The 81,456-nt window shown below is 37.3% G+C and carries 76 protein-coding genes, 2 tRNA genes and 3 pseudogenes; 37 read left to right on the top strand and 44 right to left on the bottom strand.

All coding sequences use genetic code 11. The features are described 5' to 3' along the window. Positions 1 to 1,514: 1,514 nt before the first annotated feature. The 17 genes from ftsH to A3IA_RS0111450 all read right to left on the bottom strand — a co-directional run bounded on the left by ftsH (position 1,515) and on the right by A3IA_RS0111450 (position 19,158). The gene (gene ftsH / locus A3IA_RS0111530; RefSeq protein ID WP_018381474.1) at positions 1,515 to 3,476 is read right to left on the bottom strand and encodes an ATP-dependent zinc metalloprotease FtsH; all 1,962 of its coding nucleotides are present in this window, start codon (positions 3,474 to 3,476) and stop codon (positions 1,515 to 1,517) included. Between the two features lie 24 nt (positions 3,477 to 3,500). Continuing rightward, positions 3,501 to 4,043, bottom strand: coding sequence for a hypoxanthine phosphoribosyltransferase (gene hpt, locus A3IA_RS0111525; RefSeq protein WP_018381473.1), 543 nt, complete (start codon positions 4,041 to 4,043; stop codon positions 3,501 to 3,503). A gap of 14 nt (positions 4,044 to 4,057) precedes the next feature. Beyond that, complete coding sequence (gene tilS / locus A3IA_RS0111520; RefSeq protein WP_018381472.1) at positions 4,058 to 5,329, bottom strand: tRNA lysidine(34) synthetase TilS; 1,272 nt, start codon at positions 5,327 to 5,329, stop codon at positions 4,058 to 4,060. Further along, positions 5,326 to 6,609: a serine hydrolase gene (locus A3IA_RS0111515; RefSeq protein ID WP_018381471.1), complete on the bottom strand. Its 1,284-nt coding sequence runs from the start codon at positions 6,607 to 6,609 to the stop codon at positions 5,326 to 5,328. The genes tilS and A3IA_RS0111515 overlap by 4 nt, the downstream gene beginning before the upstream one ends. After that, positions 6,610 to 6,729 carry an SP_0009 family protein gene (locus tag A3IA_RS12190; protein WP_018381470.1) on the bottom strand — a complete coding sequence of 40 codons (120 nt, stop codon included), beginning with the start codon at positions 6,727 to 6,729 and terminating at the stop codon, positions 6,610 to 6,612. It abuts the gene before it with no gap. Continuing rightward, positions 6,729 to 7,100 carry an FtsB family cell division protein gene (locus tag A3IA_RS0111505; RefSeq protein ID WP_018381469.1) on the bottom strand — a complete coding sequence of 124 codons (372 nt, stop codon included), beginning with the start codon at positions 7,098 to 7,100 and terminating at the stop codon, positions 6,729 to 6,731. Before A3IA_RS0111505 ends, A3IA_RS12190 begins: the two co-directional genes overlap by 1 nt. After that, a complete protein-coding gene (locus A3IA_RS0111500; protein WP_018381468.1) occupies positions 7,087 to 7,359 on the bottom strand; it encodes an RNA-binding S4 domain-containing protein in 273 nt (90 codons plus the stop codon). Before A3IA_RS0111500 ends, A3IA_RS0111505 begins: the two co-directional genes overlap by 14 nt. A 106-nt stretch (positions 7,360 to 7,465) precedes the next feature. Continuing rightward, a complete protein-coding gene (locus A3IA_RS0111495) occupies positions 7,466 to 8,020 on the bottom strand; it encodes a helix-turn-helix domain-containing protein (protein ID WP_018381467.1) in 555 nt (184 codons plus the stop codon). A 116-nt stretch (positions 8,021 to 8,136) separates the two neighbouring features. Further along, entirely contained in the window at positions 8,137 to 11,646 is a 3,510-nt protein-coding gene (mfd, locus tag A3IA_RS0111490; RefSeq protein ID WP_018381466.1) for a transcription-repair coupling factor, read from the bottom strand. Further along, entirely contained in the window at positions 11,639 to 12,208 is a 570-nt protein-coding gene (gene pth / locus A3IA_RS0111485) for an aminoacyl-tRNA hydrolase (RefSeq protein ID WP_018381465.1), read from the bottom strand. The genes mfd and pth overlap by 8 nt, the downstream gene beginning before the upstream one ends. 67 nt (positions 12,209 to 12,275) lie before the next feature. After that, entirely contained in the window at positions 12,276 to 13,391 is a 1,116-nt protein-coding gene (ychF, locus tag A3IA_RS0111480; RefSeq protein WP_018381464.1) for a redox-regulated ATPase YchF, read from the bottom strand. Between the two features lie 90 nt (positions 13,392 to 13,481). Next, the gene (locus A3IA_RS0111475) at positions 13,482 to 13,841 is read right to left on the bottom strand and encodes a helix-turn-helix domain-containing protein (RefSeq protein ID WP_018381463.1); all 360 of its coding nucleotides are present in this window, start codon (positions 13,839 to 13,841) and stop codon (positions 13,482 to 13,484) included. A 170-nt stretch (positions 13,842 to 14,011) separates the two neighbouring features. Then, complete coding sequence (locus A3IA_RS0111470) at positions 14,012 to 14,215, bottom strand: DUF951 domain-containing protein (RefSeq protein ID WP_018381462.1); 204 nt, start codon at positions 14,213 to 14,215, stop codon at positions 14,012 to 14,014. Between the two features lie 83 nt (positions 14,216 to 14,298). After that, a complete protein-coding gene (gene dnaN / locus A3IA_RS0111465) occupies positions 14,299 to 15,435 on the bottom strand; it encodes a DNA polymerase III subunit beta (RefSeq protein WP_018381461.1) in 1,137 nt (378 codons plus the stop codon). Between the two features lie 153 nt (positions 15,436 to 15,588). Continuing rightward, complete coding sequence (dnaA, locus tag A3IA_RS0111460) at positions 15,589 to 16,956, bottom strand: chromosomal replication initiator protein DnaA (RefSeq protein WP_018381460.1); 1,368 nt, start codon at positions 16,954 to 16,956, stop codon at positions 15,589 to 15,591. A 200-nt stretch (positions 16,957 to 17,156) separates the two neighbouring features. Beyond that, on the bottom strand, positions 17,157 to 17,924 hold the full coding sequence (locus A3IA_RS0111455) for a ParB/RepB/Spo0J family partition protein (RefSeq protein WP_018381459.1): 768 nt from the start codon (positions 17,922 to 17,924) through the stop codon (positions 17,157 to 17,159). 52 nt (positions 17,925 to 17,976) lie between these two features. Next, a complete protein-coding gene (locus A3IA_RS0111450; RefSeq protein ID WP_320878987.1) occupies positions 17,977 to 19,158 on the bottom strand; it encodes a S1C family serine protease in 1,182 nt (393 codons plus the stop codon). A 268-nt stretch (positions 19,159 to 19,426) separates the two neighbouring features. On the opposite strand from A3IA_RS0111450, the gene rlmH reads away from it, so the two are divergent. Next, positions 19,427 to 19,906 carry a 23S rRNA (pseudouridine(1915)-N(3))-methyltransferase RlmH gene (gene rlmH / locus A3IA_RS0111445; protein ID WP_018381457.1) on the top strand — a complete coding sequence of 160 codons (480 nt, stop codon included), beginning with the start codon at positions 19,427 to 19,429 and terminating at the stop codon, positions 19,904 to 19,906. A gap of 55 nt (positions 19,907 to 19,961) precedes the next feature. Here rlmH and A3IA_RS0111440 read toward each other — a convergent pair. Next, positions 19,962 to 20,035: transfer RNA gene (locus A3IA_RS0111440), tRNA-Arg, on the bottom strand. A gap of 125 nt (positions 20,036 to 20,160) precedes the next feature. On the opposite strand from A3IA_RS0111440, the gene A3IA_RS0111435 reads away from it, so the two are divergent. Continuing rightward, positions 20,161 to 20,232 (top strand) — tRNA-Glu (locus A3IA_RS0111435). 117 nt (positions 20,233 to 20,349) lie between these two features. Here the strand turns inward: A3IA_RS0111435 and A3IA_RS13165 are convergent. From A3IA_RS13165 to A3IA_RS0111420, 4 genes and pseudogenes are all read right to left on the bottom strand, one after another. Then, positions 20,350 to 20,499, bottom strand: a pseudogene (locus tag A3IA_RS13165) (transposase); the annotation flags it as partial. A 565-nt stretch (positions 20,500 to 21,064) separates the two neighbouring features. Continuing rightward, positions 21,065 to 23,653 carry a YfhO family protein gene (locus tag A3IA_RS0111430; protein ID WP_026217690.1) on the bottom strand — a complete coding sequence of 863 codons (2,589 nt, stop codon included), beginning with the start codon at positions 23,651 to 23,653 and terminating at the stop codon, positions 21,065 to 21,067. A gap of 70 nt (positions 23,654 to 23,723) precedes the next feature. Beyond that, the gene (locus tag A3IA_RS0111425) at positions 23,724 to 25,346 is read right to left on the bottom strand and encodes an ATP-binding cassette domain-containing protein (RefSeq protein ID WP_018381455.1); all 1,623 of its coding nucleotides are present in this window, start codon (positions 25,344 to 25,346) and stop codon (positions 23,724 to 23,726) included. A 64-nt stretch (positions 25,347 to 25,410) separates the two neighbouring features. Beyond that, complete coding sequence (locus A3IA_RS0111420) at positions 25,411 to 26,283, bottom strand: YitT family protein (protein ID WP_018381454.1); 873 nt, start codon at positions 26,281 to 26,283, stop codon at positions 25,411 to 25,413. 1,041 nt (positions 26,284 to 27,324) lie between these two features. On the opposite strand from A3IA_RS0111420, the gene trpS reads away from it, so the two are divergent. Continuing rightward, on the top strand, positions 27,325 to 28,347 hold the full coding sequence (gene trpS, locus A3IA_RS0111415) for a tryptophan--tRNA ligase (protein ID WP_018381453.1): 1,023 nt from the start codon (positions 27,325 to 27,327) through the stop codon (positions 28,345 to 28,347). Positions 28,348 to 28,446: 99 nt separating this feature from the next. On the opposite strand, the gene A3IA_RS0111410 is transcribed toward trpS, so the two are convergent. From A3IA_RS0111410 to A3IA_RS0111375, 8 genes are all read right to left on the bottom strand, one after another. Continuing rightward, the gene (locus A3IA_RS0111410) at positions 28,447 to 29,565 is read right to left on the bottom strand and encodes an aminotransferase (protein WP_018381452.1); all 1,119 of its coding nucleotides are present in this window, start codon (positions 29,563 to 29,565) and stop codon (positions 28,447 to 28,449) included. Positions 29,566 to 30,086: 521 nt separating this feature from the next. Further along, positions 30,087 to 31,034 (bottom strand): carbamate kinase, encoded by a 948-nt coding sequence (arcC, locus tag A3IA_RS0111405; protein WP_018381451.1) that lies wholly within the window; start codon positions 31,032 to 31,034, stop codon positions 30,087 to 30,089. A gap of 22 nt (positions 31,035 to 31,056) precedes the next feature. Beyond that, positions 31,057 to 32,388 carry a dipeptidase gene (locus tag A3IA_RS0111400; protein WP_018381450.1) on the bottom strand — a complete coding sequence of 444 codons (1,332 nt, stop codon included), beginning with the start codon at positions 32,386 to 32,388 and terminating at the stop codon, positions 31,057 to 31,059. An 18-nt stretch (positions 32,389 to 32,406) separates the two neighbouring features. Continuing rightward, positions 32,407 to 33,903, bottom strand: a complete 1,497-nt coding sequence (locus tag A3IA_RS0111395; protein WP_018381449.1) for a YfcC family protein — start codon at positions 33,901 to 33,903, stop codon at positions 32,407 to 32,409. Between the two features lie 104 nt (positions 33,904 to 34,007). Further along, entirely contained in the window at positions 34,008 to 35,021 is a 1,014-nt protein-coding gene (gene argF / locus A3IA_RS0111390) for an ornithine carbamoyltransferase (RefSeq protein WP_018381448.1), read from the bottom strand. A 15-nt stretch (positions 35,022 to 35,036) separates the two neighbouring features. After that, positions 35,037 to 35,468: a GNAT family N-acetyltransferase gene (locus A3IA_RS0111385; RefSeq protein ID WP_026217689.1), complete on the bottom strand. Its 432-nt coding sequence runs from the start codon at positions 35,466 to 35,468 to the stop codon at positions 35,037 to 35,039. Positions 35,469 to 35,473: 5 nt separating this feature from the next. Beyond that, entirely contained in the window at positions 35,474 to 36,706 is a 1,233-nt protein-coding gene (arcA, locus tag A3IA_RS0111380; RefSeq protein WP_018381446.1) for an arginine deiminase, read from the bottom strand. Between the two features lie 280 nt (positions 36,707 to 36,986). Beyond that, positions 36,987 to 37,694: a B3/B4 domain-containing protein gene (locus tag A3IA_RS0111375; protein ID WP_018381445.1), complete on the bottom strand. Its 708-nt coding sequence runs from the start codon at positions 37,692 to 37,694 to the stop codon at positions 36,987 to 36,989. 204 nt (positions 37,695 to 37,898) lie between these two features. On the opposite strand from A3IA_RS0111375, the gene A3IA_RS0111370 reads away from it, so the two are divergent. The 4 genes from A3IA_RS0111370 to A3IA_RS0111355 all read left to right on the top strand — a co-directional run bounded on the left by A3IA_RS0111370 (position 37,899) and on the right by A3IA_RS0111355 (position 42,163). After that, positions 37,899 to 38,579: a Crp/Fnr family transcriptional regulator gene (locus A3IA_RS0111370; RefSeq protein WP_018381444.1), complete on the top strand. Its 681-nt coding sequence runs from the start codon at positions 37,899 to 37,901 to the stop codon at positions 38,577 to 38,579. Between the two features lie 9 nt (positions 38,580 to 38,588). After that, complete coding sequence (locus tag A3IA_RS0111365) at positions 38,589 to 39,074, top strand: arginine repressor (RefSeq protein WP_018381443.1); 486 nt, start codon at positions 38,589 to 38,591, stop codon at positions 39,072 to 39,074. 523 nt (positions 39,075 to 39,597) lie between these two features. Further along, positions 39,598 to 41,079 (top strand): IMP dehydrogenase, encoded by a 1,482-nt coding sequence (gene guaB / locus A3IA_RS0111360; protein ID WP_018381442.1) that lies wholly within the window; start codon positions 39,598 to 39,600, stop codon positions 41,077 to 41,079. Between the two features lie 214 nt (positions 41,080 to 41,293). Next, a complete protein-coding gene (locus tag A3IA_RS0111355) occupies positions 41,294 to 42,163 on the top strand; it encodes a GRP family sugar transporter (protein WP_018381441.1) in 870 nt (289 codons plus the stop codon). Positions 42,164 to 42,185: 22 nt separating this feature from the next. Here the strand turns inward: A3IA_RS0111355 and recF are convergent, their stop codons facing one another. Both recF and yaaA read right to left on the bottom strand, forming a co-directional pair. Further along, positions 42,186 to 43,283, bottom strand: coding sequence for a DNA replication/repair protein RecF (gene recF / locus A3IA_RS0111350; RefSeq protein WP_018381440.1), 1,098 nt, complete (start codon positions 43,281 to 43,283; stop codon positions 42,186 to 42,188). A 3-nt stretch (positions 43,284 to 43,286) separates the two neighbouring features. After that, a complete protein-coding gene (gene yaaA / locus A3IA_RS0111345) occupies positions 43,287 to 43,667 on the bottom strand; it encodes a S4 domain-containing protein YaaA (protein ID WP_018381439.1) in 381 nt (126 codons plus the stop codon). Positions 43,668 to 43,751: 84 nt separating this feature from the next. On the opposite strand from yaaA, the gene yfmF reads away from it, so the two are divergent. The 9 genes from yfmF to A3IA_RS0111300 all read left to right on the top strand — a co-directional run bounded on the left by yfmF (position 43,752) and on the right by A3IA_RS0111300 (position 52,041). Then, entirely contained in the window at positions 43,752 to 44,999 is a 1,248-nt protein-coding gene (gene yfmF / locus A3IA_RS0111340; RefSeq protein ID WP_018381438.1) for an EF-P 5-aminopentanol modification-associated protein YfmF, read from the top strand. A gap of 2 nt (positions 45,000 to 45,001) precedes the next feature. Beyond that, a complete protein-coding gene (gene yfmH, locus A3IA_RS0111335; RefSeq protein WP_018381437.1) occupies positions 45,002 to 46,276 on the top strand; it encodes an EF-P 5-aminopentanol modification-associated protein YfmH in 1,275 nt (424 codons plus the stop codon). A gap of 72 nt (positions 46,277 to 46,348) precedes the next feature. Then, the gene (locus tag A3IA_RS0111330; protein WP_018381436.1) at positions 46,349 to 47,227 is read left to right on the top strand and encodes a helix-turn-helix domain-containing protein; all 879 of its coding nucleotides are present in this window, start codon (positions 46,349 to 46,351) and stop codon (positions 47,225 to 47,227) included. A 6-nt stretch (positions 47,228 to 47,233) separates the two neighbouring features. Then, on the top strand, positions 47,234 to 47,776 hold the full coding sequence (gene pgsA, locus A3IA_RS0111325) for a CDP-diacylglycerol--glycerol-3-phosphate 3-phosphatidyltransferase (protein ID WP_018381435.1): 543 nt from the start codon (positions 47,234 to 47,236) through the stop codon (positions 47,774 to 47,776). After that, positions 47,776 to 48,615, top strand: coding sequence for an energy-coupling factor ABC transporter ATP-binding protein (locus tag A3IA_RS0111320; RefSeq protein WP_026217688.1), 840 nt, complete (start codon positions 47,776 to 47,778; stop codon positions 48,613 to 48,615). Before pgsA ends, A3IA_RS0111320 begins: the two co-directional genes overlap by 1 nt. Continuing rightward, positions 48,591 to 49,433, top strand: coding sequence for an energy-coupling factor transporter ATPase (locus tag A3IA_RS0111315; RefSeq protein WP_018381433.1), 843 nt, complete (start codon positions 48,591 to 48,593; stop codon positions 49,431 to 49,433). The genes A3IA_RS0111320 and A3IA_RS0111315 overlap by 25 nt, the downstream gene beginning before the upstream one ends. Next, entirely contained in the window at positions 49,426 to 50,226 is an 801-nt protein-coding gene (locus A3IA_RS0111310) for an energy-coupling factor transporter transmembrane component T family protein (RefSeq protein ID WP_018381432.1), read from the top strand. The genes A3IA_RS0111315 and A3IA_RS0111310 overlap by 8 nt, the downstream gene beginning before the upstream one ends. 456 nt (positions 50,227 to 50,682) lie before the next feature. Further along, positions 50,683 to 51,189, top strand: coding sequence for an aggregation-promoting factor (apf, locus tag A3IA_RS0111305; protein ID WP_018381431.1), 507 nt, complete (start codon positions 50,683 to 50,685; stop codon positions 51,187 to 51,189). A 147-nt stretch (positions 51,190 to 51,336) separates the two neighbouring features. Then, entirely contained in the window at positions 51,337 to 52,041 is a 705-nt protein-coding gene (locus A3IA_RS0111300; RefSeq protein ID WP_018381430.1) for a lysozyme family protein, read from the top strand. A gap of 27 nt (positions 52,042 to 52,068) precedes the next feature. On the opposite strand, the gene A3IA_RS0111295 is transcribed toward A3IA_RS0111300, so the two are convergent. From A3IA_RS0111295 to sdaAB, 3 genes are read right to left on the bottom strand one after another with little or no spacing between them, the layout of a single operon-like run. Then, positions 52,069 to 52,656, bottom strand: a complete 588-nt coding sequence (locus A3IA_RS0111295; RefSeq protein WP_018381429.1) for a histidine phosphatase family protein — start codon at positions 52,654 to 52,656, stop codon at positions 52,069 to 52,071. Further along, positions 52,657 to 53,532, bottom strand: a complete 876-nt coding sequence (gene sdaAA / locus A3IA_RS0111290; RefSeq protein WP_018381428.1) for an L-serine ammonia-lyase, iron-sulfur-dependent, subunit alpha — start codon at positions 53,530 to 53,532, stop codon at positions 52,657 to 52,659. It lies immediately after the preceding gene. A gap of 11 nt (positions 53,533 to 53,543) precedes the next feature. Beyond that, positions 53,544 to 54,218: an L-serine ammonia-lyase, iron-sulfur-dependent subunit beta gene (gene sdaAB, locus A3IA_RS0111285; RefSeq protein ID WP_018381427.1), complete on the bottom strand. Its 675-nt coding sequence runs from the start codon at positions 54,216 to 54,218 to the stop codon at positions 53,544 to 53,546. Between the two features lie 217 nt (positions 54,219 to 54,435). On the opposite strand from sdaAB, the gene mnmA reads away from it, so the two are divergent. The 9 genes from mnmA (at position 54,436) to A3IA_RS0111235 (ending at position 65,522) form a co-directional block, all read left to right on the top strand. Beyond that, positions 54,436 to 55,557 (top strand): tRNA 2-thiouridine(34) synthase MnmA, encoded by a 1,122-nt coding sequence (gene mnmA / locus A3IA_RS0111280; protein WP_018381426.1) that lies wholly within the window; start codon positions 54,436 to 54,438, stop codon positions 55,555 to 55,557. A 601-nt stretch (positions 55,558 to 56,158) separates the two neighbouring features. Continuing rightward, complete coding sequence (gene mnmG, locus A3IA_RS0111270; protein WP_018381424.1) at positions 56,159 to 58,060, top strand: tRNA uridine-5-carboxymethylaminomethyl(34) synthesis enzyme MnmG; 1,902 nt, start codon at positions 56,159 to 56,161, stop codon at positions 58,058 to 58,060. 87 nt (positions 58,061 to 58,147) lie between these two features. Then, positions 58,148 to 60,115: a DHH family phosphoesterase gene (locus A3IA_RS0111265; RefSeq protein ID WP_018381423.1), complete on the top strand. Its 1,968-nt coding sequence runs from the start codon at positions 58,148 to 58,150 to the stop codon at positions 60,113 to 60,115. A gap of 3 nt (positions 60,116 to 60,118) precedes the next feature. Next, positions 60,119 to 60,571: a 50S ribosomal protein L9 gene (gene rplI / locus A3IA_RS0111260; RefSeq protein ID WP_018381422.1), complete on the top strand. Its 453-nt coding sequence runs from the start codon at positions 60,119 to 60,121 to the stop codon at positions 60,569 to 60,571. A gap of 43 nt (positions 60,572 to 60,614) precedes the next feature. Beyond that, positions 60,615 to 61,976, top strand: coding sequence for a replicative DNA helicase (gene dnaB, locus A3IA_RS0111255; protein WP_018381421.1), 1,362 nt, complete (start codon positions 60,615 to 60,617; stop codon positions 61,974 to 61,976). A gap of 60 nt (positions 61,977 to 62,036) precedes the next feature. Then, complete coding sequence (locus A3IA_RS0111250) at positions 62,037 to 62,324, top strand: Veg family protein (protein WP_018381420.1); 288 nt, start codon at positions 62,037 to 62,039, stop codon at positions 62,322 to 62,324. Positions 62,325 to 62,490: 166 nt separating this feature from the next. Continuing rightward, complete coding sequence (locus A3IA_RS0111245) at positions 62,491 to 62,943, top strand: helix-turn-helix transcriptional regulator (RefSeq protein ID WP_018381419.1); 453 nt, start codon at positions 62,491 to 62,493, stop codon at positions 62,941 to 62,943. A 219-nt stretch (positions 62,944 to 63,162) separates the two neighbouring features. Further along, the gene (gene rpsD, locus A3IA_RS0111240; RefSeq protein ID WP_017769317.1) at positions 63,163 to 63,774 is read left to right on the top strand and encodes a 30S ribosomal protein S4; all 612 of its coding nucleotides are present in this window, start codon (positions 63,163 to 63,165) and stop codon (positions 63,772 to 63,774) included. Between the two features lie 236 nt (positions 63,775 to 64,010). Then, positions 64,011 to 65,522 carry a flavocytochrome c gene (locus A3IA_RS0111235; protein WP_018381418.1) on the top strand — a complete coding sequence of 504 codons (1,512 nt, stop codon included), beginning with the start codon at positions 64,011 to 64,013 and terminating at the stop codon, positions 65,520 to 65,522. A 200-nt stretch (positions 65,523 to 65,722) separates the two neighbouring features. Here A3IA_RS0111235 and A3IA_RS0111230 read toward each other — a convergent pair whose 3' ends face one another. Next, positions 65,723 to 65,923, bottom strand: coding sequence for a hypothetical protein (locus A3IA_RS0111230; protein WP_017769319.1), 201 nt, complete (start codon positions 65,921 to 65,923; stop codon positions 65,723 to 65,725). 159 nt (positions 65,924 to 66,082) lie between these two features. Between A3IA_RS0111230 and A3IA_RS0111225 the strand changes: the two genes are divergently transcribed. Continuing rightward, entirely contained in the window at positions 66,083 to 66,436 is a 354-nt protein-coding gene (locus A3IA_RS0111225) for a DUF1304 domain-containing protein (protein ID WP_018381417.1), read from the top strand. Positions 66,437 to 66,882: 446 nt separating this feature from the next. Here A3IA_RS0111225 and A3IA_RS0111220 read toward each other — a convergent pair whose 3' ends face one another. From A3IA_RS0111220 to A3IA_RS0111210, 3 genes are read right to left on the bottom strand one after another with little or no spacing between them, the layout of a single operon-like run. Next, the gene (locus A3IA_RS0111220; protein WP_018381416.1) at positions 66,883 to 67,926 is read right to left on the bottom strand and encodes a DUF4097 family beta strand repeat-containing protein; all 1,044 of its coding nucleotides are present in this window, start codon (positions 67,924 to 67,926) and stop codon (positions 66,883 to 66,885) included. Beyond that, positions 67,923 to 68,507 (bottom strand): DUF1700 domain-containing protein, encoded by a 585-nt coding sequence (locus tag A3IA_RS0111215; protein ID WP_018381415.1) that lies wholly within the window; start codon positions 68,505 to 68,507, stop codon positions 67,923 to 67,925. The genes A3IA_RS0111220 and A3IA_RS0111215 overlap by 4 nt, the downstream gene beginning before the upstream one ends. Continuing rightward, on the bottom strand, positions 68,494 to 68,820 hold the full coding sequence (locus A3IA_RS0111210; protein WP_017769257.1) for a PadR family transcriptional regulator: 327 nt from the start codon (positions 68,818 to 68,820) through the stop codon (positions 68,494 to 68,496). Before A3IA_RS0111210 ends, A3IA_RS0111215 begins: the two co-directional genes overlap by 14 nt. Positions 68,821 to 69,043: 223 nt before the next feature. Between A3IA_RS0111210 and A3IA_RS0111205 the strand changes: the two genes are divergently transcribed. After that, the gene (locus A3IA_RS0111205; RefSeq protein WP_018381414.1) at positions 69,044 to 69,937 is read left to right on the top strand and encodes an ABC transporter ATP-binding protein; all 894 of its coding nucleotides are present in this window, start codon (positions 69,044 to 69,046) and stop codon (positions 69,935 to 69,937) included. Further along, a complete protein-coding gene (locus A3IA_RS0111200; protein ID WP_018381413.1) occupies positions 69,934 to 71,151 on the top strand; it encodes an ABC transporter permease in 1,218 nt (405 codons plus the stop codon). The genes A3IA_RS0111205 and A3IA_RS0111200 overlap by 4 nt, the downstream gene beginning before the upstream one ends. A gap of 158 nt (positions 71,152 to 71,309) precedes the next feature. Here the strand turns inward: A3IA_RS0111200 and A3IA_RS0111195 are convergent, their stop codons facing one another. Next, positions 71,310 to 71,930 (bottom strand): NUDIX hydrolase, encoded by a 621-nt coding sequence (locus A3IA_RS0111195; RefSeq protein WP_018381412.1) that lies wholly within the window; start codon positions 71,928 to 71,930, stop codon positions 71,310 to 71,312. Between the two features lie 143 nt (positions 71,931 to 72,073). Between A3IA_RS0111195 and A3IA_RS0111190 the strand changes: the two genes are divergently transcribed. Genes A3IA_RS0111190 through A3IA_RS12185 form a run of 3 tightly spaced genes read left to right on the top strand, consistent with a single transcriptional unit; the run spans position 72,074 to position 74,699 of the window. After that, entirely contained in the window at positions 72,074 to 72,445 is a 372-nt protein-coding gene (locus tag A3IA_RS0111190) for a cupredoxin domain-containing protein (protein WP_018381411.1), read from the top strand. A gap of 15 nt (positions 72,446 to 72,460) precedes the next feature. Next, the gene (locus A3IA_RS13290; protein ID WP_018381410.1) at positions 72,461 to 72,769 is read left to right on the top strand and encodes a cupredoxin domain-containing protein; all 309 of its coding nucleotides are present in this window, start codon (positions 72,461 to 72,463) and stop codon (positions 72,767 to 72,769) included. Between the two features lie 13 nt (positions 72,770 to 72,782). Beyond that, complete coding sequence (locus A3IA_RS12185) at positions 72,783 to 74,699, top strand: copper-translocating P-type ATPase (protein WP_018381409.1); 1,917 nt, start codon at positions 72,783 to 72,785, stop codon at positions 74,697 to 74,699. Between the two features lie 207 nt (positions 74,700 to 74,906). On the opposite strand, the gene yeiL is transcribed toward A3IA_RS12185, so the two are convergent. Further along, the gene (gene yeiL / locus A3IA_RS0111180; RefSeq protein WP_018381408.1) at positions 74,907 to 75,533 is read right to left on the bottom strand and encodes a transcriptional regulator YeiL; all 627 of its coding nucleotides are present in this window, start codon (positions 75,531 to 75,533) and stop codon (positions 74,907 to 74,909) included. An 80-nt stretch (positions 75,534 to 75,613) separates the two neighbouring features. Here yeiL and A3IA_RS0111175 point away from each other — a divergent pair, with 80 nt between their 5' ends. The 5 genes and pseudogenes from A3IA_RS0111175 (at position 75,614) to A3IA_RS13730 (ending at position 78,489) form a co-directional block, all read left to right on the top strand. After that, on the top strand, positions 75,614 to 76,207 hold the full coding sequence (locus A3IA_RS0111175) for a YczE/YyaS/YitT family protein (protein WP_018381407.1): 594 nt from the start codon (positions 75,614 to 75,616) through the stop codon (positions 76,205 to 76,207). Positions 76,208 to 76,401: 194 nt separating this feature from the next. Then, the gene (locus A3IA_RS0111170) at positions 76,402 to 76,824 is read left to right on the top strand and encodes a hypothetical protein (RefSeq protein WP_018381406.1); all 423 of its coding nucleotides are present in this window, start codon (positions 76,402 to 76,404) and stop codon (positions 76,822 to 76,824) included. Further along, positions 76,802 to 77,824: pseudogene (locus tag A3IA_RS12180) on the top strand (HEPN domain-containing protein); the annotation flags it as partial. The gene A3IA_RS0111170 and the pseudogene A3IA_RS12180, both read left to right, overlap by 23 nt. A 90-nt stretch (positions 77,825 to 77,914) precedes the next feature. Then, positions 77,915 to 78,352: pseudogene (locus A3IA_RS13160) on the top strand (formate--tetrahydrofolate ligase); the annotation flags it as partial. Positions 78,353 to 78,357: 5 nt separating this feature from the next. Beyond that, a complete protein-coding gene (locus A3IA_RS13730) occupies positions 78,358 to 78,489 on the top strand; it encodes a formate--tetrahydrofolate ligase (RefSeq protein ID WP_051072819.1) in 132 nt (43 codons plus the stop codon). 43 nt (positions 78,490 to 78,532) lie between these two features. Here A3IA_RS13730 and A3IA_RS0111150 read toward each other — a convergent pair whose 3' ends face one another. From A3IA_RS0111150 to rpmF, 3 genes are all read right to left on the bottom strand, one after another. Then, entirely contained in the window at positions 78,533 to 79,342 is an 810-nt protein-coding gene (locus A3IA_RS0111150) for a PrsW family glutamic-type intramembrane protease (RefSeq protein ID WP_018381403.1), read from the bottom strand. A 568-nt stretch (positions 79,343 to 79,910) separates the two neighbouring features. Continuing rightward, on the bottom strand, positions 79,911 to 80,060 hold the full coding sequence (gene rpmG, locus A3IA_RS0111145) for a 50S ribosomal protein L33 (RefSeq protein WP_001265622.1): 150 nt from the start codon (positions 80,058 to 80,060) through the stop codon (positions 79,911 to 79,913). Between the two features lie 15 nt (positions 80,061 to 80,075). Then, entirely contained in the window at positions 80,076 to 80,258 is a 183-nt protein-coding gene (gene rpmF, locus A3IA_RS0111140) for a 50S ribosomal protein L32 (protein ID WP_018380522.1), read from the bottom strand. Between the two features lie 305 nt (positions 80,259 to 80,563). Here rpmF and A3IA_RS0111135 point away from each other — a divergent pair. Then, a partial coding sequence (locus A3IA_RS0111135; RefSeq protein WP_018381402.1) for a 5-methyltetrahydropteroyltriglutamate--homocysteine S-methyltransferase occupies positions 80,564 to 81,456 on the top strand: 893 nt, incomplete at its 3' end.

Genomic DNA, 81,456 nt, shown 5'->3' with positions numbered 1-81,456 from the left:
GCCGCCAGCGTTCGTCCTGAGCCAGGATCAAACTCTCATTAATTTTTAAGATTTTGAGTTCCCACTCGTGTGTCTTTCTGACGTTTTCTCTTTTTGACAGGTTACTTTCGTAACCCGCACGTTTGGTTTCTTTATCCAGTTTTCAAAGGTCTTTCATTGCCTCTCGCGAGACAACTTCTTTATTCTATCAAACTATCCGTTGCTTGTCAATAACTTTTTTCATCTTTTTTATTTTGTTTCTGACAACATTCGCTCGTTTTGAGAACTTTTATATATTACTATATCTTCTTGTTGCTTGTCAATAGTTTTGGGGTGAAAATCTAAGTTTTTACATGTAGTGACCTTGTTTAGTCTGTTGGTTGCTTTTAACTTGACGTTAGAATAAGAGTAATTGAAGAGCAGTGGTGATGTCAGATTTATTTTAAGACTATTAAAATTTGTAACTGACAACGCTCACTGGTCTTAAATTAGTTAAAAAATGTGAGTAAGCGCTGATGTTATGGTAATAGCGGAACTCTACTGAAAAATCCTGTGTCTTATTGGTAATCTCTTCAGGTATTAAGGTTTACCTAAACGTTCGAGAATAAAAACGATTGTTATTGTGTAAATCTTGACAGCTTTTTGGGATATAGCTAAGTTTATAAGTCAGTAAAAATTGTAGTTTAACTGATTTTTTAATGTCAATATTATCTACGTTTAGGGCAACATAAGGTATTTAATCATTTCTTAACTTCTAAAGGATTTAGCCGTGTATAAACGTAACCTTATTTTTTAAAAAAGGATTGAAAGCGCTGAAAATAAGCTCCTGTAGCCTTGGAATTAGTCTCTGGTGGATTTAATTGAAATCTTCCAGTAAGCGATTCAAGTCACTGGAATCAACTAGTATGATTTAAAATTAACTATTTTGTTAGTTATAAAAACAGCTACCTCTGCTCTTATTTTCCTGAGATCAACTCCAAATATAAATCGCATAATAATATTCCCTCTTTTGTCTTGAATAATGTCTTGTTTTAGTGATGGTATTTTCAATACAAGACCTTGACTTGTCCCACATATGTTGACAAAATTCTTACTATAGTCAAATGAATTAATTTTCAGACAAGGAGCTGAGACGCGGACAGTACTTGAGTACGGCAAGTCGAAAGTGACCATGTATCAAAGTTAAGTTAAAAGACTATAAAACAGGTGATACTAAAGAACATTTTGCTTGCGAAAATTTTCGTAAAAAATAGAAAAACAGCTGCAGATGCTTGTGCCTAGAAAGTTTGATCTTTTTTTCATAGGAAATTAGTCCTGCATTCTAAAACAGTGCTTTATCAATTTGACAGCACCATAGAGTCCTACAGTTTTATCAAACGCCTTTACGTTAACTTAACGAAAAGGCAATGAGTACTTTTTCCTAACAGAGATTTCTTCACCACTGCTTTAAGTCTGTTTTTGAGACAGTAAAAAAGGCCTATGATCTCTGTAGCGGCTAAAGGCCACTGCAGAAACGATAGAGCCTAATTTTTAATCTATTCTTCTGTCATTTTTTCTTTGATTTCATCATATGATAGAGCATGTGCTTCTTTGTCATCATCTACTTCTTCAGGCATTTTTCCTGTTTCATAGATTGATTTAATTTGAGCAGCATCCAATGTTTCATACTTGAGAAGAGCTTCTGCAATTAATTTATGAGTTTCGCGATTTTCATTAATGATGTCAGCTGCTTTATTACGCGCATCATTAAGTAGTTCACGAACTTCATCATCAATCATCTGGGCTGTTTCTGGAGAGTATGATTTTTCTGGAGACAATTGTCCTGGCATCATTGAGTGATTGCCTTCATATTGAACAGGTCCAAGTTTGTCACTCATTCCATATTCTGTTACCATTGCACGAGCCATTTGACTTGCTTGTTCAAAGTCATTTGAGGCACCTGTTGTTTGAACGTTGAAAATAATTTCTTCTGCTACACGTCCACCCATTAGACCTGCCAATTGTTCTTTCATATCGTCTTTAGATAGGAGCATTTGGTCTTCTTTAGGAAGTGCTATCATATATCCGCCGGCACGTCCACGCGGTACAATGGTTACTTTATGTACTACTCGAGCATTTGAAAGCACTAAACCAACAATCGTATGTCCTGCTTCATGGAATGCTACCAATTCACGATCACGTTGTGATACTGACTTATCTTTCTTAGATGGACCAGCAATAACACGATCTTCTGCTTCATCAATATCAGAAGCATCAATGACTTTTTTATCCCTTCGAGCAGCAACAAGAGCAGCTTCATTAAGGACATTTTCTAAATCTGCACCCACAAATCCTGGTGTTTGTTGAGCAACAACTTTCAAATCAACATCATCTGCTAATGGTTTATTTTTAGCGTGAACACGTAAAATTGCTTCACGTCCTTTAACATCTGGTTGTCCTACGAGAACTTTTCGGTCAAAACGTCCTGGACGTAGAAGAGCTGGATCAAGGACATCACTACGGTTAGTTGCGGCGATAACGATGATACTTTCATTACCTTCGAAACCATCCATCTCAATAAGTAATTGGTTGAGTGTTTGTTCGCGTTCATCGTTTCCACCACCCATTCCAGCTCCACGACGACGACCAACAGCATCAATCTCATCGATAAAGATGATTGCTCGTTCAGCTTTTTTAGCATCTTCGAAAAGTGAACGAACACGGCTCGCACCAACACCAACGAACATTTCAACAAAATCGGATCCTGAAATACTAAAGAATGGAACACCTGCTTCACCCGCTACTGCTTTGGCAAGAAGGGTTTTACCAGTCCCTGGAGGTCCTTCTAAAAGAACACCTGCAGGAATACGCGCTCCAAGAGCTTTATATTTTTTAGGATTTTTCAAGAAATCAACAACTTCAACAAGTTCTTGTTTTTCTTCTTCTGCACCAGCAACATCTGAGAAGCGAACTTTTACATTGCCTTCACTCTGAGTTTTGGCTTTATTCTTACCGAAACTCATCGCTCCGCGTGCACCGCCACCACCTTGATTCATCATCATGCTAAAGAAAACGATCATGACAAGCAACGGTAAGAAGCTCATGATAATAGAAATCCAAGTTCCACTAGAACTTTCTTGTTTCACTTTGATGCTAACGTCTGCATCGTCTGCTGCTTTTTGAAGAGTATTTAAAGAAGAGTCTTTGTACAAAATCGTACTTGTAAAACTTTTGACTTCTCGATTAGAATCCCCTAAAAAAGCTAAGTCAGTAGTTGTTTCTACTTTTTTAGCCTTTTTATATTGTCCAGTTACTTCTAGAACCGTACCACTGGGTTGATAGGTGATTGTTTTGACATCACCTTTTTTGATTTGCTTGACAAGATTAGTATAGCTAATACGCTGGCTTTGAGAATTGTTTCCACTAAAATAATATTGAAAGGCTGTCACTGCAACAACAATCACCATTATGTATAATAGGGAATTTTTCACAAAACCGTTATTGTTTTTATTATTCATTAAACGGAGTGACCTTCTAATTTTTTACTTAGTGTAGATTTCTTCTTTTAGAATACCTACGTATGGGAGATTACGATAATTTTCTTCATAGTCTAAACCAAAACCAACGATGAATTCATTTGGAATGTTGTAACAAACATAATCCGCATCGATATCAACAACACGCCCTTCGGGCTTATCAAATAGTGTCGCAATTTTAACAGAGTTTGCCTTGCGGTACTTAAACATATCTCGCAGATAAAGAAGTGTACGGCCGGTGTCAATGATGTCTTCTATGAAAATAACATCACGCCCTTCGATATTTGTATCCACATCTTTAAGGATTTTGACTTCGCCACTAGATGTTGTTCCACCATGGTAGCTAGAAACAACCATAAAATCAACTTCAACATGCGTATCAATGTGTTTGATGAGTTCTGCCATAAAAGGAACTGCACCTTTTAAAACACCAACAAGTAGAGGATTTTTTCCTGCATAATCTTTGGTTAATTGTTCACCAAGTTCTTTTGACTTAATGACAATTTCTTCTTCTGAATAAAGAACTTTTTTTATATCTTGTTCTAACATAGTTGTTCACCATTCTACATTTTTTGAATATACAATTTACCCCTCATTATATCATGATAATAAGGATTACTCAAATATGTTTTTCCCTGACATATCACTGCCACAATATGATTATCTTGTTCAACGATGATTGTTCTTCGTCTATCTTCCTCATGTATTTTCTCATCAATAAAGAATCGTCTCAACTTTTTAGAAATATTTTTTACCAGAATTCTATCACCTGGTTTTCTATGTCTCAGAATGACTGGCTTTTTAGAGGGTAGCGGGATAGACTCCAAATAGCTTTCGTGTGCCTCACTATGAGAGAAAGAATAATTTTCTAAAGTGACTAATGAGCCATATTCTAACAAAACTTCTTGTGGATGACTATCCGTCTCTGGACTGATTTTATAAATGCTATAACGTTCTTTATTTTTTTTGAACCTATAGTGATTTGTTAATGGGAAATCATAACTCTTAGAGTTATTCAGATTATACAATAATTGTTCAAATTGTGATTGCCCCATTTGTAAATCAGGAAAATTAGACAGATACTCTTCCAATAAAAAATGTTGAACAGCTGAGGTTTGTCGCTGAAAAACCAAACAATTTTGCTTATCAATATCTTTTGTTAAATCTTGTAAAGCCTCTATCAGCACGACCATATCTTGACCATGTCTTAGTAGAGCTTGCTTGATATTAGGATTCTCCTGCTCTAACTCGGGTAAGTAACGGTTTCTAATTCGATTTCTCAAATAATCATTTTCTTGATTGCTATGATCTTCAAAATGAAAAATTTCTGGAAAATCGTTTTTAGAAAACGGTAGAAGGGGTCTGATCAGCTCTCCGTTAGCAAAGGCTTGTTTTTCTTTTATTCCCGTTTGATATCGGAGCTTGCTCCCACGAATCATTCGCATGAAAATCGTTTCAACTTGATCATCTGCATGATGGGCAGTTACTAACGCAGTGTAACCATCTTTTTGCATGATTTCTTTAAAAAAATTATAACGAAAATCACGCGCTTTTTTCTCAGTGAATTTTCCCTTAAAATGTCCTACGTAAAAAGGAAGATTATTGCTATCAGCCCAATCTTTGAGATAAGTTTCCTCAATTTCAGAAGCTTCTCTCTGATGATGATTCACATGAGCTATAGCAATATCGATTTTTAGAGTTTCACGTGAAACATATAAAAAGTGCAGTAGATTCATCGAATCTACTCCACCTGAAACAGCTATGAGCACCTTGTGATGGGAGGAAAAAAACTGTTTTTTTTGAACATGGTTTAAAAAATCAATTGGTTTAATCATTTTAAAATCTCATAAATATCATCTGCAATAGCTGTTATGTCATCGTAATCCGCTTTATTCGTCATTATGGTTAGGATAAATGGCGACTTTGTATAAATAATAGCAGCATCATGTTTGTAATCGTAGGCATCTCCAATTTTATGAGAAACTTTATCTGAAATATTTTTTGAGATACGCTTGTCATCAAAATCTGTTTTCGATAAATAGTCAAGAACGAAACCATTTTGATGATAGAGAGCTTCTAATACTGTAGTGATTGTTTCTGGTGAAACGTCGCGTTTCTTCATGTCCCAAGTTGTTCCTGAAATTGTCTCAATATAATTTTGAAAATCTGTTCCGAATTGTTCCGTAACATAGTAAGCCAGCATGTTACTTGCGACATTATCTGATTGTTGAGCTACTTTCTTCATTAAATCATCAACGGTATATTCTTTATCATCCGCCTTTTTTGGAAGACTACCACTTCCACTAGGATCATAAGAGCCATAAAAATCGTTAACTTTAGAAATGTATTTGAACTTAGTATCTTTATTGATTTTTCCTTGATTGATCGCCTCTTGCGTGTAATACAAAATGGGCAGCTTAGCTAGACTTGCTGCATACATTTTCTTGTCAGCGTTAATGCCAGCAACTTGTCCAGTTTCCAATTGTTTGACACTAATACCATAGTCCGCTTTTTGATATTTTTTTCTCAACATGTCTTGGACTTTTTCCATTCTGCTATCTTGACTAGAAATCATATGTCCTTCAACCCAACCATATTGATCCAACTGATAATAAGTTCCACTATGTGTTGTAGCTACTGCAGTTACCTTGACCTGCGTGTAGTCTTTAGGTTTCTGTGAAACTTCTTTACTGCCTTTAATGAAAGGACTATCATAAATCTTATCAATCTTTCGTGTCCAATAGGTTTCCGATAATGGTGTCTGCTCTAATACAACATCTTGATAATAAAGTGTTTCATCAGCTAACATATAAGTCTGATCAGCCAAGTGAAAAACAGGCAAACCAAATTGATTTATTTCAACAGCTTGAATCTGTAAAGAATCATCTGATGATAATGTTTTTGCAGGAGTTTTTAAATCCGCATCTTTATAAACTGGAACAGATACTTTTAAAACTGGATTTTTGGGAATTTGTAGGCTAGTTGTAGGTGAGGTTGCTGTCTGTGACAACTGATATCTCTGCGCATCGGTCAAACTGAAATCAACCTCAGTACTAATGACTGGAAGAGTTTTAAAGAAAAAAGGAAGTAGCATAAAAAGGACTATTTTCTTCATTTAGTCTTTCTCTTCCTCACTTTCTTCTCGTCTTAAGGCATTATTTTTTTCTGAGAGTTCTTCTAATTTTTCATCAGAATACTGTAAGAATTTTTCTATCGTTTCAATTAAATTTTCCATTATTTTGGTAATAAATCTGGAACAGGGAAAATCATCTCCCCTTCCTTAGAGTAGTAATATTTTGCTCGAGCATATTTGGCAGCAAAATCATTATCCTTCAAACTATCGGCTAATTTCTTTTTATCTTTGACTTCCTTAGAAACAGACTGGTAATCTTTTTTTAGCTGGATGACTCGGTCCTTCTTCTCTTGTAACTTATGATAACTGCTGATGAGATTATAAGTTGGCAATATGAAAAGTAGCATTACAATTAAGAGTAATCCACCCATGAATCGATGACGCTTGGTATTTTCTTCGATTTCATAGCGACGTTTAAGTTTCTCATCTTTGATATAGTTATTGTTGAGTTGAACAACGTTAGGTTTCTTCATTGGCTTCTACTCGCTTTTCGCTAATGATTTCATACATTTTTTCAGCATCTTCTTTTTTAGTGCTGTCTTTCATCTCTAACACACGAACTGTCAATAGTTTATTACCAAAACGGACTTCAACTTCATCGTTTATTTTTAAATCAGTCGATGATTTTGCCAAAACACCATTGACTTTAATACGGCCTTTATCAGCCACTTCCTTGGCTACTGGGCGACGTTTAATAATTCGTGATACTTTTAAATATTTGTCTAAACGCATACTTTTCTCCTTTTGAGACTGTCTCTCTTATTTTAGCATTTTTTTAGAAAAATAGCAGAGCTTATAACATATGTCATTAAAATATAAAAAGAGAGCAAATGCTCTCTTACCAAAATATTAGGGTTGAAACTACTATACCTGCAAAAAAGATAATAAAAACAACGAAAAGTAAAGTTACTCCAAACCAAAGTTCACTTGAAATACTTGTCTTTGCTTTTTTATCTGGATTTAAGAAATTGAGAATATCCGCATAAGTCTGTAAATCACGATTTTTCAAAATATAAAAGACTTGAAAAGCTGAATAAATCATAGGGCAGGCTAATATCCATAAAATCGGAGCGACTACCCCTGTAGAGAAAAGATAACGTGTCGGTACTACTACTGAAAAAAGAAACCACGAAATTCCTCCAACAATAAGCCACTTCTTGAACTGTGATTGACCAACTTGATCTTCCATAATATCAACATCTCCTTTGATTAGATTATCTAAGGAGACATCGAAAAAGGTTGCTATCAATAACAGTGAGTTGATATCGGGATAGGTGCGTCCACGTTCCCAGTTAGAAATTGTTTGACGTGAAACATAGAGTTTCTCTGCCAATTCTTCTTGAGAGAGTTGTTTGCTCTTTCTTAAACCAACTAAACGATTGTGTAGCTCCATTTTGTTCTCCTTGATACTTTTAGTCTAACCAATTGCTACTCAGTTTACCATGCAAGCTCTTTGTCGTGAGACTTTTTTTATGTCAAAAGGTTTTGTCAAAGTGTTTTTAAATCTATTTAAGCCTTATTTTTCATTTTTCGTTCTTTGATTTCAGCGAATCCTTGACCGAACTGTATCAATTCTTCTAAAATCTCGTAGTCTTTTTTATTTCGGATGTCGAAAATCACTTCAATTTTACCTTGATTTTCACTGATACGAGCCTTGAGACTGGTTTTAGAAAGGGCTTCAAAGTAATCTTGAGTCAAAAAGAGAGTCTGCGTGACTTTTTCAAAGCGAATAATCACTTGATTCTCCTTACGGTCAACTAATTCTGTAAAGACACTGTCAAGGTAGGCTTTGACAAGACCGATTTCAAGGAGATAGGCGACTTGATCAGGATATTCTCCAAAGCGGTCAATCAACTCATCTTGAAGTTCTTCATAAGCAGCGCGCGAGTCAATTTCACGGATGCGTTTGTAGATTTCAATTTTCTGACGTTCATCTGAAATGTATTGTGTTGGCAGATAAGCATCAATTTGTAAATTAAGCTCAGCATTGCCTTTCTGACGGACCTGTGATTTCCCTTGTTTCTTCAAAATAGCATCCTCTAAAAGTTGGGAATACATTTCAAATCCAACTGAGTCAATGAAACCACTCTGTGATGCGCCTAAGATATTACCAGCTCCACGAATAGACAAATCACGCATGGCAATTTTAAAACCAGAACCGAGTTCTGTAAAGCCTTTAATGGCGTCTAATCTTTTCTCTGAAACTTCTGTCAACACTTTATCAGGGCGATACATAAGGTAGGCATAAGCGATACGATTGGAGCGCCCTACACGCCCACGAAGTTGATACAAGGTTGACAAGCCCATATGGTCTGCATTTTCGATAAATAGAGTATTGACATTAGAAATATCGACACCTGTTTCAATAATAGTTGTTGCTACCAAGACATCGTAAACCCCTGCGATAAAGTCTAAAAGGGTATTTTCTAGTTGAATTTCACTCATCTGACCATGAACAATACCAATGCTTGCTTCTGGGATTAACTCCTGTAATTCAGAGGCCTTTTGTTCAATGGTGTCAACTTTATTGTAAACGTAGAAAACCTGTCCGCCACGGTCTAATTCTCGTAAAATAGCTTCCCTAATCATTCCAAGATTAGTTTCCATCACATAGGTTTGAACAGGGTAACGATTAGTTGGAGGTGTTTCAATGACTGATAAGTCTCGAATACCAAGCATTGACATATGAAGTGTTCGAGGAATTGGTGTCGCTGTCAAGGTCAAAACATCAACCTTAGTTTTCAATTCTTTCAGTGTTTCTTTGTGCTTGACACCAAATCGTTGCTCTTCATCAATGACAATTAAACCCAAATCCGAGAAATTGACATCCTTAGAAAGAAGACGGTGCGTTCCGATAATAATATCAACTCGCCCTTTGGATAATTCTTCTAAAATAAGGTTCTGCTCTTTCTTACTTTTAAAACGACTGAGTTCCTCAATGTTGACAGCTTGGTTGTCAAAACGTTCTTTAAAGTTGACATAATGTTGATGTGCTAAGACTGTCGTTGGTACTAAAATAGCTACTTGCTTGCCATCATTGACTGCTTTAAAGGCTGCCCGCATAGCAACCTCTGTCTTACCAAAACCAACATCACCAACTAAAAGACGATCCATAGGCTTGTCAGCTTCCATGTCTTTTTTGATTTCAGCAATTGATCTGAGTTGATCTTCTGTCTCGACATAGGCAAAATCTTCATCAAATTCTCGTTGATTGTCGTCATCTGGAGAAAAAGCAAATCCTCTAAGCTGACTTCGTTCGGCATAAAGTTTTAACAGATCATCAGCAATATCTTCAACTTGTTTGGTAACTTTTTGTTTTGTTTTTTGAAAACGTCCATCATTGAGTTTGTTGATTTTTGGCTCTTTGCCATCGGCTGAAACATACTTTGATAAACTTTCAATCTGCTCAATCGGCAGCGAGATGCGATCTGAATTTTGGTATTGAATGGTTAGATAGTCACGATGAACACCCTTTATTTCAAGTGTTTCAATGCCGAGGAATTTACCAATACCGTGTACTTGATGGACGACATAGTCTCCCTTTTCAAGTTCATTATAATCTTTAAGACGTTCCGCATTGGAGATATTAGAGCGACGCGCGCGACGTTTGATTTGTTTATGAAAAATCTCGCGTTCAGTGATTAAAACTAATTTTTCATCTGCCAGATAAAATCCAGTTGATAAGTGACCAATGATAAACTGAGCTTGACGAGGAATAATCTGCTGACTATCAGAGATTAGTAATTCTAAATCATATTCTTTAAGTGTCTCTTGTAAACTAACCAGTGATTTTTGCGAATCCACTTGGACCAGGATAGTCGCTTTCTGCTTCTGATAGCGATGAATTTCATCTACTAAAAGAGGAAACTGATTAAAAAATTCCTGCATGGGATACTGAGTCATGTTATGCAGAGCATCAAACTTAATATTTCCTAATCCTTTGTGGAAATTGGAAAAGAAGGTTGCTGGTTTATATTTTCTAAGAACTTGATAGGTATCGGCAAAGTAAACTTGACTTGACACTGCTTTATTTTGTTGTAAATCATCTGTCAAAAGGTTGGCAACTTCCATTTCAAAGCGAGCATGACAATCCATCAACTTTTGAAAGTCATCAATAAAAAGTACTGTATCCTTAGTAAAGTAGTCAAAGAGGCTATAATTCTTATCGTAGAAGAAACTTAAAAAGCGGCGACTATCCTTATGGCGGTAGTTTTCCTTTGTAACTGATAGGACATCCGTTAAATAGGCAGTTAAGTCTTCATGGATACTTTTTTCAATCTCTTCTTCTAATTTGAGTGTTGCCCTATTAAAATCACTCGTTTCCAAAATAATATCTGTCGCTGGTGAGATAGTAACCCTTTCTAAACTATCCAAAGATTTTTGACTCTCACTATCAAAAGTACGAATACCGTCAATTTCATCACCAAAGAACTCAATTCTAAAAGGATGACTTCCAGTCACTTCGTAGATATCTAGGATGTCACCTCTACGACTATATTCTCCTGGACTTAATACTTGACTAACACGTTCATAGCCTAGTTGAGAGAGTTGTTTGACAAGTTTGTCAAGCTCTTTGTCAACTCCAATTGACAGTTTGATTTGAGCTTTATGATAAACTTCGGGGTTTGGTAATAGTATTTTAGTACCAATAATAGATGTCACCAAAATACCCGATGCATTGTTATCCTGTAAAAAATTTAAACTCTCCAAACGAGATAAGGTACGATCAAGTGATGAAAAAATAAATTCAGCCGCTGCCACATCGTCTGCAAAAAAGCTATAAAGATACTTCTCATCCAGTAAAGCAGATAAGTCACTAATCAGCTTCTCTGCTTCATTTTGCGTTGATGTAACAATGACAAACTTCCCTTGATTTTTTTGGAAGGCTGTCGCAATGGCCAATGCTTTACTAGAAGCAGATAAGCCCATGACCAACTGTCGTCCTGTGTCAACTTGCCCAAGCCAATTTTGAATAATTTTATTTTGTGCTAATAAATCCGTTAATCCTAGTTTATCCATTGTATCGTCTCATCGTTGCTTCAAAATCATCATTTTCCAAATAATAGTTGACAGCTTTGTCAACTTTATCTAAGGTGTTGTCAATGGTTATCTTTTCATCGGTTGAGAATTTTCCTAAAACATGATTGATTACGGTCATACCATTCTGAGGACGACCAATACCGATTTTGATACGGTCAAACTCTTGTGTACCGATATGAGAAATAATGGACTTGATTCCATTATGGCCACCAGCTGAACCTTTTTGGCGGAAACGAATTTTTCCAACGTCCATATCCAAATCATCATAAATAACAATCAGATTTTCAATAGTAATATTGTAATATGTCAATAGTGCCTTAACAGCAATTCCACTATTATTCATGAAGGTGGTTGGTTTGATGAAATAAATTTTTTCACCATTGATAAAACCACTAGTTACATAAGCCTTAAAGGTTTTATCTTCTGTAAAGGTTAAGTTAAGTTGATTGACAATAGTGTCAACTGACATAAAGCCAACATTATGTCTAGTATTGTCATACTTTGAGCCTGGATTTCCCAATCCTACAATTAATTTTGTCATTTTATTCTCCAATGCAAATGCAAAAGGACTGGAAGTAACTTCCAGCCGATTAGTGTTTTAAAAAATATTAAACGTTGAAACGGAATTCCATCACATCGCCATCTTGAACAATATATTCTTTTCCTTCTTCACGTAAGCGTCCTGCTTCTTTGACAGCTTTTTCAGAACCATATTGTAACAAATCATCATAAGACATGGTTACCGCTCGAATGAAGCCTTTCTCAAAGTCCGAGTGGATGATTCCCGCTGCCTGAGGTGCTTTGATACCTCGTTTGAAAGTCCAAGCACGAACTTCTTTTTCGCCAGCAGTAAAGTAAGTTCCAAGCCCCAACAAATGGTAAGCCGCACGGGTTAATTTGTCAACGCCTGACTCCGTAAGTCCAATGGCTTCTAAGAATTCTTGTTTGTCTTCATCGTCAAGTTCAGAAATTTCTTCTTCCGCACGCGCTGAAATAACAACGACCTCAGCATTTTCAGTTGCTGCAAAGTCACGAATAGATTGGACGTAGTCAATGTCATCTGGCTCTGCAACCTTATCTTCATCGACGTTTGCCACATAAAGAACAGGTTTGGTTGTCAAAAGAAAGAGTCCTTTAACCACTTTTTGTTCTTCTTCAGTGAAATCAATGGTACGAGCTGATTTACCGTCTTCTAGGACAGGTTTGATTTTTTCAAGAACGTTAAACTCAGCAACAGAATCTTTGTCTTTTTGTGTACGAGCCATTTTCTCAACACGCGCATAGCGTTTGTTGATTGACTCCAAGTCAGCCAGAATCAACTCCAAATTAATGGTTTCAATATCTGCGATTGGATCAACAAAGTCAGATTCGCGCCCTTGCTCACGCATAACATTTTCATCATCAAAAGCACGAACAACATGAACGATAGCGTCTACTTCACGGATATTGGCTAGGAATTTATTTCCCAAACCTTCACCACGAGAGGCACCTTTAACAATACCGGCAATATCAGTAAATTCGAAGGTTGTTGGAACAGTCTTTTTAGGTTTGACCAACTCGGTCAATTTAGTGAGACGCTCATCTGGAACTTCAACCATGCCGACATTGGGGTCGATGGTTGCAAACGGATAGTTGGCTGCTTCTGCACCAGCCTTTGTAATTGCATTAAATAATGTTGACTTACCGACATTTGGTAGACCAACAATACCTGCTGTTAAAGCCATAACTTAGTAACTTCCTTATCTTTTTTCAATCACGATTATTATAGCATAAAAACATGAAAAAAAGCCTACCCCATGGCAGACTTTTATAAATTAACCATACTTCTGTAAAACTTTCATCACTGCAGCAAATAGACCGTATAAAAAGGCGCCAACAGGAAATAATAGCCACCAATAATCTGCTAAAAATTCCCAAGCATTCATTTGATGATTTTCTCTTGTTTCCACAATCCTTTCAACCTTGACTTCAGGAGTTTTTCCTAGCATTAACTCATCTAAACTAACTTCTAAAATAGAAGCTAGTTTTATCAAGTTGTCCATATCTGGTGCTGCATCTCCATTTTCCCATTTTGAAATAGCTTGTCGGGAAATGTACAGCTGTTCAGCGAGATTATCTTGAGATAAATTTCGAGCTGTTCGTAAGCTTTTGAGTTGCTCTGCAAAAATTGTCATATTTGTATTTGTCCTTCCTTACTAAAAACGAGATAAATTCAACTAACTGAAAACATCTCTTGTTCAGTTTCAATTTTTTCTTAAAATATATGACTTAATAAGCACTTTTACCAGCACTTTTGAGAGCAACTATTAGTTGCAAAAGTCTCAAAACTATTGATTTTACAGTATTATTGCGGTTGCGATAAAATCTTTCTGAGTTTACGTTCAAAATCATATCGACTCATCATGACCACATGCTCACAATTAGTACATTTGATTTTAATATCTGCTCCTAAGCGTATAATTTCCCAACAATTAGCTTTTTTCCTCGTTGCTTTAATAATGCAAGCATGAGGCTTTTTCATTTCAACTTTAGTCCCTACTTGATACATAACATTTTCTCCTCATTTTAGCTATTATAGCAAATTTAATTGCTAAAAAACCACTTAGACATTGCTAAATGGTTTTAGAAGAATCAATTGGTACGAACTGGCGTAATGAGCTGAATAAAGTTCTCACTGTCGTCACCTGGCGTCAAGGTGAATGGTCGTACTTGTGATAGGAAACGGATACGCACGGTTTCACTTTTCAGCGCTTTAAGAGCTTCGATCAGGTAGGTTGGATTGAAACTAATGGTTAGATCGCTCCCAGACAATTCTTCGGTATCCAATTCTTCGTTTACTTTTCCGACTTCTGGTGAGTTTACATGGGCACTGACTGCATTACCGGCAATCTCAAGTTTTACGGTTCCATTTTGTGTCGCATTTGACACCAAGAAGGCACGCTCCATAGCTTGACGAAGATTGGTTGTTCTAAAGACAACTTCTGTTTCAAAGTTAGAGGTTAGGAGGCGATCAGTGTCTGGGTAGGCTCCTTCGAGAAGACGTGTGTAGAAGCTAATATTTTCACTTCTAAAGAGAATTTGACTAGCCGAGAAGAAAATCTCCACTGTTTCAATATCGTCCGTAAAAACGGCTGAGAATTCGCGTAGAGAACGGCTAGGAATAACGACATCAAAATCAGCAGACTTCTTCTCCAAGTTTAATTGACGTTGACTCATGCGATGAGAATCTGTTGCAACAGCTTTAAAGACCTGATTGTCTTTAAGCATGACGTGAACACCTGTCAAGATAGGACGGCTTTCTTGAGTACTTGCTGCGAATGAAGTTTCTGTAATAACTTGTTTAAGTGTTTTTGTTTCCATGATTAAGGGATTGTTGGTATCAACTTCTTGAAGACGAGGGTACTGCTCAACATCTTTCCCTTTAAGAGTGATTTCTGATTTACCGCTGATAATTTGGACTTGGTAATTGTCCATTTCTTTAAAATCAAGGGTCACATCAGGCAAACTCGATACGATATTGATAAAGAAACCAGCTTCTAAAAGAATAGCTCCTGGAGAGGTTATTAATAAACCTGCATTTTCATTTTCTGTTGAAATAAAATGTTCGATTGAAATTTGACCATTGGATCCTGTTAAAGTAATTCCTGAAGCAGATACTTCAATTTTAATTGTGGATAAAATTGGAATAGCATTTTTAGTAGAAATAGCTCGCTTGGTTGCATTAAGAGCGTGGAGGAAAAAGGCTTTATTAATAGCAAATGAAATCATGGGTACTCCTTTATATCTAAAGTATTATATATAGTATTAGTATTAGGCGCTGTTGATAATGTGGAAAAGTCTCAAAAAGCAAAGAATGTCAGGAAATGGGACTTGTTCACAAGTTGTGGAAAAGTCTAGCTAAAAACAAGAACTTATCCACAACTACTTAATTTTGTTTTTGATGCTTTCAAGTTCAATACGAAGTCCTTCGTCTTGAGCCAGCATATTTTTGATTTTATTATAGGCGTGCAGAACAGTCGAGTGATCACGACCTCCGAATTCTTTCCCGATTTTAGGAAGTGAATTGTCAGTCATCTCACGTGCAAGATACATGGCTACTTGTCGAGCCAAAACAATATTTTGTGTTCGCTTGGTTGCTCTTATTTCTTTAACAGTAACCCCGTAAAATTTGCCGACGGTAGTCTGGATATCCTCGATTGGGATGACAGTAACTTGAGGACCATCTTTTTTACGAGCTCGGATGGCTTCAGCGGCAACTTCAACTGTAATAACCTTTAGTTTCTTGAAGTTGGCAACTAGGCTGATGTCTTTCAAAGCCCCTTCTAATTCACGAACGTTTGAATCAAACTGGCCGGCTAGGTATTCAATGGTTTCTGTAGGAAAATCAAAGTCATACTCTTGAATCTTATTAGTTAAGATGGCTACCCGCGTTTCAAAATCGGGAGGTGTAATATTGACAGTTAATCCCCACTTGAAGCGCGTGACCAAACGATCTTCCAAATCATTAAGGTGATCAGGATTACGGTCGCTGGTTAGAACAATTTGTTTATTATTGGCATGAAGTGCGTTAAAGGTATTGAAAAATTCCTCTTGAATACCAGCATTGGTGGTTTTCTTCGGCAATGATTGAATGTCATCAATGAGAAGGACATCAAGTGTTCTAAAATTATCTTTCAGTTCATCCATGGTATTGAGTCTGAGGTGTTTGGTAAACTCATTCATGAAATTTTCAGCTGTAATGTAGCGAATCCGAGCAATGGGATTATCCTGTAAGACAGCATTACCAATGGCATTTAGCAAGTGTGTTTTACCTAGTCCTGGACCGCCATAAATAAAGAGGGGATTATAAGTGGTACCTGGGCCCTCAGTAACCGCAATAGAGGCTGCGACTGCCCAGCGGTTTTCATCACCTTGAACAAAATTTTGAAAGCTATATTTTTCATTGAGATTTGGCTCAACATATGGTAAAGCGGGTGCTTTTTGACTTGTCGTTGTCCCATAATTGGCAACTTCATTAGTTGTTGAAGGCTGTAATTCGTCCTCTGAAAAGATATAATGATTTGAAATTTCGGCATTGAAAATTTCAAAGCCAGCTGTCAGGGTAAATTTCTGAAGATTTTTCTGCCAGAAAAGTTCTTTCATCTCGCTATCTAAAAAGATAGTTGCAACATTATTGTCAATCTTAATCAATCTCGCATCTGTTACATAAAAATCAAAAGTAGCTTGCTTTAGTTGGCTATGAGCCAATTCTAAAACCCTATTCCAAAAGATGCGTTCATTTTCGGTCATAGCTATCTCCTTTTAGTCATGTCTTGCTAACATTCTAACATAATGCAGATGAGTTATCCACAATATTGAAAAATAAAATCCACATTGTTAAAAGAAGTTATCCACAGGTTGTGGATAGTAAAAAGAAGCCTTTAGAATAAGCGGCTTCTTTCATTATAGCTTGTGTATAAGTCATGTCTAGAAAAATAAAAGCTAACAAGTTATTTTAGCTTGTTGATAATTCTGTTGAATTCTTCTTCGTTAGCAAAGGTGATTGAGAGGTGGCCTTTTTTTTGTTGAAAACCTGAAATGTTAACTGCTAAACCAAGTGATTTTTGAAGCTCTTTTTCCAAATGATTTTGGAAAATAGTTTTTTCTTTTGAGGAGGGCTTATTGTCTTCTTTTTTGAGATTTTTTTCCAGCTGGTGAACGCTCATTTGATAGCTGGTAATTTCTGTTAGCCAAAATTCTTGCTCCTCCTCAGGGAGTGCCAGAATTAGCCTTGCATGTCCTGGAGTAGCTAAACCTGTTTCAATAGCGCTTTGCCAAGAAGGAGTAAGCTGCAATAAACGCAATTGGTTTGAGATATAAGGTCGAGATTTCCCTATGGATCTAGCCAGTTCTTGATGTGTCATCTCGAGCTTATCAATGATATTTTGATAAGCTTTAGCTTCTTCGATAGGATTTAAGTCCGCTCTCTGAAGATTTTCAATAAGTGCTTGCTTCATACTCTCTTGATAGCTTTTTTGAGTAATGACTGCTTTAATATGACTCTTACCAAGAAATTGATGAGCCCTTAACCGTCTCTCACCAGCTATCAGTTCATAGCCGATAATATCTGATGGTCTAACGATAATGGGTTGGATTAAGCCATTATTTGCAATTGATTCAGCAAGTGCTTTGATCTCTTCTTCTTTGAAAATTTGCCGCGGTTGGTTGGGATTAGTTGTAATCTCGCTGATTAAAATGTCTTTTAAAGTATCTTTCATTGCTTCAATCCTAAAGATGTGAGACGTTGAAAAAGCCCCGGAGGGCTTCTTCTTAGTTGTTTTCCAAGTATTTTGTTGACTTGCTTAGTTTTATAGTGGTTGTTTGTTTATCTTTGCCACGGTAATAAGTCACTTTGATAGTGTCGCCAATTTCATGTCCATAGAGGATACTTTGAAGATCACTTGTTGATGTGACTTCTTTGTCATCAATTTTAGTAATGACATCGTAGCGTTGGAGCTTACCTGAAGCAGGCATGTTATCTTGAACTGAAGCGACAACAATACCGCCAGTAACACTTTCAGGGATTTTTAGTTCGGAGATTGCACTGGTTGAGAGATCGCTCAAGTTAGCCATTGAAATACCGAGCGCAGGACGTGTTACTTGGCCATTTTTCTCTAACTGATTGATAATTTTCAGCACGTCATTAGATGGAATAGCAAATCCCATTCCTTCCACTGATTCGCCAGCTTTTGAAGTTGAAGAAATTTTACTTGAATTGATTCCGATAACTTGACCTTCAATATTAATGAGGGCTCCTCCAGAGTTACCAGGATTGATAGCAGCATCTGTTTGGATGGCATTGGTTGAGATGGTTTCACCTTCATCGTTTTTGAGTGTTACGGTACGACTCAGACTAGAAACAATCCCTTGAGTAACAGTGTTAGCATACTCGGTACCGAGTGGACTTCCCATTGCAATGGCAATTTCTCCCACATTAAGTTTGTCCGAATTGGCAAATTCTGCAACAGTAGATACTTTTTTATCAGAAATTTTGACAACGGCTAGGTCAGAATAAGTATCTGAACCAACTAATTCTCCGACAACTTTGGTGCCATCAGAAAGCATGATTTCGATATTTTCCGCTCCATCGATAACGTGGTTATTAGTAACAACGTAGGCTGATCCACCTTGTTTTTTATAGATGACACCAGAACCTTCACTGTAGACGCTGAGATCATCAGTGGAATTTTTCTTCTCATCACCGCCAAAAACTTGGGAGTAGAGGTCATTTAAAGAGGAATTGGAGTTTTTTTGGTAATTAATAACGGAAACGACAGCATCTTGTACTTTTTTTGCTGCCTTGGTTGTGTCGGTTGTATTATTGTAGACTACATTGCTAGTCTTGGTTTTTTGTTGGGAACCATTCCAAGATGTTGTTAGATTCCCTGAGAAATACAACAACATAAAGGCTCCTAGTAAACCAGAAATCAGAGCAACTATAATTGTTGTCAGTGTTCGTTTAAAACCGTTATTGGTTGAGTTTTGTGTCAAATTAATCGCCCCTATCTATTTTAGAAATACTTTTTATTGATTTCTAAAAGCATAATTGAAGTGTCTTAATTATATCTTAAAGATTTAGAAAAAGAAAGTATCCACAGGTTGTGGATAAGTTTTATATTTTTGTGGAAATCCTTTAAATTAAGGAAAAAATGCTCCCTTGTTTTAACTATTAACATGTGGATAAGGTGTTAAAAAAGTGTGCATATGTTATAATCAAGGTATGAAAGTCAAAATTATTTGCGTTGGAAAATTAAAAGAAAAATACTTAAAAGATGGTATTGCGGAGTATGTTAAACGAATGGGACGCTTTGCCAAATGTGAAATAATTGAATTGCCTGATGAAAAAACGCCGGATCAAGCTAGTCCAGCGGAAAATCTTAACATTTTAGCAAAAGAGGGCGATAAAATTTTATCTAAAATTGGTGAAAGAGATTATGTCATAGCCCTTGCTATTGAAGGAAAACAATCTTCATCTGAAGATTTTGCCAAGCAAATGGCAAAAATTACGCTAGGTGGGAGTTCTACAATCACTTTTATTATTGGCGGCAGTCTTGGTTTAGATGCGCGTGTTAAAAAAAGAGCCAATCAACTGATGAGCTTCGGTCTTTTGACCTTACCCCATCAGTTGATGCGTTTAGTACTTGTTGAGCAAATTTATCGTGGTTTTATGATTCAACAAGGTAGCCCTTATCACAAATAGAGAGTGTGGGGGAAATGAAAAAGCAACCGGAATAAAAATCCAGTTGCTTTTATTTTGATCCCAGCAGGATTCGAACCTGCGACCGTTCGCTTAGAAGGCGAATGCTCTATCCAACTGAGCTATGAGACCATTATCAACTTCATTTAGTTTATCAAAAAATAACCTAATCTGCAATAGTAAAAAAAGTTGAAAAAAGAACTAGACAAAAAAAAATTATTTGCTATAATAGTAAGAGTGTTAAAGATAACACCTATGGTCCGTTGGTCAAGGGGTTAAGACACCGCCTTTTCACGGCGGTAACACGGGTTCGAATCCCGTACGGACTATTATTTCAAATTATTCAATTGTTTTTGAACATATGAATAGCTCATATTAAAAGAGAATCGAGAGGTTCTCTTTTTTCTTTGCTATGGAAGTTTAAAACTGTAGCGGGAGACTGATAGCTAGGTACGCGAGAGAATCAGATTGATTGTCTTTTTTGTGCTTACAGAGATGAGTAGTTTAGTTTTAAGGTTGTTGATGTTTCGAAAACCAGAAGCTTGTCGGTTAATGTCTTTGATGAGGTCATTAGTGACTTCGAGTTTAGCGTTAGTGATTTAACGTGTGATATAAAAAGTATCAAATATCCCATAAATTAAGATATTGTCAAATTCTTTTTCTCTTGTCGAAGTGAAAAAGTGAGATGTTCGTCAAAGGTTCAGTAAGGATCTGTGTGGCTTGTTTGGCCAAGCCTGTTATCTTATGCCGAACAACGGATAAGTCGATAATTTCTGTTTAGTCGTCTAGGTTTGTGTAACCTATTTAGTTTTTCATTATTCAGCATACATGACTTTTCATTTGTACTGAAAAAGCCCATAATCCTTGCGATGGAGTTACCCACTATAGGAATTATAGAGCTTTTATTCTCTAGGTATAGTCAAATGAATTAACTTTGATCCATCGTCATTTTCGACTTGCTCTACTAGAGTACCGTTCGCGTCCCAGTTCCTTTTCTAAAAGTTATACTTAATGAAAATCAAAAGAAAACTAGGTAACGCCGATGCAGATGGAACTGTCTTCATCAATTCAAGTCAATAAGGTCTGCTTTTGATTTTTGAAGAGTATTAATTCATTTGACTATAAAAAGGGTAAGAGCTAGAAAAGGAATTGGTTCTTTTTCTATTTGCTCGAGAGGTTGCCTCGCTTGAAGAATTTAGAAAGCAGACTGTAAAAAATAAATAGTCCCAGTCCAAGAAGTGATAGTAAACTTCCTTCTTTTAGCCCTTGAGGAATGAAGGTAAGTTCAATGGTTCCTTTTCCTTTAGGAACGTTAACGCTCATAAACCCTTTCTGAGCTCTTCGAATTGTGGTTTTCTTCCCATTAACTTTAGCCTGCCATCCCTTATCAAATGGAAGAGTGTAGACTATTGAGGAATCACGTTTAGCATGATAGGTCGTTAAAACATTGTTGCCATCTGTCTTTGTTTGCGTGTTTTGCTTTTTAATAGCCTTTATAGCGTTTTGATAAGAAAGTGTGTTTAATCCGTAAAAATTTGGTGAATCAAAACTGATAGTAGCATTATTAGGAAAACTTAGAGTTACAATAATAGTTTGTGCCTTTTCAAAGTAACCAACATTGAAGAAGGTATAAGCATTGTCTGTTGTATATGTTTGGGAGACTTTGTCGTGAGAAATGGTAACTTCTTTTTGGCTGTCGTTAGCAAAACTAATATTAGGAACACTGACATAGACTTGTTGATGGGCAGGAACTGATACTTGATAACTTATTTTTGTCGTACCAAATTGATCAGCTTTTAGGGTGACACGATCAGATAAGTTATTGCTATTATTGATAGGATTGCTAAGGAGACGTTGGAAGTAGTCTTCTGACAGTCCAGAAAGTTGATTAAGGAAATCAGCTTGATTGTCAAGTGTGTTGACAGTAAAGTTGACATCTTTGTAAACTTTATTTGAGAGAACACCGAGTGGTAAGGCGTAAGCATTCTTATAGAGTTTCATTGAACCAGAAGATTTTTCTTTTGTAAAGCCAAATTTTTGAGGATTGGATTGTGCCAGATTATATTTTACATCGAATAAACTGTCTGCAATGATTGTATTGTTTTGATAGCGTAAGTTGAGGTTTGTGCCATTGGATTGGAAACCTAGGCGATCTAGAATACTACTTGAAGCCGTGTTGCGTATTGATGAGAATTGGGAAATGCCATTGTAGTTGAATTTCATGCTATCATTTCCAGTTTGAGGGAGGATGCGTTCAGTTCGGTAGAAATTAGTCTCTTTAGATTTAGAATAATTGACAAGTTTTTCAATATCAGTCAAGTTTCTTTCATAGCCTTCTCTAGTAGGAAAGACCCATTCATCGCCTAGACTACGCACAACAAAGAAAGAATTAATAAATACTTCAAAAAGTGTAAAGAAGAGTGTAAAGCTAATTAGAAAACCTTTAGGAAGTAAGCGATTATTATTTAAGAGAATAGTGGCGTAGGAAATCAAGAAAATGATAGTAAGAATAAATTGAGAAATTGTTAAAAACTCATATTCTTTTTGAAAGATAGCTGTCGCTGAAACCCCTGAAAATAGGAACATGAATGATATTATGATGTTCTTTATGTTAAAGGATTTCCAGTGGCTAAGTGTTTCAGCAGCCATAAATACGAAAAGTAGGGATAAGAGCCAAGAGTAGCGGTGCAAAAACATATTTGGCGCATGCATCCCTTGCCAGAGAAGATCTAGCGGTTCAAGGTAAAAGGAAACAATTATAATACTAATGAGCAAAAAATAAGCTAGACGTATTTGCCATTTGATAGCAGAAAGTGTAAAGAAAATAAGGCTTAAAATAAGTGGAAATAAGCCAACATAGATCATTGGGATGGAGCCAAATTTTGTTGTGTCGTAAGCTCCGATAATATTTTTAGCAAATATATCCAGATACCATGCATCTTTTGATAACCACTGCTCAAATGTTGAAAATTGTTCGCCATGAGTTGACAGATCCAAATAGGTTGGTAATAGCATGATTGAGCTAGATAGGGCTGAAAATACTGATATAAAAGTAAAATCTAAGACTTTTCTAAGAGACTTTTTCCAAGAAGACACCCTGCTTTGTTGAACAAGAAAATAGAGTGTTAAAAAGATGGCCATCATAAATCCAAAATAATAATTTTGAATAAATAAAACGGTGAGACTGGCATAATAAAGCCAGAACAGGCGCTTTTCAAGAAGTCGATGTAATCCCAATATAATAAGCGGTGCGATGATGAAAACATCTAACCAAGTATTGATTTCTAATTGGCTGATAGCAAAGCTCATTAAGGCGTAAGAAGTAGATAGGGACAAGAGTAATACTTTGTTGACATTACTGTAAAGCTGTCGTAAAGCAGTAAACATGGTCAGTCCAGCAAACCCAAATTTTAGTAAAGTGAAGAGATAAATAGCTTCAGGGATTGTTCGTAAAGAGAAAAAATAAAGAAAGGGAGATAAAAAAGAGCCTAGATAATAACTAATAAGTGCGTAGAAATTTAAGCCTAAACCACTAGTAAAGGTATAAAAAATACTATCTGAGCCATGTAGGATATTTCTAAGATTCTGAGCAAAAATAGCGTATTGATGGAAACCATCGCTGGCTAGAATGGTTCGATTGCTTCCCCACCAGATTTCATTTGTGAGTAGGACAATAACCATTATTAGGATAGGAAATAGGAATCCTAAAAGATAGGGAAGCCCCTTTTTTAATGTAAATTTAGAAGTCATAGATTAACCTTGTAAACTTTTTGTAAAGTATAGTAGAAAACTCAGTTGATGAACAACTGAGTTTTGTAATTTAGTCTTTCCAAAGTTCTTGAACTTTTGCTTGAACTTCTTTATTGTCAAGGAATTCATCATAAGTTTCATCAATACGATCAATAACTCCGTTTTTAGAAAGAACGATGATATGATTAGCAAGAGTTTGAATGAATTCGTGGTCATGACTGGCAAAGATGATAGATTCTTTGAAAGCTTTTAAACCATCGTTAAGACTTGAGATGGATTCTAAATCCAAGTGGTTAGTTGGGTCATCAAGTACAAGGACATTTGATTTAAGAAGCATGAGTTTAGATAACATCACGCGCACTTTTTCTCCTCCTGACAAGACGTTGACAGACTTGTTAACCTCATCACCAGAGAAGAGCATGCGGCCAAGGAATCCGCGGAGGAAAGTGTTATCGTCTTCTTCTTTAGCAGCAAATTGACGCAACCATTCAAGGATGGTCTCACCATTTTCAAAATCCTTAGTATTATCTTTTGGAAGGTAGGATTGACTGGTTGTCACACCCCACTTGACAGTACCTTCATAAGGGATTTCCCCCATGATAGCACGAATAAGGGCTGTTGTTTGAAGGTCATTTTGACCGATAAGGGCGGTCTTGTCACCCGGACGTAGGATAAAGCTGATATTGTCGAGGATGGTTTCACCGTCGATTGTTACAGATAAGTTTTCAACGGTTAAGAGGTCATTCCCCATTTCACGTTCAGCTTTGAAATTGATGAATGGGTACTTACGACTTGATGGTACGATTTCTTCTAGCTCAATTTTATCAAGCATTTTCTTACGAGAAGTGGCTTGTTTTGATTTTGAAGCATTGGCAGAGAAGCGAGCAACGAATTCTTGAAGTTGCTTGATTTTTTCTTCGGCTTTAGCGTTACGGTCTGCTTGAAGACGTGCTGCTAATTCAGATGATTCTTTCCAAAAATCATAGTTACCAACGAAGAGTTTGATTTTACCAAAATCAAGGTCAGCCATGTGCGTACATACTTTGTTCAAGAAGTGACGGTCATGGGATACAACGATAACAGTATTTTCAAAATCAATCAAAAAATCTTCCAACCATGAGATAGATTGAATATCAAGACCATTAGTTGGCTCGTCAAGAAGAAGGACATCTGGTTTACCAAAGAGGGCTTTGGCAAGGAGAACTTTGACCTTATCACCATTAGCTAACTCACTCATATTTTGATAATGAAGTTCTTCAGGGATATTAAGATTTTGGAGTAGTTGTGATGCTTCTGACTCTGCTTCCCAGCCACCAAGCTCTGCAAACTGACCTTCTAATTCAGCTGCGCGGACGCCATCTTCATCAGAAAAATCTTCTTTCATATAGATAGCATCTTTTTCTTTCATGATGTCGTAAAGATCTTGGTTCCCCATAATCACAACATCAATGGCACGTTCTTCTTCGTAGTCAAAGTGATTCTGACGAAGAACTGAGAGGCGCTCATCTGGACCGAGTGAAACGTGTCCAGTTGTTGGCTCAATATCACCAGCTAAGATTTTTAAGAAGGTTGATTTCCCCGCACCATTAGCGCCAATAAGGCCGTAGGTGTTTCCTTCTGTAAATTTGATATTAACATCATCAAAAAGTTTGCGATCGCTAAAGCGTAGTGAAACGTCTGAAACTGTAAGCAATATGTTTACCTCATGTCTATATTCTAACTGTATTCTACTAGAAAAACCCTTATTTATCAATCAATTACATTGGCATCAGGATATCATCATCCAGACTGGCATGATTCTTTTGAAGGCTGAAGCCACGTCCGGACGCCTGAGAAGTAGGAGTTACTGTTAGGAATGCTGTCTCATCAATTGAAGTGATAGCTTCCTGTAGTTTGACAAATTCGTAACCAGAAATCGTAGTCATTAGCATGGTCTGCTCAGTTCCAGAATAGCCTCCTTTTACAGGGATTTCTGTCACCCCTCTATCTGCAACAGTATTGATGTAGGTCTTGATTTCTTGATGTTTTTGAGAAACAATGATGACAGTATTTAAGGTTGTAAAACCAGTTTGGACAGCATTAATGATATAGCTAATCGTAACGAGTCCTATAATAGAGTACATGACCGTATCACTGTCAAAAGCAAGAAATCCAATGGCGGTAATCAGACCATCAACTAGGATAACCCCTTGCCCTAGTGTGATGGGAGAGTACTTACCTAGTAACTGAATAATAATACCTGTTCCTCCTGTAGATGAATCACTCCAAAAAACCAATCCCAGTCCTACACCAACGATGATACCGCCGAACAAAGCAGCTAATAAAGGATTTTCAGTGATTGTAGGCGCTCCTTGTGTTAGTTTAATAAAGATAGGGTAAATGAGAGAACCGTAAATTGTTTTTAGAAAAATGGGTTTCCCTAGATAAAAATAACACAGCAGGAGTAATGGAATATTGGATACCATCATGAAAAGGGCAGCATCCCAAGAAAATAGCTCGTGGAAACTAATGGCTAGACCTCCAATACCCCCTGTAACAATGTGATTGGGCAGAAAAAAAGCATTAAATCCAAAAGCTGCCATTATAGAACCGATATTTAAAAGAATGAAGTTTTTCACTTTTTTAGACATGTTACACTCCTTTTATTAGTAATTTTTATCTGTTTAGATATTGAAAAGACTTAGTGAAATAAGTTCACTAAGCTACTGACCATATTGAAATGTTAATGGTTTCTCTATTATCCATCAGCTTAGTCAACTAGTCAAGCCTTTTGGAATGATATATAGTCTTTTGAATTAACTTTGATACATGGTCACTTTCGACTTGCCGTACTTATACTCTTCGAAAATCCAAAGTAGATCTTGTTGCCTTGATTTGATGACCTTCAGTTCTATCTGCTATCTGTGTCGCCTAGTCTGCTTTTGATTTTTATTGAGTATCAAGTACTGACCGCGTCTTTTTTGTTCCTTGTCTGAGAGCTAATTCATTTGACCATAATAATGATATTATTGGTGAGTGGTGATTAGCTTTATCAAAGGTTTGTATTTTAATGTCATATTCAAGAAGGTAAAAATAATCTACTAACTAATAAAAAAGCTGTTATATGCCTTAGGCTTGTAGAGGTTTACTGTTATGTCAATATCTTAATGACTCTAGTTACATTATTTATCATTTGCTAGAGCAAACTGTTAAAAAATCGACCTGTAATGGGAGAGGAAGCGGTAGTTTAATAAGTAGTGGATACGTCTATTTTGATAAGATTATTAAGTATAGTATGATTGGTGATAAACTTGACTTTGTTTATATTTTGGCTTAGAATAAAACCATCAAGTGAGTCGTTGAGAACTGTCTTTTTAGAGAGCAGTTATTTACTGTAAACCAGTAGGGTAGCTCGGTGATGTGAGTTGGTGTTTCACATGAAACTTTAGGTCATTAAGCAACTATTAGTATAATCATAAAAAGATAGCAGGTCTTTTCTTTTTTTAATTGAGCTGATACTGCTTCTTAAAAGGAATGCCCTTACCTAGTTGAACTGTGTGGGCTTTTTCTTTGACTTACTTTAAAAGTAGAGGATAGTTTATATCAACAATCAACCACTGCTGTACTGTAAGTTGTTTGTTGAAACTTGAAAATTGTTATTAGGTAAGATTTTGACTTTAAAGGAGAAATGAATGAGTAGACCAATTATTTTAACAGGAGATCGCCCTACAGGAAAGTTACATCTAGGGCATTATGTGGGGTCACTTAAAAATCGAGTGATTTTACAAAATGAGAATCGCTATGATATGTTCGTTTTTTTAGCAGATCAACAAGCGTTAACAGATCATGCCAAAGAATCAGCTATTATTAAAGAGTCTATTGGTAATGTTGCTCTTGATTATCTATCTGCTGGCTTACATCCAGAAAAATCAACTATTTTTATCCAAAGCCAGATACCTGAATTAGCTGAGCTAACCATGTATTACATGAACTTGGTTTCTTTAGCACGCTTAGAACGTAATCCAACTGTTAAAACAGAAATTGCTCAAAAAGGCTTTGGAGAGTCCATCCCATCAGGTTTTTTGGTGTATCCTATTTCTCAAGCTGCAGATATTACTGCTTTTAAAGCTAATTTGGTGCCTGTCGGAAATGATCAAAAACCAATGATTGAGCAGACACGTGAAATTGTTCGTAGTTTTAATCATACTTATCACACCGATGTTTTAGTAGAACCTGAAGGAATGTATCCAGCTAATGAGGCGGCAGGTCGTTTGCCAGGTCTTGATGGCAATGCTAAAATGTCTAAATCCTTAGGTAACGGTATCTACCTTTCTGACGATATGGATACTGTGCGTAAAAAAGTCATGAGCATGTACACAGATCCAAATCACATTCGTGTGGAAGATCCAGGTCAAATTGAAGGAAATATGGTTTTCCATTATTTGGATATTTTTGGTCGTGAAGCAGATCAAGCCGATATTGCATCTATGAAAGAGCATTACCAACGTGGTGGACTTGGAGATGTCAAAACTAAGCGCTATCTTCTTGAGATTTTAGAGCGTGAATTAGCACCGATACGAAGCCGTCGCTTAGAATATGCTAAAGATATGGGCGAAGTTTTTAGAATGCTAAAAGATGGTAGTGATAAAGCACGAGAAGTGGCTAGTCAGACACTAGCTGAGGTGAAGGACGCTATGGGAATCGCTTATTTTTAAAGATTAGCCCACTGTTTCAGCATAAAGACGAGTTTCCATGTGAAACTCGTCTTTATTTTTGGGGAGTTATTAGTTATTTGGTGATAGGATTTATAGAGCTTAGTCAAATTCTTTTAAGAATTCTGATAACCTTTTCAATCCTTCTTGCAGAATTTCTGTATGCGTACAGTAACCCAATCTGGCATAGCCAGGCATATCAAAACGGTTTCCGGGAACTAGCAGAACACCTTTTTCTTTTAATAATCGGATACAGAAGTTTTCAGTATCTTCAGGGATGTCTAACTTGATAAAGGATGTGGATACATGACGTGGAGGTATCAGAGAAACACGTGGCTCCTTGTTAATCCAATCGTTAACAAGGGACAGATTACGATGAACAATCTCTTTGTTGCGCTTTAAAACGGTGTCTTTATGGTGAAGGACATGTGTTGCTATAATATCATCAAAGACACCTGCACAGATCATGGTGTAGTCGCGATACTTGCGAAAGTGATCGGCAATTTGATTATTTGAGGCAACCCATCCCACTCGCACACCGGGCACGGAGTAGGTTTTAGATAGGCTGTTGGTTGAAATTCCCTTGTCGTAGAGATCCACAATGGCAGGAATACTAAAATCATCTTCTAAAGGTTGATAAACTTCGTCAGATAAGATATAGGCGCCTATTTCGTCAGCAATGCTAATAAGTTCTTCTAAGAAAGCCTGATCCATGATAGTCCCTGTAGGATTATTAGCATTATTAATACAAATCATTTTGGTATTAGGACGTACTAGTTTGCGCAACTCATTTAGGGAGGGAAGCCAATTATCTTTTTCATGAATATGCCAAAGGGAGACATCAGCTCCAAATGAGCGAGGAATATCATAGAGTTGTTGGTAGCTTGGATAGAGAGAAATGACATGGTCGCCTGCTTCTATTAAGCTGTATAGGGCTAAAAAGTTGGCTCCAGTAGCTCCGTTGGTTTGGAGTATTTGACTTGGTTTGACTGTTTGATAGAGTTTTGAGACCTCTTCTTTAAATTCAGGGGATCCCTCAATCCAACCATAGTTCATGGTCTTATGGCATAGTGTCTCAACTAGTTTGTTTCGAATGGATGGCTCTAAATTGAGGATGTCTTCTAAGGTCATTGATGCAATGGAACTTCCTGCAATATCATAGATAGCCTCATTTTCCCATTTGTTGAGCCATTCTTCAACTCCAAAAGCATTGATTTCCATAGGTAATCCTTTCTGTAAGTTAGTTTATCAAGTGTTGTTTTCTTTTTATAAGTGAATCATTAATTTACTGTTCTTTTTGTATTATACAATTAAGAGGTTTAAATTGAAACCGCTATGGTTGTTAGACTAGAATTATCATGGATAGTCTGTTGAATTAACTTTAATATATCGTCACTTTCGACTTGCCGTATTCATACTCTTCGAAAATCCAAACCAGACCTTGTTGACTTTTCTATCTGTATCGGCGTTGCCTAGTCTGCTTTGGATTTTCATTGAGTATCAAGTACTGTTTGCGTCTTTTCTGTTCCTTGTTCTGAAAGTTAATTGATTTGACTATAAATCATAAAAAGAAAAGGTGCACCAGCAATGAGATACAAATCATCTAGTTGTTGATTAGACTAAAGAGAGCCTTATCTATCACCATTAGATAAGGCTCTGAAAAATCAGCTAATCACTATTTTTAATGATTTGAGGGGCTTCGTTTCTTCTAACTTGAAATGGAACGTTGTCCAATTACGCTATTATTTTGCTACAATGATTGTTCCACTCTCACTATCAATAAGCTCACCTAAATTTTCTAAAGAAGTAATCGCAGCTTTAGAGTCTGGTTTATTATTAACAAAAGCCATAGCAGCTTCTACTTTTGGTAACATCGATCCTGCTGCAAATTGCTCTTCTTTGATATAGTTCTCTAATTCTGCAACAGATACTTTCTCTAGCTTTTCTTGATTTGGTTTATTAAAGTTGATAAAGACGTAATCAACTCCTGTCAAAACGATAAATAAGTCAGCATCAACGAGTTCGGCTAATGTTTGAGAAGCAAAATCTTTATCAATAACAGCTTCAACTCCTTTTAAGAAGCCATTTTCTTCTTGAACAACTGGAATGCCGCCTCCACCAGCTGCAATAACAATTTGTCCTGCTTCAAGGAGAGTTTGAATCGTTTTGATTTCTTTGATAGCAACTGGTTTTGGTGAAGGAACAACTTTGCGCCAACCACGACCGGCATCTTCTTTAAATTTAGCACCGCTTTCTTCAGCTTGTTTATCAGCTTCTTCTTTCGTTAAAAATGGACCAATTGGCTTAGTTGGATTTGTAAAAGCCTTATCTTTAGGATCAACAACAACTTGTGTAATAACTGTAGCAACTTCTTTGTCTATCCCTTGCTCTTTGAGTTCATTATCAAGAGCATTTTGAAGCCAAAAACCAATACTTCCTTCTGTCATAGCAACACAAGTATCAAGTGGCATGGCAGGATTTTTTTCAGAATCAATGGCAGCTTGTTGTAATAATAAATTACCAACTTGAGGACCATTACCATGGGTGACGATGACATCATGTCCTTCTTTTACTAATTTGATTAAAGACTTCGACGTACTAATCAGTGCTTCTTGTTGCGCTTTTGCCGAAGCATCCGTTGACAAAATAGCGTTTCCTCCAAGTGCTACGACAATTTTTTGTTTTTTCATCTTATTTTCTCCTTCTTTACTATTATCTTGTTAAACGATAGATTGCTTCAGCATAGATGTCCATAGCTTTAAAGGCATCCTCTATTACAATACACTCATTTTCTTGATGTTCTGTTTGTTCAGCATGCGGAAAGAGTGCGCCGAAAGCAACACAATTCTCCATTGTTCTAGCAAACGTTGCACCGCCGGATGATTTGGCTTCCTGCATGTCACCAGTTTTTTCACGATAGACAGAGAGTAGGGTATCTACGACCTCACTTTCTAAGGGAACGTAGAGAGGTGCTAAATAATCATATTCTTCATAGGTAAGTTGATAGTCACTGGCAACGTCTTTTAGTTTTTTTACGATGTCATCTTTATCTGCTAATACTGGAATACGAATATCTAGACGAATTTCTGAGGATTCTGGTGTGATGGTTAATCCGGCAGCATTGAATGACAAAATTCCTGAAGGACGATCTTGAATGTCGCCGAAAATGTTGAGGCCACGTCCATCTTCATCAACCATTTTTGCTAAGAAATCTAGCGTTGGATGTTCATTAAGGGTTGTCAGTGCCTTAGCAAGTCTTACGATAGCATTAATTCCTTTAGGAGCATCTTTAGCATGTTGAGCAAGTCCATAAACAGTCAACTGCTGCTCGTTTAGCTGATAGTTAAAGTTAAGTTTATCTAATTCCTGTGCAAGTTCATCTAGATTTTCACCGGTATAGCTGGCTTTAGCAGGAACTACATTATAGGCTTGTCCAGCATCTAGAGCGATTTTAGGGCTTCCTTGACCGTGTAATTTAGCTTGTAATAGACCTTTTTCAGCATAAGTTAACGGGAAGCTGGAATCTGGTGCAAAGCCAAAAGTTGCTTTTTCTTCGATGGCATTATACCGATTCATACAGCGCCATAAGGTTTCTTCATCGGTTCCAAAAATGAACCTTATTTTTTTATTAAGCTCGACATTAGCATCTAGCAGTGCTTTAGTGGCATAAAGTGCCATCATTGATGGACCTTTATCATCTTGGGTACCGCGACCATAAAGTTTACCGTCTTTTTCAACGCATTCAAAGGGATTGGTATTCCATAAATGGACATCTCCTTCTGGAACAACGTCCAAGTGACACAAGATTGCTAAGGTTTCGCTGCCTTGTCCAATATCAGCGTATCCATAGTAGCCTTCTGGATCGATATAGGTTTCAAAGCCTATTTTTTGGCAAATGTCCAAAGTTTTTTCTAACACGTCTTGGATTGCTTGTCCGAAAGGGGTGCCATTTTCACCTTCTTTTAAGACAGATGGATAAGCAACAATGGTTTTAGTGGCTTCTAGAAATTCTTCATGATGCTTTTTAGTGATGAAATGTTTCATTTTTCAGCTACCTCCTTGCTAAACAAAGAATGTCGCTACAACAAGCAATAATACACTTGTTATCATAACTACAACAATAAATTTAGCAACAAATTTCCACCAAGTTGTCAAGTCAATACGTCCTAGAGCAAGTGCTCCCATAACAATAGCAGACGTTGGGGAAATCATATTTAGAACACCTGATGCGGATTGAAAGGCAGTAATAACCAAATGTGAAGGGACGTTTGAAAATTGCCCAAGAGGTGCCATAATCCCCATAGTAGCTCCAGCTAGACCTGAGGTTGATGGGATTAAAAATGACATTGGAAGGTAGAAAATATAGGCTAATACAATGAATACTTGTGAAGAAAGCCCAGAAAGCCCAGTTTCACCCCAGTGAAGGATGGTAGCAGTAATCATACCACTATTCATAATAACTTGAATACCACGCGCAACGGCGCAAATGATAGCTACACCTAGAAATTCACCTGCCCCTGATAAAAATGATGAGAAGAAATCGTCTTCTGACATTTTAAAGACAAAGGCTACAAGGACGGCCATCATAATAAAGAGCATTGTAATTTCTGGGAAGTACCAAGTACCAAATGCTCCCATTGTTTTGCCTAACACGGTACCGATACCAGGAAGTTCTGTTAAAAAGGTATTGATATTTGAAAATAGCTTGATATTAAAATCTTCCCAAGGAATAAGGCTTAGAATCATTATAATGAAGGTTAATGCAAAGATAACAAGAACCTTACTTTGACGTTTCGTTAACTCTTCACCGGTATGTTGCAGTTTAAAGAATTCTTTATGTTCTTCTGCTTTATCAGCAACAAGAGATTTCTTAGGATCTTTTTCAATTTTAGTAGCGTAGTTGTAAACAAACCAAGTGGACATGCCGACTAAAACAATCCATTGAATAACACGCCAAATAATACCATCAGCAAGGCTGATACCTGCTGCATCTGATGCCACTCCGGTAGCAAATGGATTAATGGTAGAGGCTAAACAACCAATCTGTGAACCAATCAAAATGATAGCTACCGCCACAATACTGTCAAAGCCAACCGCCATCATTACTGGAATGAGTAGAGGGTAGAAAGCCATGGTTTCTTCACCCATACCATAAGTTGTTCCTCCTAGTGCAAATAAAGGCATTAAGATGAAAATTAATAGTTTTTCGCGTCCTTTATTCTTCTTGACAACAGATGCAATCCCTGTATCAAGTGCGCCCGTTTTATTAACAACTCCAAGGAACCCACCAACCATAAGGATGAAAAATGATACCTGAATGGCTCCATCTGTCCCCTCGATACCTAACATTCCACGTACAGGAGCCATTAGGATATCAAAGATACCTTGAGGATTGGATTGTACAGTTTTATATGTCCCTGAAATAACAGTGCCAGATTTGCTGGTATCGTAAGAACCTGCTGGAATAAACCAGGTTAAAACTGCCATAATAGCAATGATAATAAAGAGAACAGTATAGGAAGAAGGAATTTTAAATTTCCGTTTAGCTTGTTCTGTCATAATAGTTTCCTCTAAGATAAATCTAAAAAGGTCGTCCTAGTTCTGGTTATTTTCGCCAGAGCCAGAACGACCAGTTACTAAATTAATACTGTGACCAGTTCACTTTAAACTTTTGGAATAAATAGATTTCCAAGTGTTGCTGCCATAACAGCCTTGATAGTGTGCATACGGTTTTCAGCTTGGTCAAAATGACGTGCGTATTTACTACGGAAGACTTCATCGGTAACTTCCATTTCTTCAACACCGAATTTTTCAGCAACGTCCTTACCATAAACAGTGTTTGTATCATGGAATGCTGGTAGGCAGTGCAAGAAGATAAGATCTTCATTTTCTGCTTTCTTAATGAGCTCCATATTCACTTGATATGGTTTCAACATTTCAACACGTTCTTTAAACTTGTCTTCTTCTCCCATTGATACCCAAACGTCAGTATAAAGAACATCGGCACCTTTAACAGCTTTGTCCGCATTATCTGTCACAAGAACATGTGCACCAGATTCTTTCGCGTAGCCTTCAGCTAATTTAACAATATCTTCAGCTGGGAAGAGTTCTTTTGGAGAGAAGATGTGAACGTTAACGCCCATCAAAGTACCAGCTACTAATAGTGAGTTAGCAACGTTGTTACGGCCATCACCACAGTATACCAAGGTTAAACCTTCTAATTTACCAAAGTTTTCTTTGACAGTTAGGTAGTCAGCAAGCATTTGAGTTGGGTGCCATGCATCTGTAAGCCCATTCCATACTGGAACGCCTGAGAATTCAGCCAATTCTTCAACCATATCTTGACTAAATCCACGGAATTCAATACCATCAAACATACGACCTAATACCTTAGCTGTATCTTCGGTGGATTCTTTTTTACCAAGTTGAATATCATTAGCTCCAAGATATTCAGGATGTGCTCCGAGATCAATGGCAGCTGTTGTGAAAGCAGCGCGTGTACGTGTAGATGTTTTTTCAAATAAGAGTGCGATATTTTTACCTTCAAGATAGTGATGAGGAACACCACGTTTTTTGAGGTCTTTTAAGTGAGCAGCAAAATCAATTAGATATTCAAATTCTTGACGAGTAAAATCTTTTTCTGCTAAAAAACTACGTCCTTGAAATACTTGTGTCATAAATATAATTCTCCTTTAGGTTAACCGTTTTTCTAGTGATTGACAGGCTTCCCCGTCTTCGATATAACTATCCCCAAAAGCTTTGTAACCAAGCCTTTGGTAGAATAATTTAGCTGTTAATTCAGCGTGAATGACTAGCTGTTGATAGCCATTTTCCTTTGCATAATTTTCGAGTGCTGTAATAATTTTTGTTCCATATCCCTTACCACGATAATCTTTTAAGGTAGCAATTCGAGTTAAACGGGCTTTTTTCTGAGTTTCTGGAAGAAAACGTCCTGTTGAAATAGGCTTCTTACCATCATAAAGGACGGCATAGACTGTACCTTGTTCATCATTCTCATCAAATTCTTCTTCCATTTTGATATTTCGTTCAATAACAAACACGCAAAATCGAATGTATAAACTTGCAGCTCTTTGGTAAGGTAACTGACTCACTATTACCTGCATCGTTTTTATAGGTCTTCGCGTTCAAATGGCATTGACATACAACGAGGTCCACCACGACCGCGAACCAATTCACTTCCGTGAACTTTAATTAATTTCAAACCTTTTGATTCTAGAATAGCGTTGGTAATGGTGTTTCGGTTGTAAACGACGACTACACCTGGTGCAATTGTCAATGTGTTTGAACCATCATTCCATTGCTCACGTCCTGCAGCAACTAAGTTGTCACCACCACAACGAATCAACTCAACGCTTTCAACACCAAGGTTTTCAGCTAAAAGTTCAGCTAAATCGCCTTTTTCTTCAACGATTTTAAGAGCTTCATCTTCGTAAGTGACTGAGTAAACTCGGAGATCACCTTCAATTTCTGGGTGGATGGTGAATTTATCGTAGTCAACCATTGTAAAGACTGTGTCAAGATGCATGAACTTACGATTATTAGCAAATTCAAAGGCTAACACTTTCTTGAAGCCAAGGTTTTCTTTAAAGATATTGACCAATAATTTTTCAATAGAAGCAGCATCGGTACGTTGAGAGATACCAACAGCGAGTACATCTTTAGAAAGAACTAACTCATCTCCACCTTCAATACGAGTTGTTTCATCGCGGTCGTAAACCATAGGAACCTTACCAGCATAAGTTGGATGATAGGTAAAGATATATTTACCATAGATTGTTTCACGATTGCGCGTTTCTGAGAACATATGGTTAAGGGAGACACCATTACCCATTGTTGCAAATGGATCACGTGTAAAGTAAAGGTTAGGCATTGGGTCAATAGCGAATGGATAATCTGATTCAACCAAGTCAGTCAATCCTTTAGCTTCTGCTGGAATTTCAGGAAGTTCTGATTTTTGAACCCCAGCCATGGTTTTTTCGATAAGTTCCTTATTATCGCTGATAGCATCCAATAAGTTGTAGATAGCTTTTTTGGTTTCACGTCCACGAATATTCGCTTCGTCTAGGTATTCTCTAATAAATTGTTCTCGTATTTCTGGACTTGTCAAAGATTCAGCAGCAAGTTCTTCTAGGTAAAGAACTTCAACGCCCTCATTTCGTAAAGCATCTGCAAAAGCATCGTGCTCTTTTTGGGCATCTTCTAGGAAAGGAATATCATCGAAGAGAAGTCTTTCCAAGTAGTCCGGCATTAAGTTTTCAATTTCTTTACCAGGACGATGCAACATCACTTTTTTCAGTTTTCCAATTTCTGAGAAAACATGAATTGGGTTAGATTGAGTCATAAAAATCTCCTTTCAAAATATCGAGATAGTAAATTAGTTATCTCTTTTTTGGTTGCGCTTACAATTCATATTTTACATTTTTTTCAGGGAAAAAAATAAAGTAATTCACAGTTGAAATGTCCAAATCATCACGTTTTTTAGGATGAAAATGAAACTTTATAAAAATGTAAGCGATTTCTATTCATTTTGTTGCTTTTTTTGATAAAAAACGATAAATTATTAATCTAAAAAAAATGAAGAATCACGGTATTGTGATTCTTCATTTTAAACAAAGTAGCCATTAATCTAAATCAAGCTGTGTAGAATCCTTATCTAGGATAACCTGATGTGTTTTGGCAGATAGGAAGTAGTTAGCTTTTTCTTCTAAAAAGTTAAGAGCTTCCCTGAGACTATCTTCTTTAGTGTTATCTACTAGTTCAATGACTAAAAAGGCATTTTTGGTGTTATCGGTAATCATAGTTCTTTCACCATCGCGCCAGTTGAAGCAGCGACAAACGGCTCCAGCATCATCGATGTAGGCTAGTTCACCAGCTAAAGTAGGTTTGTTTTCATCGTCACCAATTAAATAAAATTCATCTCCACCATCAGTAATAGTGAGTTTTAAGTCTCCTTGGAAGGTATCAATATCTTCAGCCCCAACTGGTAAAGCGTATCTTAGACTGGCTGAATTATAAATATCAACTAATGGATTGATGGTCGATACGGGTTTACCAGAATCAACACGTTTCAATAGGGCTTCAATACTAGATCTGGCTCCTTTTTTTGTTTTAAATTTTTGGAAAGCTTTACGGTAAGTTTGGACAACGTCGTTTTGGCTGAATTGTTCTTCTTGCAAATGATTTTTAGCTTTCTGGTTACTAAGCTCTAAAAGATCCTCTAGCTCACCTGCTAACTCTTCCTTCATTTGATAATCTTTAATCAGCAAAACCCCAATTTTAGAATCAGGGAAGAGTTCCCAGTATGAAGAATCAACGATAAATGCTCCCATAATGTTCTCCTATTGATTTGTTTAATTTTTTAGAATAATAACATTTTTTTTAAATGATGTCAAAAAAGAATAAAATCTGTTCATTAAATGTTTTCTTTGGTATAATGAAAGCGTTATATTGTGCTATTAAGAACTTAATTTAGAAAATGACATAAACACTATGTGTTTCAGTGTAATTAGAGAAGCAGAGAGAGTACAAATAAGATGATTTCAAAAGAACAGTATTTTTACCTGAGGCAGTTAAATGATTTTAAATATTTAACGATTGAGCAATTTGATGATATTGTTAGCAAGATTCAGTATCGCAAGGCACTTAAAAATCACACCCTTTTTTTTGAAGATGATCACAGAGACAAATTATTCTTGATTCAATCGGGGTATGTTAAAATCGAGCAAGCCGATGTGTCAGGATCGTTCATCTATACAGATTACGTTAGACAGGACACAGTCTTTCCCTATGGTGGTCTATTTTTAGATGAGGCTTACCACTTCTCTGCAGTCGCAGTTACCGATATTAGCTATTTTAGACTTCCGATGGATCTTTATGAGAAGCATGCCCTTCAAAATGTCAATCAAATGAAGCATCTCTGCCGAAAATACTCTAAGTTATTAAATGTCCATGAAATAAAATTACGCAACATGGTAACGTCAAGTGCAAGGATGCGTGTCGTTCAGACTTTAGCAACGCTACTTTTGGAAGTTACTACTGAAGAAGGGTGCCTCCCTTTTCCAATTACAACGATTGACATTGCTAATATGAGTGCTACGACTCGTGAAACAGTTAGCCATGTACTAAAGGAATTGCGTCAGGAAGAGATTATTGAGTTAAATCATAAAAAGCTTTTTTACAACGATAAGCAATATTTTAAAAAATTCATCGAATAAGGATTTTATATGAATAAAAAAGAAACAAGGCACCAATTAATTCGTTCCTTAATTGCTGAGACCAAAATTCATACTCAGCATGAATTAGGTCAGTTACTTGAAAAAAATGGAATATCAGTCACTCAGGCAACCCTATCTCGTGATATGAAAGAATTGAATCTTGTTAAAATAAGCGATGGTAATGCGGATGATTCAGAAACTTACTATGAGATTCATAGTATCTCGCAAGATAGATGGGAGAAGCGGTTACGATTTTATATGGAAGATGCTTTAGTTATGCTTTTTCCGGTGCAAAATCAAGTTGTTTTAAAGACTTTGCCTGGCTTGGGTCAATCTTTTGGTTCCATTTTAGATTCAATTTTACTACCAGAGATTTTAGCGACCGTTTGTGGTGATGACACTTGCTTAATCATTTGTGAAAATAATGATGAAGCGCAAAAATGCTTTGAAAAATTAAGCCATTACACGCCGCCCTTCTTTTTTTCAAAACGATAAGTGATAATATAAAACTAGGTTGTTCATTTCCTAGTTTTAGCTTGAAGAGCAAGTCCATTTTGGACGTTTTTCTTCAAGCTTTTTTCTTTGTAGTTAGAAAAACTCCCGAAAGCATTGAAATATAGTCTTTTGAATTAATTTTGATGTATCGTCATTTTCGACTTGGCCTACTCAGACTCAATGAAAATCAAAAACAGACTAGGCGACACAGATAGCAGATAGAACTGTCTTCATCAAATCAAGTCAACAAGGACTGCTTTTGATTTTCGAAGCGTATCAATTACTGTCCGCGTCTCATTTCCTTGTTCTGAAAGTTAATTCATTTGACAATAATAGCGTTTGTGGGAGTGTCGTTATTATCCGTCTTTTTGCAAGATTTCCTGAGGTATCAAATTTTCAGGGATTTGTCTACGTTCTGAAACTAGGATAACCATTTCTAGTTTTTTCAGGTTGACAAAATATTTTAGCGTGATATGATAATAAAAATAAAATTTAATTACAAAGTGTAAAAGGAGAATGTTTCATGTCAAATTGGGAATCTAAATTTTTGAAAAAGGGCTTTACATTTGATGATGTCCTACTTATTCCAGCAGAGAGTCATGTCTTACCAAACGAGGTAAACTTGCAGACAAAATTAGCTCATAATTTGACGTTGAATGTTCCTATTATTACAGCAGCTATGGATACTGTCACAGACAGCAAGATGGCTATTGCCATTGCACGTGCTGGTGGGCTTGGTGTTGTTCATAAAAACATGTCTGTTCAAGCACAGGCAGAAGAAATTAGAAAAGTTAAACGTTCTGAAAATGGTGTTATTATTGATCCTTTCTTCTTAACTCCAAATCAAAAGGTTCACGAAGCAGAAGACCTTATGCAACGCTACCATATTAGTGGGGTTCCGATTGTAGATTCAATGGATAACCGTAAATTAGTTGGTATTATTACGAACCGTGACATGCGTTTTATCTCAGATTATGATTCTTACATTTCAGATCATATGACAAGTGAGAACCTTATTACCGCAGAAGTGGGTACTGATTTGGATACGGCAGAGCGCATTCTCCATGAACATCGTATTGAAAAATTACCACTTGTTGATGAGCAGGGGCGTCTTTCANGACTGATCACAATCAAAGATATTGAAAAAGTTATTGAATTCCCTAATGCTGCAAAAGATGAATTTGGTCGCCTTTTGGTTGCGGGTGCTGTAGGCGTGACTTCAGATACTTTTGAACGTGCAGAGGCTCTCTTTGAAGCAGGTGCCGATGCTATTGTTATTGATACAGCTCACGGGCACTCTGCGGGTGTTCTTCGTAAAATCGCTGAAATTCGCGCTCACTTCCCAAATAAAACTTTGATTGCAGGGAACATTGCGACAGCGGAAGGAGCTCGCGCTCTTTATGATGCAGGTGTTGACGTGGTTAAAGTTGGTATCGGACCAGGTTCAATCTGTACAACTCGTGTGGTTGCAGGTGTCGGTGTTCCTCAAATTACGGCTATCTATGATGCAGCGAGTGTTGCGCGTGAGTATGGTAAAACAATTATTGCTGATGGTGGTATTAAGTATTCAGGTGACATCGTCAAAGCTCTTGCAGCTGGTGGAAATGCAGTTATGCTTGGCTCGATGTTTGCAGGTACAGATGAGGCACCGGGTGAAACAGAAATTTTCCAAGGTCGTAAATACAAATCCTATCGTGGTATGGGTTCAATTGCAGCCATGAAAAAAGGATCAAGTGATCGTTATTTCCAAGGAGCTGTTAATGAAGCCAATAAACTTGTTCCAGAAGGTATCGAAGGACGTGTTGCCTACAAGGGCTCTGCAGCTGATATTGTCTTCCAAATGCTTGGAGGTATTCGTTCAGGTATGGGTTATGTTGGTGCTGCAAATCTTCAAGACCTTCGTGATAATGCTCAATTTATCGAAATGTCAGGTGCTGGTCTCAAAGAAAGTCACCCACATGATGTTCAAATTACAAACGAAGCTCCTAACTATTCAGTTCATTAATCATTCATCAAGAGAGTCTATGGATTCTCTTTTTATATTGATTTTAAAAAATAAGAAATGTTTTGATATTAGAAATAAATAAAATCATTGACAATGAGAATAAACTTTATTAAAGTATTCTAGTTACTATTTGTATAAAATAGAATCATACGATAAAACATTTAGGATACCAGTTTGGTCAAACTAAAAGATTGTTTTTAAGAAAGGATTTATTGTGGAAGGTATTATTTTTGCTTTAGTTCCCATGTTTGCGTGGGGATTGATTGGATTTACATCAAATAAGATTGGCGGGACAGCAAATCAACAAACATTAGGGTTAACCATTGGGGCACTTTTATTTGCCCTTGTTTCTTGGGTTATTGTCAGACCAGAAATGACATGGACACTCTGGATTGTCGGAATCATTGGAGGCCTACTCTGGTCAGCCGGACAAAATGGTCAATTTCACGCCATGAAATATATGGGAGTTTCAGTAGCTCAACCTCTATCAAGTGGGTCACAGCTAGTTGTCGGTAGTTTAGTTGGTGTTTTAGTTTTTAATGAATGGACGAAGCCCATCCAGTTTATTCTGGGTTTAGCGGCTCTTATTATTTTGCTAGTAGGTTTTTATTTTTCAAGTAAACAAGATAATCAAGGACAAAGTGATATTTTAGAAAGTAGAGATTTCCCAAGAGGATTTCGTGCTCTAACCTATTCAACCATTGGTTATGTTTCGTATGCGGTTCTATTTAATAACATTATGAAGTTTGACGCCCTATCTGTTCTTTTACCAATGGCCGTTGGAATGTTCTTAGGAGCTGTTCTCTTTATGAAAGGTAATATTAATTTTGAACCAGTTGTTTTGAAAAATTCTCTTGTCGGTCTTCTTTGGGGAACAGGGAACATTTTTATGCTTCTTGCTGCTGCTAAGGCTGGGCTTGCCATTGCTTTTAGTTTTTCTCAACTAGGTGCCGTTATTTCTATTGTAGCCGGTATTCTCTTTCTTGGAGAAAAGAAAACTAAAAAAGAGCTTCAATGGATTACGATCGGAACAATTCTCTTTGTTGTTGGTGCCATTCTACTTGGAATTGTTAAATCATATTAAAATTAAAAAAATCAGGGGTCTTTTAAACTCCTGATTTTATTGTACCTTTATCGATTGTAAATATGGTTATATTTTCTGGAATTTGCTTGAGGTGCTCAAGACTTGTCGTTGTGATAAAGGTCTGAACATTTTCTTTTAAAACGGCTTCAAGGAGTTTTGCTTGACGATGGTTGTCAAGTTCACTCATGACATCGTCAAGTAGAAGAATGGGATATTCTCCAGTTGACTGTTTGATAAGTTCAATTTCAGCCATTTTTAGAGATAAAATGAGACTGCGATGTTGTCCCTGACTGCCGAAATTAGCGTTCATCTCATTGATAAAGAAAGAAATATCGTCGCGATGTGGACCGATTCCTGTATTTTTTTTGAAAATATCACGTCTGTGTTGACTTGTCAGTTGTTGTAAATAATCTTGACGTAAAGTTGACAAGTCTGTAAACTTTATAGAAGAGTCATAAGTTACCTTGAGTTTTTCGGTTTCCTCCGAAATCGTCGCATGATGTCTATTCGCCTCTATTTCTAAGTCTTTAATGAACTTATGCCTATGTACCATTACACGGCTACCAAAATCAGCTAATTGTTCATCTAATACAGATAGAAAAGTGGTGTCAACTTTCTCTGTGTTTTTCAAATAGGCATTACGTTGTTTTAAGACATGATTGTACTGACTCAAATCTGACAAATAAATTGTTTTAATCTGTCCCAAATCAATGTCTAAAAATTTCCGTCTTAAACTTGGCGAGCCCTTAATTAATTGCAAATCTTCAGGAGCGAATAAGACAACCGTCAAGTTTCCGATGTAGTCTGACAAGCGATTTTGTTTTAAATGATTAACTTTTGTAATGCGTCCCTTATCTGAAAGGTGAATTTCCAGTGGGACTTTGCCATTTTGCTTGTGAACAATACCAGAAAGATGAAGTTTGTCTTGGTTAAAAGCAATCAACTCTTTATCTGAACGTGTGCGATGACTACGTGTCAAGGATAAAAAATAGATAGCTTCTAAGAAGTTTGTCTTACCTTGAGCATTGCGACCAATAAAGACATTTAGATTTTTAGAAAAGTTAGCCGAGATATTTTGATAATTTCGATAATGGTTGAGAGTAATGCTTTCAATCCACATGGTTTACATCCCAGGAAAACGTACAGGTTTTTTAGATTGTTTTTTAGCTTGTGACTTGGTGTTAGCTTGTTTAGTTAGTTTCTTATTGTCTTTGTTCATTTTTTTAACTAATTCAGCCACTCGATTTTTCTCTGCCAAATCAAGTTGATGTTGCTCAAGCTCTTCCTCGCTTGGCTGGATAAGTGTGATAGTGATTCCTTCGCTAAGGAGTTCGATCTTGTCACCAATGCGTAACTTTTTACCACGGCGCTTCTCATCTTCGCCATTGAATAGAACTGTGTTATCAGCTAAATAGCCCTTTATAGCGCCTCCACTTTGGATAATACCAGTTTCTTTTAAAAGGGCTTGTAGGGTAATATAATCGTCAAATAGTTTGTAATTCATCCGTCTCTCCGTATCTTATTTGAAGCCATTATACCATAAAAAATGGTATAATTTATGGAACTACCCTTTCCCAAAGGAGTCTAAATGGAAATTGTCAAAGGTGTCAACCTACACCTCATTAAAAACGAATCTTTAAAAACAGTTCAAGTGAAATGTCGCTTTAGTGGTTACTTGGATAAGAAAAATGTGGCTCGGAGAGTTTTGGTTGCCCAAATGCTAGAGACTGCAAGTAAGGCTTATCCTACTAATCGTGATCTTAGAAAAAAATTAGCTAGTCTTTACGGAGCCAGTTTGTCAACTAATGTTGTCACAAAAGGTTATACGCACTGTATTGATATCGATGCTTCTGTAATTAGTGATGTCTATAGCTTTGAGTCTCATTCTTTGCTAGAGGAATTATTGGAAGTATTTAAGGAGATCCTGTTTAATCCTTTAATAACAACGGAACAGTACCAATCTGCTAGCTTTGAATTGGAAAAACAAAATGTTATGGCAGCAATTGATACTGAAAACGAGGATTTGTTTCACATAGCTGATCAAGAGCTTAAAGGGCAATTTTTTAATGATGATTGTCAAGCGTTATCAACATTGACAACCAAAGAGCTTTTGCAAAAGGAAAATTCCTTTACAGCGTATCAAGAGTTCCAACGCATGCTGCAACATGATCAAATCGATATTTTTATAGTTGGTGATTTTGATGATTATGAGGTGATTAAAACACTGCACCAGTTTCCATTCAAAGATCGCCATTTAGACCTGTCTTTGAGTTACAAGCAAGACTACACTAATGTCATTTCTAAGTATTTGGAGAAAAAAGATAGCAAACAGAGTGTTCTAACCATTGGTTATCACATGCCGTTTACCTACGGGGATAAAGAGATGGCTTCTATTGCAGTTTATAATGCTTTATTGGGTGAACTACCTACTTCCAAGTTATTTGTTAACGTTAGAGAGAAGAAGGGCTTAGCTTATGCTATCGGTAGTCATTATGATTCCTTTTCACAGTTGTTCACTATCTATGCAGGTATCCAGAAGGTTAATAAATCCTTAGCATTGCGACTTATTTTGAAGCAGACGAAAGAATTACGTTTGGGCAAGTTTACAAAAGCTGAAATTGAGCAAGCAAAAGTTGTTTTAAAAAATAGACTGTTAGCAGCTCAGGATTATCCGAAACAGGCGATTGAATTAGCCTATCATAGTCATTATTTCAATAGAGATAACTCGATTGACAACTTATTGACAGAGGTTGACAGTGTTAATAAAGAATCAATCGTTTCTGTCGCTCAAAGATTGAAACTACAAGCGATATATACTCTAGAAGGGAGCGCCTAGGATTGCAGAAAGAAAATCGTGAATATCCAGATTTAAAACTATCCGTTCAGGAAGTGAAACTTGATTGTGGATTAAAGTTGGTATTGATACCCCGTCCTAATTTTAATGAAAAGCAAGTCATGATTTCAACCAATTTTGGATCTACCGTTAGTTCCATTCAAACGGCTAATAGTCAGATTGATTATCCTTTTGGCGTAGCCCATTTTTTAGAGCATAAAATTTTTGAAATGGGCGATGGTAAGGATGCCTTGGAGGATTTTACAGCTCTTGGAGCGGAGGCTAACGCCTTTACGACATATCAGCAAACAGTTTACTATTTTTCGACAGTCAATGATATTGATAAAGGAGTTAAGCAGCTTATCACTTTGGTTAGAGAATGGCATATGACACAGGAGAGTGTTGACGAAGAACGTCCTATTATCCAAAATGAAATTTTGATGTATGAAGATGATAGTGACTACCAAATGAACAGGGCACTCTTAGCTAATCTCTATCCCCATACTCCCTTGAGTGAGGACATTGCAGGAAACAATCAGACGATTGAACAGATTAGTTTAGCTAATTTGACATCCGCTCACGATTATTTTTACCAATTAAATCACTTAACCATGGTTGCCGTAGGTAATTTCGATGTTGACAGGGTTGTAAATGAAGTTGACAATTTCGTAAAAGAAGATGCAACCAGAGCTGAGGTGTCTGTACTACCTCTTCAAATGGGATCGGTTGTTAAATCATGTCGTTTTTCCATGGATGTCATGCAACCTAAACTGGGTTTGGGATTTAGGGTTGTGGATGATTTAGAAGGGGTATCTTTTAGCTACTATAAATTAGGGTTAAGATTATTTTTATCGATGTTACTAGGATGGACGTCTGAAACCTATCAGAATTGGTATGATAAGGGGTTGATTGATTATTCTTTTGACTTCCAGCTTGAAGTCACTTCACAATTCAAATTTGTAACAATTACTTTTGATACGGATCAGCCAATTGCAATGACTGGAAAAGTAAAGAAATTATTTAAAAACTTTGCTAATAATACCGATTTTTCAGAAGAACACTTGACACTTTTAAAAAAAGAAATGTATGGCGATTTTATTGAATCTTTAGATTCGATTGATCAATTGGCAAATCAGGTAACCTTAGCTTTGGCGGATGGTAGAGATTACCTAGAAACTGGAGAGCTAATTCGTCATATTTCTTTAGCAGATGTTCAAAAGATAGCTGACCACTTTGTATCAAACATGGAAGCAACCACAGTCACTATTTTTCCAAAATAAGTCATGGGAAAATACTAGATTTTTTGTTATACTAAAGATTAACTAAACGGATTAGAAATGAGGGGATGGCAAATGATAAAAAAATCAGTTGGAACGCAGTTGAGAGATGGTCGCGAGTCTAAGAATTATAGTCTTGATGACCTTGAAACTTTGACTGGTATCAAATCCTCTTATCTTCTATCCATGGAAATGGATCAATTTTCACTTTTACCAAGTAAATCTTATGAAATTTCCTATATTAAAAAGTATGCTGAAGCTGTTGATCTAGATCAAGAGAGTCTTCTGCGCAATTACCATATTGCAGTGGCTGAAAAACAAGAGCGAGCGGTGTCTCGTCAAGAAAAAACGATTGAACTTGATAAGGATTCTGAATCCTACAGTCGAGCTCAAGCCGGCCAGCAGTGGACCAGTCATCGTCAGACAGCAAAATCTGCTAAAAAGAACCTTCCTTTCCTAGTTCTTTCTTTTTTAGTTTTAGTAGTTTTGTTGGCTGCGTTATTCTTTGTTTTTTGGAATCGTAATTCGAACAATTCGAACCCTGAAACGGCTAAGTCTTCTCAGATGAGTTCGACAAGCCCTTCAAGCAGCGAGGGTGAATCTTCAACGAGTTCCTCAAGTGAATCACCGAGCCTAACGGTGACGCCATCAGTTGACGGTGTTAATCTAATCGCTCAGCTATCTCATCCAAGTAAACCTGTTGATCTTGTCTTTACATTAACAGAAGGGGCAGTTGATCAATGGTTCTCAGTATCTAACTCAAACTATGAATCAGGGGCAACTCTCAGTCAGGAAACACCGACAATTCGTGTAGCCTTGTCTGAAGATACAAGTGAGACAGTTATCACTCTTGGAAATACTTCTGGTATTAAGGTTACTGCGAATGGGCAGGAACTTGATTTATCATCCTTATTAGCTGATACAACTGGCTATATTACATTAACGATTGAGTAAGGTATAATGACAAAAAAAGAAAACATCCCTAATTTATTAACTGTAATCCGCATTTTTATGATTCCCCTCTTTTTGCTACTAACTTCAATTTCTAGTAGCCTTTTCGGTCATATCGTTGCTGCTGTTATCTTTGCAGTGGCAAGTTTGACGGACTACCTAGATGGTTATTTAGCTCGTAAATGGCATGTTGTGACTAACTTTGGTAAATTCGCTGATCCTTTGGCGGATAAGATGCTTGTTATGAGTGCTTTTATCATGCTTGTTGGTTTGGAAATGGCACCGGCTTGGGTTACAGCAGTTATCATCTGTCGTGAATTGGCTGTAACGGGACTTCGTTTACTCTTGGTTGAAACTGGTGGTGAGGTGTTAGCAGCCGCTATGCCAGGTAAGATTAAAACAGTGACACAGATGTTAGCTGTTATCTTATTGCTTTGTCATTTGCATTTCCTAGGAACAGTGATGCTTTATGTTGCTTTGTTCTTTACTATTTATTCAGGATACGATTACTTCAAAGGTGCTAGTTTCTTGTTTAAAGACACCTTCAAATAATGAGTGAGCTTATGATTGAGGTTTCAAATTTATTTTTTAAATATCAAGAAGAGCAGGACGATTACACCTTAAAAGATGTATCGTTTCACGTGAAACCTGGAGAATGGTTGTCTATCGTAGGGCATAATGGTTCGGGGAAATCAACGACGGCTCGATTGCTTGATGGTCTTTTATTAGCAGAATCAGGTCATATTAAGATTGACGGCAAAGAATTAACAGAAGACAATATCTGGGAAATCCGTCAAGATATTGGTATGGTTTTTCAAAATCCTGATAATCAATTTGTCGGTGCTACCGTTGAAGATGATGTTGCCTTTGGGCTGGAGAATAAGGGTGTTAGACATTCTGAAATGACTGATAGGGTTTCAGAGGCTCTGTCGTTAGTGGGAATGACATCGTTTAAGACACGTGAACCGGCAAGGCTATCTGGAGGTCAGAAACAACGTGTGGCTATTGCAGGTGCCCTTGCAACCAGACCTAAAATTTTAATTTTTGATGAATCAACTAGTATGCTAGATCCAGACGGTCGTCAAGAACTGTTAGGAACGATTCAAAAGATTCGTAAGCAGTTTGATATGACTATCATTTCAATCACTCATGATTTGGATGAAGTGGCTCTTAGCGACCGTGTTATTGTCATGAAATCAGGTGAAATTGAGTCTATCTCAACTCCTAGAGAACTCTTTTCTAGAGGAAATGATTTGGTGGCGCTTGGTTTGGATTTGCCATTTACCGTTCGTCTGCAGGAATCTCTGCGGGACATAGGATGGAAGCCAAAAGAATATAGGACAGAAACAGAATTGGAAGATGACTTATGGGAATTTCTCTCAAAAATGTAAGTTATACCTATCAAGCTGGGACACCTTTTGAAGGGCGTGCCCTTTTTGATATTGATTTGACAATTGAAAAAGGCTCATATACTGCATTTATTGGACATACTGGCTCGGGCAAATCAACCATCATGCAGCTTCTGAATGGATTAAATATCCCGACTGAAGGAACGGTTTATGTTGATGATTTTGAAATCGCTTCGTCTGCCAAATCAAAGGATATTAAATCAGTCAGACAAAAGGTTGGACTTGTCTTTCAATTTCCTGAAAGTCAGTTGTTTGATGAAACGGTGATAAAAGATGTGGCTTTTGGACCACAAAATTTTGGTGTTTCTGCAGAAGAAGCCCAAGAGCGTGCTCGTCAAACCTTGAAGCAAGTAGGTATTTCTGAGGATTTATTCAATCAAAATCCTTTTGATTTATCAGGTGGACAGATGCGTCGCGTTGCCATCGCAGGAATTTTGGCTATGAAACCAGAAATTCTTGTTTTAGATGAGCCGACAGCGGGTCTTGATCCTAGAGGTCGAAAAGAGTTGATGGCCTTGTTTAAGGAATTACACGACTCTGGTATGACGATTGTTTTGGTGACACATTTGATGGATGATGTTGCTGATTATGCTGATTACGTTTACCTTTTGGAAAAAGGACATATTGCAGCCCATGGTAGACCTCTTGATCTTTTCCAAGACGTTGCTTTTTTAGAAGAAAAGCAAGTTGGAGTGCCTAAAATTACAAAATTTGCTTACCAGTTACAAGATAAAGGTTTAGCATTATCAAAATTACCGATTACGATAGAACAATTCAAGGAGGCGATTAAGCGTGGATAAGTTAATATTAGGACGCTACATCCCTGGTGATTCTCTTGTTCATCGTTTGGATCCTCGTAGCAAGCTGATTGCGATGATGTTGTTTATTATTGTCGTTTTTTGGGCAAATAATCTTTTAACTAACGTGATCATGTTGGTTTTTACCGTGATTGCAATTATTCTTTCTAAAATTCCAATAAAATTCTTCGTTAACGGTGTTAAGCCGATGATTGGGATTATTTTATTTACAACCTTGTTTCAAGTTTTCTTTACGACACAAGGAAATCCTCTGTTTGTTTTTTGGATTTTTAAAATTACTGATTTCGGGTTGGCTCAAGCCTTGCTGATTTTTATGAGATTTGTTTTAATCATTCTGATGTCAACGATACTTACTTTGACGACAATGCCTCTGAGTTTGGCTGATGCTGTAGAGTCACTCTTAAAACCTTTACGCATTTTCAAAGTACCAGCACATGAAATTGGGCTAATGCTATCGCTAAGTTTACGTTTTGTTCCTACTTTGATGGATGATACGACAAGAATCATGAATGCGCAGAGAGCGCGTGGCGTTGACTTTGGAGAAGGTAATTTGATGCAGAAAGTTAGGACCATCATTCCTATTTTAATTCCTTTATTTGCCTCTAGTTTTAAACGAGCCGATGCTTTGGCTACAGCTATGGAATCTCGCGGCTATCAAGGAGGAGAAGGTCGGACAAAATACCGTCAACTCCAGTGGCGTTTATCCGATAGTTTGACAATTTTTGTCTTTATACTTCTTGGTGTAACACTGTTTGTTCTCAAAACAAATGTTTAACAATAAAAAATATCAGGTTGAAGAAAAAGTCCATTTTGGATAATTTTCTTCAACTTTTTCGTTTTCTTGGGAGAAGAAAAACTATCAGAAAGGTTATTAAATCAATATTTCTAAGAGTTTTTTATTTACAGTCTTTTGAATTAACTTTGATACATGGTCACTTTCGACTCGCCATACTCAAGTACTGTCCGCGTCCTTCTGTTCCTTATTCTGAAAGTTAATTCATTTGATTATAAAAGCAAGATTTACATTTTTAATTAAAGGGTCTATCTACATTCTCAATCTATTGGGTTTTTAAAGCTCAATAGATTTTTTATGTGTTTAAAACTTCTTTGTCATATACTTAACTCCTTTTCAATCCAATCGAAATCCTTAGGGTGTATTCTAGTAAAGTTCTTGTAAAGCTTGAAGGTAATCTCAAACTTACGGAATATCTAAGTGCACAAGGAGGAAAATATGTTAAATCAGAAAAAAATCATTAAATTATCTTTATTGGGCTTGTCAACTTTAGCAACACTTTCAGTATCTCAACTTGTAAAGGCAGAATCATACACTGTCAAGTCAGGTGATACCCTATCAGCTATTGCAAAAAGTCATCAAATGACTGTCAATACCTTGGCACAAGTCAATCGTATCAGTGATATTAATAGTATTGAAGTAGGAGAGGTTCTTGAATTATCTCAAACGAAATTGGAAATAATTGAAACTAGTTTGTCAACCAACTCTATCTTTTTAAATCAAGAAGAGCAAGCTGCTAAGGATGAAATTGCACGGAGAGAATCAAGTGGAAGCTATGCTGCTCAAAATGGTCAATACTATGGTCGTTACCAATTAACACTTTCTTATTTAAAAGGTGATTTGTCACCAGAAAATCAAGAGAGAGTTGCTGATAATTATGTTAAAGAACGTTATGGGTCTTGGACGGCAGCGCTAGCTTTTTGGAATACTAATGGGTGGTACTAGGGCTAAAAAGTTAGTTTTTACCCGTTTTTTTGCCTTTCTTTATCAATTTTAAAACTGACTGACATATGTGTCATATAGCTATCATTATTAAGTAATAAAAAAAGAGTACGATAAATAAGGATTATTTTAAGAAAGAGATGGATTGTCATGACAAGAAGACCATTAAAGAAAGAAAATAAAATGAAGAAATTAGGTTTGTTTTTAATGTTGCCTGTCTTAGCTTTCGGAGCTGTTTTAGTGGCAACAGGTATTTTTAGCTCAAACAGTTACTTTTCAAAAGCTGAGTCTGAAGAGTTAAAAGCCAGTTCATCTCATCAAATTAAGGACCAAGGTTCATCTTCTAGTGAAGTGAAAAAATCGTCATCAAAAGCATCAAGTACGTCAAGCACCTCAAGCGTAGAAGAAACGACAACCCAAACAGATGCTTCCGTTACAGAAGTTGCTGAGGTGGCGACTCCGGAAGAAACTACAGAAGTTGCAAGTCAAGAAGCGGTAGCAACAAAAGTAGCTTACAATACCCAGACAGCAGTAACTTCTGTTCCTGCACAAACGCAAGCGACACAACAGCATGTTGCACTGTCGGGACGTGTGTTATCAAATGGGAATACTGCGGGCAAAGATGGCTCATATGCAGCAGCACAAATGGCAGCAGCAACAGGGGTTGACCAAGCAACTTGGGAACACATCATTGCTCGTGAATCAAATGGGCAAGTTGGAGCTCGTAATGCATCAGGTGCATCAGGTCTCTTCCAAACTATGCCAGGTTGGGGTTCAACAGCAACTGTACAAGATCAAATCAACTCCGCAATCAACGCTTACAATGCTCAAGGCTTAGCAGCTTGGGGTTATTAATAAAAATAGGTTGACAATTCTGTCAACCTATTTTTTGTATTCAATTTGTCTAGTAAAAGGATTTGTAATAGTAATGTCTTCTATCTTGCCATTATTGAAGATTAGGGTAGCAACGAATGGCATCAATTTTTTAATGTCTTGGAAGTTATCAAAACTAAACTGGTTATCATAATAGTTGATGATTGTTGAAATAGCTGTACCGTGAGATGAGATAAGCAGATTTTTTTCTTTCCTATCAAGAATTTTTTGGAGTTCTCGGATATTTCTATCTTGTACCTCTTGTAGACTTTCCCCTTTTGCTAATTGATAACTAAAATCCTGCCATTGACGTTTAGCAAAATCATTAAAATCATCAATCCAAACATCATCAACTTTGCGTTCTTTAAAGTTTTCGTTTACTTGAATAGGTAAATTTTTTTCGTTAGCAAGGTCATACACGGTTTGAATGGCACGCTTAAAGGGACTGGAATAAATGCTATCAATAGCAGTCGATTTAAAATAATCTAGCAAAAGTTGACAATCCTGTAAACCTTTTGGCGTTAATTCTCTTTCTTCATCATTATGGTTGTCATAGTTAGGCTCAGCATGTCGAATAAGATAGACGATCTGCTTCATCTAGATACCTCCAAAAATTTCTTGGGCGTAACGTTTGCCAGTTGGTGTAGCAGCAAGCCCACCTTCAGCAGTCTCTTTGAAGGCTGTTGGCATAGCTTTACCAACCTGATACATAGCGTCAACAACTTCGTCAACAGGAATTTTTGATTCAATACCAGCTAGTGCCATGTCAGCTGCTACCAAGGCAAAACTAGCACCTATAGCATTACGCTTAACACAGGGAACTTCAACTAAACCAGCGACGGGATCACAGACCAGTCCTAAGAGATTTTTAATGACAAAGGCGATGGCTTGACTAGCTTGATAAGCACTGCCTCCAGCAGCCATTGTGATAGCTGCTGCTCCAATGGCTGCCGCCGAGCCCACCTCTGCTTGACAACCACCTTCTGCCCCAGAGATGGAAGCATTATTAGCAATGACAAGTCCAAAGGCGCCTGCTGTAAAGAGGAAGTCAAGTTGTTCTTCTTGTGTCAGTTTTAATTTTTCAATGGCTGTTGAAATAATTGCCGGGATACATCCAGCACTGCCAGCCGTCGGTGTGGCACAAACCAATCCCATTTTGGCATTTTGTTCATTGACTGCGATAGCATTTCTTGCAGCAGTTAGAATGGTAGATTCAGATAGAGTATTGCCTGCTTGGATGTAATGGTGCAGTTTTACTGCATCACCACCTGTCAATCCACTAACAGACTTATCAGCATTTAGCCCATCTTTTACAGAAGCTAGCATGACTTCTAAATTGCGGGACATAATGAAACGAATTTCATCTGCTTGACGACCTGTCAATTTAATTTCAGTGGCAACCATTAAATCAGCTACTGAACCGTTGTAGTTTTCTTGCGCCTGTTGAACTAATTCTTCAATCGAGTAGAACATGGATTGCCTCCTTATCCAAAGTAATTGACATTGTAGAGATATGGAATGTCTTCAATCGCCTTGACAGCATCTTGACAGTCTCTTGAGTCCACTTCAATAATCATAATGCCTTTTTGACCTGCATTTTCCCGAGTAACATTCATCTGGGCAATGTTGATATTGTAATCTGATAGGATGTCTGTCACTCTTGCAATCATACCAGGAACATCCTGATAGACAACAATAATCGTTGGTGTGTTCATCTGCAAGGTTACCGCAAAGCCATTCAATTCAGCCACTTCAATATTACCACCACCGATTGAAATACCAGTTAGGCTCATGCTATTGTTGTCAGCATCTTTAACTTCGATTTTCACGGTATTTGGATGTGGCGCATCGCCTTCTTTCAAGATTTCCCAGTAGATATGAATACCTTTTTCATGAGCAATTTCTAGAGAATTTTTAATGTCAGGATTGTCCGTATCCATTCCCATAATCCCAGCAACGAGGGCACGGTCGGTACCATGACCTCGGTAAGTTTTGGCGAACGAATTGTAGAGGTAGAAAGTGACTTCCTTTGGTTCTTTACCAAAAATGGAGTGAATGAGTTGTCCGATTCGTACGGCACCTGCGGTATGACTGCTTGATGGGCCAATCATAACAGGACCGATAATATCAAAAACAGATTGAAATTTTAAGGGTTTCATACCATCCTCCTACGATTAAAGGTTGTCTTTATTATAACAAATAAAGCGCTTTAAAAATAGGGGATTTTCAGTAAGTTGTCGTTTTTTGGAAATCTATAAAAATCGTGTTATAATGTAGTCTGCCTTTGGGCATTCAAAATCGACCTTCAAATCGACTTTTGAAAACGACGACCTTCAAATCGTACGTTAAAAAACGAAAAGATGGGAGACTTATCATATGATTGATAATTCAAAGACTCGTGTCGTTGTCGGCATGAGTGGAGGAGTTGATTCTTCGGTAACAGCTCTTATGCTTAAAGAGCAAGGTTACGACGTTGTTGGTGTCTTCATGAAAAATTGGGATGACACTGACGAATTTGGCGTCTGTACAGCAACGGAAGACTACAAAGATGTAGCAGCAGTAGCTGATCAGATTGGGATTCCTTATTACTCTGTCAATTTTGAAAAGGAGTATTGGGATCGTGTCTTTGAGTATTTCTTAGCAGAATACCGCGCAGGACGTACCCCTAATCCAGACGTCATGTGTAATAAAGAAATTAAGTTCAAGGCTTTCTTAGACTATGCCATGAGTCTTGGAGCTGATTATGTAGCGACTGGGCATTACGCACAGGTTGCGCGTGATGAGGATGGGACTGTTCACATGCTTCGTGGTGCGGATAATGGCAAGGATCAAACTTATTTTCTAAGTCAATTATCACAGGAGCAATTGCAGAAAACTATGTTTCCTTTAGGACATTTGCAAAAGTCAGAAGTACGTGAAATTGCTGAGCGTGCAGGACTTGCAACTGCCAAGAAAAAAGATTCGACAGGGATTTGCTTTATTGGGGAAAAGAATTTTAAAGAATTTCTTAGCCAGTACCTTCCAGCTCAGAAAGGTCGCATGATGACGGTTGATGGACGTGATATGGGGGAACATGCGGGTCTCATGTATTATACCATCGGTCAACGTGGTGGTCTTGGTATCGGTGGTCAACAAGGTGGCGACAATGAACCTTGGTTTGTTGTTGGAAAAGACTTGTCTCAAAATATTCTCTATGTTGGACAAGGTTTTTACCATGAGTCACTTATGTCAACTTCACTTGACGCTTCAACCATCCACTTCACACGTGACATTCCTGAAGATTTCACGATGGAATGTACAGCTAAATTCCGTTACCGTCAACCAGATAGTAAAGTAACTGTCAAGGTAAGTGGTAACAAGGCAGAAGTTATCTTTGCTGAACCTCAACGTGCTATCACTCCAGGACAAGCAGTTGTTTTCTACGATGGTGATGAGTGTCTCGGTGGGGGTATTATTGACCAGGCTTACAAAGATGGCGTAGCTTGTCAGTATATTTAAGGCGATGTAAGAAAAGGTTTCTTATCCCTTGAATCGTTAGGTCTTATTTGATAAACTAAATTTAGTAATATCATGAAAGTCAAAGCTCATGATCTTGCAGGTCTTTTTGCCTTGCAATGATAAGGGTTTTGGCTATTTTTGTGTTTAATCTGGAGGATGAGGATTTTCAAAAGACAGTTGATAGTCAAGTTTTTAGTGTTAGATTTTCAGCTTCAATGGTAAAAGGTAATCAGATTTATTTGGCAGAATCTCTAAAAGACGAGTATTGTTGCTTGATGGAGTCACTTTAGTCAATGAGATGACTGAAGAATCCCTTAAACGTGACAATTTTAGAAGATATTTTGGTTGAAATGGGAATGTGACCACTAGCTTTTACAGTAGAGCGTCAATTGGTTTGGAAAAAATATCTGATTATTCAAATTGAATGTCACTGGGTTGCTCCTTTGATAGAGACGAATTCAGAGATAGAAGATGGCGGGGCCTCTTTGGCTAACCTTGAAACCATAAGTCTTAACCCTTAACCCTGCATGTCTTAAAACAGCATTTAAACACGAGGATGGACAGATAAAATATTTTATAAATAAAAATGGAGAAGATTAGAGTGGAACATACTTTCGTAGAAGAATTTGATGTTATCGTTGTTGGTGCCGGTCATGCTGGTGTGGAGGCTGCCTTGGCAGCAAGCCGTATGGGTTCAAAAACTTTGCTAGCGACCATTAACCTAGATATGCTAGCTTTTATGCCTTGTAACCCATCCATTGGTGGCTCGGCTAAGGGAATTGTGGTCCGTGAGATTGATGCCCTCGGTGGTGAAATGGGGCGCAATATTGATAAGACCTATATTCAGATGAAAATGCTCAACACGGGTAAAGGTCCTGCGGTTCGAGCCCTTCGTGCTCAAGCTGATAAGCACCTTTATGCTGAAGAAATGAAAAAGACCGTTGAGCAAGAAGAAAATTTGACTCTTCGTCAAACCATGATTGATGACATCTTGGTTGAAGATGGCGAGGTTATCGGTGTTTTGACAGCTACAGGTCAAAAATATGGTGCGCGCGCGGTTGTCATTACAACTGGTACAGCTTTACGTGGAGAAATTATTTTAGGTGAGCTCAAGTATTCATCTGGTCCAAATAATAGCCTAGCTTCCATTACACTGGCTGACAACCTTGTTAAACATGGTCTTGAAATCGGTCGCTTCAAAACAGGTACACCACCGCGCGTCAAAGGCTCAACTATTGACTATTCTGTGACAGAAGTGCAACCTGGTGATAAAAAACCAAATCATTTTTCATTCATGTCAAAGGATGAGGATTATATCACGGATCAGGTTGACTGCTGGTTGACATATACCAATGAAGAAAGTCATGAGTTAATCAAAGAAAACCTTCACCGTGCACCAATGTTTTCAGGTGTTGTCAAGGGAGTTGGTCCGCGCTACTGCCCATCAATTGAAGATAAGATTGTGCGCTTTGCTGACAAAGAACGCCATCAACTTTTCCTTGAACCAGAAGGTCGTAATACAGATGAAGTTTACGTGCAAGGTCTGTCAACGTCATTACCAGAAGATGTGCAGCGTGATTTGATTCACTCTGTTAAAGGCTTGGAAAAAGCAGAAATGATGCGTACAGGCTATGCTATCGAATATGACATTGTATTACCACATCAACTTCGAGCGACGCTCGAAACAAAGGTGATTTCTGGTCTCTTTACAGCTGGTCAAACCAATGGTACGTCTGGTTATGAGGAAGCTGCGGGACAAGGGATTGTCGCAGGGATTAATGCGGCGCTTAAAGTTCAAGGCAAACCCGAATTTATTTTGAAACGCTCGGATGCCTACATAGGTGTTATGATTGACGACCTTGTCACAAAAGGGACTTTAGAACCCTATCGTCTCTTGACGTCTCGTGCTGAGTATCGTCTCATTCTTCGTCATGACAATGCTGATATGCGTTTGACACCACTTGGACGTCAAGTTGGCTTGGTTGACGATGAGCGTTGGAATACCTTTGAAATCAAGAAAAACCAATTTGACAATGAGTTGACAAGACTTGACACGGTTAAATTGAAACCTGTCAAGGAAACCAATGAACGTATTGAAGCTCTAGGCTTTAAACCCTTGACAGATGCTATGACAGCTAAGGCATTCATGCGCCGACCAGAAATTGACTATAAAATAGCGACTGATTTTGTTGGTCCAGCCGCAGAAGACTTGGATAGTAAAGTTATTGAGCTTTTGGAAACGGAAATCAAGTACGAAGGCTACATTAACAAAGCTCTTGATCAGGTTGACAAGATGAAGCGTATGGAAGAAAAACGCATTCCTGCTAACATTGACTGGGATGCCATTGATTCTATCGCAACAGAAGCCCGTCAAAAATTCAAGAAAATCAATCCAGAAACTATCGGTCAAGCTAGTCGTATTTCGGGCGTCAATCCAGCCGATATTTCTATTTTGATGGTTTATCTGGAAGGGAACAATAAAGCTCGTAGAAACCCCCAGTAAGTAATCAAACTGTAATCTTAGATAGGTGCAAAGAGTCCTGATATTCAGGGCTTTTTGTGGTATAATATGACCTTAAGAGGTTATTAAATGAAAAGATTTCGTTTTGAAACCATTCATCTTGTGATGATTGGCATGATTGTATTTGGTTTATTGGCCATCAGTGTACGTCTAACACAGTCAGAAACCAGCTTATTGATTGCTATTTTTTTGGCGTGTTTATTTTTGACGGCATTGCTTTATTTTCAGAAAGAAAGTTATCAGTTATCTGAAGATGAACAAATCGAACTGTTAAATGATAAAACTGAGGTAAGTTTAAAGACGCTACTTGATAAGATGCCAGTTGGGGTCATTAAGTTTAATCCAGAAGCAAGTGAAATTGACTGGTATAATCCTTATGCTCAGTTGATTTTCAGCGATCAAGAGACAGGACAATTTGACACACAAGTTGTTCTTGATTTACTTGAAGCCCATAAACAGGGAGCACTTGCTCGTAGTATTACGATTGGCGAAGCTAGGTACAATTCCTATATGGACTTAGAAGCCGGTGTCTTTTACTTCTTTGACGCTAGCCAAGAAATTGAAGGTAGCCAAAAAACTATCAAAAAACGTCCTGTTATTGGGATTATGTCTGTCGATAATTATGATGATTTCACAGATAACATGGCTGATGCTGATATTTCAAGTATTAATAGTTTTGTTGCTAATTTCATCGCAAATTTTGCTGAAGAACATGCTATTTTCTATCGTCGTGTTGCGATGGACCGATTTTATTTCTTTACCGATTATGGCACCCTTGAAAAGCTAATCAATGATAAATTTGATATTTTAGATCGTTTCCGTCAGGAAGCTCAAGAATATGAATTATCATTGACCTTAAGTATGGGGATTGCTTACGGTAGAGGAAATCACAATCAAATTGGGGTTATCGCCCAAGAAAATCTCAATATAGCCTTAGTTCGCGGTGGTGATCAAGTTGTTCTTAAGGAAAATGAAGAGCATGCAGACTTGATGTATTTTGGTGGAGGAACGGTTTCAACTGTAAAACGTTCACGTACTAGAACTCGCGCGATGATGTCAGCTATTTCGGACAAAATCAAATCAGTTGATAAAGTATTTGTTGTTGGACATCGTCGTTTAGATATGGATGCCTTGGGGTCTTCTGTCGGAATGCAATTTTTTGCGAGTCAGTTGGTTTCAGAATCTTACGTTGTATATGATCCGAGTGACATGGGAATGGACATTGAGAGAGCTATCGATCGGCTTAAACAAGATGAATCAACAAATCTTGTGACGGTTTCGGAAGCTTTGCAGATGGTTGATCACAGATCGTTGTTGATTATGGTTGATCATTCTAAAACAAGTCTGACGCTTTCAAAAGAATTGTTTGATGAATTCCGTGAGACAATTGTCGTGGATCATCACCGTCGCGATGATGATTTCCCTGACAATGCTGTTTTAACTTTTATTGAAAGTGGTGCAAGTTCTGCGGCAGAATTGGTTACAGAATTGATTACTTTCCAAAATGCTAAATCTAGCAAATTAAACAAGCTTCAAGCTAGTCTCTTGATGGCTGGTATTATGCTTGATACGAAGAATTTCTCAACTCGAGTAACTAGCCGTACCTTTGATGTGGCAAGTTATCTTAGAACCTTGGGGAGTGATAGTGTTGAAATTCAATCTATCGCAGCAACCGATTTTGAAGAATACCGTCAGGTTAATGAGTTAATTCTAAGAGCGAAGCCATATAAAAAGCATATTATGATTGCTAGTGGTCCAGAGGATGTCCCTTACAATAATGTTATTGCAAGTAAGGCTGCTGATAGTCTGTTAATGATGGCAGATATTGAGGCAAGTTTTGTGATTTCTAAGAATTCTAAGGGTCAAACGACTATTTCCGCAAGAAGCCGCAACAATGTCAATGTTCAGCGCATTATGGAACAGTTGGGCGGGGGAGGTCATTTCAACCTTGCTGCCTGCCAATGTGATAATATTGCTGTTATTGATTTAGAAGCCCAATTATTAGATATTATTGATAAAGAAGTAGAAGAGGAGTAGATAATGAAAGTTATTTTTTTACAAGACGTTAAAGGCAAAGGCAAAAAAGGGGAAATTAAAGAAGTTCCAACAGGATATGCACAAAACTTCTTGTTAAAGAAAAATTTGGCTAAGGAAGCAACTAATCAGGCTATCGGTGAGCTAAAAGGTAAACAAAAATCAGAACAAAAACATCAAGCGGAGTTATTGGCAGAAGCAAAAGCAACAAAAGTTGAGCTTGAAAAAGAAGAAACTCGTGTGCAATTTACAGAAAAAGTTGGCCCAGACGGTCGTACTTTTGGTTCGATTACTGCTAAGAAAATTGCTGAAGAATTGCAAAAACAATTTGGCATTAAAGTGGATAAACGTCACATTGAATTAGCCCATCCAATCCGTGCGATTGGGTTGATTGAAGTGCCTGTTAAACTACACAAAGAAGTAACTGCTGATATAAAATTGGCCGTTAAAGAGGCATAATCGTCTATAAAGATTTACACAAGATTGACAAGGAGGTGAGAAGATGGCGGAGACACTAGAATTACGTGTACAGCCACAAGATTTGGTAGCCGAGCAGTCTGTTTTGGGATCAATCTTTATCTCACCAGACAAGCTGATAACGGTTCGTGAATTTATCGAAGCAGATGATTTTTATAAATATGCTCATAAGGTTATTTTTAGAGCTATGGTTACCCTAAGTGATCGTCATGATGCTATCGATGCCACAACTGTTAGAAATATTCTTGATAGTCAAGGAGACCTTCAAAATATCGGAGGCCTCTCTTATATTGTTGAGTTGGTCAATAGTGTGCCAACCAGTGCTAATGCTGATTATTACGCTAAAATTGTGGCTGAAAAAGCCATGTTGCGCAATATTATCAAGCGCTTGACAGATACTGTCAACGAAGCCTATGAGGGGGCGCTTGAGTCAGAGGAAATTATTGCTGGCGCAGAGAAGGCTTTGATTGAGATTAATGAGCATAGTAATCGTAGTGGGTTTAGGACGATTGCGAGTGTGCTTGATCAAAACTTTGAAAATCTTGAAATTCGTGCCCAACAGACGTCCGATGTTACAGGACTTCCAACGGGTTTCAGAGATTTGGATCGCATTACAACAGGTTTACACCCAGATCAGTTAATTATTTTAGCTGCTCGGCCTGCGGTTGGTAAGACTGCATTTGTTCTCAATATCGCTCAAAATGTTGGGACAAAACAAAATAAGGCTGTAGCCATTTTCTCTCTTGAGATGGGGGCGGAAAGTCTTGTTGACCGTATGTTAGCTGCAGAAGGTATGATTGATTCACATTCCTTGCGTACGGGGCAATTGACAGAGCAAGATTGGACTAATGTTATGATTGCTCAAGGTGCTTTGGCGGAAGCGCCAATTTACATCGATGATACGCCGGGTATCAAGATTACTGAAATTCGAGCGCGTTCTCGTAAATTAGCACAAGAAGTTGACGGTGGACTAGGTCTTATTGTAATTGACTATTTGCAGTTAATTTCAGGAACACGACCGGAAAACCGTCAACAAGAAGTTTCAGAAATCTCTCGTCAGTTGAAGATTTTGGCAAAAGAATTACGTGTCCCAGTCATTGCTCTTAGTCAGCTCTCCCGTGGTGTTGAGCAACGTCAAGATAAGAGACCAGTTCTCTCGGATATTCGTGAATCAGGGTCTATCGAGCAAGATGCGGATATCGTTGCCTTTCTTTACCGAGATGACTATTATCGTAAAGAAGGTGAGGAAGCCGAGGATGCTATTGAGGATAATACCGTTGAAGTTATCCTTGAGAAAAACCGTGCTGGAGCGCGTGGGACAGTTAAGTTAATGTTCCAAAAAGAATACAATAAGTTTTCAAGTATAGCTCAATTTGAAGAGTTTTAAACTTGATAGGTAAGTTGACAAGATTGTAAAGAAACTTGTCTAAGAAATAGGAGAAACCGTATGAGTGATGCATTTGCTGATGTAGCAAAAATGAAAAAAATTAAAGATGATGTCAAAAATCATGAGGGACAATTAGTTGAGTTAACTTTAGAGAACGGTCGTAAACGTGAAAAAACAAAAATCGGTCGCTTGATTGAAGTATATCAGTCATTATTTATCGTTGAATATAATGAACAATCAACTGAACCGGGAGCAATTAATAATTCTTACGTTGAATCCTACACCTACTCTGATATTTTGACAGAAAAAACCTTAATTCGTTACTTTGATGAAGGAACGCCAGAATGAGCCCAAAACCTCCATGGAGGTTTTTTCTTTACACTTAAGTTGACAGTGGTGTAAAGAAAAAGTCAACTAGAATAATTCTCTTTTTCTCTATTTTCAATGATTTCCTATACAAGAGACCTATTTTTAATTAAAATGTTTTTAAAAAATAGGAAAGAGGTGAAAGATTTTGGAAAAAGAAACGATTTTAGCCATCAAGTTAAAAGAGTATCGTCAAGAATATGCTTTAACACAAGCAGATTTGGCAGAAAAAATAAAAGTATCAGATAAGACTATTTCAAAATGGGAAAATGGGGACACCTATCCGAGCAAAAGAAATATGCTTGAATTGTCAAAAATACTAGAGCTTCCCCTAGAGGTACTGGTTGTTGAGGATTCATATCAGCAAGTTAATCTCAAAAAGCTAGCCTTTCGCTACGCAGTAGTCGCCTACGTGTTGATTTTTGGTTTGTCAATGCTTATCTTGAGTGGACGTTTGGATTATTCTGCTTTGTTTAATCAACCAGCTACCCTTATCAAGGCCATCATTGAAGTATCTATACAATGCAACCTCTGTGCTATCCCAGCAGCTATCATCATTGGTTTAGTCTTTTACTACTATATTTTTCCAAAAAAAGACTAGAGAAATTTCCTTTACAAAAGGGTAATTAAATGCTAAAATACTCTTTGTGTGAAATAATGGCAGTTCATTATGAAGCTCGTCAACAGATACCTTGAAATACAAGTAACCTTGGCTGTTTAGGCGAAGGGCATCTGCACGAATCAGGATTGAACAATCTTATTTCCTCAGAAATGGAAGCTAGTTAGCTAGTTTCAAAAAATAAAGAGGAGGACATTTTAAATGTCACGTTATACAGGACCATCATGGAAACAAGCCCGTCGTTTAGGCTTATCACTTACAGGAACAGGTAAAGAGCTTGCTCGTCGTAACTATGTTCCAGGACAACACGGACCAAACAACCGTTCAAAACTTTCTGAGTACGGTTTGCAATTGGCTGAAAAACAAAAATTGCGTTTCACTTATGGAATGAGTGAAAAACAATTCCGTAACTTGTTCGTACAAGCTACTAAAATCAAAGGCGGAATCCTTGGTTACAACTTCATGCTTCTTCTTGAGCGTCGTCTTGACAACGTTGTCTACCGTTTAGGTCTTGCAACTACTCGTCGTCAAGCACGTCAATTCGTAAACCACGGTCATATCCTTGTTGACGGAAAACGCGTTGATATTCCATCATACCGCGTTGAAGTCGGTCAAGTAATCTCAGTTCGTGAAAAATCAGCTAAAGTTCCAGCTATCCTTGAAGCAGTTGAAGCTACAGTTGGACGTCCATCATTCGTAGCATTCGATGCTGAAAAACTTGAAGGATCACTTACACGCCTTCCAGAACGTGATGAAATCCACCCAGAAATCAACGAAGCACTTATCGTTGAATTCTACAACAAAATGCTTTAATTTTAAGATTAAGTACTTTGAAAGCCCGTGGTTACGGGCTTTTTTGCTTTGTTTAAAATCCTGATTTTTTACCTAATTCTTCCTCTAATGTTTTGATTTGGCTAGTGAAAGTGGCAAATTGACGCCTTTGATACTTTGTTTTTTAATTGTTTTTTCTGAAAAAATTTCACAAAATATTGACAGCGTTTCCGTTTTAAGATACAATTCTTTGTGAAAGAAAATGCAAGGAGATTGACATGAAAAAAAATTGGTTTAAGATTTTAGCTTGCTTTTTAGCAATCTTTGTCTTAGTAGCTTGTGGAAAATCATCTAATGCTTCTAAAGAGACAAAATCATCGTCTTCAAAAGAAGAAGCTGTTTCAGGTGCTTCACAAAAAACGTATACAGATCCATCAAAGGTCAAAGATAGCTATGATGTTGTCGTTGTAGGTTCTGGTGGTGCTGGTATGGCAGCTGCTCTTTCAGCTCAAGAGGCTGGTGCAAAGGTTGCTATTTTTGAAAAAATGCCTATCATCGGTGGTAATACGAACAAATCATCAGGTGGTATGAATGCTTCAGAAACAAAATTCCAAAAGGAACAAGGTATCGAAGATACTAATGATTTGTTTTACGAAGAAACTTTAAAAGGTGGTAAAGGTACTAACAATCCAGAATTACTGCGCTACATGGTAGATAACTCTGCTGAAGCGATTGACTGGTTGGATGGTATGGGGATTACTTTGAGCGATGTTACATTCTCAGGTGGTTTCTCTAAAGAACGTATTCACCGTCCAGCAGATGGTTCAGCTGTAGGTGGTTACTTGGTAGATGGTCTTTACAACAACTTGAAAGAGAAAAAAATTCCAGTATTTGTAAATGCAGACGTAACTGAGATTACTGAAAAAGATGGTGCTGCAACTGGTATCAAAGTTAAAATGGCTAAGAAAACAAAAACAATCTCAGCCAAAGCCGTTGTTGATACAGCTGGTGGTTTCGGTGCTAACATGGAGATGATCACTGAATACAAACCAGAATTGAAAAACTACGTGACAACTAACCATACAGGTGCAACTGGTGATGGTGTTGCCCTTGCTGAGAAACTCGGCGCAGATACTGTTCAAATGGATCAAATCCAAATTCACCCTACTGTCTATCAAGAAAAAGGTAAAGATCCTTTCCTTGTATCAGAAGCAATCCGTGGTGAAGGTGCTGTCCTTATCAATGCAGAGGGTAAACGTTTCTACAATGAAATGGAAACACGTGATAACGTTTCTGCAGCTATCAACAAACTTCCAGAACGTTCAGCATATGTTGTCTTTGACCAACAACTTCGTGAACATTCAAAATCAATTGACACTTACGAAGAAAAAGGCATGGTTGTCAAAGCTGATTCTATTGAAGAACTAGCTAAGAAAATGGATGTTTCAGCAGAGAACATGAAAACAACAATTGATTCTTGGAACAAATCTGTTGCTGATAAGAAAGATTCAGAATTTGGTCGTACGACAGGCATGGACCGTGACATTTCAAAAGCTCCTTTCTATGCAATCAAGATTGCACCAGGTATCCACCACACCATGGGTGGTTTAAAAATTAATACTAATACAGAGGTATTGAAAAAAGATGGATCAACTATCCCGGGTCTCTTTGCCGCAGGTGAAGTAACTGGTGGTGTGCATGGAAGCAACCGTATTGGTGGTAACGCTGTTGCTGACATCGTTGTCTTCGGTCGTCAGGCAGGTACAAAAGCTGCTGAATTTGCAAAATAATCCCCTATAAAAAGCTTTGAACAGGTCTTCCTATCAAAGCTTTTTTCTTTTCTAGAATAAGAAAACACTAGCAATTTGCTAGTGTTCAACTGCTACTCAATGAAAATCAAAAGCAGACTAGGCGACACAGATAGCAGATAGAACTGAAGGTCATCACATCAAGTCAACAAGGTCTGCTTTTGATTTTTAAAGAGTATTATTTATTTACGACCATCGTTGGTCTTTAAACCACCTTGGAAATCTGCTTCAACATTATCAACATAGTCACGATAGTAATTGAGTAGGTCGGTTTTTAATTGTTGATAGTCTGCTTCGCTATAGTCTTTTTCCTCAAAGAAAGCATTGAATTTAGGCATTTTTAGCTCTTCACGTAGGCGCTTGATAACGGTATCTTTATTCATAGGTTACTCTTTCATTTTTCTTTTATTGTATCACATTATTGTGAATAAGTTAACATGTTTTTGATGTAAGAGACAAAATAAGTGCGATTTAGCTTTTTTTGTAATATGATAACAAGATAAAGTTAGTCTAAGTGAGGCTATTTCAGAAAAGAGGAAAGTATGTCAATTATTACGCTTATTTTAGCTACTTTGGTAGCTTTGGAACATTTTTATATCATGTATTTAGAGACTTTTGCAACCCAGTCGAAAGCAACAGGTCGTGTCTTTAATATGTCTCAGGAGGAGCGCTCGCGCGACTCGGTCAGCAAACTATTTAAGAATCAGGGTATCTACAATGGTTTGATTGCTATTTTTCTTTTATTTGGGGTTTTTACGGGAAATCAGACGCTGGTAGTAGTGTTTTTGCTTAATGTGGTTCTCGCCGCAGCTTATGGAGCATTGACGGCTGATAAGAAAATCATCTTGACACAAGGTGGTCTGGCTATTTTAGCCCTCGTTACCTTACTATTTTAAGAAAAAGTTTTCAAATTTGGAGAGTTTCAGGTTGAAGGAGACTCCATTTTGGACGATTTTATTCAATCTTTTGTGCTTTCTTGGAGAAAGAAAATACAAAAGGTTACTATAGTCAAATGAATTAACTTTTAGACAAGAAACAGAAAAGACGCCGAACAGTACTTGATACTCTTCGAAAATTAAAAGCAGACCTTGTTGACTTGATTTGATGAAGACAGTTCTATCTGCTATCTGTGTCGCCTAGTCTGCTTTTAATTTTCGTTGAGTATGAGTAGGGGAAGTCGAAAGTAACCATGTCTCAAAGTTAAGTCAAAAGAGTATAAATCAACATTTCTAAGAGTTTGTTTTATTTATAAAAATCTTACACTTTTAATTTCTCTATCGTTTAGAGGGTTTGTCTATATTCTGAGCTTTCCGAATTTGGGAAGCTTTTTCTTATCGTAACCTTAGTTGATAGAGATAGGACCTTCTTTGCTGTTGATGGTTAAGGTTGCGTTGTTATCTTTTACTTGTTTATTAAAACTATGATTTTCTTGATTCTCATCAGCAGTAATCTGATCTGAACCAGTGATGGCATCAGAAACTTTGAGTTCTTCATTTGTTACTTTTAGATTGAAGTTGGTTGTAGAACGTGTCTTCTCTTCTAGATGAATAGTGATGTTACTATAGTCGCTGGTGATTTCAATGAGATTTTTGAGAGCTAATTGTTTAGCAGTAATGGCATTGCTGTCACCGGATAGGTTGACATTATCTAGCTCAGTATCTGTTAGGGTGAAGGATCCATTTGCAATTGTAATGGAAGTATTTTGGAGATGACTTTTATCGACTTCTAGAATTGTAGATTCTCCATCGAGTTGTCCCTCCTTAATTGTAGAATTTGTTAAAGAAAGGTAGTCAGATGCATCTAGTTTCAATTGACTGATATTGCTATTGTCCAAGTAGAGAGAATTAGCTGAAAAGTTAGCTTTTGAAATTACTGTGTCATCAGTGTAGATGGAATCAGATGTTAGATCGACCTCTTCGATTGGGAAATTATAGAGATGAGTTGAGCCTGAAACATAGCCTTTTATGCTATCAAATTTAGCATTTTTAGGAACAGATAAGACAACATCATGGCTATCTATGTCTTGATTATTGAGGTAATACCCTAAAGCTGATAGTAGTCCTGTGACAGTGGTAGTTTCATCAGCTTGGTTGAGAGATAGTTTATCACCATCTTGTTTAACTGTTAATTCTCCTAAAACCTTACGATCAGTGTAGTATGTCAGATGCCATTTGTCATCTTTGGATGGTTCAATAATGAGGTCACGGGTGTTTAGTTTGAGTTCTAAGTGTTTAAAACTGGATAGCTCTTGTTCGACTTTTTTAGCTGCTGTTGCTTCTTTGATGTCTTTTAGACCATCATGGCTATTTCCCCATAAAATAGCTACTGTTCCAAAACTAATAAAGATGAGGGAAAGAATGAAAAGAAATTTATTTGATTTTTTCATGCTGCACTTCCTTTCTTAGTGAAACGACTAATAATAGCTAGGAGGACACGAGTCATTGCTTTTGCTAGTGCTATCAACAGGAGCCAAAGAAGTAAGCCTATTCCTAAGACTAACAGCCCCGTTCCAATCCCTAAAGCCATTGCTGCTAAAGAATTTGGCACCAGTGTGAAGCTTTCCCAAATGAGAACACCTAAAACAGCAATGCCAGCTATTAGGAGTGAAAGGGCTGCGACAACAAAGGCAAAAATCATAGCAATGAAGGCAAAGATAAGCCCTGCGACTAGAACGATAGCAGGAAGTGCCAAAGGTGCAGCAAAAAGTGCTAGGATGGCAATCCAGAGGATTTTAGCGCGCGATTTTTTGCTATGGTCTGCCTCACCTTCTTTTTTATCCCAAAGAGCATTGAGAATATCTTGTGCAGCTTCCTTAGGTGTTCCCAGCTCTTCGATAACACGGTCCTCGTTTTCAGGTCCAGCTTCGTCAAAATATTCGGTGAAGTATTCCATAGCTTCTTTGTAATCTTCTTCTGGTAAACGGTGCAGGTAGTTATCTAGCTGCTTTAAGTATTCAGTCCTTGTCATGTCTCAAACTCCCTTCCACAATCCCGTCTAGGGTATCTTTATAACTTTTCCATTGTAATTTTAAATAAGTGAGGTGCTCTTTTCCCTCAGTCGTTAGAGCATAGTACTTGCGTTTACGCCCTTGGTGTTCCTGACTGTAGTTAGAGACATAGCCAGCCTGCCCTAGTTTTTTTAAAATGGGGTAGAGAGTGGATTCCTTGATAGCTGCGACCAATTTGATGGTTTGGCTAATCTCATAACCGTAGGAATCCTCTTTTTCTAAAATGGCTAAAATCAAAAATTCAATCAAGGTTGATGATACTGGAAAGTACATGTCATCAGCTCCTTTTGGTATATATAATTATTCTACACATTGATTATAGAATGATTTTATATATATGTCAATATTTTATATATAAAAAAATAATATATTTTTAAAAGACAATTTTCACAAATGTCTTTTAGCTTAACTACTATTTATGTTAGAATAGAACTATTAAGAATATTTTGCTGGGTTTATAGCAAAATACGTTAGCCAACATTAGAAAGAGGTAGGGATGATTAGGATTTCACAACTCTCTAAGAGTTATGGGCAGAATGAAGTGCTTAGAGGAATGTCATTTGAAGTACCATCAGGCAGCATTTGTGGCTTGGTTGGAAAAAACGGTGCTGGTAAGACGACGCTCTTTCACTCCATTTTAAATTTTGTAAACTATGATGGAGAGATTCAGCTAGATGGCAATCCATTGACAACAAAAGTTAATAATCGGATTGGTTATTTACCGGAAGAACGCAGTCTCATGCCTAAGTTGACTGTTTTTGAGCAAGTTCGTTATTTGGCTAGTCTCAAGGGAATGTCTCGTAAAGAAGTAAGCAAGAAACTTCCACTTTGGATGGAAAAATTAGAAGTTAAGGGGAAACTAACAGATAAGATTAAAAGCCTTTCAAAAGGAAATCAGCAAAAAATCCAGTTGATTATTACGCTGATTCATGAACCTGATTTGATTATTTTGGATGAGCCTTTTTCTGGTTTGGATCCTGTTAATACGGCTCTTTTGAAAGAGATTATTTTAGCAGAAAAAGATCGCGGAGCGACGATAATCTTTTCAGACCATGTCATGACTAACGTTGAGGAGTTATGCGACTCCTTGGTTATGATTAGCGATGGTGAGGTCGTGCTTAATGGTAGTATTCAAGAGATTCGCGATTCATTTGGTCGCACTCGTCTCTTTGTTTCAAATGATGTGCCAAGAGAACGTCTGGAAAATCTAGCCCACGTGGCTTCTATTAGTAAGACTAAGCAAGGTCAGTGGCGCTTGGTTCTAGATGATGAGGCCGCTGGTCCGATGCTGTTTAGAGCTATTAGTGGTGGGCACTATATATCTACATTTGACCAACAGGCACCAACTATTGATGAAATTTTCAAAATGAAATCGGGGGTAGAATTATGAAACAGCTGCTATTAGTTGCTAAAGAAACCTATCTAAGACAAATCAAGTCATGGGCCTTCCTCCTCATGGTTCTATCTCCCTTTATCTTTGTTGGTTTTACAATGGGAGTAAGCTACTTAACAGGGTCTGCAGCTAACAATTCAGACAAATTAGCTGTAGTTTTATCGGATAGTTCTTTGAAGAAAGCTTTCAAAGGGCTTGATGGTGTTACTCTAAAGTATGAAACGGAAACAGCTGCAAAAAAAGCGCAAAAAGCTGAAGATATTCCAGGTTATGTCTTTGTTGATACTTCAGATAATAAAATACAAGCAACCTATCATGGTCATTCTAGCCTCGCTAAGGATATCAAAGGGCAATTGCTCCAAGTATTAGGAGGCTTGCAAAATCAATTGAATATTGCTGAGGCCAATCTGACTCCAAAACAAGTTAAAGCTTTGGCGCAAGAACCTCAGTTTAAAGAGGAAATCAAAGAAAAAGGTGACTTGAAAAAAGCAGGTAAATACATCACTTTCTTTGGCTTAACCTTCATCATGTACTTCATTATTTTGACCTATGCTGGTTCAACTGCTCAAGAGATTGCTAATGAAAAAGGAACCAAAATCATGGAAGTGATTTTCTCAAGTGTGCCTGCCAATCTCTATTTCTATGGGCGTATTTTAGGGATTTTTGGGATCATTACAAGCCATTTGGGTATCTATGCCCTTGGTGGATTCTTAGCCTACAAGCTCTTGCCTAACTTTGAATTTAGTAAGGACATGATTGACATTGTTAAACCTATGCTGGACACCATTATTGATAACTTAGACTGGACCATGCTCTTCTTTGCTATCTTTGGTATCCTACTTTATGTTGTTTTAGCAGCTCTTTGTGGTTCCTTGGTCGTGCGTATAGAAGATGTCAACAAGGCGGTACAACCTGTTATGTATCTGGTTGTTGTAGGTTTTATTGGTGCCATCGTTCTTGGGCAACAAGGTCATGATAACGTGATTTTAGAGATTGGTTCTTATGTACCTTTTATATCATCCTTCTTTATGCCCATTCGTCTAATTAATAGCTACGCTAGCACAAATGAAGCTCTGATTTCCTTAGGTATTTTAGCAGCGACAGCCGTTCTTTGTACGCTATACATTGGTAAATCTTATGCAGGTTTGATTTTGCAGACAGATGATGTCGGTCTTTTCAAGAGTCTTAAGCGTGGCTTGAATCATAAATAAAACGAGAGTGAGCTGGGAAACCGGTTCACTTTTTAATATCATCAGTATAAAGAGTATGTTGATGATATTAAGGATTTAAAGACATGAAAAAAGGTTTAACATCAAGGGTTATGCAACCAGATGTTAAACCTTTTGTCTTGATATGCGTTTTTCATTTTTTAATCAATGTCGCATTCTTTTATGATTTCTGTAAAGCGATGGGTGAACATGGCTGTTAATCCCCAAAGTGTTTCGGGACCTTGCTCGTAAAAGGGGATTTTATCAGAGCGTGATGTGAAACGATAATCTTTACCATTTTTATGTAGACGATCAACAGGAAAATCTTCCCCAGGCTTCATTTTGGCTCGTAATTTGTAGTAAGTCGGAGGTGTCTCCATGAGTGAGCTGAGAGGAATGGTAAAAACTTTTGCGACTTCATCCTTATTAGGGCAAATGGCTGAGAGACAGTTGATGTTAATCTCTCCGACAAAGCAATGGATGGTTCGGTGATGTTGAACAAGATAATCAATCTCTCCGAAGATTGTGATAGCTTTCTTGGGAAGATTTAATTCTTCCTGTGTTTCTCGAATAGCAGCTGCTTCTGGGCATTCACCCTCTTCGATACGTCCGCCAGGAAAGGCTACTTCCCCAGGTTGCGAAATCTTTTCACTGCGGACTTCGTAAAGCACATGCCACTCGTCATCAATGCGCATTAAAGGGAGGAGTACAGCATAGGCTCTATCTTGTCCAAGAGGCCTGGGGTGATATGATTTTAGTGTTTTTTCGATTGCTGATAGCATTACTTTCCTCCTTACCTCTATTTTAACTTAGTCTCGAGGGGAAAGCAAATAATACTAATTAGTAACATAAAAGAAATTGACCTTTCTGCGAAACTTTGTTAAAATATATCTACAAATGTAAACTTAAAAGAAAGGGCATTGCCATGATACATTTTCTCATCATAATACTTGGTTTAGCCATGATAGCCTTTATTATCTGGTGGTTTTTTGGCAAACATGAAGTCTCTCAACAAGAAGCCGTGGTGCGTGGCAACCATCAAGAAATTCAAGTATCAGTTGATGGTGGTTATATTCCGCAGACAATTGTTTTGAAAAAGGGGATTCCAGCGACTTTGGTCTTTCATCGCAAGGACCCATCATCCTGTTTGGACCAAGTGGTCTTTTCAGATTTTGGGATCCATGAGGACCTACCGATGAAGAAGGATTTTCCGATTACGATTACCCCTACTGAGGCAGGAGAATTCGGTTTTGCTTGTGGCATGAACATGATTTACGGCAAATTAATTGTCAAATAGAAACGAGGGTTTAGGATGTTTTTTAAAAAGAAAAATGAGGGCAAAGCTACTCAAAAAGGTGATTTTCAAGAAGTGCGCGTGCTTGTGGATGGTGGTTATAAACCAGAAAAAATTGTTTTAAAAAAAGGCGTACTTGCTCATATCATTTTTGACCGTCAAACAGACTCTGCTTGTTTCGACCAAGTGGTTTTCCCTGATTTTGATATCAAGGCTGACCTTCCTGTCAAAGAAGATTTCGTTATTGAAGTGACGCCAAATGAAAAAGGTGAATTTGGCTTTGCCTGCGGTATGGACATGTATCACGGAAAACTCATTGTAAAATAGAAAGGAGTTTTTGATGACGATTAGAGGTCGCTTCTGGATAGCTTTTATCTGCTCAATCCCCATGGTTTTTCTCATGATTGCCATGTTTACTCATATCATCGACCATAAGATTATCGAGTGGGGAACTTTCTTCTTTACAACGATTATCATGGTTTTCTCAGGTTTGCCATTTCTGAAAAGTGCCTGGGCTTCTTTTAAAAATCACAATGCCAACATGGATACCTTGGTAGCACTGGGGACTTCGGTAGCCTATCTTTACAGCGTCTACGCTATTTTCAAGGGCTTACCAGTTTATTTTGAGAGTGCTGGATTTATCATCATGTTCGTTCTTTTGGGGCAAGTTTTTGAGGAGCGGATGCGGAAAAATGCTTCTCAGGCAGTGGAGAAATTGCTTGATTTACAGGCCAAGTCAGCTAGTGTCCTCAGAAATGGTGACTTTGTAGAGATTGCTCTGGAAGACATTCTCATCGATGACCTGATTAAAGTTAAACCTGGTGAGAAGATTGCTGTTGACGGAGTTATTACAGATGGTAAAACCAGCATTGATGAGTCCATGGTGACTGGTGAAAGTATGCCCGTCAGCAAGACTGTCGGAGATACCGTGATTGGCTCAACCCTCAACACTAACGGAACCATCACTTTTAAGGCCACTAAGGTTGGTAAAGATACTATGCTGGCTCAGATTGTGGATTTTGTTAAAAAAGCTCAATCTAGTCACGCCCCTATTCAAGATGTGACAGATAAGATTTCAGGGATTTTTGTTCCTGTTGTCGTTATTTTAGCCATTTTAACCTTTATGGTTTGGTATAGTTTCTTAGGTTCTGGTAGTACGCAGGCCATGATATATGCGGTGTCTGTCTTGATTATTGCCTGCCCATGTGCGCTAGGATTGGCGACGCCAACGGCTCTCATGGTTGGTACTGGACGAAGTGCTAAGATGGGTGTCTTAATTAAAAACGGTACTGTCTTACAAGAATTGCAAAATATCGATACCGTGGTTTTGGATAAAACAGGAACCATTACCCTAGGTAAGCCTCGTGTGACAGATGTAGTCGGTGATCAAGAAGATGTCCTAAGGATTGCGGCAGCTCTTGAAGCGTCATCAGAACATCCTCTCGCAACAGCAATTATGGCTTATGCTGACGATAAAGGGATTAAAACTGGTGTTGTAGAGAATTTCCAAGCTGTAGAAGGGCAAGGCGTCACCGGACGTTATCAAGGTCAATCAGTCTTCTTGGGAAATCGTCGTTTGCAGGAAGGTAGAAGCTTCCCAGACTCTCTAGAAGAGCAAATGAAAGAACTGCAAAACCAAGCTAAAACCGTGGTTATCTTGGCCAAAGAATCAGAAGTCATTGGACTTATTGCCATCCAGGATGTGCCTAAAGAAACCTCACAACAAGCTATTAGAGCCTTGGAAGCTAGGGGTCTTAAGACAGTCATGTTGACAGGTGATAATGAGCGTGTGGCGCACGCTATTGCTGAGGAAGTCGGTATCAACCAAGTTATTTCAGATGTCTTGCCACAAGATAAGGCAGACCAGATTAAAGCGCTTCAAAAAGAAGGTAAAGTAGCCTTTGTCGGTGATGGAATCAACGACGCTCCAGCGCTTAGCCTAGCTGATGTTGGTATCGCTATGGGGGCAGGAACGGATATTGCCATCGAATCGGGTGGCGTTGTCTTGATTCAAAATGACTTGCTAGGTGTTGTGAGAGCTTATGATATGAGTAAGAAAACCTTTAAACGGATTCTCCTCAATCTTTTCTGGGCTTCGATCTATAATCTAATTGGTATTCCAATCGCCGCTGGACTCTTTGTAGCCATTGGCTTAACCCTTAACCCTGAATTAGCTGGATTGGCAATGGCGATGAGTTCCTTATCAGTGTTGATCAGTTCACTTCTATTGAACAAATCTAAGTTGCCGAAGATATAAAATGATTTGCTACAGGAAGTTATAATGGTTATAGCTGTCTACCTGATTTCATAAATGATGGGAATAGTTATGAAATGATAAACTAGAGAAATTGATTTTCGGTACGAATGATTTCATCTGCTATGAGCTTTCTAGGCTTATGTGAAACGAGCTACAGCATTAAAACATTACAGATAATAAAAGGCTGGGACTCTTGTTCCAGCTTTTTTAGTTATTAAAAATATAAAGTTTTTTTAGTTTATGATAATCAATGATATATGTTTGATGCCCTATCTTTTCTAAATACCCTTCTTCTTGAAATTCCTTAAAAATTTGCAGAAGATGGCGATAACTTACCCCCAAATAATCAACGATTGTTGTATGTTTCTCACAATAAATTTGATGATGCGATAAGTCAATAATAAGTGTTGCCAAACGATATTTGAGATGATATCCTTGATTCTTGATTAAATGATTCGTTCTTTCTAAAAGCTTCTTTCCGATAAATTGACTTAGTTCTTTCAAAAAATAAGGATCGTTTAAAAGTTTGGAAGTTACAATCTTCTTAGGAATTGCTAGAACTTCTACTGTACCAATAGCAGCAACGTATTTTGTTTTTTCTTCAATTTCTAAAAAGGTCAATTCCCCAATCCAATCATTTTGGTTTAAAAAATGAAGTAGGATTGTTTTTCCATTTTCAGTGTTGTGATATATCTTGGCTCGACCCTTCAGAATATAAAAGAGATAGTCAAGATTTTGATTTTCTTGAATGATTGTTTCGTTGTTATTAAAGGTTAATACTTTACTTTGGTCCAATATTGAGACGGGTAGCAATTCTTGAATAGGAGATGTCATAATGATTCCTTTTTATATGAGATTTCTCATATTTATTTTACGCTAATAAGGCTAAAATAGAAACTGAAAAGGAGGGCCTTATGATAAAAAAGACGATATTATCATTTTTATTTTATATGATTTCGGCACTTGGGATTAGTTTAACAATCAAGGCGGATATTGGTGTTAGTAGCTTCAATTCCTTCAATGTTGCTGTAGCAGAACTATTTGATATAAAGATTGGAACAGTGACGGGAATCATTAATGGTTTATTTTTGATCACCAGTTATTTTATGGATAAGCGAAAAAGTTTTAGAGATTATACTTTGATGGTGTTCTCAGTGCTATTCTTAGGTTACGCTATTAATTTTTTTGTTTATGATATCTTTATTGATCTGTTATTCTCTAACTATATTATGAAAATTGTTGTTTTCATTATGGGTACCTGCATTGCTGGCTTTGGAACGGGAAGAATAATCCATTTTGGAATATTAATTTTTCCAATAGAAAAATTCTGTCAACTGATGTCTTCATTGACATCAGGGGAATTTTCAAGCTATAGGTATGGCATTGATATTATTTGTGTCACATTATCCGTGCTAATTTCTATTGTTTTTCATCAACCGATAGTGGTCATAGAGGGAACTATAATTAGCTTAGTTTTATTATCTTATATTATTGGGAGAAGTAAATAAGATTGTTGTGGAGATGTTAGTATTAAGTATGATTAGAATAGTAGTCTCTAGCATATTATTCTGTAAAATGATTTTCTAAACTAAATCTTATCTATTAGTCATTAAAATGATAAAAATCTCAAAATATCCAAAAAAATGAAAATCTATTTCTATTTTTAGTGTATAATGGAGAAAAAAGTCGAGAGGATCTGAATATGAAGGTATTATTAAAATTAGGAATTAGCTTATCATGTGTCTTGCTATTAAGTGCTTGTCAAACTAATCCTGAATCGTCTAAGCAGTCAACTAAGAAAGAATCGAATGCTAGTAAGACTCTCAAACGATCTAAGAAAACGACTCAGTCATCCAAAAAAACGGTGACAAAATCGACATCTGATCAATCTGGTGCTACAGAACCATCAAGGTCACAGTCAGAGGAAAATGATTTAAAAGATTATGAGACTCTATATGCAGATACACTCTCTAAAATTGCTTCAGATATTAATAATGTCAGCCATTATGCTTTTTATGATATTGACAAGAATGGCAGTAAGGAGTTGTTTACAGGGACAGATGTTGGCAACGGTATTCATCCGATAGCTCTTTATTACTTCAAAAATAACGTTTCTACCTATTGAAGAATGGATTGAAAAATCATTGGTAACCATTAAGCATGGTGATAATCAAACCATTTTTGAGAGTGCAGTAAATGAATATCAATCAACAAAAGTATTAATAAAATCACTTGGGATGAACTTTGAAGATATGGCGATACTACATTCTTCATTTACAAATACATCATTTACAAGTGTCTATTTTATCAAACTTACTTCAGTTGACTCAAACACAAGATGTTTCGATGAGTTCTATCAGTCTTCACGTAAATTTAAAGAATTTATTGAGATTTTATCAAATACTCCATTATCATTTACCAATATTGAGTTTCTGGTTGATTATAAAATGCTAAAAGATAAGCACTTGCCGATTATAAAGGGAAAATACTTCGTTCAGCATGCTAGAAAGTCTAAAAAATGGAAAAATTATCAGCAAGATATTTCTTTGAGGAAACTAGAAGATAACTTTGAACATATTTTAAATCATTGGTTTGATAAATCTGATGAACTTGAATTTATAGTGAGACAATTTTCAAAAAATCTTCATGGTGATTTATATTTAGAAGACCAGTTAATTGATGCTATTAGGAATTTAGAAGTTTATTCTAGAAATTTTAAGAATTTTAAAATTCCACAGTGTCTATCTGATGATGAAGAAAAAGCTAGAAAATCGTTGGTTGATTTTATAAATACACATATTTTAGAAGAAATCAGAAGAAAATTTAGAAACAAATTGAAATTTAAGAAGAAAGAGCCTAGTCTTTCCGAACGCCTCAAAAATTTAATTAATTTAATAGATGAGCTTAATCAGACTAAAATTTTTTCGGACTGTGATAGAGAATTATTAATAACAAAATTAGCTCAAACACGAAATTACTGTACTCATGGTGATTCGAAAGATAAATATCTAAAAATGATAACTGATGTCCATGAGATGTATGAGACTAAATTGCTTCTTCAAGAAGTTCTGAGATATTATATCTATCAAGAATTAGAAATGAAATATAGATACAAAAATTTCTAAAAATAAAATTTTTTCCTAGCGTTATGTAGTTCTGAAAGTAAATTCTTTCCATGCTCATCGGCTCATTGAAGATTTAAAGGTAACAGTTAGCTTTGGGGAGCGCTCAATGGTATTCCTCGTGAAGATGGATTTGATATTACCGTGGCTTCTGAAATCATGGCGATTTTGTGTTTGGCGACAGACATCAATGACTTGAAAGAACGTTTGGCAAATATTATTATTGCTTATCGTTTTGACCGCAGTCCTGTCTACGTGCGTGATTTGGCGGTGGAAGGTGCTTTGACCCTTATTTTGAAAGATGCTATCAAACCAAACCTTGTCCAAACCATCTATGGCACGCCTGCCTTTGTCCATGGTGGTCCATTTGCTAATATTGCCCACGGATGTAACTCAGTTCTCGCAACAATTACAGCTTTGCGATTGGGCGGCTACACGGTCAAAGAAGCAGGTTTCGGAGTTGACCTCGGATCAGAGAAGTTCATCGCCATTAAGGTACCGAACTTGCTTAAGGCTCATGATGTTTCCGTGAATTTGTGCCAAAATTGGGTGCAGGCTTTATCGTTGCCTTAACAGGTGATGTCATGACCATGCCTGGTTTGCCAAAAGATCCCGCAGCTCTCAACATGGATGTGGCAGCAGACGAGACAGCTATCGGCTTGTTCTAACAAGAATGAATATAAAAAATCCACTCAAAGGCGGATTTTTTGTCTATTCAGATAGTTTCTCAACCGTTCGATAGGCAAGTAAGCCAAGTAGAATACTCAAGATAGGGAACACTGTCTGGAAGATACCAGTGTTGAATGGTGAGTTAAAGAGAAAATGGATTCCAAAGCTTGCACCAATCCAAAATACTCCCTGTGCTTTTGACATACCTGTATTTTTCGTGAGAAGGGCTACTAAGCCAATGGCAAAGAGAAGCGTGAAAACCCAATGAACCCAACCAGCTTGACCAACGCGTTCAAGAATGGTTTCAAAGCCGTCTAACTTATTCATGAACATGTCTCTAAATACAAAGGTGATGTCTTCCATGATTTGGAAGCCTAATCCAACAATCACTCCGCTTACCAATGCATTTTTTAGTGTCATTTTTCTACAAATAAGTAGTACAAGTAGAACAGTTAGCCCTTTACCGATTTCTTCTGCCAATGGACCTGAAATAGCTGCGCCCCAGTCTTTTAGGAAATTATCACTAGCTTTAACAATTTCGAGTAGGAAATATCCAATAGCTGTATGTCCCAGTTCAGAAAAAGAGATGCTACCTGTTAAGCCTAAAAGCCAGCTAAGACCTATAACTTGTTTAGAAATGTTATAGCGTTTAGCTAAGTAATATGTCAGTACTAGTAGGGGAATGAGGTAGATAGCGACCAAGGAAATGGTTAGGAGAAAGAGAGGATATTTAGCTTCCATGCCATTTGGCTTACCTAATTCTCCAAAGATAATTTTGCAACCGTTGACAAATCCAATCGTTGCTAAGACGACTAGAAGATAGGTTTTACACATTTGAAATTTTTCTTTCATAGTTTGACCTTTCTGTATTAATAAACTAGTGTATAGATACATTGTATCAAAAAAAAAGTACATTTCGTCTATTATTCACCTATTTTTTATCTAAACCTTTTCAGTTATTGTAATGTTTTTTCTGCAACTTGGACTCCATAATAGAGCCGTAACGGAATTGTGTCTAAAATTTTCTTTTTTGCTAGACTAAGGTTGAAAAAAAGAAAAGGAGCATGTTATAGAACAATATGATTTACTGGTCATTGGTTTTGGAAAGACTGGTAAGGGCTTTGTAGGTAAGCGGCTTTAAAGATTATGAACTAACCCAAGAGGAAGAAGACGCTTTAGAGTTATTTGATAAACAATACTGGCAAGAGTTTCGCAGGGGTGATTTATTTGATAGAGTTAAAATCAAGAAAAAAACCTCTAATCAATTGATTAGGGGGCTTTTTGCATATCCGAATTTCTAAATTTATTTCACAAAAAATGTAGTCATTCGGCTGATTTTTATTGCAATCTACTGAAATTTAAAATTTCAAAAATCGCATGAAATCAATGTTTTTCGTCTCAACTGACGTGTATTGAATGTCTACTTAACTTCAGTAAACACAACGTGCTTACGCAATTTTGGTGAGTATTTTTTCAATTGAAGACGGTCTGGAGTGTTACGTTTGTTTTTTGAAGTAAGGTACAAGCGTTCACCAGATTCTTTGTGTTCAAGTGTAATGTTTACGCGCATGGTATCTCCCTTCTATTATTTAGCTTCGTTAGCTTTAGCGATTTTACGTCCTTTGTAGTATCCTTTAAGTGATACACGGTGAGAACGTGAGTAATCTCCAGTAGTTTCGTCAAATTTTACAGTTGGAGCTGTTAATTTGTAGTGCGTACGACGTTTGTTTTTCTTCGCTTTTGAGGTGCGACGTGCAGGTACTGCCATTTTGGTTTCTTCCTTTCGATAAGTAAATATTCAGGGACTTATAGATTTACCTTAATGTTATCATTCTTGGTATTCAATCTGCCCAGTTAATATAGAGATGAATTTTCATCAACTATAGCATGATAACATATCTTTTTTGTAAAGTAAAGTTACTTGACACTTTTTTTGAGATGTTAAGTATAGTTTCCACCTATGACTTAATATAATAAAGTTATATTTGTCACTTATAGCTGGCTTTGTTATCCTAGACTCATATGCGGTAGTATTCGCCCTGCTAATTCCAGAAAAGAAAAAGAGGTAAGTCTATGTCTAAAGTACAGCATCATTTTGATCATGTCGGTTCTTATTTGCGTCCAGCCAAGCTCAAAGAAGCTCGCGATCAGTTTGCTAGTGGCGAGATTTCTCGCGAGGAATTGCTTGACATCCAGGATGAATTGGTTAAAGACTTGGTTCACCATGAAGTTGACAATGGTTTGAAAGTTGTTACTGACGGTGAATTCGGTCGTTCTTGGTGGCACTTGGATTTCCTGTGGGAACTGACAGGTTATGAAGCTTACTTACAGGAGGAGTCTTACAAGTTTCACGGTGCCAAGACACGGACGACTAACGTTCGTGTGGCTGGTAAAATTGCGGAAAATCCTAACCATCCCTTCTACCGTGATTTTGAGTATTTGAAATCAATTACGCCAGAAGGTGTGACGCCTAAAATCACTATTCCAAGTCCATCTATGGTTTTCCGTGATGGTCGTAGCGACTTAGCCTTGGATTTTTATGACAGTCGTGAGGACTACCTAAATGACTTGGCGCAAGCTTACCATGACACTATCCAACGTTTTTATGATTTGGGAGCACGTTATGTACAGTTGGACGATACGACTTGGGCATTTTTGATTGCCAAATTAAACGAAACTAGCGGAGAAGAACTTGATGGCTATCGTGCGCAAGCTCAAGAGATTGTGGATATCATAAACAAAGCCCTAGAGGGCTTACCTGATGACTTGACTCTTGCAACGCATATTTGTCGAGGAAATTTTAAATCAACCTACCTCTACGAAGGTGGCTATGATGTCGTTGCTAAATATTTGGGTCAACTCAATTATGACATCTTCTTTTTAGAATACGATGACAGCCGTTCAGGTGATTTTACACCACTTGTGGATATTTGGAATCATCGTGATCATGTGGAGCTTGTTTTGGG

The organism is Streptococcus thoraltensis DSM 12221 (assembly GCF_000380145.1).
In the GTDB taxonomy this organism is placed as follows: domain Bacteria; phylum Bacillota; class Bacilli; order Lactobacillales; family Streptococcaceae; genus Streptococcus; species Streptococcus thoraltensis.
This window is presented reverse-complemented; position numbering and strand designations above follow the sequence as displayed.

Coding starts and splice junctions, on each gene's coding strand:
- trpS (WP_018381453.1), top strand. CDS start 27,325: ATGAGTAGACCAATTATTTTAACAGGAGATCGCCCTACAGGAAAGTTA.
- A3IA_RS0111210 (WP_017769257.1), bottom strand. CDS start 68,820: ATGTACTTTCCAGTATCATCAACCTTGATTGAATTTTTGATTTTAGCC.
- apf (WP_018381431.1), top strand. CDS start 50,683: ATGTTAAATCAGAAAAAAATCATTAAATTATCTTTATTGGGCTTGTCA.
- A3IA_RS0111170 (WP_018381406.1), top strand. CDS start 76,402: ATGAAGGTATTATTAAAATTAGGAATTAGCTTATCATGTGTCTTGCTA.
- A3IA_RS0111505 (WP_018381469.1), bottom strand. CDS start 7,100: ATGAAGAAACCTAACGTTGTTCAACTCAACAATAACTATATCAAAGAT.
- A3IA_RS0111265 (WP_018381423.1), top strand. CDS start 58,148: ATGAAAAGATTTCGTTTTGAAACCATTCATCTTGTGATGATTGGCATG.
- argF (WP_018381448.1), bottom strand. CDS start 35,021: ATGACACAAGTATTTCAAGGACGTAGTTTTTTAGCAGAAAAAGATTTT.
- A3IA_RS0111495 (WP_018381467.1), bottom strand. CDS start 8,020: ATGGAGCTACACAATCGTTTAGTTGGTTTAAGAAAGAGCAAACAACTC.
- A3IA_RS0111150 (WP_018381403.1), bottom strand. CDS start 79,342: ATGAAAGAAAAATTTCAAATGTGTAAAACCTATCTTCTAGTCGTCTTA.
- A3IA_RS0111215 (WP_018381415.1), bottom strand. CDS start 68,507: ATGACAAGGACTGAATACTTAAAGCAGCTAGATAACTACCTGCACCGT.
- dnaN (WP_018381461.1), bottom strand. CDS start 15,435: ATGATTTCATTTGCTATTAATAAAGCCTTTTTCCTCCACGCTCTTAAT.
- A3IA_RS0111385 (WP_026217689.1), bottom strand. CDS start 35,468: ATGCAGGTAATAGTGAGTCAGTTACCTTACCAAAGAGCTGCAAGTTTA.
- rpsD (WP_017769317.1), top strand. CDS start 63,163: ATGTCACGTTATACAGGACCATCATGGAAACAAGCCCGTCGTTTAGGC.
- A3IA_RS0111315 (WP_018381433.1), top strand. CDS start 48,591: ATGGGAATTTCTCTCAAAAATGTAAGTTATACCTATCAAGCTGGGACA.
- mnmA (WP_018381426.1), top strand. CDS start 54,436: ATGATTGATAATTCAAAGACTCGTGTCGTTGTCGGCATGAGTGGAGGA.
- A3IA_RS0111475 (WP_018381463.1), bottom strand. CDS start 13,841: ATGACAATTTTTGCAGAGCAACTCAAAAGCTTACGAACAGCTCGAAAT.
- A3IA_RS12185 (WP_018381409.1), top strand. CDS start 72,783: ATGACGATTAGAGGTCGCTTCTGGATAGCTTTTATCTGCTCAATCCCC.
- A3IA_RS0111370 (WP_018381444.1), top strand. CDS start 37,899: ATGATTTCAAAAGAACAGTATTTTTACCTGAGGCAGTTAAATGATTTT.
- rlmH (WP_018381457.1), top strand. CDS start 19,427: ATGAAAGTCAAAATTATTTGCGTTGGAAAATTAAAAGAAAAATACTTA.
- A3IA_RS0111395 (WP_018381449.1), bottom strand. CDS start 33,903: ATGACAGAACAAGCTAAACGGAAATTTAAAATTCCTTCTTCCTATACT.
- A3IA_RS0111365 (WP_018381443.1), top strand. CDS start 38,589: ATGAATAAAAAAGAAACAAGGCACCAATTAATTCGTTCCTTAATTGCT.
- rpmG (WP_001265622.1), bottom strand. CDS start 80,060: ATGCGCGTAAACATTACACTTGAACACAAAGAATCTGGTGAACGCTTG.
- A3IA_RS0111400 (WP_018381450.1), bottom strand. CDS start 32,388: ATGAAACATTTCATCACTAAAAAGCATCATGAAGAATTTCTAGAAGCC.
- A3IA_RS0111230 (WP_017769319.1), bottom strand. CDS start 65,923: ATGAATAAAGATACCGTTATCAAGCGCCTACGTGAAGAGCTAAAAATG.
- A3IA_RS0111300 (WP_018381430.1), top strand. CDS start 51,337: ATGACAAGAAGACCATTAAAGAAAGAAAATAAAATGAAGAAATTAGGT.
- A3IA_RS0111455 (WP_018381459.1), bottom strand. CDS start 17,924: ATGAAAGATACTTTAAAAGACATTTTAATCAGCGAGATTACAACTAAT.
- A3IA_RS0111430 (WP_026217690.1), bottom strand. CDS start 23,653: ATGACTTCTAAATTTACATTAAAAAAGGGGCTTCCCTATCTTTTAGGA.
- yeiL (WP_018381408.1), bottom strand. CDS start 75,533: ATGACATCTCCTATTCAAGAATTGCTACCCGTCTCAATATTGGACCAA.
- A3IA_RS13290 (WP_018381410.1), top strand. CDS start 72,461: ATGTTTTTTAAAAAGAAAAATGAGGGCAAAGCTACTCAAAAAGGTGAT.
- hpt (WP_018381473.1), bottom strand. CDS start 4,043: ATGTTAGAACAAGATATAAAAAAAGTTCTTTATTCAGAAGAAGAAATT.
- A3IA_RS0111515 (WP_018381471.1), bottom strand. CDS start 6,609: ATGAAGAAAATAGTCCTTTTTATGCTACTTCCTTTTTTCTTTAAAACT.
- sdaAB (WP_018381427.1), bottom strand. CDS start 54,218: ATGAAACCCTTAAAATTTCAATCTGTTTTTGATATTATCGGTCCTGTT.
- rplI (WP_018381422.1), top strand. CDS start 60,119: ATGAAAGTTATTTTTTTACAAGACGTTAAAGGCAAAGGCAAAAAAGGG.
- A3IA_RS0111420 (WP_018381454.1), bottom strand. CDS start 26,283: ATGTCTAAAAAAGTGAAAAACTTCATTCTTTTAAATATCGGTTCTATA.
- A3IA_RS0111190 (WP_018381411.1), top strand. CDS start 72,074: ATGATACATTTTCTCATCATAATACTTGGTTTAGCCATGATAGCCTTT.
- A3IA_RS12190 (WP_018381470.1), bottom strand. CDS start 6,729: ATGGAAAATTTAATTGAAACGATAGAAAAATTCTTACAGTATTCTGAT.
- tilS (WP_018381472.1), bottom strand. CDS start 5,329: ATGATTAAACCAATTGATTTTTTAAACCATGTTCAAAAAAAACAGTTT.
- mfd (WP_018381466.1), bottom strand. CDS start 11,646: ATGGATAAACTAGGATTAACGGATTTATTAGCACAAAATAAAATTATT.
- A3IA_RS0111235 (WP_018381418.1), top strand. CDS start 64,011: ATGAAAAAAAATTGGTTTAAGATTTTAGCTTGCTTTTTAGCAATCTTT.
- pgsA (WP_018381435.1), top strand. CDS start 47,234: ATGACAAAAAAAGAAAACATCCCTAATTTATTAACTGTAATCCGCATT.
- A3IA_RS0111200 (WP_018381413.1), top strand. CDS start 69,934: ATGAAACAGCTGCTATTAGTTGCTAAAGAAACCTATCTAAGACAAATC.
- arcA (WP_018381446.1), bottom strand. CDS start 36,706: ATGACTCAATCTAACCCAATTCATGTTTTCTCAGAAATTGGAAAACTG.
- A3IA_RS0111410 (WP_018381452.1), bottom strand. CDS start 29,565: ATGGAAATCAATGCTTTTGGAGTTGAAGAATGGCTCAACAAATGGGAA.
- sdaAA (WP_018381428.1), bottom strand. CDS start 53,532: ATGTTCTACTCGATTGAAGAATTAGTTCAACAGGCGCAAGAAAACTAC.
- rpmF (WP_018380522.1), bottom strand. CDS start 80,258: ATGGCAGTACCTGCACGTCGCACCTCAAAAGCGAAGAAAAACAAACGT.
- A3IA_RS0111330 (WP_018381436.1), top strand. CDS start 46,349: ATGATAAAAAAATCAGTTGGAACGCAGTTGAGAGATGGTCGCGAGTCT.
- A3IA_RS0111295 (WP_018381429.1), bottom strand. CDS start 52,656: ATGAAGCAGATCGTCTATCTTATTCGACATGCTGAGCCTAACTATGAC.
- A3IA_RS0111470 (WP_018381462.1), bottom strand. CDS start 14,215: ATGTATCAAGTAGGGACTAAAGTTGAAATGAAAAAGCCTCATGCTTGC.
- A3IA_RS0111220 (WP_018381416.1), bottom strand. CDS start 67,926: ATGAAAAAATCAAATAAATTTCTTTTCATTCTTTCCCTCATCTTTATT.
- arcC (WP_018381451.1), bottom strand. CDS start 31,034: ATGAAAAAACAAAAAATTGTCGTAGCACTTGGAGGAAACGCTATTTTG.
- yaaA (WP_018381439.1), bottom strand. CDS start 43,667: ATGAATTACAAACTATTTGACGATTATATTACCCTACAAGCCCTTTTA.
- A3IA_RS0111205 (WP_018381414.1), top strand. CDS start 69,044: ATGATTAGGATTTCACAACTCTCTAAGAGTTATGGGCAGAATGAAGTG.
- A3IA_RS0111500 (WP_018381468.1), bottom strand. CDS start 7,359: ATGCGTTTAGACAAATATTTAAAAGTATCACGAATTATTAAACGTCGC.
- A3IA_RS0111175 (WP_018381407.1), top strand. CDS start 75,614: ATGATAAAAAAGACGATATTATCATTTTTATTTTATATGATTTCGGCA.
- ychF (WP_018381464.1), bottom strand. CDS start 13,391: ATGGCTTTAACAGCAGGTATTGTTGGTCTACCAAATGTCGGTAAGTCA.
- dnaA (WP_018381460.1), bottom strand. CDS start 16,956: ATGACCGAAAATGAACGCATCTTTTGGAATAGGGTTTTAGAATTGGCT.
- pth (WP_018381465.1), bottom strand. CDS start 12,208: ATGACAAAATTAATTGTAGGATTGGGAAATCCAGGCTCAAAGTATGAC.
- recF (WP_018381440.1), bottom strand. CDS start 43,283: ATGTGGATTGAAAGCATTACTCTCAACCATTATCGAAATTATCAAAAT.
- A3IA_RS0111320 (WP_026217688.1), top strand. CDS start 47,776: ATGAGTGAGCTTATGATTGAGGTTTCAAATTTATTTTTTAAATATCAA.
- A3IA_RS0111195 (WP_018381412.1), bottom strand. CDS start 71,930: ATGCTATCAGCAATCGAAAAAACACTAAAATCATATCACCCCAGGCCT.
- A3IA_RS0111250 (WP_018381420.1), top strand. CDS start 62,037: ATGAGTGATGCATTTGCTGATGTAGCAAAAATGAAAAAAATTAAAGAT.
- ftsH (WP_018381474.1), bottom strand. CDS start 3,476: ATGAATAATAAAAACAATAACGGTTTTGTGAAAAATTCCCTATTATAC.
- A3IA_RS0111375 (WP_018381445.1), bottom strand. CDS start 37,694: ATGGGAGCATTTATCGTTGATTCTTCATACTGGGAACTCTTCCCTGAT.
- dnaB (WP_018381421.1), top strand. CDS start 60,615: ATGGCGGAGACACTAGAATTACGTGTACAGCCACAAGATTTGGTAGCC.
- A3IA_RS0111225 (WP_018381417.1), top strand. CDS start 66,083: ATGTCAATTATTACGCTTATTTTAGCTACTTTGGTAGCTTTGGAACAT.
- yfmF (WP_018381438.1), top strand. CDS start 43,752: ATGGAAATTGTCAAAGGTGTCAACCTACACCTCATTAAAAACGAATCT.